This is a genomic window from Vibrio sp. 2092, from assembly GCF_033339635.1.
Lineage (GTDB): Bacteria > Pseudomonadota > Gammaproteobacteria > Enterobacterales > Vibrionaceae > Vibrio > Vibrio alginolyticus.
Map to the genome: position 1 here is coordinate 265,698 of NZ_JAWOUY010000001.1, position 115,343 is coordinate 381,040.

Sequence of the window (115,343 nt, forward strand, 5' to 3'; positions counted from 1 at the left end):
CCGCCGTAGTAAAGTGAAGCACCTGCTAGAACTACAACTAGAGCGATTGCGATGATTGAGATGATTAAGTTAAACATAGTTTAGTTTCCTTTTACTTTATTGTTATTTGTTTGTTATTATTTATTGTTTTTAAATTTATTATTATTTTTTATTATTATTTTATATTGTTGTTTTTTATTGTTATTTAAAGAGGGGGAGGTTCCCCCTCTAAAGACTATTAGATAGTCATGTGAACTTTAGCTTTAGCAGTACCAGAGCTAACGTCGATTGCATCAACATCAACATCAGCAGAGCCAGCGCCAGCTACTAGGTTTGCATCAGTGAAAGTACCGTCAGCAGCAACGCTACAGAACACTACGCCAGCACCGTTTTTGTTAACTGTCTTACAGATATCTTTAGTGATACCGTCTTCAGTTTTAGCTGCGAATGGAAGCTCAACAGAAACGATACTTACAGTAGCAGTAGAAGCGTTTTTAGCATCGCCTAGCTCCCAGTTAGCGCCATCAGCACCTACAGGTAGGCTTGGAGTAGAGCTTAGGTAAGCACCTTCAAGGTCTGCAATCGCAGTAGGAGCACCACCTTCAGAAGCTGTAAACAGAGTTGCAGCAGCTTGGATTTGTTGTGCTTGGTTGATCAGGGTTGCCGCTTTAGCGTCAGAAGAACCACGGTTGAACGCGTCACCGCCGTAGTAAAGTGAAGCACCTGCTAGAACTACAACTAGAGCGATTGCGATGATTGAGATGATTAAGTTAAACATTTGTTAATTACCTTTTTTATTATTTATTTATTTATTAATTTGTTCGTTTTGTTTTTTTGTTTTGTGTGATGTTCATCACATGTCTAAATAATATTGTTAATAATGTGACCTAGCAACCATTTTTTTTAAATAATTAAAAACAATTTTTTTAGCAAACTTAATTCTCTTTTTTATTAATCATTTACAAAGTAAAAAAAATTTATTTATTGATAAATGTAAAAATTAACTATTTTAAGACAATAAAAAAGCGAGCCGAGGCTCGCTTAAAATTGATTTAACTTACTATTTTATAATGACTTTTTTTGCTGGCTTAAGGGCGAATGTTATTCCAGACATAGGCTCTTTATCACCAAAAGCCCTACATGATTCACCCATACAGTACTCTCTAAGAGTAAATCCTTTGCACCTTTCGATAACTATTGATGACTTGGCAAGCTCTTCTTTCCAGTCTTCAAGACCGACATTCTTCAAAATAAGGTACTTGCTCTTAGGATGGACTGTTACAGCGTAACCAAGCTCTACAGATTCTTTTTTACACTGCTCATAGGCAAACTTTTCAACAGCCTTTTCTTCATACTCAACACCAGGATTGGAAAAAAGGTATACAGAAAGACCAATGACTGATAGTGCAATGAAGAAAATAAGAGTTCCAGCAAATTTGAAAAAGTTTTTCTTTAAAAATGGCATATCTACTCCGCTAATTTATTCAAAACATCTTTCTTAGATTTTTTAGGTTCAGTATTAGCGATTGTGTTTTCTAGATCTTCAATTGAATCCTTTACTTCTTCAACCGTTTCTTCTTTCTTAGTAACACGATCAATAACGTTTTGCTTGATAGAATCATAATTTGGAGTAGGGGATGTAGTGATCTTCCATGTGTTTGTTGCAACCACATAACGCATATCTTTCACATAAACGCCGCTATTCTCATTTGTCATGTATCTATTGAGCTTATTAATTTCGAGCATAGGGCTTTTAGTCCTACTCTCATATAGATGCTCATTAGTGATTCTGTTCTTTTCATCTTGTCTGTTCACCATAGAAGCGCCAAGCAGAATGAATGAAGCTGTAAGCATAATCAAACTAAAGACAAAGAATCCATATCCAGAAGAAGTAAATTTCTTCATCTTATCTTTGAAAACAATATTTTTGTTTTCTTTGTGGTACTTCAAGTTAGCAGCACTAATTTTAGCTACAGAAATCTTCTCTTCATCCTTGACCACTGCTAATGAAAAGTTTTCCTTGATTATGGTAACGCTATCTGAATCATCAAGCTCTTCTATAATAGAGGTTAAAGCTCCGCAACCTGAACCACCTTCATGTATTTCCCAAAGATAACCTTCGCCATAAGAAACTATGTTGTAGAAAGCATTATCAATAGGCGTTACATTGGCTGAAGCAAAGTTAAATAAATATTCCTTAACTTCCTTTTTGGTTACTTTTGCATAATAACCCATGTAGAACTCGATTGGCTCAGAAACAACGACTTCCTTTTCTTTAGTCTGCTTGTTCTTATCTTGTTTCTTGGACTTTTTAGCAAAAAAAACTTTCTTATTTTTTTCGTCACTAACATTGATGACTGAGCTTTCATCAGGTGTGCTTGCATCGGAGTCAGAATCATCAACAGCCAAAGAATTAGGAGTAGGAGAATCGTCTATTACAAGCGCCTCCTGGCGCTTGTTTTTTCTTTTGAAAATTCGACTTAAAAAGCCTTTTTTATCTTCACTCATTTTTATTTCTTCTTATCTGTTTCCAAAAATGGTAACTGTTGGACGGATCATTATAAATGTACTGTTTTTAGAATAGTTCTGCTTTTGATAAGCAATATCTGAATCTTCAGCAAATGATGGGGCATTTCTATCATCGCTATATTCATTAAAACTAATACCGCCAATGATTACTGACTCACCAGCCATGATCTTAATAACATCACTAAACTTCTGCTCACGAGTTTGAGGCTGAGAAACCATTCCTAATTGATTACCAGCGTTTAGCTCTACCCATTTAGTTAAGCTGCTAATCTCCATGCCAAAATCGATTGTAACGAGCTGGGATTTTGCATCAAACCAAGGTTTCAAATGTAGTTTTGTACCTAAATCAAGGTATGTAACAGAGACATCTGAAGATTCACTATCGGATTCAGTATCTGATGTTCCACTAAGCTCATCTATATACGGAACTTTATCACCAACGCTCATCATTACTTCTCGACCTGATAAGGTTTTCATAATTAATGATTGTGATGTTTCAGCTTTACCATAGGTAGATAAGAAATCAATAACGTTTGAAAGAGTAAACTCACCATTGCCGATCTCCAGGGCTGACGATGTACCAGTTATCGATGCATTTGCTTTAACATCTCTAATTGAGCTTCCTAGTTCTTCGGCAGGATTAGTGCTATTGCTATTATCACTGTCAGAATCTGACGAGTCATCTGATGAATCATCACTGGTTACGGTGTCACCAGATTGAACGCCGTCACCAATTTTGATTCCAAACTTACTCCAATCAATGCCTTCAGCTTTATGCCTATTCACTTGCACTGTTATGATAGCTACTTGCATTGAAACCAAGCTGGTGTTCACTGTCAGCCTATCAAGATACGTTGTAATCTTCTGATGATTAGCTTTTGAAGCTTTATAGAAGATTGTAGCCGCATTTACAGAGTAGCTTACTTCTTCAGCACCCATTGATTTGAGATCGTTTTGTATCTGTTTGGCTATCACATCATCTTGAGGAATTCGCAACTGGTAAGACGTTAACTTCTCAACAGTAACAATATCGCCAGCATGGTAGCTGAAGTTGATGCCATAAGCTGCCTCAAAAGCATCGAGTAAATGACCAAGCTTACCATCAAAGTCAATCATTACTATTGGCATGGTTCTAATAGCTTCGTCAGGAATTACTAGATACAAACCTTTTTGCTTTAAAATTGGAACCAGGTCTTTTAGAGTAGCACTACCTCGAAAACCAGTCTTAATATTCTTATTAGAAAACTTATCTGGTATAGGGGAGCCTTCCTCTAAAATTAAAAGGTCGTTAATAGGAACAAATCGAATTGGAGGCTCTTCATTCTTCCAATCATTTACAACATTATTGGTTATCTTGTCCTGATTTAATGCTTCTTCCAGTGATTTAGGAATGGATTTACCCGAGGTACAACCAGACAAAGTAGAAACAGCCAGTATACAACCAATTATTAAACTTAATTTGTTAACTTTATTTTTATTCATTATTAGAAATCTCTACATACACGTCTTTAGCTGAATCGTAATAAATCTTGACACCATCTACTTCAGCCACGAAGTCAAGATTTTGGTTAACGGAAGCCCTTCCTGTTTCAGAAAGCGATTGCTCAACTGGATCCACCTTTTCACACATTGCCGCTTTATCTTCAATATACTGATATGGCAGGAAAGGATTGGTTTCAGAGGCGATAGCATTAGAACAAAGAAGAATAGAAGTAAAAGCTATAATCTTATTCATAATTTTATTCATAATTTTTGTTTTATAACTTAAACTAATTAATTTCGGTTTTCAAACTTTTTTCTCTTATAAGATGAAGAAGTTTTAACATTTCCGAATACGATTCACTTGCAGCTACATTTCCAATAACTCTATTTTTACCAAAAAGCAGGTAGAAGTCATTGCAAAAAATAAAACCATTGATGAACTTATTGATTTCCACTGGTAGATTACTGTAAACACTAGTCATATCTTCTATAGACTCAAATTTACTGGTAACGCTTGAGAGGTCAAGTCCATCACTAAAAATGCCAACGTAGGCTTTTCTTGTTTTAAAGTTTGATACGAATTCACTCACTGCTTTAAGATCTACAGGGTTAGCATCAATCAACATACTCATTTTTTATTCCTTTTAGAGGTTTAAAAACACCTATTTTTTTTATTGAATTTTTATTTTTGTCGATAATATCATAAAAACCAGAATATACTAAACAAGCTTTTTGATTTTTGTTTACAAGAACAGTACCGCTCATTCCCTTAGGGTAAATACAATTATCTGAATAATATGCAGAACCATCACCATTAGGTGTTAAGTTACACATATTAAGGTAATTTGCAGTATATCCATAATCTTGACACTCACCGATAAGTTCAGAACTAAACTTTCCAGATAAGGCAATGTCGGAACCTGTTAAGCCAGTGTATTTACCAACATAAAATGGTTTCATTACTTCGTAGTATTTTGCGCCTGAATGTATATAGAGAGGAATGTACTCTTCATCATCACCTGTGAAACAGTGGCTGGCAGTAATGACTAAATCATCGCTCATCAAACCTTTGCATTGATGAACATAGATTCCATCTACTTTCTTAAGTAAATTAATAGAAATGGGTGCTTTGTGATTAGATTTAAGGAGTGAATTAAGAAGAAAAGGGGCTACAAGTAGCCCCAATATAACAATCGGCTTCTTAATCTTGACTAGAAATTTCTTCATTTTTAGCAAGACCACCAAAGCATTCGATAACACCGTTTAGCACGGTATTTGTGTATTTTGTGAAAGCGTTGAATTCAGTGTCGAACTGCTGTAGCTCCGTGTCATATTCATTGCCTTTAAGAATTTCCTTGAAGCATGAGCCTAGCTTGAATTTCTTAATCATAAAGCTTTCATCAATGCTCATACGCGCATTGACTTCTTCATCTTCATTGCTATAAGACAATGCTAGGTTGACAACACTGTAATTTTTCTCGCCAAGATAAATTTCTAGGTTACGATCACCTTCAAGCGTTTGAGCTGAATACGAGATCTTACCTTGTTTACGCCCATCACGCTGTGGTTCGCGAATGACACACTCACTCATAAGCTCAAGTTGATCTGGCATTGTGTTTGTGTCTTCAACCCAAGCTGTCATTTTAAGAGGGATATCTGTAGCCACTTGTAGTGGAGCAAACTCAAAACCTTTGAACTCATTATCGGTTAGTTGGATTGTGCGCTCTAGAAGGTCAATGAAGCGCTCTGCTTGCTTCATATTACCAGTGTTTAGGATTAGGCGCTTCTCAGCGATACACAGCCATCCTAGAGTGGTTGAAAACTTACTCTGTGCTGTTTTAAGAAGTTCGTTCTCAAGCTTGGTCTTGATCTGAGATTTCTCGTCTTTTGGCACTTTCTCAACATTGTTTTCTTTCTTAAATTTTGCGATCTCAGAATCCAACAGTTCTTTAAGCTCTGAAGTATTAATTTTCTTTTCTTCAGTTTTAAGCGCCATCAGAATATTTCCTTCTGATACAGCCCCAAGAACCTGCATGTCAAAATGTGGGGGAACCCAACCTGAATAGTGTCGAACATTGCCAGATACGCGCTTAAAAGGCAGGCTTTCTAGGCATTTATTGATACTGTCAGCAGTTAGATTTTGGAAAGCCTCATTTTTTGTTGAAATGAAAGCATTTAAAACGCCAAATGGTTTAAAAGACATATTTATTCCTTAATTTAATTAGTTGTTTAGTTTATTTAAATGATGTGCTCAAAAATAAAAATTTCTAGCAGTTCACTTTTAAATCCAGGGTGATTGAGACATCTAGTGTTCAAGTAGTAGTTAAGGTTATTCCTAAACTGAGTATTGCCCGAATCAATCGATAGAGCTTCATCAACCAAAATTCTTTTATTAGACACATAATAATCATACAAGCTATCATTTTCAAAGATTTTTTTCATTTTATTTGAATGCTTTGCGATTATAAACATGACTTCCAGGCTGATTTTGTTCACAGAGCCATTGAATTCAAGAAAATCAACTGAATTTATATATCTTTTTAATTCGTTGTATAGTAAGTCATTCATATTAAATCCCGCTCAGCAGATTCGCAAAAAATTCTGCGCTCTTAACTGGATCTCCGTCAGGAAGGTCTTGCTTAACTGGTGCCAAATTCGCTTGTGTTTCTGTAAGCTTTCCGCTGTATACCTCATCAAGAACAATCGCGTACATTGAATCAAATCTAGCTTTCATTTTTGACATCTCACCGACTCTAAGATCGAAACCGCCAATTCTTCGCCTTGTTTCTTTGATAATCCAATTATTGTGCAATTCATTTTTAGGGTTTGTTGCAACACTGTACGCCCTACAAGGAGGTACACAGCCTTCGATTAGGAGAGACTTTGATATTGTAATCAAATGAGACACGTTCGGCGGAAAATCAACGTATCTTGGGTCTTTTGTAATTTCTATTTCTAATTCTTTGAAATCTACACTTTCCAGATTGTTTTGTACAAACTCATTGTACAAAAACACTCGAAAGACACCTGAGTCATCCCATAATCTCTTATATCTGAATGACATTCTCTGCATAAATTCTACAAATTGCTGATTAACGATTACACGAGAATTTTCACAAAAATCCACAAACTGGTTTGGAGTAGGGGCGAAAGAGCCAGTCCATCCAGATAAAAGGTTATCCAAGTTTTCTTGTATTGTAGTTGGGTTTATCGATTTACGCTCTAATGCATCAACCCACTCCCTGAACAAGTCGGTGACTTTCGATGGTTCTTTTGGTATTCGAAAGGATTCAAAATAGGAGCTAAATCTTTTAAACATTTCAGCGACATACGGCTGGTACGAGTAACGCTTTGCAGCAGCAAGAATTGTATCTAAAGCCTGAGGTGTATCACCTCGATCTTCAAGGTATTTGCATACAAATTTTTCAATTTTGTCATCCGTAATGCCGTATCTTTGCATTTCAGCCACAATCAACTCTGCATCAACAGAGGTAAAACACACAATATCTTGTGATTTATTATCGACTTTCTTTGTTTTTTGTATATAATGATAAACAGTATCGGATATAGACATATTTATTACCTAAAAATCTACAGGTAGATCATCAAAATTGAATTCTTTATCTTTTTCATTTAGCGCATTAACACTACTTGTAAGCGAGTTTGACAACCAGCGTTGAATAAATGAGTTCATCATTGCTAATGGCTTTCTTTGGAGCGGATTATCCCTAAGCCACTCATATATGTCAAGAATTTCCATATCAACATCAACGCCAGGAAATGCCTGCCTTAAAAGCGCTAGGTGCTTATCCCTAACACGGAATACCTGCCCCTCGGTTTCATACCTTTTTGTGGGCAACCAACCATTGTATTCGCCAAGAACTTCCAAGGTAGGATCTACATACTTAACAGCAAGTTCGTTATCTTCATTGTTAATCGCATCGAACAAAGATTTGCTTTGTTGCGAAGAGCGAGTATTAAGCATTCGAAGATTTGCAAGCTTTGCTTGCTCTAGCTGTTCATTCTTTAGCAATTTAGCTAGAAAATAAGAAGACACCTTATTACTTAAACTCTCTAAGTCTAGAGATACTGTAAGTATGTCACTATCAATGGAGCTTACCTTGCTAACAAAATCTTCTGCATCACCTGCTTTTCCGAAGATAGCTAGAACATGTTCCGAGTCTATATCTAGATTAGATTGTTCGTCTCCGTGCTCCCATAGCGTAAAAAGCAACATCATTGCTTTTCCAAATTCATCATGCGACAACTTGCCGATTAGTGCTTTTAAGTCCGTTGAAGGACACAGTTTCAGTGTGTGAAATTTCATTTTTTATTACGAAATTGATTTTATGTGTGTTAATATTAAGGAAAGCAATGATATTAATAAATTTGGAAAAAGTAAATGCAAATTAAATTTGACGAACTAAAGACTTACTTCAAGCAAGTTGCTCCGCATGTGTCTGAAGACATCATGGATGACTGGCTTCGTTCTGGCGCTGAAATCCTTAAGCTTGACATTGAAAGGGTAGAAAAATCTCTTACTCCAGAGTCACTATCCAAGAAAGTTGAGAATTCATTGCGCTATTCGATTAAACGTCTTTCGACCTTCAATCCACGCGATATGGGGGTTTTATATGTATCCCATAATGGTGGTTTTGTAAGTTATGGTAATGATGATGTTCACAGTGTTTCTACTGTGGTTCAAGAAAAACTAGCAATGACTAACGTACAATCTATGCCCAATGCCGCATTGAGAAGTATGAGATTGAAAGATGATGCGATGAGAGAATTCCTCAAAGAAATGCATCGCTATGAGCTTAAACCGCTAGACGCACTAGTGGCAAAGGTTAAATCTGGTGAGCCGTGGGATGAATACCCTTGGATGTCTGCGAATATCGGTGGTCTTTACAAAGATAAGTTTGATAAGGTCTGGATGGTGGATTTCAGAATCCCTAAAAACCATGAAAAGGCTGAAGCTGCATATAAAGATATTGGTGATGGAAGCCGAGCTGCTATGGCTCAAAATAAAGCATTCATTGAAGGCAAGTACGGTGTGAAAATCGATCACTGCGCTGCTGCTATTCTATCGGTGGAAGATTTTTCTTGTATGGTAACGGTAGAACCAATTAATGATGATCTTTGTTTAGCCGTTAAAGACATCGGTGACTATTACTACAATGAATACGTTCAGAAGGGCATTGTACCTGTTGTTTCCTACGATAAGGAATTCGAAACAGTAAACGATATGCCTTCAGGTCTTAAAGGAGCAATTGCTGAGTATGCTTTATACAATAAGCTGGCTTCAGAATCTGATAAGATGAAGAAAACTGCTCGTAGCAGAGTTGAAGAGCTATTACAGATCCAAGGTGTTAACATCGCTCCTGTAGGCAAGAAAACTCAGGTTGGAGCTATTAGCTTTTCTACATCAGAAACTAAACCAAGTGTGGACAGTAAGCTGCTGATGAAGAAGTTTGTTGAGCTTGGTGGAAATCCTGAAGACCCAGAGATTTTCTCTCAATCTAAATCATCAACAAGATTAAATGTAACAAGAAGCAAAAACCATGTTGATTATGGCTTCATCACGAACCTAGCGTCTTCAGTTGAATCATTAATTAAAGACTCTGTTGTTGAAATGAAAGAGATTCACAACATTCATGAAGAAACCAAGCGAAACTTCGATCCAACCGAGCCTGGTGTTTTAGAGGAACTGGAAAAAGAGTCTAAGGAAAAAGCTAGTTCATACGATGACGAACTTGAACTCTTCTAGTTTTTTATTAGTTTAAAAAAATCGACAACTGTAATAACATAGTGGATATATTTTATATCCACTTTTTTATTTAAGAAATAATATGAATATCATACTTTACCCAAGAGTTTATAATAAAAGAGGCGCTGAGAATTCTCATAGCGTCTTAGGTGTGACTCATGAAGGTGAGCTTGTAAATGTTAAACTTCGATTAGATAAAGTAACTGAAAATAGCCCTTCAATAAAAGAGTTTAGCCGTGATGACAGAAAGGCGAAACAGGCTTGTACTGCAACGAAAGATAACGGTAAGGATAAAAGGGAAGGGGTTCTCCTATTTACCCGTTGCTTTCTAGATGAGAAAGATTACAACAATAATGAAACCAACTATGTTGCTAAGTGGGCAACTGTCCTTTGTGAAGACAAGGATAGTAATGAACCATTAATAGGTTTTGGTCGATTGGTTATTCCTAAAGATTTCGAGATCTACAAGTCATTAGCAGAAAAACTTCAAGTGGCATTAGAAAAAGAAGAAGATGATGAAATAGATTCCATCAAAACTGAAATGGCTAAATATTCTAGTTTTTCATTCCCTGGCATTATATATTCACACGATAAAATTAGAACCTTTATTAGTAGCGAAATTGAAGAAGCCAGAAAGTATGTAAAACAATCAATACATGAGACGTTTCAATCTGGAATGGTTGGTGGCTTTGCTATTCGTTTGCTCACAAAAGACTATAAAGTGATCCCAAACTCCTATTTGGAGGTGTACCAAAAATATAACCCAAAAACAAAAGAATATATAACAGCTAAACAAACAGCAGACATGTATTTTGATTCAGACCATGCAAGAACTGCGTTTAAGAGTAATGAGTTTTTGATTGATATTATTCCTTTAAAGAGGATGAATTCAGGGAAATTTACAACTAAGCATTATTCATCCAAAAATGTTTACCCAATGGTCAAATCTCTTTATTCAACGATTAAGGGAAATATCAAAATCTGTAAGGTTGTAGCTAAAACCTACAACTTTGTAAACCCTCAAAATTTCGATGAGACAAAAGTTCTCCTTGATAGAATGCATTCCCTGTCAGAGCCGCTAGGTCATCCCATGAGGCTATCTAAAGACGGAACGATGTCTTTGTTGCTTAGAGGTGAGACAAGTGACTCTATAAACACTGATACTGAAAAGTTCTACTGGGTTGGAAATGATCCATCAAGAATGTCTATGACTAGAAATCAAAGGATTCTGTACCTTCTTGATAAGGGACATATGCCAACTTCTTCAAAGGGTAGAGTAAATGACACCGTTCAACTAATAGAAAATGACTCATATCCAATCAATAATGATGACGATAATGATTCTTCTGAGAACATTCAAAATTCTTCAAGTGAAAACATGAAATCCAATAAAATGGAAATAGAGGAAGACTCTCAAATAATTGATGAAATTGTAACGGATTCTGATGAAAAAGATTTAGGCAAGGATACAGATTGCGAACAAGAGATGGATGGAATCGTAAATCATGTTAAACAATCAGAAAACCAAGTAGAAGCGGAACTTAGCTCAGATGAAGAACTGGAGCAATCAGCGCCATCTCAAGATTCAACTTCTCCACATATTTCAGATGAAGAAAATTTTGTCGATGAATGTCACGTAGATGCTGAATCTAAAAGTGATTCAAATAATAATGAAGGCATTAATTCAACAGATGTAGATATAAATGACGTTGATGAAAATAAAATCCAGACTTTAGATGATCATATACAAACTGAATCAACTGTCACTCATGTTGATTTTGGTTCTCTAGTCGAGCTAGAGGATTCGTTATCAACAACTCAATCGGGCAATCACGAAGATACAAACCCCGAGGGAATTGTTGATGTATCCCCTGAAAACTCATTTGTACAAGATCAAGAACCAATAGAAGTACGTAACGATTCATGTGAAATCGTTGAAGAATCTGATTCTACTGATAATACAGATGAAGGTGTTGAGGAATATGGTTCTACTGATTATCTAGATGAACAAGTTGAAGAGTCTGATTCTACTGATTATTCAGATGAAGGCATTGAAGAGTCTGATTCTACTGATAATCTAGATGAACGTGTTGAAGAACCTAACACTACTGATAATTCAAGTGATGAAGATCTAAGCCTCACTGAAGAAGAAAAAGAAATCGAACTTCAGGAAGATATTCAAGATGACTATTCATCAAAGTTCATGGAAAGTATCGAGCAGATCAAAAAAGGAAAAGCGTCTGACGTAATATCTGCTGAGCAAGATCCTGCTGACATATTGGCTAGATGGACGAATGGTTCTGTAGATAAGAAGGATGTTGAACCTAAACCATCAGAGGTTGAGCCAAAAGAGAAGCCTCAACAAGTTGAGGCTTCTGGTGAGGAAGAACTAACAGGCATGGCTGCGTTCATGAAAGGCTATCTTGAGTAACCAGTTGTTTGATTTTTTTCTTTAACAGGCTGCAATCCGAAAGCTCTATACCCAGTGGTTACATCCATTGGGTATTTTTTGGACTCTTTATTGATATCTAACAGCTCTTCTCTAAGAAAATGATATTCCTGGTGCTCGTTAGGATCTATATTGAACTGCTTGCATTCAGATAAAACGATATTGATTTTTTCTTTAATTTTTTTAACTTTTAACGCTTGTTCATGAGTAAGAGTTTCAGTGATAACTTTATTTATTTCAGCGGTAGGGTGGAAATAAGCAGTAATAATTTCTTCTCCACCGTAAAGCTCAGTGAAGTATGCAGCTTTAGTGTTTTTTGCAGGGTAAAAAACACCTTTCGTGCCATCCTTACCGTTTGTTGATTTATTTTTTTCTTTAATGTTTATATAGCAAGAAAACCCCTCATTTTCTCGCTTGTTCTGTACCTTTAATTCTATTTCGTAAGTTTTCTTTAGCACACGAATGGAGTTGCCACCAGGGACAGCTATGTTACCAAAGTCATCAAGCTCTATAACTCCATTCATTGGAATGAAGTACTCACCAACTTTAGCAATGTGTTGCTTTCCACTTGGATCCGTTACCTTGTAAGACTTACCTGTACTTTTCTTAGCGCTCCATCCAAAAAGCAAATCTTTACCTTTTTGAATTTTGTAGTCACCAATGATTAAGTCTCCAGTTTCATCTTGTGCTATCACACCGACTTTTGGTAATTCATCTCCAACTTTCAGGAGGCAGTGATCATTACTGGCTTCTTCAGAGGCGGAAGGTGGTTCGACTTTCGTACCGTTACTACGGGTAACGATGTACTTTCCACTTTCTACCTCTTCAAATTTCCAGCCATTAAGGATTTCTTTGTTTTGTCCATGCTCAACATACGAAGCTTTGGCTAATAGTGCGTTGTAATTTGACATAATTAATTAGATTAATGATTGTTTTATATCATTATATCAAATTGGCTTTGTCCTTACACTAAAAATTAACTGCGACTAATCATACTCTTAGCCAATCCTATGGACTCCTGTGAATTTTCATCTCCGTTTAACATACGCGCAATTTCTTTAATTTTTTCTTCATCAGATAGCATAACAATCTTATTTGAGACAGTATCTTGCGTATTGTCTTTTGAGACTACAAGATGATGATCAGAATAAGAAGCAACAGACGGCTGGTGTGTAATAGAAATCACTTGCGCGTTAACTCCTAGCTGCTTAAGCATAGCGCCCACAGAATCCGCTGATTTACCCCCAATACCGACATCAACCTCATCGAAAATCAAAGTAGGTAGCGAACTTCTTTCAGAAATTGCAACTTGCAAGCATAGTGAAACCCTTGAAAGCTCACCACCAGAAATGGCTTGCGAAAGTGGTTGTTTCTCAGTCCCTTTATTCGCGCTGAACAAAATTTCACAAGAAGTTAAACCTGTGCTTTTAGCTGTGTCTGTCATTTTTAGCTCAAATGAAATTTGAGCAGTTTCAAGTCCTAAGCCTGGCATCATCTCCTGCATTTTAGCTTCAATCAACTCTGCTACTTTCAGGCGCTCAGAATGGAGTACCAATCCATGCTCTTTAAACGCTTCAAATTTTTGCTCTGATTTCTCCTTAAGTTCGATGATTTCTTGCTCTACTTCATCAAATCCATTCACATCTCTTTCTAGCCTGGTTTTAACGCTTAAAAGATCATTAGGGTTAACATCATGTTTTTTCGCGATGCTTTCAAACTTGGCGATACGAGAACCAGCTTCATTGATATCAAAATCATCCATTTCATAGTTATTCGATAAGGCTGAAAGATTTGATACTGACTCTTGAACGTTAATTGAAGCTTCTTCAAGCATTCCATAGACATCATCAATCACCTGATCTGTACCAAGTAGGTGATTCAACTTTTTCTGCGCTTCAGTAATTGCTGACGCAACTGAGAAATCCTCATTTTCTAAGACAGAAGCTGCTGAACTAATATCAGATAAGATCTTTTCTTTATTACTATGCTTAGTAAAGGATTCTTTTAAGTTGTCATACTCATCATCATCGGGATTTAGTTCTTCTAGCTCATTCAGATAAAAGCGGTTTAGCTCTTGCTGAACCTTCATAGCTTCCAGTCTGTCTTTAGCTTCTTGCAGGCTCTTTATGGTAAGCATGTATTCCTTATAACTGCTTTTCGTAGCTGCAAGGGCGGAGCTTTCAGCTAGGCACGAATCCAAAACGCTCAGACCACTTTCTTTTTTAGTGAGTTGGTGATGGGAATGTTGAGCATAAATTGAAACCAATTGATTACTTAGCTCTTTGAGTTGAGTAGTAGATATTGGTTCGCCATTAATCAATGAGCGGCTTTTTTTATTCGATTTTAAAATTCGCTTAATGATAATGTTTCCGTCATGAGAAAAGCCGTTAAATTCAAGCCATGAGATAACCTTAGGGTAGTTAACTACATCGAAGGCTACCGTGATAGTGGCTTGGTCTTTACCGATCATGATTTTGTTATAGTTTGCTCTTTCACCAAGGGCGAGCGCCAAAGCGTCAAGAATGATTGACTTACCAGCGCCAGTTTCACCAGTAAGCGCGGTAAAGCCTTTATCAAGCATAATGTTGGCATTTTGACAAATTACAAAATCGCCAATAGAGATTTGAGTTATCACATTAGTTACTCCTTAAACTTTTGATAAAAAATAGCATTATTACTTGTCATTTGCAATAATTTTGGTATTATTAAGGCAATTAAAAAAGAAAGGTTTACGTTATGCATTTGGTGATTTTTGATGGACAATATTTGTTTCAAATGTTGAAACAAGAGCAAGCGCAGGTTAGTCATACTGCTATGGCTGATGTTGCGGATAAAATCGTCAGCTCAATTGGTGCTACACATGCGCTATTCGTTTTTTCAGACATGGTAAATAGCTGGAGAAAGGAATTAGTTGACACCTATAGCATTAAAAAGCATGACTTTAGCTTTTCGGATTTGGCACTATTGGGTAAGCACAGAGCTTATTTAAAGCAATGTGGATACGCATCTGTACAAGTCTCTAAACTTGAGATGTTTGATATCAGTAGCATTATCTGCAATAAAATTGGCACTGGCAAATGCAAGGTTACGCTGATAACCAATTGCCCATTGTGCTTCTCACTAATAAGCGAAAGTGTCGAGATTAAAGATGCCGCTTTGACATCCACGAAGACTCAAGAGTGGCTTAAGTCGAGAATTGCGTTACCAAAAGCAATGCTTGGTGAATACTATTCCATTCATGGACTCAGTTCGCTTGGTGTTCCTGGAACCCCTGAAATATCAAAGTCAGAAGTTATTGAAGTCCTAAAACAATACAACGGACTATACAACATTCAGAAGATGCTTGGTGAAGAGATTCATGATAAAAAGCTTAAAAGTGTCGTGGATAACTTCGATCAGATTTCGAGAAATTACGGTGTAACTCTTGCTAAAACTGATGTAAAACTAGGGACATCTATGCATGTAATGGAAGTGCGAAACAAAATTGCAGCATAGGATATCTAAATTGAAAAAAGAGGCTTAACCTCAAGCTATTTCGCTTTGTGCGCTAAATAAAAGGAATTAAACAATGTCTCTTAATGATTTAGTTAATAAGATTACTAAATTAAATACCTCAATAACTACGGAGCTAGTATCACCAAGAGAGGTGATTATTAAACCTGATTCAAACAAAGAATCATACATTGAGGTTCGAGACAACTTAGATGCAAACTTTGAGGTTAAGTCATACACCATTCAAGTATTCCTTCATACTAAAAATGGCTATGAATCAAGAAATTATTTTGAACCTTGCACAAAGAGAAAAACAAGTACGGCAATTGACTATATCAATAGGTACATTAATTACATTGCTGACAATAACTGCTGGAAGTAAGTTAATATAGTGCATTGTATTTTGTTTTATGTAAACCTCCATCACACTGAACGCTTATCCAATGTAATAGAGGCTTTCTGAGCACCATTCTAGGCAACCATAAGACGAAAGCGGAATGTCTTGGTTTAGATACCTTTTGTTAACCTATATTGACAATTTTAGAGTAGGGCAGTTCACTAAATTCGAACTCTTGTAGATCAATTTCTTTATGCATTAACAATGCAAACAAGATAGGATCTCCAGATTTAATGATATTAATCATGCTGTCAGGTTTTGATAACCCACCATATAATTTATCTTTTTCTACACAAATTAAAGATGTCTTGCATCCATCTATATCCACAATTTTATTAAATAGTCCAATCTGATAGTTTTTAGAAAGATAAATTACTATTGCTAAGTCACTATCAGTTTTTGAGCAAGTATGTGCTGCAATTCCTGTTATTTCAGAGGATTCCTTCTTTATGGTAGCACTACAAAATGTAGCTCTTTTATCACCTGATAAAATAGTAATTACATTCTGAGAAATCGTTATTGCGAGATCATTTTCCTGATATATGAATGAAACTCCGCAGGAGTTAAGCACAATCAATGAATCTTCTTTCTGTAATAAAATGCAATCATCTTCTTTCAGATCATAAAATGGAAAGGTGTCGAGCCTATCTCTTTTTCTATTTAGATTATCTATAGCTGGGTGAGATTCGGTTTCCATTATGAAATGCATGTTTGACTTTGATAGATGTTTCTTGAAATGAGAAAACGAATATATCTCATCAAAGGTATTGTTGAAGCATTTATATGTAGATAACAATCCGTTAATAATGCTTACACGGTCATCATTTAGAGTTGAGAGGGAAACTGTATCTTGAATAGTATAGTTTTGATTAAGAGTTGTAACACATTGCTCAATAGTTTTAAAAAGATTGAGAGAGCCAAAGATCGATAAGCTAATGTATTGTTGCTTGATATTTTCTCTGTTTTCAATAAATAAAGATATATCTTGTTCAATTTCTTGGTTATTTATTTTCATTTCATTTCTCTATAACTAAATAAAGCCATCAGGTTGATGGCTTTGTTTAACATGCTTTATTATTTTTTGATTTCTAGGTTTAGTGCATCAAACAATGTAAGGCTATCAATTGCTTTAAGTTGTAAGAAATCATAAGGCGTTAAATCCGCAGTAGGTTTAATGGATATACTAAGTGTCTTTTGATCTTTCAAGAAGTCCATCATATCCACACCTGCTTTCTTGGCTTTAGGGTAGTGGTGTTGAACAAATTTTACAGCGTAAGAATTCAAATCAGATTTGATAGAAGGGTATTCTTTAATTAGCTTATTAAAGGCTGTTACGTTTTTAACGTCAAGATTCACTTCATTAACGACACCCTTTTTAAGCCCCTCATAGATTTGATTGTTGTCAACGCTTGCCTTGTCTAATGTAGACTTCAAAGAAACCGTCAACTGATCGCCATCAAAGGTCGTCAATCCACTATCTAACTGAAACTTATCATATGCTTGTTTAACTTGAATGTTCATATCTGCATTATCAATTAAATTTCCTTTACCATTGATAGTAACGCGATTCAGAGAAATGGAGATATCTTTGTCTTTATTACCTAAATTAAGATTGTGAACATAAATGTTTTCAGCATTACCAGTGTAATCAAAATACTTAAAGTTTGCGTTTTGAATACTGAATTTTCCTTGTTGGATATCATTAAAGTTAATCGTCGCATTGCTAGATTGAACGCTAAGATTCTTTGAAGTGATAGATAAATTCTTGATGGTAAATACATCAGATCCAAGGGATGTCATTTTTACATCATCATAGGTTACTGCAAAACTATTACCGTAACTATTAAGGAAAGCACCGATTTGATCCGTTTTTCCTTTGTAATCCAAGAATGTGTTGCCTGTCACGCCTACGATTATTGCCGTAACGATAATCGCAATTATCCATTTTAACTGCATTGTGAAGCCTCGTTATTTTAATTATTTAAATATTTTTTGTTTATTGACTCAAATATAATGCTAAAGGCATGAAGAGTCAAAAGTTTTAGGATTGATTAATGAAGGCGACTTGGTCGCCTTCTAATTAAGTTTCATGGAAGAAGATTTCTTTCTTATTAGTATGCTTCCCAAAGAAACTTGAAGCTTCTCCAATATTTACAAGAGACACAGAGTTGTCAATTGGACACTTGCTTGAAACCTTGATCTGATCGTATTCTTTGTCAATGCTTGAGAATTTTGTACTAATAATTCTGTAGTTTACGTATGAACCAGTTTTTGATTCAAGCTCACTAATCTTAGCTTTAATGTCGAAAGAATCTTTATAGTCGAAATGACCAAGATACTTCAATCGCTGTCTTCTGATTAGTTTTCGACAGTAAGATCCCACAAATTTCTTGCTATGATTTTTGATTTTCTGCCATAGGTAATCATCTGTTAAATCCGCAAAGCTTTCGATACAGGTGAAGCAGCCTTCAATTTCTTTTCTGGTTTCCTCATCGGACATTACTTCTTCAATAGCCAAGTTCAATAGCAACTCAAAACCGTTGGAAGTTTTGTGGTTGTAGACATGTTCAAACATCGAGTATCTGGAATAAACAAAGTTCTGTAGGATACCTAGAGCTTTTGAGTTAACTGTCATTCCAAACCAGCCAGATTCTTCATCATAATGAGCACTGATATTTTGGATGATAATTCCAAGATCTACTGTGCCATGCGCGACACCACAATAAAAGCTATCTCGATTTAGATAATCCATCTTATCAATATCAAGCTCACTTGATAAAATTGTTTGCAATAGACTAAGGATTTTCGTTGCTTTCTCTTTAGAGGACAACTCAGAACCTTTCCCTGGGTTGAATGACTTCGCTGAGAAGATCTCCCATAAAGCATCAGAGTGACTGATTAGAGTATCTGATGGTTCGTTTTTTGTAGTCTCTAGTACGCTGAGTACATCTTTGATGCGGATACCAAGCCTTTCAGCATCAATATCAGTCATAATCTCGTATGCAGCTCTTACACTGTAGTGTTCATGCTCAATAGTTGCAGGCACTTCTTCATAGAACTGTTCGAAGTCGATTCCTTCCCATAGTTTTAGGAAAGTCGATTCATTCTCGAAGATATAATGAAGACAGTTCGTTTTTTCAATCTGGTGCGAAAATGCTGCATGTCCTGTGTCGTGAAACAACGCAGCCAATCTAATTACATTAATAAGGTAATCTGATGCTAACTGATGCTTTTCGCTAACAGAAGATACATTGTCAGCGAACCGCTCTTTTAGGTACTCGCTTGTCTTGACAGAAATAATCTTACTGATTACACGACCTGCAATATGCATAGCACCAATTGAATGAGAAAATCGGTTATGGGTTGCGCCAGGGAAGACATATTGAAGGACATCGTTTTGTAGAATGTGTCTGTTCTTTTGCATTAAGTAATGGTCAATCGCAGCAGATTCACAACTACTGATTTCAATTGCTCCATGTACAGGACACATCACAAACTTTGCTCTGTTTGTTTTACTCATTTACTATTCCTTTCAATAAAAATCTGTTACCATTTCGTTTAGTATTGTTGTGATTATACGCAAATAAATATAAAATACAAGTTCCAAATCGAAAACAACTAATTTTTATTAATGAAATAAATAGATTATGAATGACAAAAGCATAAGTGAAAAACTAAAGCCCCTACACGGCGGTGTAGTGTTTTATCCAAGGGAATATGTTCTGGATAATCACGACTTTCTTAAGTCATATGCTGACGGTGTAACAGAGGGTGGTAAAGAGGTTCGAGTATACATTGTTCCAGAAGAAACTTTGATTAAAAGGGCGCAAGACACCACTAGTGGTACAACCATTCCTACAATTGATTCATTTTCTGAGACGCATCGTAATGCTCACAATCCTTGTCTAGCTGATCCTAATAATTCCAAGGAAACACCAACAGGCATTCTTTTAATTGAACAAGCATCAGTCGATGAAACTTCAATCGCGCAAATTGGTAAGCCTACTATCATTGGTAAATGGGCAAGTGTTATACAGATCGGTGATGAAGGAAAACTATCTGAAATAGGGAAAGGGTATTTAGAAGTTACCATGAGTCCAAAGCCAACAGGCTTGATGCTTGAATTAATGCCAAAATTCAGACAGCTAAATGAACAGGTAGCTCAGGGCATGAGAAACCCTCTTGATGTAATTGAGGAAAAGAGAATGCTCTATTCTCGCATCATGGGTGAAAGAAAAAAATTCTTTGTTGCAGTTATCATCAAGCATCAAGAATTGATGCAGGTAACAGATTACAACATACAAAACTTTAGAAATCTTCTCGCTCAATTGATCACCAGATATACTTCTGAAGGCATGTATGGTGGAGCAATGATTCGCGTAAGAAGTGGCAATGAAGTCTTGAGAAGATTTTGCTACACATGCAACCACAGTTACGATTATCGAAAAGGTGATGGTTCTTTGGCAGATCCATTCGAAAAGGTTGATGAGTTTCTTAAGTACGGTGGTAGACAGTTACTAAACCATTGCCAAAGAAACAATACTTGTGTGTTAGAAGTTATCCCTACTCAGCGTATAAACTGTGCTAGAAATGGTAATGACAGATATTCTAAAGACATTAATAATTCACCTATGGGTGAATCAAAAATACTGAAAACGTATGTGGAAAAGAACCTCCGTGAAGTTCCTGATGTAAATATCGAGAGAGAAAAGGGTTTTGTATTTTGCAATGTAGCCCTGAGATTGAGTCTGTTAAGAAAGGCTGGTTCTAAAGGGAATAAAGTCTTGAGCGCTATCCACGCTTTTAGTAGACCGCTTGGAAATATCTATACTATTGACCATACAGGTAAACCTCTTTACAAGATTGTATAAACCTTATCTTTCATATTTGGTTCATTGCTTATATGGTTTGATAATATACTCAATCACTTACAGTAAATTTTGGATATTTCTCAACCTATAGCGATCATCATTTAATCAGAGGGCGTTTAAATATTGCCCTCTGATTTTTTTATGCTTTTCTTTTGCCTTGCGTAAACTTCAATATTTGGTATTATCAACTGACAATTTAAATAACAAATAAAAAATTGAATAAAGGTTAATGATGTCTAACTCACGTAAAGATAATGCTGCCGTGAAAGTCTTAAAAAAGGTTTTCGGGACGCAAAATGATCGAATACTAAAAAAATACAATAAAAAATTACCTGAAATTGCTAAGCATTATGAAGAATTCAAAGATTTCACTGATGAACAGCTTCTAAGCAAGGCAAATGAATTAAGAGCCGAGTATAAGAAAGATGGAAGTATCGATGCCATAGCAACGCGTACATTTGCACTATGCCAGGTGGCAGGTGAGAACAAGTTAGGTATGAAGCATTACGATGTCCAGCTTATCGGTGGACTTATCCTTAACGATGGTAATGTCGCGGAAATGAAGACGGGTGAAGGTAAAACATTGGTTGCAACCTTGCCTGTAGTATTGAGAGCGTTTACTGGTCATCAGGTTCATGTTGTTACTGTTAATGACTATCTGGCAAGCCGTGATGCTGAGATCATGAGACCGTTATATGAGTGCCTTGGACTTTCCGTGGCTTCTCTAAACAACAAGTTAGGTAATGAAGAGAGACGACCAATTTATGCTTGTAATATTGTATATGGTACAAACTCAGAATTCGCATTTGATTACCTAAGAAAAAACATCGCCCCAGATGTTTCCCAGCAAGTTCAACCAGAGTGTTATTTTGCTCTAATCGATGAAGTGGACTCAATCTTAATTGATGAGGCTAGAACGCCACTAATTATCAGTGGAGCTAGCGATGTTGACTCTCAAGAGGTTGCTCTAATGAAGGAACTTGCAGAGCACTTCACAACAAAGATTCAAGAAGAAACGACTGGTAGCAAACAGGTTGAAGAAGTCGATGCTGATGCAGCTCTTATCCCTAAAACGAAATCAGCTCAATTAACTGAAAAAGGTTACGAGAAATTTGAGCAGCTACTTATTGAGCACGGTGTAATTGATACCGTTGGTCGCCTGTATGAACCTGACAAAACATACATGGTTAAGTCAATGGAAACTGCAATTCGTGCAAAACATTTGTATGAAAATAACGTAGACTATCTTGTGTCAGACGGAAAAATCAAGATCATCAATTCTTCCACAGGTCGTGTTGAAGAAGGGCGTAGATGGTCTGAAGGTCTACATCAAGCTATTGAGGCTAAAGAGGGTGTTGAGATCAATCCAGATAACAAAACGATTGCAAGCACATCTCTACAAAACTTCTTCAGACAATATGAATCAATTGCGGGTATGACTGGTACGGGTGATACTGAAGCGCATGAGTTCAAAGAAGTATACGGCATGGATGTAGTGGTGGTTCCTTCTAACAAGCCTGTTCAGCGTCAAGACAAGCAAGATAAAATCTTCATGGTTAAGGAAACAAAGTACAAGGCGATTTTAGAAGATGTTATTGAAATCCATAAGACTGGCAGACCAATTCTTGTGGGTACAGATTCTGTTCAAGAAAGTATCTTGATTTCAAATATATTCGAAAAAGCTGGTCTTAAATTCAATGTTTTAAATGCTAAAAACCATGAAAAAGAAGCTAGCATCATCGCACAGGCAGGTGAGAGAAATGCAATCACGGTAAGTACTAACATGGCTGGTCGAGGTACAGACATTTTGCTTGGTGGTAACTGTGAGGCTTATATTGAAGCCAACAACATTGTAGATGAAGAAGAAGTCAAACAAGTTAAAGCAAGATTTAAAGACGAGTCTGAATATATTAAGAGCATTGGTGGTCTTCATGTTGTAGGCACTAGTCGTAATGAAAGTCGTCGAGTTGACCTTCAGTTGAGGGGTCGTGCTGGACGACAAGGCGACCCTGGTAGCTCTCAATTCTATGTGTCGCTAGATGATAAGTTAATGCTAAACTTTGGTGGTGAAAGCACAAGAAGCTGGATGAGAGCGGCTGGTTTCGGTGATGATGATGAACTTTCGCATCCATTACTAGATAGAGCAATAGTGAAGGCTCAAGCTAAATGCGAGGGATTAGGCTCGAACATGCGAGCAGAACTGCTCAAGTACGATGATATCATCAATAAACAACGCTTACAGATGTTTGCAATGCGTCAAGAGTGGCTGGAGATTGCAACAAAAGATGACTTTAACCCTGACGAATGTGTTGAACGCGTTAAAGGCATAGTTGCTAGCGCAGTATATGCTCTTGTAGACAAGTACCTTCCAAGTAACAACGATTACACTTGGGATGTAGATTCACTTGATACTTTCTTGCAGGTTGAGTGGGATGTCAAACCGATAGTTAGTGATCTCATCGATAAAGGTTATGGCATTGAGAGCATCAAAGAAGAGTTGCTTCAACTCGTGTATGCAAGATTTGAAGAAACGCTTAACGAGCTGAATATGCTTCATAATGCTCGTGCTGATATCATGCTTTACAAAACGGTGATGGTTAAAACTTTAGACTCATACTGGTTCGAACAAATTGAGCTTTTGGATGATCTAAGGGAAGGGATCCACTTAAGGGGTTACGCTCAGAAAAACCCTCTTCAGGAATTTGGACTTGGCGCTATTGAATTCTTCAAACAAATGATTGAATCAATTCAAATGGACTTCACAACAACCATGTTCAGCTCAATTTACGGCTCTATCAATCATCAAAAGCGTGTTATTGAACACATGAGACAGATAGAAATGCAAGAGCAGATTGAGAATAGCAAATCTGAAGAAGACGCCAAAGCTGTGAATTAAAAGCATATAAATTGATATGCTTATAATGGGGTGGTAGAATTAACAAAAAATGAATGGATTAAATAAAATGAAAAAGTTAATTCTCTTTTTGATGTTAACAATCTCCACCTCATCATTTGCTAGTGACATTTGCTATAAAAAGCATGACCTTCAATCTGATGAAAGCGCTCAACAATCAGCTCAGCAATATAAAGACAATGAAAACATTCTTGGTGTTTTTATGACTTGTTCTGGTGTGTTTTTAATGGCAATGTCACCACAAGATGTCGTTAAGCAGCAATGTCCTGATGGTTCAAGCCCTTGTAAGACAGCCGTAAAGAAATTCTGTAAAAAGAACAAATTCGGAGCGCCAGTTGGCAATGGCGTATCAAGCGCACTATGCGCCCCATTTTTATTCATGCTATAAAACATGAGATATGAAAACTAACAACACATTTTCAAGACATGAAACTGGGTTGGTAAGGGTTCTTGGATTTATTTATTTAACAATCATATTTGGTTCTTACTATATTGAGTACGAATCAAATCTTGGAAATAAGTTCAGCCCTAAAATTGACATACTCGCTATGTCAATTTTTTTCTACCTGGTCGTATCGTATTTTCTCGATTACATGCTTACACCAAAGATTGGTGATAAATTTCATAGGCTATTATTGTTCGTAGACTCAGTTTTATGTGGCTTAACCTTTAGCCACTTGAAAAGCGATCCGCTTTTAGTATTTATGCTTTTAATTATTCAAAGCTATATATACATATCAGCAGGAGGGCTTAAATACTGGTTCTACTATATGACGTGGTCGTTATTTGTGGCTTTAGCCGCTCAAGGATACAACTTACTACCAGAAATGGACAAAACGTCTACGCTAATGCAGTGGGCTGGTGGATTCTATTCAATGATATTCATTGTCATCGTTTCACTACAGAAGCACGATAGAACAAACAAATTGATAGCGATACGTGAAGATTTGTTGAAAAAAGGAAAGAAACAAAAGCAGCTTTCAAAGATACTTTCTAATTACTTGTCTCCGCAGATAGTAAGGATGTATGAAAAAGGTGATGATATAAGCACAAATCTGCAACGAAAGAAAATATCTGTATGTTTTATTGACATAGTTGGGTTTTCATCATTATCTGAAACTTTAGAGCCTGAGCTTTTAGCTATAATTCTGAATGATTTCTTTTCAAAAATGACCGAAATAGCGTTAAGGCATGGCGGGACGGTAGATAAGTATATTGGTGATGGCATGATGGTGTTCTTCGGTGATCCTGTCACAAAAGGTGCTTATAAGGATGCCTATAATTGCATTCAAATGAGCATTGCAATGCAGAAGTCTATGGACGAACTAAATGACAAGTGGCTAACTCACGGCATAAAAAGAAACATTCAAATTCGTGTTGGAATTAACAGTGGGTATTGTCATGTCGGTAACATTGGTTCTAGCCAGCGTCTTGCATATACGGTTATCGGAAGGGTCGTTAACATTGCGGCAAGAATCGAATCATTGGCTGAGCCAGGGTCTGTATACATAGCTCAAGAGACATTCAACTTAGTTAATAATAAAGTCGAAGCGATTTATAAGGGACACAAAAAGCTGAAGGGTATAAGCCATGAGGTAGCCGTGTATGATGTTATGCACTTTACAGAAGTATCTCACAATGAAGTGTTGTATATAGACGATAGCAAGATAACAATTTCTGGTGTATCCAGAGATCGGGTCGATTCGATAATAAAAGCTTTAGAGGATTTGAAAGTTGATTAATTTTAGCTGTAATGGTTGTGGAGCTTGCTGCTACGGTGGCATCTCCTTAACGCCAGAAGAATATTTCTTCAAACATTATGATGATTTTGCTGTAAATCTATCACTATCAGCATACGACATACGAAACCTTGTAAGTCCTGAGTTTCCCGATAGAAGTTACAAGAAACAGAAAAAATATCTTTCTGATAATTTCTTTGTATCAATAAAAACGAAGTCTGATCGTAAAGTCGCGGTGTTCTTAGAGTTTATTTCTGTCAATCCCGCAATTGTTCCGTGCCGAAATTTAAATGAATTTAAACAGTGCAGCATCTATTCAAGAAGACCAAAAGTTTGCTCTTTGTATCCATATAGAATTGATACAACTCCAACTGAATTAAAGCATGGACTTCTAATGGAGAAATCGAGATCTATTGAAACGACAGGTGAGATAAAAGCTTGCGAAGGATTTAAAAATACTCAGGAAGTTATTTTTACAGACAAGCCAACAGATCCAAGCGTTATCCCTTTATTGAACGAACGTACAATGGAGTTGAGAAAGTATAAGGCGCTTATCAAACAATTCATTCAATACTTAATGACAAATGAAAGCATTAGCCAGCAGATTGAGAAAAACAGCGCTTTCAACACGCCAAATGGTGAAAGAATTACTTTATCTCTTGTGGATTTAGCAAAATTCTACATTAGTAAGGATGGGTATTTAACGTATAATATGGAGCGTTTATTGATAGCAAATAGTAAAATGCTAAAACGCGAAGCAGTTCGAATAAATGAAATTGGAGATGATAGGTTAAATAAGTATGCTGAATCTTTAATGACAGACCATGTAGTGCATGAAACATTGCTAGAACTAAATAATACCGCACCGTAAAGGTGCGGAAATTCAATTAGCTTAATCTGCCTTTCTTGTGTGCTTCTGATTTTCTTCTCCGAAACCAGAATCTGAATCAGCTTCCTGATCTTCAACATCCTCCTTCACATTTCTTTCCCCATAGGCTATCTCTTGCGTTTCCGCTACGGCACTATCTACCTGTTTACCCATCGCTTCAATCACATCCTGCTGCGCTCCAGAGAGCTTTTTGAGGCTAATATATAACGTTATGGCAATTACGGGGGCAACGATGTAAAAAGCGTCTTCTACAGGCTTCTGGATAATGCTAGATATCAATGCCCCAAGAGGGTAGGCAATAAAGAATGCAATGACAGGTGCCGCTTTGATACAAATTCCTAAGTTTCTTGCTTTTTTGGATAAAGAAATGTTTTTCTTTCTCATTCTTTCTAGGATATCTTCAGACTCAATATTGATGTAATAAGCTCCATCTTCAGAGACTCTGAAGCCTTGCTTTTGTTCTAATTTCATAGTTTTTCCGAATTTAATATAAAAAAATAGAGGCTTGAAGCCTCTATTTTATACAAATGTTTTTTATTGTCTATTTAAAACATCAATGCCTTTCATTCCATCAACAAGACCATATTCAATCGCAGCTCTTGCGCTCATGAAATTATCTCGGTCTGTATCTCGTTCAATCACATCTAGCGGCTGACCTGTATAGTGCGCCAAATGACGATTGAGATTATCCTTAATTGAAAGGATTTCTTGAGCATGGATCTGGATATCAGATGCTTGACCTTGGAATCCGCCAAGCGGCTGATGAATCATAACTCTTGAGTTAGGCATAACGAAGCGTTTACCTTTAGCGCCAGCAGCAAGAAGGAAGGCTCCCATTGAGCAAGCCTGTCCGTGACAAATAGTCACGATGTTAGGCTTAACTGCATTCATTGTGTCGTGAATGACCATGCCAGCGGTTACGCTACCACCAGGACTGTTGATGTACATGTAAATGTCTTTGTCTTCATTTTGCTGTTCAAGCCAGTAAAGTTGCATTGAAACTTCATCAGCCATATCATCAGTAACTTGACCAGTTAGAAATACGCTTCGGGATTTAAGTAGTCGAGAAGGCATATCATAAGTAAACATCCCATCTTTTGTTCTTTCAACGACTGTAGCAGCTCTCATTCAATATCATCCTATTTGTTTGCTGATGAGTCATTAAGTGACTGGATTGCCTCATCAAGCTTTTTGTAAGTTAAAAGCAGTGCCGTACCTGGAGAAGCGCCTTCTTCAACAAAGTAGTCGAACATAGCAATTACATCTTCAGATGGCGGAATAAACTTTCTAGCGTAATTGACATCGTTATCAATCTCTTCAAACATGAAAGTTTCTTCTTTATTTGTAGCGAAATTATATAGAGACATTTGTTTTTTTGCAACAGTATTCCTAATAAAATCAGATTGTTGCTCAATATTTATCCCATTATGATCTTCAATCGCTTCTGATTGAGTCTCTGACTCGACTTTAACTGGCTCAGCGTGAGATTCTGCTACTTTTACCTCAGGAGAGCCTGTGTTAACAGTAAAGAAATCACTTGCATAGGAATTGACTGACAAGGCAGCACCCAAAGACAGTATTAATAATTTTATTTTCATTTTTTAATCCTTAATTTAATTAAATAAGAAAGGACATGTCGCGCTATCTGATCTTAAACTTTGAACCTGTTTTTCTGTTCTTGTGAAAAAACCAGTTTGCTCGTTTTGTTCTTTTCATTATTTTCTTCTTTTTATCTTTGAGGTGAATGATACGTTACTTTTAGTCGGGATTTCAACATCCAAACCTGTAATCTGGAATTGTTTAAATAAGAAGTACTTGATAAGTCTTTGCTTGTCTTGGCTAGCAACTGCGGTTGCAATGTCAGGAGCGGGATAGGTAACGGGTTCTCTTTGATTGTTCAGAAACTTGATATTGAAGTTTTCATTGTCAATGAAATCGACTTTGAATATTTTTTGGATGAGATCTTTAATGGATTCATGATCACTGCCTGAATCTAGAACCAATCTTGATTGCAGGATGGGGGTATAACCTGATTCATGGGCAATTGAACTTGGGTTTGACTCGCTTATTGCAAGTGAGATTGACTGAATATCCTGTATTTTCATTTATTAAAAGATTCATTGTTGATTGATTCCTCAATCTTATCATACGTTTGATTTTATTGTAAGCGTAAAAAAGGCACTTACTAGAAGTGCCTGTGCTGCGATATGTAAGATTATGTTATTTTTTTAGCAAGTAGGAGATTTCACTCTTTACTACAGATATTGAAACTGCGGTTGACAGTAGTGTGCTTAGGCTAAACAGAGCGATTGTGTACATGCTATTGTGAACCATTTGACTCATAACAGTAGGTACTGCAATGCCAGTAAGCAATAGGATGGCTGTCACCGTAATTAGAGGTACTCTTTTTGCTAAGCTAATTGTGTCCAAAAAATTTGATAACTTGGATTCATCTTCCAGGCTTATGCTTTCCATACAAACTTTTTCAAGAGCTTTGATGTTTTTAGTTACAAGAACAATAAAGCCAGAAAGAAGAAAAGCTAACATACAGGGGAAAATCACGACATTGTTTGCAAAAGTCGCATCGCCAGTCTGAAACTTTTCAAGCCCTGAAACGTAAGACATAACACCCACAAACGCGAGCATTACTGTAAATATAGAACCGAGACCTATTTGTATCTTGGTTTTAGATATATGCTCATTCATAATCTTTACTCATCGCAATAACACACTATTACTTATACCACAAGAAAGATAAGAGTCAATAAAAAATGGCAAATAATATCAATTATTTTGCCATCTTTGCAATAAATAATTAAATAAAAACCCCCTATAAGTAAGGGGGTTTGATTTATATAACTAAACAGGTGAATCCTGCGAGTAATAGGGCTGGAGCAAAAGGAATCTCAGCCTCTTTTTCCAGTTTGTAACCTTTAGCAATTAGACCTTTAAACAAAAATGTCAAAATGCCGAACAAGCAGGAAAGAGCAACTACATTTAATGTGCTTGATAAGCCAGTCCATGCAATGATTGCTGCAAGTAACTTGAAATCACCACCACCCATACCATCAGTATTTCGAATGCAGCAGTAAAGGTAATTAATCACATACAAAAAGCTGTAAGCAACAATCACCCCTGACACGCTTGATTCTAAACTGGTGTAAGTACCATTGTAGTTAAAAATAACACCTAACCACAAAAGTAAGTAAGTGTACTCATCAGGTATCATTTTAGTTTTGATGTCTATATCGGAAATAGCGATTGCTAAGTATGAGAAGAATACAATACCTAGCGCCTGATAAAACCCGAACATCGCGAATGCAGCACAAGCAAAGGCGGAAAAAAAGAACTCAACCAAAAAGTAGCGAATCGGGATTGGTTGCTTACAGCAACCTGATTTACCTCTCAACAGCAACCAGCCTAAAACAGGTATGTTGTAATAAAATGGTATCATCGTTCCACAAGTGGTGCAGTATGATCTTCCCATTAGGGTATTATACTTGTCAGCACCGCACTCTATCGGATCGTGTGCTATTTTCTTTTCCTTCAGATAGTACTTCACGTTTTCAACAATATCGTGCTCCATAATGACTGGCATCCTATAAAGCAATACGTTTAAGAATGTAGCCATAGCAGAGCCAAACATGAATACTATAGCGTAAAAGATCCAGCTATTACTCTCATGCATTTGCATTAATATTTCTAGATAATTATTATTCATTTCTTGTTATTCCGTTTATTATAATTTATTTGTTATCATTCTTTTGACGTTATTATATTTCCCGAAATAAATAATTCAACCAAAAAAAATGGAGCTTATCGCTCCATTCCACTAACATTCTCCAGATTTTTTTGTTTCTTGTTGGCGGACTCCAACTCAAGTTGTCGCTTCTGCTCTTTATAGATGGGCGCGAAAACAGCACTGTCAAACTTAACCATTTCAGATCGATTCTCAGTCCCGTCATTATTAAAGGTGAAATGAGTATTTTCGCTCTCAATCACTTTTTGACCATTCTCATCTAGCTCATGAATAACAATCCAGTCTTTGATCATTTCAGGGATGATAGCATTAGGGTCAACAACAATTTCAAGCTTCTCTTGTTCATCAACGTATTGCTGCCACTTGTCAGTTTTAGTAAAAGCATCCCAAGATTGTTTCAGTGTTTCAGCATGATTAACTTTATAAATGGTTTCGATTACTTCAATTCGACCCCTGCGACTTAGTCTTACTGGGTTATTAAGTATTTCGTATCTATCATCATATGTAGGAACATCTGGAAAAGGGTATGAAACTTCAATCTGTGTTCTACCACAATCAGAAGTCCAGCGATAACACCCTTCATCATTATCTTCGTAATCTGAAGAGTAGGTGCCGTTTGCCATTACAAACCTTTGAAGCACATCAAAGATAACGCCATTTTCATGCTTAAATTTGTTTTCCTGCCACTCTTTAATGAAGTTAGGTCTCATATCTTATTTACCGTTTATTTTTTCTTTTTTATAATAATACCATTCTTTAATAATAAATAAAAAGACCTCATGAATGATATGGAAGAAGTTTTCTTATACACGGTAAGACAGTTTAACGAAAAGGATGAAGAGGTTTCACTACTTGAAACAAGTTCTCCCGTTGTGGCAATTTCTGATTTTACTATAAAAACAAAAATGTATTACAAAAACGATTTAAGTCGAGAAGTCACAGTTCAGCAAATGCCTGGAACTGAGGGAGCTGAAATCATAAAGATGATATCCATTGTAATTGATAAGGAGAGTGAGATTAGGGAAAGTGTGATCTATCTAGAAACTAATAAAGTTTCCACAGATAGCGAAATAACAGAAAGATTTTCGGAACAAACAATTAAAAGATATAAATCAGAATCATATGTAAGTGCCTTATCAGAAGTTGCAAACAATTTCTTGAAGCTTTCTGGTGGAAATATCGAAATCATGAAGATAATATCAGTAATTGCTGGCAAAGATCCTTCACATGAATTGTGGCGACCTAGAAAGCCTGGTAAGAAATCTCTTTCTTTAGGGTGATATAACTCTTAAATATCAGTAGATATTGTAGGCTGTTTGATTATCTGTTAGGATTTCGAAAAAATTTAATAATAAAAAGAGGCACTATGTTTTTTAATGTATTAATAAGTGGTGGCTTACTGGTTGTTTTCTTTAATTATTTAGATACTAAATACACTGAGATATTCACCCTCGCACCAAAAGAAGTCTTGATAGCCATGATGATTGCCATGATTCTATCTGCTGTAAATCATATTGTCAGAAGCTTTTATGTGTCTAGAGCAAAGGGGTGGCCTTCAGTAACTGGAAAAATTCTTTATGTCACACAAAAGAAAAATGCATTTTCAGAACGCTTTCAGATTGTGTATTCATATGAGGTAAATGGAGTAAGGTATCGAGGCGATCAGTTTGATTTGGCTTCAAGTTACGCAAAGTACGGGTCTCTAAGACGATACTGTAGAATGAAAAAAGAAGAATTAATGAGTAAGGCAGTGCAGGGTAGACAAGTGAAGGTGTTTTACAATCCAGAATTGTCTAGCGATTGTGTGCTGGACAACAATCCAACATTATCATTAGTGGTTAGTCAGATCCCTTCATATACAGTAATTTTCATATCAATGTATTACTTAGCAGCGCTAATTATTGATATCTTACAACACAATGGAATTATGTAGAGGACTGCTACGGAGCAGTCCTCTAAACATTTACAGAAGTATCTGTCTTATGTACCCAACGCGATCTTTGGTGTTAGGTAACTTCTTGTTAAAATGTATCATTGCCTTTTCACCATGCACAGCAGAGATTTGCATATTCTCAGGGTCTTTAACGAAGATGTTGAGGATGGAATCTCTGTCTTTCACTGAGCGAGAGAAGATAATCTTGCCACCGTCTTCATTTGCATGAATACCAACAATCTTCAGTCTCTTCGCTGCCATTTTAAGCTTGGTGATAAATATTAGGTTTCCGACCAAATATGGAGATTTACCAAATCTATCCTCCATTTCTTGGAATACATCATTTACCTCTGATACCTTTTCAGCCATAGATATTCTTCTATAGTAGTAAAGTCTTAAATTAGGATGAGGTATGTAGTTTTCAGGAATACTGTATTTAACGCCAACGTCTATATTAATAGACTCATCACCTTCTTTAAGCGATTGTAATTGGAAGTCACTCAAGCTTTCAAAATTATTACTCTTAAGGATTTCAATACATTTATTCAAGATAAAGTGATACAGAGAGTAACCCATTTTTGAAATGTGACCACTTTGGCTTTCACCAAGTATTTCACCAGCACCTCGAATTTCAAGATCGTGGTTCGCAAGCTTGTAGCCCTCACCAATCTTGGATGTTTTTTCCATAGCATTTAGTCGTTTCATACCCTCTTCAGTGATGTTGTTCCCTGAAGTAAGTAGATAAGCGTACCCTTGACGAGTAGATCGACCAACACGACCCCTTAACTGATGCAATGCTGCCAAGCCAAAGGCGTTCGCATTTTCAATAAGGATAGTGTTTGCATTAGGAACATCGATACCGTTCTCAATGATTGTTGTAGCAATGAGCATGTCAAATTCATGCTTATAGAATGCTGACATCACTGCTTCAACTTCTAGAGCGTGCATTTTACCATGAGCAATACCTATCCTTAGATCAGGGAATAGATTTTTAAGATATTCAGCTCTAGCATATATAGAAGTTGTATTATTGTGTAAGAAAAATAACTGACCATTACGAAGCATTTCACGCTTAATAGCTTCAACAATTAACTGATCATTAAATTCAGACACAATTGTTCTGATATTCAATCTATTTGCTGGTGGCTGTCTTAAAGTACTAGTGTCCTTAATTCCACTTAGAGACATATTTAGTGTTCTAGGAATAGGTGTTGCTGTCATAGCTAGTATATTAATGCCTGAGAATCTACTACGTATATTTTCTTTGTCGTTTACACCAAATCTATGCTCTTCATCTATAATAACCAACGCTAAATTATGGTAATCGATAGCTCGTTTTATGGCTTTATGAGTACCAATAATGATATGAGCCTCACCATTTTCTATCTGTTGGATAATTTCCTTTTCAATTTTCTGTGTGCCTGATGTTAGCTCTACAACATTGATTCCAAACGATTCAAACCTAGCTTTAAAGCTTCTATAGTGTTGCTGTGCAAGGATGGTTGAGGGTGCTACCAGGACAACCTGAGCACCAGCAGAGGCAACAATCATAGATGCGCGTAAAGCCACTTCAGTTTTACCAAAACCAACATCACCTGCAACTAATCTATCCATAGGTCGTGCAGAGACCAAGTCGTTTTTTATATCTTCAACGGCTTTTAGCTGATCATTCGTTGCTTGATATGGAAACTCACGACAAAATCGGTAGTAGTCAGCTTTCGGCTCGGGTATCTGTATACCCACCATTTTTTCACGCTGAATTTGAGCTTCAATAAGGGTTAGGGCAGTGCCTTCGATATCATCGACTACTTTTGCAATCTCATCTTTCCAAGAGCTGCCTTTTTCATCTAACCTATCAATTTTTACAGATTCAGGGTTTAGTCCATTGTATTTATTTACTAAGTGCAAATCGCTGATTTGCACAAAAGCAAGTGCCGAGTCTTGGTACTCTATTGTGAAATACTCATTACCGTCCGTTTCAAGAGATAGTTGCTTAAGCCCCTTGTATTTACCGATACCGTAATGTGTATGTACAACTAAATCATCGATTTCAAGATCTTTAATAAATTGATGATTGTTATCCTCATCAACTACCTCTGATTCATCCTCTATCTTAGCCTGTATAGGCATACCAAAGATTTCTTTTTCGGTAACAACTAGGATTTTATGAGTATTATCGAAGTAGCCTGTGTTTACATTAGAGTAAACAATCACCGCTTTTTCAGGAGCGTTTTTTGCCTCATCCCACTTTTTAGCAAAGAGGGATTTCATTCTTAGTAGTCTGGATATTGCTACTATTTGGTCGCTACGAGCCTCAGAGTGAAGCACAAAAACGACCTTTTCAGCCTTTTTCACATAAGGAGAAAGCATAGACATGATATCACTCAAGCTATGCTTTTTGCTAAAACCTGTATTCTCAGTATCGTATACTGTATCAAAACCTTTTTTATCTTCAGAAAGAAAGATGCTGTTTGTTCTAGAAATACAGTCAATTAGACTCTCTGAATTTAGCCATACCTTTTGTGGCGGCAGGATTTTTCGCTTCTTATCATCCTTTAACTCTTCATATCTCTCTTTGGCTGTTGAAATAACTTGAGAGTAATGAGAGCTAAATCCACTAGTTAGAAATACATTAAACTGCCTTTCAGACAGTTTTTCCATTAGTGTTGTGTGCTGATCATATAAATAAGTGTAGAACTCAATCCCTTCAGGAGTTTCGCCTGCTGAAATTTGTGAGTAGGTTACATCACCTGTTGCTGATGAAAATTCTTTCCTGAAGTTTTTGCGAAATAGGATGCTTGATGGTTTATCAAGCGGAACCTCTCTTGCTTGCAAAATTTGGATAGACTCAAGTGTAGCAATGCTCTTTTGAGTAATGCTATCGAAAGTCTTGATAGAGGTAATGTGATCACTGTCTGAAACTGCAATACGTGCAGGTTTATCATGTGATAGGGGGTAGATATCAAGAATGTTATTGATAACCGTGAATTCACCTGGTTTGGTGACTTCAAGATTCGCTTTCTCGTAACCTACAGCAATCAGTTTTTCTTCAACTTGTTGAATTGATACTTGTTCATTAACTTTTAAATTAATCTGAGTATTTATCCAGTAGTCGAAATCCATTATGTACTGGGTAGCTGCCGCAGCAGTGGTAACAACAAGACGTTTGTCACCATTCATACTCGCAAGTTTGTTGAACGCAGAAATTCTTAATGCGGAAACTGACGCGTTCGGTGATTCTGTATCATATGGAAGAACTTCAATCTCTGGAATGTGTATGATTTGATCTTCATTGACAGCAGAGAAGAATCTCAACTGAGACAAAATCTCAGAAGCTTCATTGTTATCCTTACAAACAATGATTGAGCTTTTTACTAAATCACTAAATATTTCGGAAATTGCTAATGATACAGATGAGCCGCAGAGACCCCCGATTCCCTTTTTACAAACATTTTGAATGTTCTTTAGTTCGGAGCACCCAGTGTTACTCATCGTTAAACCTCAGATAATAGACCAACATATAATTTAAAAAATATTATGTTTGATGTCAATGATCTGAGGTTTTTTTATTGGTAAATTAAAGAGATGCGCCGATTAAACTTTTAAGCAGGAAAGCACATATGCTTTCTTTGCATCAGGCCATTTCGCAAATCTTTCTTTGAATGCATCCAAGTTATATTGAAACAACTTATTGTAAGAGTAATTCATGTAATTAGACATTAAGTGGTTGATTAGGTAGCTACCTTCCTCACCCTCAAGCAAAGTATCATTAACTTTGTGAGTATACAGAATGTACTTACTAGTTACTTTGATTCGCTCTGATCTTGTAAGCTTCGAAATGATTCGACTGATCTCATGAAACTCAACAGGTAAGTCATCAGGATTATCCCTAACCATTTGGTTGATTAGATATGAATCAACGCTTTCATGGTTAACGCCCTGGCTACTAGCAAGGTGGTCAATGACGATACGATCACGGATTTTACTAAGATGCTCTTTCACTTCTTGCAATTCAGAACCATTTCTATCAACAAGAATTCTACTTTTTAGAAGAATTTCAATAACCTTATCAATTTCTTGGAAGTTGATGCACTTAATGCCTTTAGGCACTTGGTCGTGAGGAAACTTCTTCTCATCCATAAAGATGACGTATTTATCACCATTCGTCAGATAGATTCGATAAAATCCACCGTAGTGGTTTGTAAATACTGAAGTCTTCTTATACTTATTCTTTTTAGGGAGATAGCAATCGTAAGAAATACTTGGTGTCTTACGACACAACGAAGCAAGGTCTTCAAGCTTATCTTCCGAAAGAAATTCAATACTATCAGAGTTTCTCAGTTCTGATACTTTACCCGCGATTTCTTGGTTGGTTTTGATAATTTTTTTCGGTGTATCACAAACAATTGATAGTTCGTGGATATTTAAGATGTCACTTAAACACTCAACGCGAATAACATTATTTTCGATTTCACCAAACACACTATCCAAAGCAGTTAACGCCATGATTTCATTTTTATTGTCGTTAATAAACTTTTTGATAACGAATGGGGTAGATGAGAAAGATAAGCTAATAGAACGCAAGTTAGCCTGACGAACATCAATGATGATGAACTGGCGGTTTACACCATTAGGGTTCAAAAAGCTGCTATCTTCCATCTCAGCAGCAATCTCAGGGCTGTAGCCGCAAATATCGATGTGGAACTCAGTTAGAGTAGTGCGCTTGCCTGTAAGCGCTGCTAGAGCGTTATTGTAGCGCTCTACCATATGGGGTTTATTAACTAACAGTAACTGACTGTTAATCATGCTTTCAAGTTGCTTAGTGTAATTCATAAAATATTCTCATTACTAAAGCGGGTGACTGGCACCCGCTAATAAGACTTACTGATTGTTCTCTGCTTCACGTTCTTTTTGAAGAAGCAAGGTAGCTTTTTCATTCAGACGGGCTTGACGAACTCTTTCATTAACTTCTTCATTATCGCTCTTGTTCTTAGAGCGGAATTCAGAGTCCATGTAAGCATTAAATTCTTGAAGAATTAGTGAAATCTCAAGTTTCTTCACGTATGACTTGATCATTTCCAGCTTTTCTTCGTAAGACTTGTCGATAAACACTGAGCGTTCTTCGAACCATTCCTCAGGAAGGTCTGCATCTGAAGCACGACCAAGCGCAGATGATGCAATGTTAGCTACTGATCGACCAGAGAAGTCTGGGTATACTGAAAGTACGTTGTCACAGTAAATTGCTACATCTTCAAAGCTTTCAAATTCATGACCAAGCTGCTTGACGGTAGCTTCGTAAACTTCAAGAAGTTGTGGCTCTTGAGGTTTATTGTGCTGCTCATAGCTTTCTTGAACTGCTGTTTGAATTTCTTGAGTGCTTAGTGGCTCATTATCGCCATATGGGATCTCTGTTTTGTTCTTCGATAGAATGTAAAACAGGTCAGCAAAATCCTCTTTTGTCTTAGGACCGTCAATCAAGAAGCGTGTAATTGCACGTTGGCGAAGTGCTGGATCCATATTTTCAGCATGGTTAGTAAACATGCCAAAGATGCAGTTGCCGCGAACAATTGTTTTAGCGCCAGCAAAAGACTCCATAAGAACTGCTGTCACTTCTTGCTGACCAGCAGAAGATTTACTATCACCACGCTTACCTGCAATCTGGTCGATATCATCAATCGTACCAAAGCCTAGACAATCAGGATTCATAACGTTGTTGATGAATGCTTTAGCATTCTGAGCAGATTTACCCTGATACTCACTGATATTGTCAGTACTGAAGTTTTCGTAGTAGTACGGTAGACCTAGTCGCTCACAGTAATCAGATAGTAAAGTTGAGGTCATCTGGATCAATGTTGTCTTACCAGTACCAGGCTTACCGTCACCAAGAATAGTGAATGGGAAACCACCAATCTCAACAAACGGGTTCATTTTACGCTCAAAGTCGTAACAAAGAAGTTTCTTAACGATTTTCAAGCAGTGTTGCTTTGCAATAGCGTTACCAACAACCTCATGCGGCTCAACACGTTTCATTTGAACTTTTTTAGTTGCGTTCTTGGAGATTTTATCAAAACCGTGAACTTCAAACTTATCTTTTTCAATAAAGAAAGTGTTACTCTCATAGGCAGATAAGTGTTTTAAGCCTTCAACGTGACGCTGATTGTTTGAAATTACTTTTTCAAAGTAATCAACAACAACGTTGATTAGGACTTCATCCGACTTAGCCTGGTTCTTAACGTTTTCGTTCAAGCCATTAAGCATTGAGTACAGAGCGTTAAGATTTGAGCTTACATCAATGGTGTAAGTTTGCGCTTCAATATTTGAAGTTGTAGTGTGAGCACCTAGAGCATGAACAATGTAAGATGCAATTACATGAGTACCGATAATCGTGAGAGTTTTGCTCATCTCAGAACGGCGCGTCTTCTCTTCTTCAGTTAAGTATTGATTGCGCTTAATCTTTTCTTCTAGATCTGAAAGACCTGAGAAGTTTGTGTATTGTTCATTGATAGCCGTTGATACAGACAGTGCGCGGCGTAATGCATGAATTACTTTGTGCTGAGATTCAGACGCAAGGGCATCATTTGGAGTCACATTCAAGATTGACTTGTTTAGTTCAACAAGAGTGTTGTTTGAAAGTGATGATGTCATTGAAAAAGAAGAGGCACTCGAATCACTCGCACTATCTTTGTTAGAGTAGTTGAATCGATTAATCAGATTCATCGCGGTAGTGTAGTGTTTCTCGATATCCTTCTCATCTATCTTGATTAGGTTTTTATTTGATTCTGTCATCTTATACTCGTTAATTCATTTATTGATTAATTATTTTAATAACCAAGACTTTTTATCTTGGTTATTAATGCGGTAATCTACATTAAATATCAGGTGTTTACAACCTAATTAGTTCACCATCATCGCCAACCACAAACTTTCTTTCACTTAATAAAGCTTTTTGGTCAGAATCTGCAAGAGCTTGGTATGCGCGGTAAGGGATAATCATACTAACAGCATAATTTGAAATACCGTTATCTACGCAAACAGCATCATGTCTTGGAATGTCGTAAATTTGAACTTCTTGTTTTGAAGATAAAATTCCTCGACTTTTAATTTCCGAACCTTTTGATAATAAGGTTTCAACTTTCCATTGGAATAACCAGTTATCATCAGTATCAGCTACTTTTTTAAGCACATTTTCAATAATGTCATTGTGCTCTGTGATACCACTACAGTAAATTGGACCCAGAGAGACACGCTTCAATTCAACAGGATGAAGGTCGTCAAATTCTCCATCAATGGTTTTAGCAATCTGTAGAAGTTTGTAAGCTGAGATTGTGTTGTCCTTAATAACTTGCTTTAGGCGATCAGTATGCTGATCAACGAAATCTTCAACTTCGAAATCTCTTCGGCTTACTTCAGCCTTCATGATGTAGATGGTTGGGATGCCTCTATCATGGTCGAAGTTAGCCCAAGTCATAAGAATGGTTGGTCGCCCTGTCTTTTCGTTGCTTTCAATTAACCCCCAAGAAGGTTCGTTGTAAGGCAAGAAGACATCATTAGACTCAACCCAATCCAAGTACAATCTGTATGACAGGTTCTTTTGCAAAGCATAAGGAACTTCTTTCTTAGTCATGACATGTGAAAGAATTTTCTCTTTTAATTGCTCAGCAGAAGGGTAGTTTGCTTGTTCATTTTCAATATTCTTTTTGATGGAATCTAGAAAAATGAATTCTTTCCTGGTCGGGAAGCCGCTACCGTCTGTCTGAATTGTAAGTCTTTCAACGCTTTCATCGCGTTCATCGCCGTTAAAGTAGTACTTAAGAGATAGAGCGTTAACCGAACGATAGAAAAGATTAATGTAATGATCTACACCTAATCCATCAGGAAGTTTTGAGCTGCTTCTGAATAAGTTTTCTACTTTTGGTAATACGTGGTTTAGGACATTGAAGTAATGGCGTGTACGTTCATTACATTCAACTTGAGTCCCTTTATTAATTAAATCAGACATTTGATAAACCTTTGAAAACAAATGCCTGATTTAACAGGCATTTGGAAAAGTAGAAACTTTACAATTAGTTGTAATTTGCAGCTTTGTGGTCATCAAGAACTTTACCAAAGCGCTCATAGAACTCTTTGTCAGCAGCTTGTTTCTTGCGCAAAATCTCAGTGCTGTTAGCCATGTGACCTTTATGAGATTCAAGAGTCTCAGCCATGCGGCGGTTAGTCGCAGCACCAATAGCAGCCATGCCTTCTTGAGTTTTGTTATCCACTGCTGCACCAATATCATTGATTGCGTGAGCAATCATTTGCTGGTCAGCAGTTTTTAGTGAGTGCTCGAATTGATCGTAAAGTACTGTACGGTGCTCAGTATCAGTGGTCAGTTTTTCAATTAGAACAATCTGGTTGTTTAGCTGGTTGCTTAAAGAGTCAATCGCAGTTTTATGCATTGAGATGTACTTTTCAAGTGACTGACCTTGTGAAGTAAGTTTCTGAATTTCATTATTTGCATCATTCAGTTCAATCTTAGCTTTAGAAACTTTTGCTTCAAATTCGGCGCGAGTAGTTTGATCAGCAGCTTCACGCATTTGAAGTTCAAGCTCAGTAAGGGCAGGGGCAAGAACGTCTCGGATATTCTTCTCTGCTTCTTCACGCTTAGCAACCACTTCAACGAAAGTTTTCTGCGCATTTTCAAGGGTGGCTAAGCCAACTTCACGTTTTTCACGTAGAATATCGCGTTGACCTTCTAGGATGTGCTTAATTCGGTTTGATTGGTTGATCAGCTCGTTGAGGTTGTCCGAAATATCATTTGTTTTGATACGTTCAGCTCGCATTTCACGCGCTTTTTTCTTAAAGAAAATACCAACAATCTTTTCAGATAGTTTTTCTTCTTGAAGACTAGAAAGTTGAGCGCCAACCTCATTGGTTTGATTATCAAGACCGTGGATCAGGTTTACAATGTCTGCGTTCATTGAATCGCCAAACTTTGACACTTGGCTCAGAGATGCGTTTTCAACATCAATCATAGAGTCAATTGCTACTTGATCAGCGCCCTCGATAATTTGCTCAACAACTTTTGCTGTGTTTTCAGCATTACGAGCAGTTTCTATAACGCTTTTGGTTTCAGCTTCTAACTTATCAAGATTCGTTAACATTCGTTAATTCCTTCGCTTTTATTGATTGATTTAGATTTATTCTAAAAATTTCATTTTATATTACGTATAAAAAACATTCTGTCAACAGCAAAAGTCTTTATTTTTAAGCGTGTTGAGTTTTTATCTGTGATACAAAACAATTCTTTGAGCGGATTGTATACGCAAGAAAGCGACAAGTGCAACGATTTTTTTGAAAAATTTAAGGTGCTGTGAAAAAAGGGGAATTTTACGGTCTACTGGGAAGTGCAGTAGACCTTCATAGCTATGGCTTTATTTTTCTATAGACAGAAATGCTAGGTAGGAACGGTTCAGGTTCAATGGTTGAGTCGGATCGCGTAGAAACGTTTCTGTTTTTCATGGATGGAGCGAATGAAACCTTAAAATCACCTGTCGAACGCACAAATATAGGCATTTTGGTTTTAATGGTAAGTGGGGCTGTCACATCTTCAAAAAAAATGTTCGCCTTTATTGTTGGAGCGTTAGTTCTCACTTGAACAAGCGGGATTGAAGACGGGTGTTGGTATAGCTTCTCTAGCTGAATCTTGATGTGTGGTGGCTGAGATTTGTTTAAAGCTATAAGATCAGCTTCAGCTTTCTCTTTGTCATACTTAACAATGGATTTACCTCGCTTGTAATGTGAATAGGCGACACTCTTCACATTACCATCAACACTGTAAATATGACGATATACTTGCTTTATGTGGATGCGGCTCAAACCCAGCCTTGAAAGCCTGGCATGAATTGCACCCGATTTACAAAGAGTAACAAGAAAATTGTCCATCTCAAGCTTGGATATTTCATTAAGCGAGTTATATAGCTGGTGGAATTCAACCTTCTTTTTGTTCAAAAGGTTTAAGTACTGAATAGTTTGGCGATTGGCTAAAACGATTCCAACATGACATGATGTGAAACGAGCATCTCCTTCACCTGAGTGCCAATAATCATTGAGAGCAGAAGTCAAAAACCCAATACCAGAATTGTGGTTTTCAAATTCAGGCAATATCACAGATTCCTCATCAACCGACCTGATGACAAGATCTGAAAGAAAAAGAATGTCATTGAAACACTTCTTGAATCTAATCGATAACTCAGAAAAGCTCATGGTATCCATCCCTCTGATAATAATAGTGAATTATTGCAGAGGGGTTGACATAAGGCAATATTTTTTCTTTAATACTTGGGTTAAATAATTAAACTTCGTATCGCTCTTTGATCTTAACAGACTCAAACATGAGTTGCTGGTCATCGATGAGAGAACTGATAAAAAAGTAACCTTTACTTTTTAATATTGATAAATATGGAACAGGAAGAAAATCTAAAAGAATTCCACTCTCACCAATAACAAGACAGACTGATCCATCATGATAAAATGCTGAAATAGGCTTATTTTTTGCGAGTTCAGAAGGTAGTCCGATTATCAGATCACCTTCCTGAGATAGTACATATTCTAGTTGATAGTTCATATTATTTATTTCTTATAGTTATGATATAATCGGAGTATAAAACAAACAACAAAGAGAAAAAAGCATAATGAAAAAAGAACATAAAGTTCCTGCATCTGAAGTTATGCAGAATTACAGGGACTCACAAAAAGGAATTAATCATACAATTGAAGTTCACAGGAAATCGATTCCATATGCTACAGAAAATATAACCATTTATACTGATGGTTCTGCTAAAGGCAATGTTCTTAGTTCTGACCAAAAAGGGTTTTGTGGTTGGGCATGGGTGGCAGAACGAGCTAGTGGTGAGCAGGGAATGAGATTCGGCTACCGTGATAACGCAGGTATTTTAGAAGTTGAATTACACGCTATTTTGAATTCAATCTCTGCGATTGAGATTCCCTCAAGAATTTTAATCGTAACTGATTCTCAACATTCTTTGTATTACTTAAACTCAATGAATGAAATACTGGATGCTACTGGCGAGGAACAGTATGAAAGAACTGGATTAATTGAATTAGGGGTTCCTAGAGAGTTTATAGATGATCATGTTAATATTTTGTCTAAAATAAGAGAGACCCTACAATCTAATGAAATGATTGAATCTTTAAAGGCTCAGTGGGTGCGTTCTCATGTCTTAGATGAATACAAAGGAAAAAAAATCTATATTGATGTTGAAGCAGAGCATCAAAGAGAGCTTGTTAATCATTTAATTGGTAATTCCGAGTCGGATTATTGGGCTAGTAAAGGATCAGATAAGGCTATTGAGAATGCTATAAATTACACACTCATTAAAAGAAATAACGATAAGCATTATACTTATGATACAAGCATCGGAAACCCAGAAAAAATTATCAAGAAGAACTTTTCAGGCTCGTTCCATTCAAGAAGTTACGCTATCGACTACATGATCAAAAGGGGGCTTAAAAGATTCAACCTGGATAAGGTTGATGAGATTATTGGTAGTGGTAGTTTAGATAGACTTAATAAAGCCAATGAAATTTGGAAGAAAGCCAGATCAGTATCGAAGGGTATAGATTACAATCCGCAAGATATGGAATTACGAAATCAAGAGAAGCTATTACTAAAGGAGTATCGTTCTGTATTGGGTTTGAAAACAAAGAAATCTGTCTTGCTGGAAGGAAGAAAAACGCCGAGAATGCTAGCTTCAGTTCTACAGTGGAATGAGAATGTAGAGCTTGTTACTAAGGAAGTAGCTCAGTCGAATAGCGCGTCTGAAAAATTTTCTAAGCGATTCGGCGCGTTTAACGCTGTTTCTTTATCCAAAGTAAATGTTGACGTAATAAAGCAAAAACTGGAAAATACCTCTGAAAATGAAAGAGAACCAGGCTTTATCAGGTAAACGGAATATAAATAAATGAATATTTGGCTGCTTTTATGGGTAGCCTTTTTAATTTTAGCATTCTTTTTTAATTACTATAAGATTCATAAACTCCATACGATCAAGTCAAGTTATGGGAATGCTATAAAGGGAAAGGTTATCCACTTAGATAGAGAAAAGAACGAAATAGTTGTAGAGACAAAATTTAAAGGCAAACGCATTCATGTGTCACTAGTATTCAAATACGGCAAGCTATCAAGCTCAAAGTATGAAATTGAAAAGGTGATTGCAAGCGAGAGCAAGTTTAGACAGGTCTACATTAATAGAAGTGACTTAAGACTGTCCTCTTTAACTGACCCAAGGAATGTAATTCCTTTTAGATATTATGGATACTGCACAATTATATTTTGTGTGTTCATTTTTACTTTATGGGTGCTTTTATGAATGTTTTGATTGGAATTTTTGCGCTTCTTCTGTTTGTCTTTCTAGTTAATGACATTAGAGAAAAGCTCATCGACATGAGAGATGTTGTTGGAGACTACCAAAATCAGTCTAAAAAATTAAGAAAATGGTCTAAGAAAAGAGCTGTCATCACAGATGTTCTTATGAATGCGCATTTGATGGAAAATGACGATGCTAATCTAGAAAGATTGGTTTTCACTGAAAACATTAGAATTGATTATGAGTATTTGACTTCAAACGGCAAGACATCTTCGATGTCAGTTACCAACTTTCCTTTGTCCTCCGCTTATGAGCGATTAGTTAAGTTAAAGATAGGTTCTGATGTGCCAGTATGGGTAAATCCAAATAATGAAAATGAATCTTACCTTATCATTCCAAATGATGATGATTTTTCAGACTTTAAAGGTAAACTCATATCAGAAATGCTTCCTCAAATAGCTATTGCTCAATTAATGTTGTTTTTGCTATTGTACCTGATAATTAAATAAACAAAATGAATAAGGTTTGACCCATATGAAAGCCGTAATAGTAAGTTTAGTGTCGATTATCATCTTAATCGGTATTGGGTTAGGTGTAACACATGTTATAAACCCTGACTTAATTGAAGCAACAATGAATAAGTTTAATAAGACAAAAGTCCTTACCATACATGACGCGTACAAAGACCCGTCAGATGCATCAACACTGGAAGAGGAACTTTATGTTCATTATGATGGAGCGGTCGTCCCTCTCTTTTTCAGCGAGTCTGATCTTAGCAGGCTACATTCTCTGGATAAAATCACGTTCGGTAATTCTGACTTAACTGAAGTAGAAGGTAAACTTAAAGAGGCACTTAATGCATACCCACCAAAACCTTATCTTCTCGCGTCAAATTCAGAAGGCAAGAATCTGTGTTTTATGACTGCTCTAGATGACAGAGACTCATCTTCTAAAGCACCATTTTACTACCAGTCTTCAAAGTGCAAAATTGGATTTGAAAACTTTAAAGTACTAATCGAGCCAATTATTCCAAGAGAAGAAGTGCTTGATGCTGCTTACAAATACAAGGAGTTCTACAACCAGAAACAAGATGTAGAGCAAATTGCAGATGAAACCCTATATGAGTATTACTTCAATGTTTACGCGGGTATTGACGCCTCTCTGCAAGCAATGAGAAAGGGTGAAGGTCTAACTGATATTGTTCATTACCTAGATCAGAAAGAGAAAAATGTTGATGCACCTGCTTATATGGTGAGTGACTTTGACAGACCTTTCACTATGAGATTAATCAGAGAGGTTCAGGCTGGAAACATTCCGCTAGAAATTGACACTCTTACTGCTTTTAAAATTACTTATGAATCTCTGAAGGGTAGTGTGCCTCATTACACTGTATTGTCAGCAATCATGAACCAAAAAGAAATCGAAGACAGAGGCAATTTTGCCAGGGAAACAGTGCTTCAGTCTGATGAATTTAAAACAATTAAAAGCATCAACTAACAAAACCCGCTTTGCGGGTTTTTTATTGACTTTAAGTGTTATTTTGGGTATAAGAGAAAATATACTTTATTCGAGATGACAGGTGTTAAGATGTTTAGATTCATATTGGGTTCTCGAATATACTCGCTGTCAGCAGTAGTACTAGCATTCGTCATATTGGCTCATGTTAATGAGCTTTTTAAGACGACAAGTTTCGAAGAAGCCTATCCAAGAGGTGCTCGCGCAGAAGTTGCGGAAGCATACAATGTATTGGGTGGTAAAATAATCCCTGTAATCAAGGTTGGTCTTAACGACAATGCTTACCTAAAAGAACTGGACAGCAAGTTTATTAATGATTTACCTATTTCTATTGCAGAAGATGTAACAGGGAAGTTTAAGAAGATATCGGATCATGGAGCTTCCGCTGCTAGTTTAAATTTCAAAGGTGGCAGATACAGATATTGCTTCATAGTTTCAAAGTCTGAAGCGGAGTTAAAGGATAGATTCACATATCTACATGAATTGGGGCATTGCTTCAATTTTATACGTGATAACCAAGATATTCCTTCTGAATATTATGAGAGTGAAAGTGCTTATGCTGACGCTCTGCTTTCTTACTTTCCTGAAGATAGATGGGAAAAACTAGAGTCTCCAGTAAACGCGTTAGTCGAGAAGTCTATACGCATACACAAAATGGAAGTGTTTTCCGATGTGTTTTCACTTTATCATCAGCATGTGCTAGATAAAAAAGACTTCGCAACAGCAGCAGATGAGATCTTAAAATTCAGATCTACGATGAAGAATGAGATGTCAGTGATTTACGACTCTTCATATGCGATAAAATATGCAAAAACTCATCCAGTGAAGCCTGGTGAGCGTTTCATAGATTTTTATGATCGAATAATGAAGGGGAGCAAGCCAGATAGACTTACTCCCAAAGATTTCATGGTGTCAGTTTACCAAAAATTACAGTAAGCCCCGAGAGGGGCTTATTTGTTAGAAGTACTTCTTATCTAGGTAGGACGTTCCATCTGCTTGATAAACAACTTCTACGGTGTCTCTGAATGTAATCGTTGAGTTTGAATAGGAGTTGGACTTAGCTTCTGAACTCATAGCGAAATTTGCTTTAAGGTTCATAGGCTGATATTGCGGTGAATTGCTTTGGTATTCTACGCGATATGCTTTATATCTTGAGAAGCCGAAGTTGTCTGAAATAGTCTTGGCTTTGTTAAGTGCTGATTTAAAAGCTAACTGTCGCGCTTCATCACGGTACTTATCTTCATCAGCAACTTTTAGTACCATTGAAGATAACCCGTTCATTCCTGAATTCACTCCAACAGATATAATTCCGTTTAACTTTTCTAAGTCATTTGTTTTCAAAAGAACATTTCGAACAGACTCGTAGCTTTCTAAAACCCTCTCACCTTTATCTGGATAGCTGTATATTGGATTAATACGAATGTTCGCGCTTTCAATTGAGATAGTTTCATCAATATCCTTCACATCATTCATAAACTTATTAACCGCCAAGTCTACTTTTATTTTTGCTTGTTCAGGTGTTTTAGCTATGTACTTGGCTGTCATTGTGATCTCAGCCTGGTCAGGCACTGCATGTACAACACCTTCACCTGAAGTTATAAAGTGAGGAAAGTCGTAATTAGAGTTATTTGCAAATGCAGTTGAAACAGCACACATGCTGATCAGTAGAGCTAAACATGATTTTTTAACGTTCATTTTTTCTTTTTTCCAAAAAATTATTTAGGTCTTTTATAAATTCATTTACCATACATAGATCTTTAAAGTCAATTTCATTCACGATCTTTTCGGGTATTTCATAATTTCTACTTTGGTTAGTTTTAATGAAATCTAATTTTTTCATGAAGCCAAAAGAAGACTCTGAATCCAAGATTGTGAAATCATTCCATTCATCATCCGAGACAGTCAGCACCATTATGGACACTTCCAAAAGTTGTATCTTTACAATGTCTGGGATATTAGATTTTAAAAGGGTATAGCCAAAACTTCCAAGTTTAGATTCCACTTCAATAGTCATATGATATTTTTGATTCATAGCGCCTTTGAAGGTCACGGACAAGTAATATTTGAATCCATTATCACCATCCTCAATCGACAGTCTTGACTTCCTATCTACAAAAACCTCATCTTTCGCTGAATAGTCAAAAAGCGGGATCATTAGTGCATTTATTAATGGCTTAAGACCAGAATCAAAATTTCCGTATCTGATATCTAAAATTCTTTGTTGAATTTTATTGCTCATAAAAAATGTCTTACTATTTAAAAGTCTTTTTATTTCTTTATTCATTTTATTCACATTAAAAAAGGGCGGATAATCCGCCCTTACTTTACTATATCGTATAACCTTTGTCATTGGCTTTACTTGCCATTTCAAGGGCTTTCTTCTTGATGTCTTCTGCTGAGATTCCTTTATTAATTTGAACCGCTTCAGAAGGGGTTTGTTGGTAAACCTCAACATTCGGTGAATCAACGTAATTAATGTGCGCTTGAATCTGATCCATAGTAGGGAATGTTACATTCGCAGAGAAATACTCTTTGTTTTGAAGTCTATCAAGTTCAGGGTTCATATCCTTAACAACATCCATGAACACATTTGTATCTAGCAGCTCTGGAACACCGTCAGGGTAAGCAGCATTCAATACATGCATTCTGATGTTATTGTGATTAACACCTGAAATGGTCGTTTCTGTAACAGATGGGTTCAAGGCGTTGTAGTCAACAGCAGGGATTTCTAGCAATCCGTCTTGAGCTAACAATGAGCCAATATCTGAGTTGCCACCAAGCGTTTGGAAGCCAAATAAGCCTTCAGACAAGTCTTTGTCTGGGTTTGCCTCTTTGACCATATCAACAAATGCATCGGTATCGATAAAGTCAGGAGCACCATATTTACCGAAAGTGGTGTTGATAATAGCATCGCTAACATCAGGCACTTTATAAACCATATCACCGAGGATAACTTCATCACCAGGACTTAGGTTCGTGATGTCTAGCCCCTCATTCATTTTTTGAATGGCTTCAATAGTCTGACCAGAACCATATGACTGATTAATCATCTCTATATTGTAGAATGATTGAATGCTTGTGACACCACCAGCGCTCATGTCCGCAACTGCTGTAGCACTAGCTGCTGCTGATTGTGGCTCTATCAACCAATCCGCTTGCACCTTACCCAATGAATCAAGAGCATATTTGTCAAAGTTCGTCGGAACCTCAATGACTTGCCCTGGCATAATTTTGTTAGGATCGTTAAGACCAAAGTCATTTACAATCGCAACGATTTGCTGTTCGGTAGGGTAGGAACCCGTAGCATCGAAATAGGCTTGCTTAGCGATGGTCATTGCTTTGTCACCACTCTGAACAACATGTTCAGTCACTTGTGGCGTTACTACTTCGGTTGTTACACCGTCACCAGCTCCATCAGCTTTTACTTCAACACCATTTGCGCCTGCACCATCTGTTGGAGCACCATCTGTAGGCGTACCATCTGCACCACCAAGAGCATTTTCAAAGCTGTCTTTCAGACCAACCGCATCTAATGGACCGTCTAGCGCTTGCCCAACTAAATCAGAAACTTGACCATCGGTTACAAGGTCTGCAACAGAGCCTACACCAACAGCTACGCCAACAATCATTGCAGCTTTCACAAAGCGACTATTCTTCAGACCGCCAAGGAAACCACCAGCTTTTTCAGCAATCTCTTTTGCAGGAGTGATATCGATACCGCGTTTAGCAAATTCACCCTCAACTTTATCGGTAAAGTTTTTGAAAATCCCTTTTACAGTTTCATTCTGCATAGCCATGCCTGCAAACTTGATACCCTGCATAATAAGAGGAACAGTACCGCCAGAGCTAACAGCTAAAGCCAGACCCATTGCATTCATAGCATACTGAGTATTCTTGTTACCCAAGAATCCCATGATCGCGTCTTTATTGACTTTAAGGGCATCAATAAACTGGCGACCTTGAGCAATGTTAGCCATGCCTTTGCCGTTATGTTCAAAAACCATTTCATTGAAGAAAAGTTTTTGCACTTTTAGAGATTCAATACTCTCTTTATCGAATTGAGCGATTTCGTCTTGAGTAAAGCCAGCACTTTCAAGATTTTTCTTGATGTGGGAATCACGGATCTTGGCAAGATTTTTATCCACCTCTTTACGGATTGAGGCGAACTCTTCATCTTCTTCAATGATATTGTATTTAACAAGTGATTTCACAAACTTGTCATTACCGAAATCATCTTCTTCGTCAGCAAGAGATTTATCAACATGTTTAGCAATCAACTTGCTGTAAAGCTCTTCATTCTCAGGTTTTTGAATTTCTTTTAGGTACAGAGCACTCTTGTAGAATTGAGGAAGATCTTTAAACTCTTCGATCATATCATCAGAGAATGTAGCGCCATTTGCTTCAGCAAAAGTAAGTGGCTGCTCTTCAGGTTGAGTAGGAATAGGTGCAACTTCTGGTTGCTCTTGTTTAGGAGCAATCGGCTGTTCAGCTTGTTCTACCAGCTCTTCAATTTTGGATTTTTGATTGTCGCTCATGCGATATGCCTTTCTTATTTTTTATTCAGTTAATAAAAGTATATCAACATAAAAATAGAAATAAAAGATATAAATAATTGAGAAACCCAAAATTATAAACTAATTTTATTGTTTTTATGATTCCACTTATAGCACCATATTAGTATAATGCATAAAAAACAAAAAAGGATTAAATATGAAAAAGGTAACAACTGAAATTGATACCAATTTAAGTACCAATTCTAATAAAGAATTCTACTCTGATGATGATTCCAAACTGTTCTCAGATGCGCCAGCTCCCGTAGAGCAACCAAAAGAGGAAGTTGTAGAACACAATAGCAATGGCAAGATTGAAGTTAACGTCAGTATTGATGAAGACTTAAGGAAGCTAAGTTTTTGGTCATACATGAAGTCGATGCACAGCCATCCAATAAAAACACTGCAAGAAGGGGTGTTTCCTAAACTTACTTTTGGTATCTATCACATGCTGATAGGGGCTTTTGTCATAGGTCTAGCCGTAACTATAAATGCTGCTTTCAAAGTAGGTGTGCCTTCCTGGGAAACCATTCCTGCGTCAATTGTTCTATGTGCTATCGTTGCATTGGTTCCATTTGGTGTGTCTTTATTTAATAACTTTTTTATTGGCTCATTCATTTTCATTTTTGCGAAGACTCTTAGCGTTCATTACGATAATGGCGATTATCAAAAAATGCTCGGGTATCTTTTCCCTGCAACTGCACTTATTTCATCACCATTAACGCTTATTATGATGTTAAACATAGATTGGTCTGGCATTGAAATGCAGTTTGCTATTGCAAGCAGTATCATTTCAATGATCCCTGCGATAATTTCTTACAGCGCATTGAAAAGCATAGGCAAGAAAAGCACTCTCGTTTACATCGTTCTCGCATTTTGGGTTGTAGTTTGCTACTTCGTAATGAAGTATGCATTCTAAAATGCATGATCATGAAGAACAAATAAGCTCATAACGAGCAGGTTAATCACCATAACCTAGAAATCCGCACAGAAGTCAAAAAATTAGACTAACGTGCGGTTTTTAGATTATTCAACTAAATTTTACTTCTTACAAAAATTCAAAAAGTGCTTTAACGGTCTTTTCTGGTTCCCATTGAGACTCCCAAAACTTTCTTCCTTTAAAGTGCTTGACTCGCTCTTTGTGTATGAGTCCATGTCTCTTCTGATATTCGAATTCATAAATCGTGTCTTTTTGTGGCTCCAATACGTGAAGTTGACCCTTATCATGAAATACAAATCGGTAATCTGGATGAACTGCATGAAACTTAACTTTCCATTTCTTTTCACTGTTGATTGCAATATCGGCATGAGGTTCCATTTCAGAAATGAACACCAGTTCTCTGCCTTTATACTTTATGGTTTTTACATAGTTTTCAGCTTCGAAAGGATTGCTCTTTCTCGACTGATGCCTTTCAAAAAAAGAATATTCTTCATTGGATAAGACTTTCAGTTCCATAACGAACCTATCGATATATAAAAAAGTAAGCCCTATTAATGGTAATAGGGCTGTAATTAATTTTATGCTTCGTAGAACATGTCTTCTGGTTCGAGCTTTTTATCATCCGATTCATCTAGTAAACCGCGCTCTTTCGCAATGGCTAATAGATCATCTGGCAGCTCAACATCTTGTTTGACTAATTTATTTAATAGTTCTTTCTCAATCTCATTGCTTTCTAGGAATTCGCTTAGTGATTCCATCACATGAGCAATTGCTCCATCTTCCATCAAGTTTAGACCTTGGTCGTTGATGATAATGGTTTGGCACATTTGCCATAAACGCCATCCTTTAGCACTTAATTTTTGGTAAACCTTTTCACCTAACTCACCCTTAATTGGTGGTTTAGGAAGAGCCTCAAGCTCTTTACCATACTTTGCACATAAAATAGTTTTCATTATTAAACCCTTTATTTGTAATGTTATTTTAATTTCTTTTGGTTGTGATAGTACTCGAAAATGTCAATACCGTAAATGGCTTTCATCATTTTTTTCTTTAGGTTGTATTCTTTCGTTCTAAAGCCTTTTACGTCTTCAACAACTTCCTCACCATCCTTCACATAAACGAAATCCGCATAATATTTACAGATAAGAATCCCATTTATCTCAAGAGGGTAGGCGACTTGAAGTCTTAAGTTTTCAATCTCTCCAACTCGCTCCAAAACTTTTAAATCTCTATATCTTGCACCCTCATGTCCAGAATCAAATGTAATTCCGTCAATCTCGACCTTCTTGGCACGATACTTACTGTTTTTGGGTTTTTCTTTCTGATCTGGTTTAGAGGATGTTTTGATACGAGCTTTAGATAGCCCACCCATAGCATGAAAGTCTTTCAGGGAAACTCTCTCACCAGATCTAAGCTCACTGATTTTTTTGTTAGTAGATGTCATGGTATTAATACCTAAAGGATATTTAATTTATTATATTTGAAAATAAATACTGTATTAAATTTAATCATAAAAAACCTTGCATTGAATAAGAATATTCTTACAATATGAGGGGTGAAGCAACCACTTTGTGACATGCTTTCCAAAATCAATTATAATAAAAAAGAAATAAATAATATCAAATAAACAATAATAAAGGTAGCACGCTATGAAGAACTTTAAAAAAATCGCATTATCCGTTGCATTAACATCAATGTTTGCAGGGTTTGCCGCAACAGCCCATGCAAATGCAGATGAATCATTCGACGCAACTTTAAGTCTTTTGGCTCCAATTGATCTGACAGAAGTTAAAGGTTTGGATTTCGAACCAACTCTTGCAAATCAAAACGTGAATGTAGTGACCGCACCAACTTCTGTTGATGCAGCAGTATTTACTGCTCGCGGTACTGCAAACTGGGAAGTTAAAGGTCAAGTTGTAGAATCATCCATTGTGATGACTACTGGTGATGGTTCAGATGATGCCAAGAAAATCACAGTAGATACATTCACATACGGTGGTAGCATGGACGCAAGTGGTAATGCACAGTTCAGTAGCTCTGGTGACTTATCTAACCTTAGGGTAGGTGGTACGGCACACGTACAAGCTAACGATATCGCTGGCGAGTACCGTGGTACAGCAACATTCCGCCTAACTTATCTGTAATAGATAATCTCCGAAGAAAACGCTCCCAGTGTGGAGCGTTTTTTTATCGTTATAAAAAATGGAGTCATAATATGAGACATAAATACTTGGCTAAGTTTTGCGCTGTAGGGCTATTTACGCTGGCATTCCCTATAAGCTCATTAGCTCATGGATGCAATCCGCCAAATTACCCAAGTAATTCATATTGCAATAGGAATAATCTTGACATTGATAGTATAAAAGGTATACATTTCGATGGCGTAGGAGGTTTTAACCAAGTTCTTACGATACAACCTGATGATTCTGGAGCTGCCATATTTTCCATAACATGCGGAAGACCATATCAGCGGTTTCGGTTGAAGGTTTCAAATAAAAATAAATTTATGTTTCCTTACCCTTATCCTAGTCACCCAAGTGATAAAGTTATGCTTTTCAATTATCGCTTTGGAGGCAGTGTAACCAGGGATGGATATGGAATACTAAATAGATATGGCTCTTTGTCAGATATTCGACTTGGAGCTTCAGTAAAAATAAAGAGTAAAAATCAAAAGAATTTTTATGCTACAAGACCTGAGATTAGGGTAGAATTTTTATGAGAAATATAAAACGCAGCTTAATTGCAACCGCGCTTCTTTTGTCATCTGCGGCAGCATCAGCAAGCACTAGTTTTCTAGTTGCTCCAGGACGCTTAGAATTTGACATCGACAAGCCACTAACAAAAACATTCATTGTTACTAACACGGGTAGTGAGCAAATCCGCCTCGAAATTGATCCACAATACTTGGAAATTGGCGAGGAAGGTCTTCGTGCAGGTGAGCATATCAAAGATGGCGTAGCTGACATCGAAAATATTGAGTCTGACATTAGGGTTGCTCCGAAAGTTTTAAACCTAAAGCCTGGTCAAAGACGTGACGTAAAAGTTCGAATCGTTTCCAAGCAGGAAGATGCAGGCGACTACCGTTCACACATCATTGTAAAAATGAAAGAGAACGCTGCTCAAGCTTCAGTTGGTACAGAAACTGAAGGCGTAAACATGAACTTAGATATTAAGTTTGAAACTGCAATTGCTGTTTACGGTAGAAAAGGTGACATTGTCACTGATTACGCTATGAACTGCGGCAAAGGCGCTATCGAAATTAAGAACAACTCCCCATATAAGCTTGATGGTGAATTTAAAGTGGGCGATGAAATTCGCAACACAACCGTTCTTCGAGAGAGCAAGAGAACACTAGGATTCGCTTCTGGTGACAAAGTCACCTTTACGCCAGTTGACGCACCAGCAAAAGCTAAAACCTGTACGGTTCTATAGCATCAGGTCGCGGGTATGAAAAAGCGACTAGTATTAGTAAGCGCATTGTTTTTATACCACAATCAAGCTCTCTGTTCTGGAGAGCTTGATGATTCATATATTGATATTCTCTTCAAGAAGCAACTCTACACATTCCATCATGTGAAAATGGATTATGATGAAAATCCATTTGTATCACTATCAAATCTATCAGACTGGTCAGATACTAATATTGAGTGCAATCCATCATCTAAGATGTGCATCATTGAAAATGCTGAATTCCAAAGAATCGTCTCTTTTGATGCTATGGAAACTTACGATGAATTTGGTGATTCTGTTTGTCGATTTGATGAATCCGATTTTCTTGTGGAAGGTGAACAATACTGGTTTAGATTTGATGCTATATCTAAATGCTTGCCTTACAACACAACGTGGACGTTAAGATCATACGAGCTGTTTCTACAGCCGCTATTTAAGCTTAAAAAAGAACGTCTAGATGAAATCCAAAAACAAAGAACTCAAATGATGAGTAATTCAGAAGCAAAACGAAAAGCTTCTGAGCAACATGATGCAATCGTTGCTCCTAGTGAGCTAGAGAAGGAATTAATGTTGGAATATTCAGCAAGATATGACAACGGAAGTTTCTCTAACGGATTTTCTTCTGAGTTTGTCATGGATGTTGAAAAAGGCTCTCTATTTGGCAGCTTACAGGTCGTAGATGGCGCTAGTTCGTTCGATTGGAACTATGAGAAGCCAAATGGTCGGGTATTTGATTACACCTCATATGGTAAAGGCAGAAGCCCTTCCATACCATTAACCTCATTACAGGCAACCAATGCGTCAATTTATATCGACAAGATCGAGCTAAGTGAGAGCTTGAATACTTTTGATTTGGATGAGTATGTTGGTGTGGACTCTGAAGTCGATATTTTCAGAAACGGTTTCTACCTCAAAACAGTTCACGCAGACAATGCTGGTCGAATTCAGGAAAAAGGGATATCGGCATCTATCGGTGACAACATCACTTTAAGAATCCTTTCTAAAGAGGGTACGTATGTTGAGCGCACCATACAGGTTAATGGTGAGCGCGGATCATTACTATCTAAAGGGGAATGGGACTATGAGCTATTTGCAGATTTCGAAGGCAATAACTTTGCTTTGAAGAATAGTTTCGGGCTTTCAGATGGTATAACAGCAGGTGTAACTCTACTCAATTCTGACCAAGGCAGTGATTATGTTGCTCACGCAGGTTGGCAACCATCACCTTGGCTCATGACTCAAGCAAACATCTCTTCTGACAAGTTCCTATTGAAAGGGTACTTCAACTATTTTAAATCATCTCCATTTTACGTAGAACTTTTGGATGTTAATGAAGAAGACGCATTTGATGATAGTTACTTAAAGCTCACACAGAACTGGGGTTTAAGTAAATACCATCAGGAAAACACTTTTACACTAAAAGAAGAATCTTATGAATTCGATACGATTAATCGATACAAGTTCAACAACAGAGCAACGCTTAAGTATGAATTCTCTGTGGAGTCAGAAGACATTGTCCGCACGAATCACAATCTTGGATTAAACTACAATCTTGGCGATGAAGGCAGCTTGGATCTTGCTTACAATTACAGTGAAACCAACAAAAACCTGACTGCCGCGTTTCGGTATATGTATACTGGTAAAATTGGCTATATGACCAATGACCACAGAAACAACTTTATTAACGCCAGGCTTAAAATCTCAGATGAGAAGATCGATTACCGCTTATCAGCAGATTGGAATTTTACGCCATACCTAACAGGTGAACTTGGATTTAGTAACGATGCTGTTTTTGCATCTCTTTCACTATCAACAACCATTAAGCCAAGTCAGGACGTAAAGCATAAGAGTAAAGATGCTTTTGGCAATGCCAAAATAGAAGGGATCCTTTACTACATGCAAGATGGCAAGAGAGTGCCTGTAGAGGGCATTACTCTCTATGCTTCAAACTACAAAACCGTTTCAGACAGCAATGGACACTATGTTTTTGAAAGGATCCCCTCAGATGATGAAGTAAAGGTGTTTATCGATGAGTCTGGACTAGACGTAAACATGACCCCTAAAGAGAATGAGGTGTATGTTCAGTCGCGTCCCGCGACAGTTACACGAGTTGATTTCTTGCTGCTTCCTGTTGTTGGTGTGGATGGATACATTGTTGATGTGATTGCTGATGAAGTAGAATTCATATCTGGCAATAAGACTGTAAAAGCCAATGTTGATGAAGACGGATTCTTTCTATTTGAAAAATTATCGTCAGGCACTAGTTACGTAGTTAAAGCATACAGTGATGGTAAATTAGTAAAAGAAACAAAATTCACTGTAACAGATGACTATTGGGAATCTGACGTAAAACTTTGATGATCTATACAAAATTTCGCAGAAATGCTAATCTTTGATGCTATTAAAATAAATGAATAAATACTATGTTGACGAATTCTGCAAAAAGAGAGCGTCTAATAAGAAAAATTGATGCGCTACAAGCGCAACTTTCTTTAAACGACATTCAACAGCTCATATTTCAGGTTGTTTCATCTGGTAAGAATGTATTCATCACTGGCTCGGCAGGCTGTGGTAAATCGTATCTATCAGAGACAATAAAAAAATCCATCCCAAACCTTGTGGTCTTGGGACCTACTGGCATGTCTGCCTTGAATGTAGGAGGACAAACAATACATTCGTTCTTCTCATTTCATACTGGGTACATCGACCCAATTGATTTCATTAAGAAGATTAAAAAAGAGAAGATTCAACTCTTAAAAAAGGTTAAGTACATTCTGATTGATGAAATTTCAATGGTTAGAGCAGATGTCTTTGATAACATCGATGTTGTCTTAAGAAAGCTAAACAAGAGCAAAAAGCCTTTCGGAGGGTGCCAGATCATCTTAGTTGGGGATTTCTGTCAGCTTGAACCTATAGTGAAAACTTACGAGGAAAGAAAGGCGCTGCAAGAGCGCTACGGTAAGAATGTGTACGCATTTAATGCTGATGCATGGCTGACAGGTAAATTCGTTTGTCTAAGTCTAATCAGTTCAGAGCGTACTTCTGACTCATATTACATTAAGTCCCTAAGAAACATCCGTATGGGGCATGAGATTGAACGCTCTCTGAATACAATAAATCAAATTACAAACAAGAATCCACCACCTCCAGGAACGTTACGGCTGTGTACGACAAATGCGCAGGTGAATAAATATAATGGGGATGGTCTTGATTCTGTTGCTGGCTTTACAAGGGTTTATACTGCTGTTGTTAAAGGGAACATTAATCCTAAGGATTGTATCGCTGAGAAAGAACTAGAGCTTAAAGTCGGGTCTCGCGTAATGGCTATTGCCAACAAGACAGGTTCCTACGTCAATGGTGATTTAGGCGAGGTTATTGAGCTAGGGCAGAATTACGTAAGAGTCAGGTTGGATAGAGGTGGAGACGTAAAAGTCACTGAGCATGTATGGAAACAGCTCAAATACACTGTGGGTAAAAGCGAAGAAACCGATGAGGAAGTTGTTAAGCCAAAAGAAGACGGTAGTTTGAAGCAAATCCCGCTTAAGTTGGCATACGCAATCACCATACATAAGTCACAAGGGCAAACGCTTGATAAAGCCATTCTAGACTTAACGCAAGGCACATTTGGTTGTGGACAAGCCTATGTGGGTCTATCAAGGATGACTAAAGCTGATGGTTTATACCTGGCTGCGCCACTAGATGAAACCTTGGTTTTGTATAATGAGGAAGCTGTCAATTTCTCTAAACAAATTGGGTACGAAATGCTTGAAATGATCCCAATCTTAAAAGAGAAGTACAACCTTGACTCGATACGGGAAAAGCTTGCTAAAGATATTCGTGATGCTGAGGAAGAACTTAGCAATATCGCGATTGAGCACCCAAAAGAAAGAAAAGCTTTAGGGATCCACTTTATCAAAGAAGCAGTAAGAAGAACTGAAATTGGTCTACAGGTCGGTTTGATAAAATACACCCAGATGCTTAAAGCGAACAACATCATTCCTGAGGTGAGTTTTAAGAATGGTAATATTACCAATATGACATTCATTTATGATGACATTACCTACAAATGGAAAGAGGTTGTTAGTGATGAAACTTTTGTGGAGTATTTGGAGCGCAATGAAGTTGATACCGAAGACTACCCAGAAGATTTCATCAATAAAGTGAACAGCTTCAGTAATGCAATCAAACAGGAAGAGGAAGACAAAAAGCAAAGAAGGGAATCTTTACTCAAGAAATTCTTGGGTGGTGGACTATAAAAAGGGAGCCTGGCTCCCTTTATTCTTTTACCGCTTTAAACTTGTTGTGAATGGCTCTGAATCGCTTGCCTCTAGGCAACATTTCCCCCTTTTTCAGATTGATATACCACGCCTTGTAAGGTGTTCGTTTCTCGTAGAGTTCTTTAATTAAGAAAAGCCGCTCATAGAGTGAAGGGTCTGCCTTGGGATCAATAAATCTTACACCTTCAGAAAATGCTGGTGGTACAAAGCGTGACAACAATCTCCTCATATCAATCGTAGTAAGTAAAGGGAATGGATTAATGGTTGAAGAGGGTACAAGTATATCTTTTACCTCTTCTGTATTAAAAGGCTTGTATTGGACAGTTTCTTTATTCACATTGACTACCTTTATTAATAAGAATAAAAAAAGGTCACTTCTGAAGTGACCTTTTTTATTTTTTGTTCTTCACAATGAAATCTTGTAAAACCACAAGAATTATCGCCAACTTCTACTGCCGTGACAGTTATTATGGCAGTTCGTATGGCAGTTCGAATGACAACATTGAGCTGTGCTTCCTGCTGTTGCTTCAAATTGATTATTAGCGAGAAACGCTTCTATGTCAAGCCCTTCAATCTTACCATCAACCGCGAACATTTCCGCAATATCTCTATCGATAAAGAATTCAGATTCGGATTCAGTTGCATTTAATGCGCCAATGATATCATTAACCATCAAATCATCAACTTGCTCTTTATTGTAATCATTATCTACCTTCACACCTGCATGAGCAAGCTGTGAAATGGCTATTGTGGATGCTGCCACAACAGAATATGGGATACCTTTCATCATAACACCTTTATTATTTATTTTATTAATTTATTGTTTAGTATTTTTCTAAATCATAACAACTAACAACTTGGTCAGCAAGAGTTTTTGTGAGATTGAGCCAGTTTGAACGGTTGTATTTAAATGACAAATAAAATATAATTCGCTACTAATAAAGCCCACAGCGGCAAAAGTAAGCAATTAATTAATAAATAAAATTGGAATTAAAGATGATAGTACTTGTTAAAACTGATCTCGATAATAACAACAACAAATTCTGGAAAGCTTGGACTGAAGGCTCCAGTTTTTGTGTTCATAATGGACGAGTAGGTACGAGAGGTCAGATTCAACATCCCAAAATGATGGGGTCTGAATGCTCTGCGGAAAGAGAGTTGGAAAAGAAAAAACGCTCTAAAATCCGTGATGGGTATCGCGAACTGCAAGTCATTGACCAGGCACATCTAGTACAAAGCAACTTCAAGCCAAATGACATTATTCGCAAAGCTGCTCGCGAGCAAATCCGCACAAATAACGAGTCTGTCATTTTTGAACTTATCGATCAGCTAATCGAGAAGAACATCCACAACATCGTGTCTAACACTGAAATTGAATTCGATGATGAGCTAGGGCTATTTAAAACGCCACTTGGTTTCGTAGATGCACACATTATTGATGAAGCGGAAAAGCTTCTAAATGAAATGGTGCCATTCTTCAAGAAAGGTGATTTTAGCTCAGATAGCGTAAGAACGATGTTTTGTGATTACCTAATGCTTATTCCTCAAAAGGCTAAATCAAAACTCGCTATTGAAACGTTCTTCGATACAGAAGAAAAAATCGATAAGCAATTTGGTATCATTGCCGACCTTAGAAGCTCAGTAGAGCAGCTTGATGAAATCAACGAGCAATTACTGAAAGAAGTAAAAGAAAAACGCGAGAATCAACCAACACCTGAACTGTTTGGTTGTTCAGTTAATCTTGTTGAAGATCAGACTGTAATCGATGAAATTAAGAAAATTTACCAATCAAATCAATCGTCATACCACAGCTCTTCAAACATGCGTGTTAAGCGCGTTTTCGAAGTTACTATTGACCATATGACGAAAGGCTTTGAAGAAAATAAAATGTCTGAGCAGAAAAACGTTTGGACGCTATGGCATGGTACTCGTGCTGGTAACGTGGTATCTATTCTTAAGAATGGTCTTATTATCCCACCAGAGACTGCGGGTCACGTAGTAGGGCGCATGTTTGGTAATGGTGTGTACTTCTCTAATAACTCAACTAAGTCATTGAACTACTCAGCAGGCTTCTGGTCAGGCAAGAAAGAGTACACATGCTACATGTTCCTATGTGATGTAGCGATGGGTGAGTACTTTGTCCCTGAATATTCAGACTCTAGCCTTCACAAAGACGGACATGACTCAGTATTCGCGAAAGCAGGTGAGTCTTCAGTAATGAACAATGAAATGATTGTTTTTGACCTGAATCGAATCCGACCAAAATACTTGGTTGAATTTAATTAACAAATAAAAAAGGCTGGATTTTTCCAGCCTTTTTAAGTATATAGGCTAATAGAAAAGAGAATTAATAAAGGCAGGATTGTGAGCAATAAAGATAACTACTTAGTCATTGATTTAGAGATGACCTGTGAAGAAACCACACCAAAAGGCTATGTGCCAGAGATCATTCAAATTGGAATTGTTGAGTTGAACGCTCAAGGTTCACTTGTGTCTGAAAAGATGCTGTTCGTAAAGCCAACCATTAACCAAGTAAGCGCATTCTGCACAAAGCTTACAGGCGTAACTCCAAAACAAGTTAAATCTGCTAGTCCTCTAGTCATGGTGATGAACACATTAGTCAAATATGGCATCAAGAATAAAAAACTTGTTTTTTGGGGGGTAGACAACCTTCAGTTTCAGAATGAGTGCGAGTTGAAAGGAATTGATGTACCAATTTCAACATCAATTATAAACTTAAGCTTGGTTCACTCAGCATTGATGGGAACCAATCAAAAAATAAAGCTTAATGATGCACTGAAGCAATGGGGCATTACTCCTGAAGGTAAGGCTCATGATGCATTAGTGGACGCGAAAAACACGGCTAAGCTCTTTACAAAGCTTATTGGTGTCGCTAACAACATTAACAAACAACAAAGTGAGTAATTATGAAAAAGACCATTTTAAGGCTGAGCACCATACTAGCAGCAACTTTTGCTATTAACGCTTACGCAGAAAGCCCTGTAAAAGACCAGTATACCGATTTCAAAGAGGCTGTTGATGAGCTTAATTGGGATTGCAAGATTGATGATAATAGCTATTTCTACCAAGGGTTAGATCAAAGTAGTGAAGAGCCAAGGATAATCTACAAATTCGTTTATGATGGTGAAACCATCTGCGAGTCAGAAGATCCACAAAGCCTCTGTAACAGCTACGTGGTTGCTAAAACACCGTGGGCATATAAGAAAGGCGTTATCACGGATAATGCAAACGGTAATAATTACTACCGCATCTGTCGCACAGACAGGGAAACAATACCTGGCGCTGTAGATAAGAAGTTTGAAGTTGGTCTTGATTCCAATAAGTAAAAACAGAGAAATTCCATACAATTAACAATAAAAAGGAAATAATCATGGATAAAGAAGCACTTTTAGAAGTATATCTCGATGAAGTCTATGACAAAGCGGAAGAGATAGACCCATCAGAAAGCCAAGATTGGTATTCACTTGCATTAGGATGGGCAATAGGCAAGGGCTTAGAGCCAGAAGCTGCACATGAGTTTGCGAACCAAGTCATCTATGATACAGAATTTGGTTGAACACTAAAGCGCTATAATATGTTATAGCGCTTTTTATAATCATGAAAGCTTGTCACTATCAAGCATTACAAAGAACATATTCACATCAGTGTTGTCTTTTAATCTTGAAACAAAAAAACAGTCATGTTTTCTAAGGCTCTTAATATCGCGACTATCAATACGTGTAACATACTGATTCAATCCAGAACAAGAATGACTATTATCACGCCTTAGAAAGTTATGAGAACACATTTCTTCATAAGGGTCATCCATCCTAAAAAGTGCATAGTGACCGAAAGAGTTAACGATTCCCCTGTATCTTCTTGTGTCATCTGTAGATACAACTAATCCAAAACCCTTTCCTTTAAGCCAGCACATTGCTTTCTCAAGCTCATCTCTGGTTGATTCATTTAAGGGTTGCGATTCTTCAAGTATCACAACGACTTCACGTTTGTTTAATGGTGTATCATGGCTTGCTATACCAGACTCTGCAATCTTATTTAAAAGCGATATAAGTTTAGTGTTGTATAACCCCTTTGCCATATCGTCTTTATATTGCCATCCTGGATTAGTTTTTATGATAGATAACTTTACACCCTTATCAAAGGTTTTTGGATCGAATTCACCAGAAAGCTCAGATATCAAAACCTCGTCATGTTGAAGATTTTTGAATCCAATTTGCTCATGCATATTCTCTAATATTTCATTACCTTTCGAATCACTGTTTAGTCCTGATAATGATTCAGTGATATAGATAACTCTCGCTCCATAATCAAGCAAGGTTTTTGCGTAAGCATTAGTAAACGTTACCCGACCAGAGTTTCCCCAGCTATCACCGATAATAAATAAACCACGATCAAACAATCTTATTGGCAACTTCCAAGTTTTTGATTTCTTACAAAACAATGAATCATATAATGAACGCTTTCGAATCGTATCGTACCTACAAATTCCAAAATCTATCGTTGGCTGCTCGCAATCACTTTTGGATGAGAAAAATTTATTAAGCATTATAAATATCCTTTTAACAGTCGGTAATATCTAAAAATTCATAGTCATGATCAGCACAGAAGTCTTCAAACGCTTCTACGAAGCGAGAACCAATGTGTCTCCCTTCCTTTGATGCGTATTCTGCGTGATATGCAAGCTGGACATTAAAGAATCTTGAGCAAATGAGATCATTGTGTAAGTCTTCAAGGAAGCAGTCTAAGAACGAATCAATAAATGCACTAAAAAACGACTGTCCTCGATGATCTGGAAGGATGTAGATGTAGTTAAGCTCAAAAGTTAGCTTTTGTTGGTAATACCCCTCATCCATATACTCTGAACCCCAATTGAAGGTGAATACCATATATCCAATTGGGGAATTATCTTTGTATAGCATGATGCAAGGTTGCCAAAATAAACCATCATCCGATGATAAAGAGACAGGGATATGAGAGTATTTTGATGTGGTAATGACGGAATTTACAAGCATTGAATTTTGTATATCAGGATCAGTTTCTTTCAATAACCTGCAACTCAAACCATTACCAATCTTTATACCGCCTGCAAGAGAGTAGTAGGCTGATTCAATATTTTGTTTCATTATTATTCTTCTTTTTTTTATGTTTTTAATATTTTTCAGGGAGTATACTAATTTGTAAGTAAAGATCAATTTTATTTGTTTTATTTATGCTCGTATGGTTGTAAAATAGACAAAATTTTTAATATTAAATATAATAAATTTGGAAAAAGTTATGAATAACAATGCCTTGAATGAGTCCTACGATAACAATGAACAAGATCTACCTGAGATCAATGTAGAAAGTAATCCTGATATATTTGAAAATGAAATTGTAGATGAAGAATAACTCCTGATTTAGGAATGCAACATGGAAAGCTCAAGCCTCTTTAACAAAACCGAGCAGGAACTTATCGGTATAGCTGTTAATCAACTATCTTCTGTTTGCGACATGGCAGCAAAAAAAGATGGTTTGGGCTTCAATAAACCTGACGCTAGAAAGGGGCATCATCTTGCGGCACTACCATTGGATGAGTGGACTGAGCTTGACTACGCCTTTTGCTGGGCAATCCTTTTCAAATATCAAACTCAGCTAGAAAGCATCTTCAAGACCAGCATAAGCGAACTTTACAAAGAGAAACTCAAAGGCGTGAAGAAAGAAGACATCCCAAAAGTGCTTATGGATGTTCGAGATAAGCTGCGAGAAAGAATCAATGAAAAGCACTTGGTGCTATTCAGTGAAGATGCATTCATCCTGGTATACAACGACATCAAATACTCCCCAAATGTCGATGATGCATTCAAGTTCCTTAACGCAGAAAAAGTTGAAGGCGAAACCAATACAAAATGGATAGTCAAAAATACGTACTGTAGGGGCTTTGAGTACATTGCTAAGAAGCTTATTGGGCTAGATAACCTCCATTTTTGTAAAGGCGCATATAACCGTTTGCGTGAAGGATTTGAAGGAGAGTTGACCCTAAATGACTTACTACGCTCAGGATTCGATGAGAGAGATGTCATTTTCCTCAATACTTCTGAAGATTCTGAACCTGTCACTTTAGAAATCAAAGCGAGAAACTCTTACAAGGAAGCAAAGAAGCTTACTCGATACGAATACATTAAAGACGAGAATAAGGCTGTTGCACAAATGGCTTTCCTTTCAGATTATAGAGTCATAATAACATTGGCTAATGCACTTAAGTTTAAGCTCAAAGTTGATGGTGAGCCTGTCAACCTGAGACAATTCATGGACATAGCTAAACCTAAGATGGTTAAACCTGATTACTTCAATAAGACAGTGTCAGGGAAAACCGTCACCATCACTGACGAAAAGCAGTATTTATCCATCCCTAAAGCTCCAGGAAAGGGCTTGTCAATGAAAAGAGATGGTAACACCTATACATTTGCTGTTTTCAGCGAGAAGGGGCTTAGAAGCATATATTCGTTTATGCAGAGTATCAATTGCGATCTGAGGGATAAGGATATAGTCGAACTCAAGAACAATCTGTTAAACAAAGATATTGTAGCTGATGGAAGCTCTGGAAAATCCGCACCTAAAAAAGATGCGAACAAAACACAAAATCTAAAGTCTTTGCGTAGAGAAGGGGATAACGTCTATGTTAAATTCCCGTATTCTCCAATGCTGGTGGACTTAATTAAGAAGAACGTTGATCCAAACAGTAGAAAATACGAGCCTTCAACTCAAGAATGGATGATTAAAGATGATCTTTTGACTTCAAAGTTCGTTCAAAGTTTGCAAGAGGATCATGGATTTCAGTGGTCTTAGAGCGTTCTTGCTCAAGTTCTAGCTTTTCTTTCTCAATTTTACTTAAGATTTTATTGATGCTAGTAAGAAACAACTCTTTACGCAAAAAGTCATTCATCTCGATAAACTCTTTAGTTTTCATAGCTTGCATTTCAGCATTAAACGCTTTTGCCTGATGCAGCTTTTTAGTAAGGCTGATCATTAGAAATGCACGGATCGTAACTTTAGAGTCTTCGAGATTATCCATCTCTTCATGGAATTGATTTACTGCCACAAATCCTTTAGCAAAAGCTTGAGCAATCCACTGTTTTACAACCGTAATGGTCTTCTCAACCTTAGATAGCTGCATTGGGTCTTTGAACTGTCGGATCTTGGTTCTTTGAAAGTTAGAGGATAACTCAGCTATTTTATGTCGCATCAAATCCACCTCTTTCTCAAGCTCCTTATTGCTTTTAAGAGAAATGGATTCTTCTAGGAGAAGAATCATACGAGCATAAATGGCAATCTCAGGCACAGTGCCGAAACCAATCGCTTTAGCTTCTGTCAATGACCGCATAAGATTATTAACTTTTAGATTAATATCTCTAACACGAGAGTCTACTTGCTTAGATTTTTCTTGTCTTTTGGATAAATAAACAGAAGACCCAATCGTAACAACGACAAGACTAGCTGAAGCTAGGAGAATGGAAGAGTTTAAAATAAAAGAAGTATCGGCGCTCATTTTTTATACTTGATAAAAATAGAGGGGATTAATCCCCTCCATTAGGTTAAACAGACTTAGAAGTTGTAGCTTGCTACGAATGAAACCTTGCCTGTTGCGTCATCCGAACCGTCAGCATGGAATAGACCGTAGTCGGTTAGGTATTCTTGGTGGCTGTACTCAACACCAAACGCAAATTCATTCGACACGAAGTATTCCATTTTTGCAGTAAGATCTTTCTTCTCTGCATAATCTGATCCGAAAGTGCTACCGTAGGATACGTCAAAATTCAGATGCTCAGCGGCAATGATTTTCAAACCTACGCGAGCAAAGCCAAGGTCTTCATCGTATTTTAGTTCATCAATAGTTTCATTGAAGATACCCGCTTGAGTGTAAAGATCGATGTTCTGATGGATGCGAGTATGGTAGCCAAGACCAAGCTGGTAGCTATCAGACTTATCAAGACCTTTCAGGCTATCGAAATCTACATTTGTGTACTCAGCAATACCGTAAAAGTTATGAGCAAGCTCTTTTGACAGACCAATAGTAATCGCTGTTGGATCTGCACCATCTGCATTGATTGTACCAGCTTTCGCGTAAACGCTATCATAACCAAGACTTGCTGCCATAGAAGTTGCACTAACCATAGCAAGAGCTGCTGCTAGAAATACTTTTTTCATAAAAGAACCTTTTATTGTTAATTTTAGATTTATTTAAGCTTTGATTTTGAGTGAATTACAAGATCAAGTCAACAAAATTAGTAAGAGCTTATGCTCAGTAAAACATTGAGAGCCACATAAAAAATGTCGTTAAAACATCAGATTTTGCATTCACTTTATTTTCGAAAACAGATTTTGATGTAATCACAATGTTATGTCAACTGTCGATCTGCAAAAAGATCAATAGAGACAATCAAACCATTGTTCATGTATGGCATCTATGCCATACTAAAACCCCAGCCAAAGGCTTTGATAAAATGGAATAATATGGCAATCCGTAGAGATATACCTGAAGGTCATCACATGAATGATTACCTGATGAAATTTCGTAGGGCTAAGCAAGAAGATACGCTTGAAAAAATGGTTGAAGGCGCAATTGATGCTGTAAAAGACCATAAGGATTTCGACTCTGGAACTAGGTTTCGTATAGAGCTTGAAATTGAATCTGCCTACGATAAGCGATTAAAAGAAATGGCTTTAGGTAATGTAGAGCATCCTGAACCTTCTACAACATGCGCAAGTGAGAAAAGCCAGGATAAGTACGATCCTGAAAAAATGCTAAAAGAGCAGCTTTCCAAACTCGGATAAAAATAGCGGGGAATTCCCGCTTTTTTTTGAGATTAATATTCGTTATACTTCCAAAAAATGACCGACTAAAATAGTCAAGTATTAAAGGTAAGTTTATGAATATTAATAAAAGAATATACCTAGATTATGCTGCAACTACTCCTGTAGCACCAGAAGTTATCGAAGAGATGGTCAAGCACTTAGGATACTCTGATAACTTCGGAAATCCAGCCTCAAGAAGCCATGATTTTGGCTGGAATGCAGAAAAAGTAATTGAAGAATCAAGATTACAAATAGCAAAATCCCTTCACACCGATCCTCGAAGCATCGTTTGGACTTCAGGTGCTACAGAAGCAAATAACTTAGCAATTCGTGGCGCTGCACAGTTTTATCAAAAGAAAGGTAAGCACATAATCACAAGCAAGATAGAGCATAAAAGCGTTCTAGACACATGTCGTCAGCTAGAAGCTGATGGTTTTGAAGTGACATATATCGAACCAGACAAAGATGGTCGAGTAACGGTAGAGCGCGTACAAGACCATATCCGACCTGATACAATCTTGGTTTCCATTATGTTTGCAAACAATGAAATTGGGACTATAAACGATATTGAAAGGATTGGAGTTCTAACGAGATCTGAAGGAGTGATTTTTCATGTTGACGCAGTTCAGGCATATGGAAAATTACTCATCGATGTTGAAAAGCTAAAAATTGACCTTCTCTCTATTTCAGCTCATAAAATTTATGGACCCAAAGGAATTGGTGCTCTCTATGTAGGTAGAAAACCTCGCATTAGAATAAAGCCTCAAATGCTTGGTGGTGGTCATGAGCGAGGAATGCGCTCTGGAACGCTTCCAACGCATCAAATAGCAGGGTTTGCTGTCGCCTCCAAAATCGCCTACGAACGGATATTTGAGGATAGAAACAAGTATCTGAGATTAAGACATAAACTATTGACTGGAATCAGCGACATAGAACCTATTCAGGTCAACGGTTCAAGTAAATACTATTTGCCTAATATCATTAATATAAGCTTCCCATTTGTTGAAGGGGAGTCATTACTAATGGCAATTGACAAGTTCGCAGTGTCTAGTGGATCCGCATGTACATCGGCATCACTGGAACCATCATATGTATTAAGGGCGCTTGGCTTGGATGATGAAGTTGCACATAGTTCAATAAGATTTAGCTTTGGACGAGAAACAAGCGACAGCGACATAGATGAATTAATTAAAACAATAAAAACTGCTGTTAAAAGATTAAGAGAGCTATCGCCTTTGTGGGATATGTACTTAGATGGTGTTGACCTAAAATCAGTTGAATGGGTTAATCACTAAATAAAAGGGCTGAGAATAATCTCAGCCTTTATCTTTACATGCCTAAACCAGCATCAGCAGTTTTCTTTTTGGCTCTGGTTTTTTTAGGAGCCTTAAACTCTGGTGTCGGAATATCTGGTGACACTTCTTCCAACTCACTAATCCTGGTTATATTCGTAGACTTTCTTCCGTCATCGTGCGTGTAATGTCCCTTAACCGTTGCTTTCATTGTGTATGTTTTACCTATATCCATTTCAATGTAAGACTGGAAATAGGATTTAGCAGAGAATCTTAATCCGCTATCATCAACAAATGAGTAAGAGGTATATGGGTACGCAGTATCATACCTATCATACTTCTCAAGCAATTTAAGCTTTAAGACTCCACGGTCTTTTTCATTGCCAAAGAATTCTTCTTTGAAGGTTAGGTCGGCTTTTGCCTTATTCGTATAAAAGTCTTTTGGCAGTGATACAGCAATGCCTAACGCGCTACCTGTCATAATATCCACATACCCTGTTTTCATGATCACTTTTGAATTGTGGATGTAGTTATTTTTAGAAGGGTTATTCAAAGTTTCCTGAATAATTTCCTTAGCATCATTCAAATATTGGTTTTCAATTTCTGCCGCGTAATGATAAAGAATTTTAAGAGCTTCATCATCAAAGTTCTTACCTGAACGCATCAAGTGATTCATTACTCTTTGTTTTGTTGACGGTTCCTCATCAGATTTTGCAAAACCATATTCCTTAATAAAATAACAAGCTAATGCCATTACAGGCTCGATATGATATCTATATTGACCACGACCATAATCATAGTCTCCTTCATATTCATCGATCTCATCGAAAAACTTATTTAGGTTAAAGTGGAATAGGGCTTTAGACAAAGTATCATCATCAAGGAAATCGTCCACACAAGTACTACCTACTTGTTTGATTTCTTTGGTTTCTATGTTGCGTAAGAGGAAGGTGGTACTTCTTCTTCTCACCGTATCACAATGTTGACAATTGGGTGCGCATCCTTGATGTTCCTGAATGCTTGATTCGAATTCAGCCTGTTGACCAATAAATGGTGAAGTTTCAACAATATTCAAATATTCACCGTTTTCTTTATCTTTACCCATATGGTTGATCTTGGCAAAGAATTCCCAGCCTTGAATAACAGGCATGATTCCTTCGATTTCCATTTCAATATATGGAATACCAACAAATGGTCTACCATTGATTCGCGCAAACTTTACATCATCATCCCAACCATTACTAAGACTTCCACGCTTAAAGGCGGAGTAGTCAAGTTTAGTTTCACCAGTCGGCGTAATAGTAATGGGTTCAGCGCCGATTTTATTCGCTCTTTTAATTAGCTTATCTGCATTTTTAAGAAGCTTAGGAACTAAGGCTTCTCTAATCCAAACTTTCATAAAATTGATTCCACTTTTCTTTAATTGTATCAGAAATAAACACCTGCATAAAGCAGGTGAATATCAATTCAATCTCTCTTGTACTCTGTCGTACTTTTTCTTGAGTTGAACAATTAAATCACGATCATATGCCATCGCGTGAATCATAAGCTTATGAAATTTTTTCGTATCTTCTAAAGAGGTGATAATAAATAAATCGGAATTCTTAAACACGTTAACAACATCAATATTATCAAGGTTTAGTTGATAAAGATCATCAGTAATAACAAGACCTGGAAATGACTTCAAAAAATGGTCTTTCTGAGGTAACTCTGAAGCAACATAAGGTGTGAACCCTGATTCAACATAAAGGTTGTTGTCCAACATAATCAAATCTGAGCTATCAAATCTTTTAGAGATATGATTAAGCATTTCTGAAGATTCTGACTCAAATTCACCTGTAATGTATTTCCCATACTCAACCTCAGAGTATCCCATGCTGAGGTTTTCTGGATTCTTAGCCCATTTCTTCTTAGCTTCATTAAAGCTTTTCGATTCTTCATCTGTCAATTCAACAAATTTATTGGGAGGGTAGTGTTTATATGTAATTTTAACACCAGAATCTTTATTTGCTTTTACAAATGCATCAATATGCTTTTGATAAATTTTATCATTTTGAAAATAGCTTCTATTCCCGTAACCAAAATCAATGATTGGTGCCAAATTAACATCTATGCAGTTATTAATCTTCATCTTAGACATGATGTCTTTTACCTGTGTGTAATAGAGATCTGGCTCCATTTCTACTGCGGCTTTAGGTGATGGTAAGTCATATCCTGAGAAAGTATTAACTTTACCACCTTCGACATCTGCAAATACGAGCTTCCCCTTATCGCTATGGTCACAGGAGAACATTGATTCACCACCTCTGAAGAAGATCATTTTATTAAGATGCTGACTATTAAATGAGTATGGAGAAACAATCAGTGACGATAGCATGTTGGCAGGTGATGGGTAGCTCTTTTCAATCTCAACTTCGCTTTGGGCATTGGTGACTGAAGCAAAGCTGGCTAGGGCTAATAGTGTTATTCTTGAAATTTTCATATTGATAATTTTATTGTTTTAAGTTTTGTAAAATATATCACACGCACAATTAATATGCCATATAAAAAACAATTGATTATGAAGGCTTTATGATGTAATTTAATGGGTAATAACGTATACCAAAGAACGAACGAAATGTTATCGAACAATCAATCAAAAGTAACTAAACATAGAGATGGACACGCGCTCATAAGTGCTGCTCCAGGTTCTGGTAAAACAACAACTTTAGCGCATACAATTCACTGTATGTTCAAAGATGGTTTTTCAGATAAAGATATGCTGATTTTAATGTTCGGTAAAGATGCAAGTGAGCATTTTGCAGAAAAGTTAGCTTCATTGTCGGCAGAGTATGGCTACAAAGGTGATATTCCAACAATTAGAACTTATCACTCTCTATGCTTCAGAACACTTCAAGCTCTTGAGAAAAAAGGGGTGATACCACCTCATAAACTAATAACGTTTGAAAAAGCTCGTGAATTGGCAGCATTAAAAGCTTTGAGAAAGTCATGTGACGAGAAGAAGTTTAAAGAGCTTCAAGGTAAGTCAAGTAAAGCTGCTGACGAATTCTTAAGTTTTGTAGATTACGTAAAGGCTGAGTTACTGCCACCAGACGAAGCATTTGACGCTTTTGATATCAAGAAAGAGTTCAGATTTTTTGTGGATGCCTTTGATGTCTTTGAAGAAGAGCGAAAACAAAAGAGAGTGAGATACTTCTCTGATTTGATTTACGATCTTGTACTGTTTTTGAAGGCAAACCCCATTTGGGCAGCATGGATTTCGAACAAGAAGAAGTTTGTAATTGTAGATGAATATCAAGATAGCAACAGGGCGCAAAGCCAGTTACTCGATTACATTGTTGGTACTGAAGGTAATCTAATAGCATGTGGTGATGTTGACCAATCTATCTTTACTTTCGCTGGCGCTGACCCAAGTATTATGCTTAATGAGTTTAAGATGAATTATCCTAAGCATACATTTTACAATCTGCCTCAAACATACCGTTACTCAAGTGCATTAGCAGATCTTTCGAATAATCTGATTCAGAACAACAAAGAGCGATTTGATTCTGAGTGCGTCTCTGCTTTCGATGAAGGAACCAAGGTTTTCCTTCGACTTAGTAACAACTTTGGTCGTGATTTTATTGATTTAATCAATGAAAAAATAAAAGAAGGGTATGAGTACCAAGATATTGCTGCTCTTGTGCGTGTATATTCTAACGCAGTTAAGCTCGAACTAGAGCTTATTAAAAGCGATATACCATACAAGATCACATCAGATAATACATGTCTAAACTCAAGAGAGTTTCGTGGTGCTACAGCGGTATTTGCAAAAGTCGCACATGAAGACATGGCGTTAGAGCACAAAGCTAGACTTAGACTGTATCAAGATATTCTTAAGTTTCCAGCGTTATCTATTGAAGCTCAAGTTTATGAAAAAGCTCTCAAGAAAGCTGAGGATATGCCAAACATAAACTTTGAAAGATTCTGTCAGCTTCTGATTGATGAAAAAATTCACAGCTACATGCGGATTAAGCTGCTAGATTTGATTAAAACTTTTAAACAGTTATCGATAAAATGCAATAACCCAAATACAACAGCTTCTAGTATCTTGCGGGAGTATGCAAAAGACACAAAGCTTGTAGACGGAATACGTTACGCTTCAATTACTGCTTCCTCTCAGGAAGAAGCGATTGACAGATACATGGCAATATTGGAATACATTGAAAATGACAAAACTTCAGCTAAAGATTGCTACAAATCGTTGTCTGAAATGCGTTACAGAGTACAGTCATCAAGCGATAGTGTTAAAGGTATCGTGATAAGCAGCGTACACAAAGCCAAAGGGCTTGAGTGGCCTGTTGTGTATATGCCAGAAGTTGTTCAAAACGTATGGCCTTATGAAAAGAAAGACGTTAGAACAGACTATGAAACTGAGCGTAGACTTTTCTATGTTGGCATGACGCGTGGAATGAAAGAAGTTCATCTCGCAACAGTAGCTGATGGGGTCATGGCATCGATTCTACCTGGCTGCAAGGCAGACTGGAGAGTTGATGATGATTCTAGTTACTTCCTAGAAGAACTAAACTTTGATGCGCTTAAGGTTTCTGATGGTAAATACAAAATTTACGCACAAGGAAAAACATACAAAGGTTATTGAATTAGACCGTTATCCATATTAATAAAGAGAATAAAATACCATGCAGAAACTAAAATATGTGAAAAAAGACATTCTGGATGCATTGCTTATCAAGGATGAAATAGACGTACTTGTGCAAGGTTGCAACTGCTTTTGCAGCTTTGGCAGGGGTCTAGCAGAACAGGTACTTGAGAGAGTTCCAGAAGCACTTGACGCTGACAAAAAAACAACTGTTGGTGACAAGAAAAAGCTAGGCTCGTACACACACTGTGAAGTAAACGGAAAAGTTGTTGTAAACGCCTACACCCAATACCACTTCATTGCCAGGAGAAACAATGAACCAAAAGTGAAGGGTGGTAGGGGATATGTCTTAGCCGATTACAGAGCAATCAGAAAAGCATTACTACAAATCAGTAAGGATTTCGAAGGTAAGAAAATCGGCATCCCTTTGATTGGCGCTGGATGGGCTAACGGTGATTGGATAGTGATAGAGAAAATCATTAAAGAAGCATTTAAAGCCAGCGATCTTACCATTTACTACATCCCAAAAGATGAAGCTAAATTGAAAGAGTTAGGTTGCATCTAAATCATGAACGCTTACATTTTTAATAAATATAGACCTGGATAAACATTCCCCATACGGAGGAATGTTTATGAAAACACTTAATGATTTTTTAGAATATCTACTGTCAAACGAAGTAATTGACGAAATCTCAACAACAGGTAAATGGTCGCATCATGGAAGCTCAATTTATGAGTATTTTGAAGATCAAGAATTGACTGACTTTATCGGAGACTCTAAGCTCCGAAAGCAAGAGATTCGCAATTACCTTAAGCAAAAAGCAAATGAGATTTTCCGAGATATCCAAGAGGAAGATCCAGACTATCTCTATAGAAGCGTGTATACAAATTCACCAGACAAGCTCAAGCTACAGGATGAATTTGGTATATTCTGGAGTTCTAACCCTCAAACTACACCGTGCGTAAAAAAAAGGGATGGTGATTTTGAAGTGTTAATCACAATTGAATATGATCGTGAGATTATCAATTGGGAAGAAACATTAAGATCACGCATCGATTTTCTTTACGGGGATCGTGAAAAGGAATACCAATTACTTAGCGGTAAAAAGGTAGCAATAAAATCATTTGAACTATTGGAGGTGCCTTAGCGCCTCCTTTTTTTATGAAACTTTCCACATAGTGGACTAATCTGAATATAAATGTAATAATCCGCGCCTCTCGATATTCATACCCACTGTTCATATTCATGCTAGACAATCGAATCAAAATTGAAAACTTCCTTATGGACGAGGGTTACTCAAAATGGACTTGGTATCAAATACAACACCCAAACAGCAAACCAAGCTTCATAATGAAGGTTGGTGACAGAGACTATGTTTACACAGTACTGGATGAAAACTATTCCATATGTACCACAGGTGTTGGTAAAGTATGGTTTCAAACAGACAATCCAGACATCACACTTAAAAAGCTTAGGTCTTACTACAAGACTCTTCTTTCATAAAGCCGCACTAGCGGCTTTTTATTTAACATATAAAACCACAAAGGGTTGAACTTTACCTAAAGACTAACTTATAATCATCGAAATTAATTAATAAACCAAATAAATAAAGTAATAATAAAAGGATCTTACGATGAAAAGGCATAAGTATAGTTCTTCACACCCTTCAAAAAGAAAAGAGGGTGGTGGTTTTGGCAAAACGCTATTTTTAGGCGGTGTAGCGACAGCCGTTGTTGTTGGCTCTATAGCGGCGATAGATAGTTTTTCTGAAAAGCTTAAAAAGGAGAAGGAGTTTGAGCGTAAATTTGATTATGATTTAAAAAAAGCAAAGTCTGAAATCATGTCACTAGACAAGGAATTTGTTACTCAGTTTAATCAAATTGCAAGAAACAACGTTAAAGATTACTACCTTTCCTATTGGGGCGTTGATAAAAACGGTAACAGAGCGCTAGTTGTTGCATTTCATAAGAACAATAAGTCCATCCTTACTTTGTATAAATACACAACAAAGAGTCTAAAAGAGATTAGTCCATTAAGTGATGAGATGAAAAAGTTTGTTGAAATGGATGATAAAACACAATCACCAATTTACAAGAAAATCATAGATGGTCGAATGATATATGCCGAAGAAACAAAGGTGACACGTTTGGCTGATATGAACGGAATTCTTGTAAATGATAATGCCGAATATCATCATTCTGGTTCATACAATGGCGGATTACATTATCTCATGCATAGTAATGGTTCAGCTTACTACTCGAACAATGCTGCTTATCAGAACAAGGTTAAATCGGTAGCTTCACAGAAGCTTTCATCGAATAGAGCTGCATTTTTCAAATCAACAGCAAGAGCATCAGCATACGGTAAGGGTAGCTAAAATGTCTAAATTACTACGATTACCTCTAAAGTCCACCGAAGATGAGCTTTATGAGTTGTGTCCAATTACAGCCACGATGCTGATTGCTAGCGGCTATGAGCACGATCTTTATGATCAGTTCTCATATCCAATCGAAAACGATCAAATTAGGTTCTACAATCTTTCAAAAAAGGAAATTGAAGATATTCTTGATCAAGCGCCAAAAATGTACGGTCTGATCGTTGACTCCTTAGAGATCTTATTTGAAAGACATAAGGATAAAGTATCCAAGTATTTCGGAGAAATCTTCAATGAAGCTAAGTACAAAAACTTCTTAGATTATGCTGCTTGGACGTATGAAAATGATCATGTAGCGTTATATGGTCGATTCGACATTCCATATGACTATGAAAATGGCAAGATTAAAGGATTTTACGAATTTAATGGTGACACACCTGTAATGATCCATGAGTCCGTTTATGTACAAGACCTATTTTCGAGGAAAATAGGACAACCCGATTCTCAGGTCAATCTTCACTATGAGTACATGAAGGGGTTTATCAGTAATCACCTAAAGAAAGAGAAAGTTAAGGGTGTTGGTGTATTTGCTGATATGGCGTATATCGAGGATTCATTAACGGCAGAGTACTTCTTTGAGCTTTTTCATAGTGAATTTGGACAAGATAAAACCGTCATTGGTCAAATAAGCGATTTAGGTTTTGATGACTGTTCTCTTAGCAATCCTTTCAACGCTTATGGTAAGGAGTTATCACATATCTTTATTTTGCAGCCTTGGGAAGATATGGTGGATGGTTCACCAGAAACATTCAGAACCTGGCGTAAATGGAAAGATAGCGTGAAGTTTTATGAACCTGCTTGGCGTTATTTTATTTCTAATAAAGGAATCTGGGCTTGGGTATGGGATGTAATGAATTCTGAAGAGTTTTCTAATGAAACGGAGTTCAGAAAGAAGTATTCAGATGTGTCAGGTTTGTTGCTTGAGACACGTCTAACTACTGATTCTCACAGCATGAAAGATTTTTGTCGAAAACCTCTGAACGGTAGATTAAGTAATAACATCGAAATCTACAAGTCATCCAATCTTGTCACTAAGACAGAAGGATTTTATGCAAATACCGAAACTGTTGACCAGAGACTTTGCATGTCTGGCTCAATAGCTCCAAATGAGCCAATGGCTATCTTAGGTGTTTGGATGGCTCCAGACCCCTCAATTGATGATAAGCTGACAATGGAAGGCGTTAACATATCATTCAGGGAATTTGATGATGACATCAACTCCATTGTTAACGAAAAATACATTCCCCATCTGTTTGGTGATATAGAAATTGAAGAAATAGTTGGTGAAGAAAACCTCAAAGCTCTATCTGCATAGAAACAACCTGCCGTAAGGCAGGTTGTTTTTTATTTTTTATTTGATATCATGGCGAAAATACTAAATTGAAGAAAGAAAATGGTAGATTTATTAAACAAAATTAGATCTAATAATCTAATTACAGAACGTGTTATTTCAATAAGAAGCATTTCGAATGATCTTCACTGTGCCTCATTATGCTCAAGAGATTTAAATAAAGATGAGATTGCAGATTTAATAAAAGAAAACGTGGATAATTTAAGAGCGAAGCTGAATTCATATGACGAGTCACGGGTGGATAAAATTGCACCACTACAATTGGTTGCTTTAAGAAACCATATCAAAGATGCTTTAATTAAACTTTCTGGTTGCACAGAAATCCACCTGCTATCAAACAACTGCCTTAAAACTTACAATATTCTAGACAACGAAATTGTAAAAAGGAGAAATAACTATTTTGATGTAAGTGCTGGATTGCCGTTAGCAACATACTTATATTATTTACCATTGATTCTAAATGTCGATTTTTACGTTATTAACGAAGAATATGAAGTGGATGGAGATGGTCTTGATAAATACGCTGATATCTTAATAGAAAGATCCAGTAAGTTCAGTCATGCAGGTTTTCTAGCACAATTTCCAGAGGATGGGAAAATACCTAAATTTGTTTTTTCTAAGATACACAAAAGAAATGAATTCCCTGAATTACACGCAGCTTCAAAAACAAAGTTTGTGAATGATTCTTCTGAGTCATTTATTGTTAAATTAATAAAGGCGCTGTACTTCAAAAGCATCTCAAAGCAAGAAGTTATTGAGAAAATAAAATCAAGATTGAAAGAAGAGCAACAGTACTTCGATAAGGTCTTCAGTCTGAGTAAATATGAGGTTTCGAATCCTGAAGCATTCTTTGTACAGCCTTGTAACTTCCAAATCAGCAAATCTGACCTAAACGCTAGAAGAAAAATGTTTGAACAGTTTTCCACTAGTCGTTACCCTGTAACTCTGACTAATCCTCGTAGAAACAAGCCAGAGACTTTATACCAGCATATGCTTGATGTAGTTAATCCAGGGAAGTTAGTAGATGAAAGTGTGAAGCTATCCAATGTTGAGCTAACAAGCAACCTGAGAGTGATAGGTACAACAGGGTCAGGCATTTTCAATTGCTCGAATATTTTATCTGAATTCGCCATATTTAATGATAAGTTAGCAGTTTATATACTTGATTGCGAATCATGTATAGAACCATTAATCTATGCCAAAGCAATTATGGCTGGTCGATCATCAGATATTATTACTATTAATATCTTCGAAGATGAAAAGTTTGATATTCGAAAATATGTCGAGCAAGAAAAGATTCTAATATTAAGGGTTCACTCTCAAGTGAAGGAGAAAAACAAAAAGTATCATTGTCATTTGAAAGAAATATTTGAACAAATAGATTCTAATTCAAGCGAACTTGATTATTCTTGTATCACTGTAATGGACTTTATGAATATTGATGAAAGCTCTTATGATTGCAAAGATATAGCAAACCATATTCAATCTATAAACAAGAAAAATGGATGCGTAATTTGGTCAACATACTCAATGTTTGACACAAAATATAATGATGCTTTTGAATCCTTATTCAAAACCACAATTTTAATGAAAACATATGAAGCTCCAGATAATTTAAAGGTTGAACCTAATCATCTTCGTTCTGCAAGTGGGCTTAATCCAGGACAGGCATTTATATACTTTAATGGCTTACCAATATCGGATAAGCCATACATGATGAGGTACAATGATGATTTCATCAATAGCATGGAAATCATTCATAATTACCAGCAATGAAAGAAGGCTCCCAATGGAGCCTTCTTTTATCGTTCTAAAGCAGATTCTTTCTTCTTATCCAAAATCCCATTAGACTTTTCATAGACTGATTTTGTCACTGCATGAAGATTTGTATCCTTAAGAATTTCGGAGATATCATCATATAAATGATCAGCAACAACTATACATTGCACGTCTCTCTGTGTAAGCCCCATTTTGGGAACCATTGTCACATCAGAAGAAACAACATGATTTAGAGATATCAAGAATGAATCGATTTTGGTTGCAAATCCTTTTATCTCATTTGGGTTAGAAATCTTACCCTGTAATGAGTACAGTCCATCCCTTTTATATGAGGTAATAACCTCAGACATACTCAAGTCTTTTGCAGTAGGGGAGGCTATGTTTGAGAACGCATACTCTAATTGTGAAAGTTTTGCTTCTGCTTGTCTTTCGGTCTGATTATTTGCAGAGTTTGAGTTAACTTTATTCAGATATTGTTTGAATATAAAGTCATCCTTTATACAAACCCCCATCAATTCACGGAACTCATTAAGTCTTGAGCCGCTGTGACGATCATAAGGGTAAATATCGACCTTTGAACTCTTTTGTGAGTTTTGGTTAAGAACTGCTGATATGTCACTTTCACCCACAGCATGAGCCGTTGAAAAACTCTTTTCAATCGGTAAGTCCTGTAAAAGACTTAGCAAGTCTCTTCTGCTAATGTTTGCAGTCAATTTCATAAAGGTGTCTCTTTGATTTATTCATTAATATATAATATCACAAATATAAAATCTTATGAAATTGTTGATTTAGACCGTTACCTGATTTTTTGGAAAAAACTCAACAATTAATTCTGAGATAAACGAGTACCATTCTAAAAGCCTATCAAGGGTGAGCAAGTTTGCTTCTATTCCCACAAGAATGCAGGTAACAACACCCACTAGAAACATCATGAACTTTTCTTTTTCTCCACTATTCCACAAGTTTAAGCAAAACCTAAAACCAAATGGGATAACTGGTATGGATTTTTTATTTGGCAAATCACCAAATAGATGAGTAAGACCACCAAAAGCGTACCCTAAAAGTAGTGATAGGATAATCTTTGAATCATGAAGCTCGGAAAGAACACTAAATCTGTCAATAAGCTCATGAAACCATACCGTTGGATTGATAAGTAGATAGGAAAGTATAAATGCAGTAAACCAATAGAGAATTGTGTGTGTCACACCTCTGTGTGCCAATACAGTTTTAGAAACTGTAATTTCTTTTGGTTTTTGAAAAAACCCACTCTTCTTCACTATTTTCTTTGTATATCGTATTTCAAGATAATCTGGTGCATTAGCGCCTGCAACTGTCATTAAACATGCAGCGAGTGAATAGGGTAGTCCAAAAGAATTAAGCGCTATAAACGCAGGATAGATTGATGCTATGGCACCAGTAATCAAATGCCCGTTTTTCGTCATTTTATTTATTTGCTTTATTAATTAATTGATTGGATATTAACATCGCAAAAAAACAAAAAACAGGCATTTAGTCAATTAAAGTAATCGAATGTTAGTTTTTTGATCGATATTTATTAATTAAATATTCCGTTACAGATTCCCAATCTGGAAACTCTTCGCTTCCAAATCTTATAAGCTCACCTTCAAACTCACCCGCGCCATTTGCCAACCTATCATCAATTAAATATTCGCCGCGAAGATTATGCTTATTGTGAGTAAGTGTCAGCCTTTTATAGAAATCTTTAGGGAAGTAGGTCTTGATGCAAATAAGCTTATCTGACCATGCACTCGGATTTTCCCAAGGTGATGTGGATGCAACATGACATTCAAAGTATTGAGAAAGCTTCTTTACTGCTTCAATAGCTCCAGGCATCGGCTTCATAAGCGAAAAGATACCTGGAACTTCATCTAATCTACCTTCATATTCACGCTTGATTTCATCAGATAGCTCATCAATTGCAGATACGAAATCAATCAATGTATTGTCCATATCAAAATGGATTATTTCTTTTTTATTCATTTAATTACCTTATCCCTTTTGTTCTATTCACTTAGTTAGAGTGACAAGACCCAGAATAACTTGTTTATTAATTTCTTTAGCATGAGCTGCTAAAATACCAGCTAACTTTGGAAAGTCGCAGTTCTCTTTATCAAGCAATTGATTGATCAGATCGAGAGACTCTTTTACTTCTTCCGAAAGGCAGCTATGCAGATTAAGAAAGTTTTCGTTCAAAATGTACAAGCATCGGGTAGGAGAAGAAACATCAAGCTCGATATTGCATTCGATAGAATGCTGATCCACCAGCTTTTGAACCCAACCTTGGTATAACTCATTTGCAATGAAGAACCTATGAACAGAAGACAATGCGTCTAAATCGAAATCACCCTGAATGAATTCAGTATCAGCGTAGTCATATAAGGCTATAGGCTCATCCTGGCTTGAATTAGACACTTCATCAAAACCTGCATTTAGTGAAACGCACAAGCTAGATACAATGGAAGATGCTGTTTCAGAGGATTCCTTCACGGAATCCAAAACCAATGTGACTTCTTTCTTCTTTACATCAGCTTCTTCCAATCCCTTTTCAACACCTATTAGACCATTGTGAATTTCTGAGAAACCTTCATTGACTGCTGACAATGAGTTAATGGTAGCCTGAGAAATATCGACATATTTATTTGCCAATTCTTTCGACTCTTGAGATAGGTGAGTTAGGTCAATTACCTCAGAGCTGCTATCTTGCTTTACTGTGCCAATTTCAGTATTCAGAGCTATCAAGTTCGCCTGATCAACTAACTCTTTAAGCATATCTTTTGCATTACCAAGAGATACCGACTGTTCTTGAAATTTGTCCACAATCATACTTGCATCAAACAGCAGCTTCTCGGACGCATCTAAGCGTTCAGAAATGCCTTCAAGCAGAAAATCAGCTCGGCTGATCCCAGAGTTAATGCCATTAACGGCAGATAGCAATTCTAAAGTTTCGTCCTTAAGCGCGTTTTTTCGTGAAATCATGTTATTAACAATGGCTTTCAATTTAACGCATTCTTTATCAAGCAGCTCTTTTTCTAGCTTAGATCTTAAAGCTGAAATTCTTTCTTGATGCTTGTTAATCTTAGACTTTATCAGTTGATCAATTAGGTTGCTTTCACGAGCTTTTTGTCTAACTTGTAACTCTTGAACCCTAACAAGCTCATGCACCTGCAATTTCGCATCTTCACCTAAGCTAAGAAGGGCATCTATATCATTTTTTATTGTTTTATCTCTTACAAACATGACCCTACCAATATTATTATTTATTTAGGTTTGAATTATCTGCTATTTAGTAATGTTTTTCAAGAAAATTACCTGAAATCTTGCCTTTATGGTTTTTGTTATATATTATTTACCAAACTAAATATCAACATATAATGGAAAACAAATTATGAATCTTGATAAAGGTGACTTAGTGCTTAGGCATGACGGAGCTTGCATTTACATTCTTGGTTCTGACAATCGTTCGTTTCATGGGATTTGCTCTGCAAGAAATGAAAGCTTCATCTCTTACACAAGCATCTTAAAGCATGATTTGAAACCTGAAAGCCAGTCCGAAGTGGTTTTGGACGTTATCAAGTATGCTCATCCAGATATTATTAATGAGGCATTATCAGCAAGAAGGGCAAGCAAATCGCAATTCAATGAATGGTCTTTGAAAGAGCCTGTGGTAGATAACAACACGCTTTCTGGAGAGCATAAATCAAAACTCAAAGCGGGTGTGACCATAGTTGATAGGTTTGGTAAGGCATATTTGATTCTTCATGTAGACCAAAACATTGTATATGTTTTTAGGCATGGTACATACAAACAAATTGATTTGAGTGAGTTTAGAGCAAACCTAAAGCATAGATACGCGAGGCTTGGAATCCGCTGTTACTTTGGCTATCTACCGCGTTCAGCGCAAGCTATGGCGCTATCTGTTGACTATTTATCAAACAAAGTCATCGAACAACTGCTGCAACATCAAGGTGTAGACTTGAGAACTGATAAAGATAAGGGGATTATTCATGGATAATGTGGTTTGCAGAGATTCAGTTAGAGATCGATTTAAGACTGCTGGTATAGGACGTGACAATGTAACGAAAGAGCACTTGCTATTAATCCACCAGCTCATCAATAGCCGAATGATGGCTTCAGATTTGTTTGAAGGCACATTGCGAATGACACAGCCGTATAACGGTGAAATGTATCTCCATTGCTGTTCCAAGCAATGGGACAAGAGGGAAGCTGTATCATTCAATACTGACGGTTTTATAGGTATTGCTGGATGGGCTAGCGATAAAAGTGTTGAACCAATAATTCAAGGCTTATGTGATTTCTTAGACCAGATTGGAACTAAATCTAAAAGTGATACAAGAAGTTAATTGACTATTCTCCTTGCTCTCATATACTTAGCAAATGGTGTGATTAGCCCGACCAAGTCGCAAAGGCCAAGTAATCAAGTTTTTATGTCAATGGTAGTAACTCTCACTATCCAGACAAAAATGTAGCGACAGCATTTGTGAACAAGGAGTTACTATGTACACTTTAAATCCGTGCTTTAAAGATCTCTACACACTACAAGCTTCATTCATATTTTATCATGTAGCCATACGTTCTTATTGGGATGAGATAAACCCATCTGTTTATGATTTTGAATTCAAAGAGCAAAAGAAAGCATTCCCATTGAGCAAGCGTCAATGTGATAATTTTGTAGCCAGACTCTTAGGTCATGACTCAAATTCATCAGTTATCGCCTTAATGAATCCAAACTCAAAGCATTCTCAATGGCTCTTTGATGCATTTCAAATGAACTTTGATTTCAAAGCTCAAGATCCTAAGAGAGGCTTTAAATCCACTGAAGTTGCTGAGTATGTAGTTAACAACATTCCTAACAACCTATTACTCGATGCTGAATGTAAATCAAAGCTCATTAAATCTCTTCAGGTAGCCATTTATGAAATGCCATCATCACAGCAAATTGATGAGCTTAGACGAGTTAGTAGAAATGGCTTATCGGATGAAGCTTGTCTAGTTCTGTCCTGCCTTGGTGACTGGACTGATTGCCAATTTCAAAGTTCATATGAAGGAATAGACGAAGATGGTTACAGTGTCACTATCGATGGCTATTACCTTACAGAACTTTCTTCGATGGGGGATTCTGAGTTTAGAGTTCCATTCACCCCTGAATTTGACACCATACAAGAGTTTAGTGAGCACCTAGCATCAAATGCTCAAACATACCTTAAATACGCACTTATCGATCCAGGCAGTAATGACTGGCGTAACGTTGTTGACTCGGTGAATGCTCTAATCTAAGACTGGTTTATAAATGAAAGACGAAATCCTAAAAATCAATGCTCTAGTCACTGAAGGCTTTTTACAAATAAACGCGATAGAACAACGATGTCTAGCTCAATGCGTGACGCTGTCACACATTTTGAGTTCCAAAGGGTACACCGTAGAGCTTTTACCGTGTGAGGTTGTAGGCAAGAGCAAAAAGCTTATTGATGCTGAACGAAAAGGGATGCCTAAAAGCGAAAGGAAAATTCAGAGACTAGCCCAAAGCGGTGCTAGGCAGATCATGATACGAAATGAAGCTAAACCTGGCACTGCTGGCATTGACCGACCTCTAGGTGGACATGTCGCCATGTTTGCAAGCAAGGATGGTCAATGTTATTTCATTGACCCTACGTCTTTTCAATTTCAAAGAACCAAGAAACAGAATGGTTGGTTATTTGATTGCCCTGATTGCATTATCACTAAGTGCGACCCGCACTATCTTTGTAAAACAGCAGAGTTCAATGAGCGCTTTACGCCATCTGAGAAGAAGTTGGATGGCTCTACTTTTATTGCACTTAACATGGAATGCGGGGGTGCTCTGTATTACATACAGTCAGGGGTAGATATTCTTATGGAGTATCGCGATAACCCTAACTCATCAGAATGCAATAATTCAGATTTGAATCTAGATCGCCACAAGTCTGTAATAGAGCATGTGAATAACAGCCTCAAATAATGAGAAATCCAGTCATCAATGACTGGATTTTTTTATACTTTCAACGGTAACGTTCCTTTGATTTGCAGATCAAAATCCTGTTCTGTATGCCAGCCAAAAGACCAATCAGACGATTCCAAGCTACCTTTAGGGAAAGGGTTGTCAACGAATAAGATACCTTCCTTATAAGCATCAACACCAATATCAAAACAACTTTTTTCTGGAGTGGATGGAGACCTTATATATTCAACGACATATTTTGATGTGTGATCTATGAACTTCCTTGATTTAACGTTTACTTTAGCTAATTCTCGATCTTCAATTATGTATGCAAACTGATCATCGACATTATCCTTTATGTAGTAGCCTTCATTCTCACCACTCTCGTACCAGATTAGTAAATCGACTTGCTCTTGCAAATCTCTCCTTCCATGCGCAACCATTCCACCATCACCACTGTGAATGGAGTACCTTGAATACATACAACTACTGTCATTTTCTTTACTAAGCTTATTCTTCATTTTGGAAACCTCATTTAACAAAAACCCCTATATTTTCTTTACATAGAGAGTTCCGATATCGACTCTCTTTCTTTTTGAGCCGCTTTGTTTTTGAATAAACCCCAAGTAAAGTCTGATATATCGATAGTGACCTTACTTGTAATGGGATCACTAAAGAGATGCTTTTTAACATCTTCCAATCCAGGATGCCCAAGACTCATAGCCAAAGACCTCATTTCTGGGGCAGCAATACTCAAAACGGACTTGGATGGTTCGTCAAGTGATCTGATGAATCTTACGCCACCGTCATGTTTCTCAATACTGTGGTTTATACCGTTAACCGAGCACATGAATTGAGAATCACTGATATCACCCAAGCAGTCCAAATACTCGGCTATAGCATTCAATTTTGCAGAAGGAACACCTTGAATGCAGCCCTCATCAATCTCAATAGCTGTTGTTTCAAGAAGCTCTCTGATGCCCTGACATTTGTTGTAATAGTGTTCTTTTTCAGCAGCAAACTGCTTAAGGGACACTTCATTGAAATCTACGCTGGTTGGAGAAATTGGTTTAACCTTAGGAACCTGAAGAAAATGTTCTTTTTTCAGCTTACCTGGCACATCCATTTGAAGTTTTGAAGGCTTCTCAGACAAAAGGTTCGTGATAATCCTAACTGCATCAGTAAGACTCGCTTTGGATACAAACTCATGGTCAATAATTAGCATGTTGGCATCAGGATTGTCTGAGAAAGACACTGCAATCGCTGAGTTTTCGTTCAAATCTTCGAAAACCGTTGCGTCTTTCAGCTCCATTTCTAATTCTACAATTCTGTCTTGTAAATTCATAAAGCACCTATGATTGTTATTGTTTATTATTAATTTCAAATGAAGTAGTATGTCTTCTTCGTTAAGTGAGGAAATCTCTATTGTTAGTCAGAGCCTGCGTCAATTCTGGAATGTGTTGTAAAAAAGGACCATGCGCATACGGCAAATGGGACTCAGAAAAAGGTCAATGCGCATACTTAGCCTTCAATGAGAAACAACATTCAAAATGCCTCAAATACGATGAGATCAGTCAAGATCCCGCCTCATACTACAATCCTGCGTTTGGTCAAGGTTGCTGCATGAGTCTTTTCAACGAGGCTAGGGATTCCATCATTAAACGAGATTACAATGGCGTAATACCAATGGTAGAGATAGAAGGGTACTAGTTACACTGTAACAAAGTAACCTTGACTACCACGATGCCGATTGAAGCTCTATTCAATTAAATTCTGTTTTTTAGTTTTTCTTTTTATATGATTTATATTAACATTAATCCCGAAATTTAAAAAACAAAATAAATTAAGAAAGGATTAATGATGCACAATCATATTGAGATGTTTGTTGCCGCGCAGCACATGCGAAGCGACAAATTTTTTGTCAGAGGTGTCGCAATGAGCATTAACCTCATGAGACTATTGAGAAAGCACAACAACCCATTCATTCAAAACCCACTCTCGTCAAATGACATAGAAAAACTTGACCTAGACTTCTTAATCAAATCTTACAAAGACTGCCCAACTTTAAAAATGTACCTTGGATTAATGCCTGGTATAAACACCGAACACCTTGATCCAGACAACATTAGTCAAGCCGCATATGAAAATCATGGCTATACGCTATTAGGCTTCTTTGAAATTTCACGTTTCAATGATGAGCTTAAGAAAAATTACATGCGTAACAGATCAAAGATTAAAATATCGTTAGATGACGTGTTTGATATAAGTAGGCTCCCTAGTAAAAAGGTTGCAAGACATGCCAATGCATTGATAGGGCGTGATTTTATTTACAACAAAAGAAAGAATGTGCTTGTTCATGTTGATGGAAATAAATTACACGTCTACCGCATCAAAGATGGAAAAACATTTGATGTTGAGACGTTCAAGCTAATTGAGTAAAAGAGCTTACTTTAGATTCTCGAAAATTAACCAAACCAAGGTCTTTTGGTAATGAAAATCAGAGTTCTTGCTCAAAAAGTTATAAGCTGATAGTATTATTTTGCTGTTATGAGTAGCCCTACGATGGTGCTTAGTGTAGATAAGCTTGATTCTTCGGTTCATAACAAATCGAAGCGGGACGGGCGTTGTAGCTACGAAAACGAGGCAACGCGGTAGCTGTGAACCAACATGATCAGCAGTGACATTCCTTCACTTTACTCCGCACCAAGATGGATAAAAATCGAGAGGCGCTTAAATGCGCCTCTCTTATTCTATATTCAATCCAAATTTTGCATATCAAGTGGCATTAAATCTTTTTTGTCTTGAGAAATACTTAGAAATGTAAGACTCCATAGCCTCGTAGTCATTATCGAAAGACCATACCTGTATTCTGAAGGGTAAATCAGGATCAAACGACCTCTTGTGCAACAACTCGTAAAATTTTCTTCCAGCATCTGTTATAGCATAGCGATCATTAACTTTTTGAATCAACCCTCTATTTAACAACTGCTCTAATATTGCACTTCTACTCGATGGCGATGCAATGCCTTCAAATGCCGAAGGGGATTCATATCTATCTTCTTTGCAATCTGAAAAATACTTACCAGTACCTTTATAGTCCTGAAGGAAGCTAAATATATAAACATCCATGTTTGAATGAGGCAGTTCATTATAAATGCAATGAAAAGTCATAAGCTCATATTTTGAAAATATGATGTCGGATTTAGCCCCAGCCATAGCTAATGCTTTACCAAATACTGGCGCTGAGTTTATGTTCCATAGCCAATCAAAATAGTATTTGGCTTTAGCCCTCTGGAACATTTCATTATCGAATACATAAACCTTTCTGTTTTCCCATGACATTCTGAGTGTTTCTTTATCAAAGGACACTGATCCTAAAATAGTCACCTTACCAGTAAACCCATTGTCTCTAAGAAGTTCTGTTATCGTAAGTTGACTAAAATAAATGCCTCGGTTATCCATATCGCAAACGATAAGGATTTCATTGTAATCATTGAGCTTCGAGCGATATTCTTTTATCAGTGAACGATAATCAACAGTTAAGTTACTATTAGGGATATGACGCGTTTCCTTAACCTTGTATTTTACTGGAATTATTATTGGGCAACTAGATATAGGAAGGTGTCTAGGATAGTCGTATTCAAAGAAGCCTAAGCCATAAAAGCTGACAACATCAGAGTTAGTAAGTTCAGGAACTGCTCTCATGAGATCTTTTGCCATTGCGTTCTTTTCGCAAAGGATAAGTACATTATTCATTATGATTACTCTTTTTAAATTTTATTAAAAGGTTGAAATGCAGAGGCTTAGCCACCACCTGCATTTATATACCAAATAAAAACAAGAGACAAGGAAGAATTCGACAATGGCTTCGTAGAAGCCTAAATTTCTAAGGATTGGACATTCTTAGGGGAAGGGCTTTTAGGATGCTTTACAATTCCTAAAATTGCTTCTTTCGGAACATCATGTGCGATAGATACTTCTCCTTCCTTCGATAAGTACCACAACGCGAATGGTTTGTAGTCAATTGCATTTTTGTTGGACAGTTCGAATGTTTGCTCAATTAAATATTCAGCTTCTTCAATTGGTATATCAAACTCTTTTATGACATCTTCCACATCGGCAAACAATTCCTCTTGAACTATGCCAACATAGAACGAGTCATCAGGGTATAACTGATCCAATTTTAAATACGAAGAATCGATTTCGATAATCACAACTTCTTCGCTGTCAAAAAGATTTGTATGCAAATTGCTACTTTCTTGATGTTTGGAGAAGTATAATGTTTTCTCTTCTGGTCTACACTCCATCTCTCCATGAATCAATCCGCAATGATCTCGTTTGAAACCTTCTTTCAAAATTTTCAAAGCATTACTTTTTGTTGTTGCGTGATAGAGCGATTTTGAGACATCGCTGATTGACTTGTAGGCAGAAAGCTTTTCTTTGAGGACTGGGGTTTTATTAATGTTCATAGTTTAATTTATGTGTCATACAAATTTACATTTTCATGGTTTTGAATACTAAAATCAATAGCGCTCAATTGAGCGCAGTCATCAATTCGCTTTCTTTTTGCTTTGTGGCAAGCATAAATCCTATAATTTTCATGACAGTGATTAAAAAATGATTTAAGATACACCCAATTAATTAAATTAAAGATAAAAAAGAAAGTTGCTTATTTTATGAACACATTACTTAAATTTGATTACATTTTATCCTTTGGTATCTATCAGCACATAGAGCCAGGAAAGAGCAGTGAAGTTGATGGTGCAAGGTTCGCTCATAGATTATTAAGAAATAGATTAGGTAATACTAATCTTCCTGATACGCTTCATGAAGTCTTAAATGTCGTTTCGACTGAAATGAGCATCATTCTGGGCTGTGACTTTAAAAACCTCTCTGATAGTGGTGTTTCAAAACATGAAGAAATTCGAGAGGTTTGTTCCGATCAGATAAGACGGTTACTAAGGGACGATTTTATCAACAAGCTCACGCTTAAATTCCAAGCTTTCAATCTAATTGATTGGCATTCCTTTGAAGAAGAGGACAAGCATGTATTTGATAAATTCCTAGTAAAGGAAGGGGATGATTATGTAGTTACCAGCGATTTTACGGAAGATACTGCGTCCCAAACAATTCTTGGTGGATTTTCAAAGGAGGTTGAGATCCAACCACTAAGTTACAGGGTAATGATTGGTGATTACAGTGTAACAATTGATGCTGCAAGAATTGATGAAAATGGGCATATAGCCGCATACTTCATAAAAAACTCATCTTCTGAAGTGTTAACTAAAAATCTTGAATGGGTTGACTACCTGAGACCATCTAGCAGAGATGAGCAATATACTTCTCTGTGCTATTACAGCAGCCCTGAGAGCGCTAAAGAAACAATTTTACAACTTATCCTATCTAAGGATGTAGATAGTGATGCTCTGATTTCTCGCCATATAACATTACCCAAATAGGAAGAGAAAGTAGAATCAGAAAAATTAATTAATAATAAAAAAATTAATTATCAAAAAATTAATCAATAATTAAATGGTCTTTGCTACAAAGGAATTACAACATGAACGAAATAATAAACATCATCCTTTCTGTATTATCCATATCTTTAGTTTCCGCTATGGCACTAGCAAGCTTATATTACGGAGGATATGTTTTCGAGGGTGAAAATGCCACCCACAAAGTATTTGTAAATAGAGTTAAGCGCAAGATATTTAACAAAAATAATCATAAATTACATAATAAAAACATGCGAAAAAGCTAAGAGGTGTGATTTGTACTGTTTAATTGTATCGGTAATAACATTAATTTTGCTTATCCCGCTTATTGTATCTTTATTAATTACAAAAGACCAATAAGCTAACATATCAACACTAAGGCTTACCTAATGTTTAATTTAATAATCTCAATAATAGCCACTACATTAATTGGCATTTTGCTTTATAGTTCATTGAAATATTCCGAGGAAGCTTTTGGTTCCGAGCCGATCTCAATTAGGGATTTAATCAGAGAGTTATTTAGCGCATTCTTTAAATCAAGTGATAAAAAGAATAAAATTTACAACAGAGCGAATAGAAAAACTGCATAAGAGTAACTATTTATGAAAAAAAGCGAAAACTTGGATAATTTAATCGATGTAATAAAGATGGCTCAAAGATTACAGAGTGAAGTTGATGGCATACCTAGAAATGTACTAGGAATATTCCATACAGTTCAACATTCTGATGCTCTTTCAGTTAAGTTTAGACAAGCGTATACACTGGCTTGTGAAATGCATATGCTTCTCCCACTTTATGAATTTCTTCCTAAGCTCGGTAGGGAACTTGAGCAACAAGGAAAAATTGATGTAGAGATAGGCGACAGCTACATCGAAAAGGCTATTCAATACATTGCCATGACATTTGGCATGGATGATCTTAGCTTAACAAAACTGAATCCTGAAATCGGTGACAATGTAACAGTTAAATTGTGTGATGCATTTGAAGAGTTGTCTTCAACGCAGAGTTACAAGGGGAGCTTTATTTTCAATAGCGACAAGCAAATCGGTTTTGTCGAAGAAGGCTCAGGAAAACTTTTTGCTATCAATAAAGAAAACATTGAAACGCTAAAGAGAGTTGACAACTAAAATGAAAGCGGTGATTCTTCATGGGCTTTACATGCATGGTATTGTAATGATGCCCCTAGCTAAAAGGTTACATGGATATGGTTTTGATACTGAAGTACTTAGTTACAACTCAGTATCAATTTCTGAGAAGAGTCTTTTTGAATCTATCGATAAATCCTTAGACCCTTATGGTCAAAACATCCTCATTGGTCATAGCCTGGGAGGTATCTTAATCAAGCGTTATTTAGCTTCAAGAAAACCGAGCATTGATACCATTTCCCACGTAGTAGCTCTTGGCTCGCCAATAAATGGATCGTCCATAGCAAGAAAACTGTCAGATGTTGGGGCTTCATTGGTTTTGGGAAACGCAATAGAACACGGCTTGATTGAAGATGACACGCAGTGGCATTTCCCTCAAAAACTCTTCTCAATTGCTGGTAGATTACCTATTGGGATCAGACCAATCCTCATTCGTGATGGGGAAGAGTCTGACGGAACTGTGACAGTAAATGAAACGAAAATTGATGGGATGTTTAAGCATCAAGTCATTGATAGCAGTCACACCAGCATCATTTATAGTAAGCTGACCGCTGAGCTTATTAATCAATTCGTAACTGAGTAGATGATCCCCAGCAGCGAGCTGGGGATTTGTTTACCTGAACGGTACTACATTATCTGAGGTTTTTTGCTTTTCTGGTTCTTTATCCGCATTTATCGTCAGTGTTACTGCTGCTCTTTCAAATGGGTTCAATGAATTTAGTTTTTGCTTAAACATAAATTGATTGTTTTCGTTATGATATGAGACTGCCTCATTAACGTTTGAATCAAACTCTTCAGATAAGGCATCAAAGTCTATATCAATTGACTTTATCCTGTTATTTCTAGCCTGGCGCATAAAGTCAATATGACCACTTAAAGTACTGGAGTTTTCGAAAACCGTCTGAATAAATTCGATAGTGCAGTTTCTACATACGACATTGTCTGAAAGGGTGCTTTGAAGCTCTGATATTATTTCCTTTCGCCAATCATCACCATGTTGATACATATGCTTTTCACACAGATCTGAAACCATTTCCGCATTTTGAAGTAATGGCATAACTACATCTTTTGGAAATAGTGATTCTAAATCATCTGCGAACTGAGAAAGCACTTTTGAAATATCTTCATAGTCCTTATTTTCATCTTGAACTTTAATTAACTCATTTTTGATATTTAGAGAGGCATTGTAAGCTGCTACCATTTCTCTCGTGAATTCCTGATTTAGTTCAGAGTTGATGAAATAACCGTAATCTTCAAAATCAATTGAAATGTGGTCGTCTAGAACTCTTACAGTGTCATGTTTGACCTGCGCATTGAAAACAGCACCATATATATTCTCGTAGCCATTTTCTGATCTTACTGAATATTCCGTTTTATCTTCTAAAGTAAAATCCTCAAATTCAACCGCTTTTATTGCCCCGTTGAATCTGAAGTCATATTCTCGGAGAAAGTTATATAGCAACTCTCTCTCCAAAGATTTACTTTCTTGAAGCGCTTCAGTTAACTTTTTCACTTTGGATAAATAGAGCTTATTTAGAAATAAATCCCTTTTATTTTCAACACTTCGCATCTCCATCAGGTTACTGATAACATCATCTAGAGTATCAGCACTTAAAAGGGGATTTTCCCTTTCAGAAATTTTGTTAGACACCTGCTTTTCAATCAATTGCTGTAAGGTCTGCTTATCTTGAATGGTAAAATCTTTACCACACATATTCGTGAATAATGTCACTTTGACTTGGTGAGCAGAGCTTTCGATAAACTCTTTATCAAAGTTATCTAAAACACTTCTAATTGCTGAAGCATGAGATGATATATCTTTCAGATTCATAATTTTATTCTTTATTATTGATATTGGATTAATTATATCATTAATAAAAGTAAAAGAGGATAGTGCGAAGCTATCCTCTTTTAATTTAACAATCCCAAATAAATACTCTATCTAACTCAGGCATAGCAGACCTACTATAAATTTGACCATCTAAATCAAATTCTTGATGCGGCAACTCCATAATTGGATTGTTCTTGTGCGTATTTTTGTTTCCAACAAGTATAAGTCTCTTCGTGTGGTTTCTATCTAAAATCCACTTAAAATCGACTCCAAACTTGTTTCCACCAAGATGCATTTTTATTGGATTGTATTTATGTGTAACCCAAGAGCAAACAACTGTCTCTGCTTTATATTTTCTAACAGCTTCTCTACCATCAAGCTCAATAACGTTATCACCGTATGGAACAACCTCTTGACCTAACTTAGAATACTCAGAAATCACACCAGAAAACTTGCTTGCTTTCTTCGGATCTTGCATAAAGTTGTCAGTTGCAATAATCCCCAAAGAACGACCATAAACACCATTACCTGAACCGATCTCTATGGCTTTTTCAATGTTTAAAATCTTGCCCCTGATGAACTCTATTAGTTCAAGAGTTGGAATGCTGTAGAATCCATGCTTTATGCAGAAAAACTGGAACTGCTTGCGCGTAAACTGAGACAGCTCTTTTTCACTGACAACATTTAACATCCCATCACTATCAAGCAACAACATCTCTAAATCAAAAATGTTTTGTGAAGTGATAACCTGACCTTGTCCAATGGTATGGTTAATTTTATTGCTGAACATACATCACCCTCATTTAGAAGGGTAATGTACGCTATTTTGAACAAAATATCCAACTGGTTGGTTGTGATTTAACGACAGCTTAAAATCCATAGGATTACAGCGAGATAGGGTAGCATCGCACATGAAACTCCAGCAAATAAACAGGTGTAATATGCCGCTTTTTTCCTGAAGACAAATGACTGTTCAATCGCAGCCTTTTGTGCTGTTTTTCGAATAGAACTCGCGTAATCTACTAACCATTCTGGAAGCTTGTCTCTGTTCGCAACATACCAATCAACATCGCTATTATGAATCTCTCCAACAAATAAGCTCGCAGTATCTTGCCCTTTGTTTTTACAATGCGCTACTACATATTCAATCATGTGGATTGAGCGTAGTGGGATACATGCATTAGGTTCAATGTATTCTAACCATATCCAGTCAGGATCAGCAAATCTCATGCGTTTATTAAACGTACCCTCTCTTCGTAAGACGTTCAATTTCATGTATTCTTCAGGAGAGGGGAAGCCACACAATTCACGCCTTATCTCTGGCGCAACACTATGGAACTTTAAAGAAGACGCGACATCATTAACAGAATAAATTCCGTGAATTCCGAAACGATGGCTTTTGGTTGTCTTTTCGGCAATCGATGTCTTAATCAGAGAGTAGATAAATCTCGGATGGATCATCGACCTAAATGCAAAGTTAAATGCTTCCTTAGGCTTAAAGACCATCCAGTCGTTAACATCAAAGTCTAGCCCTTCATACATTTGCTTCATGGACTTCTCACAGTACTTTACACCTGGTGCTGATTTAATGGTTTCATTAACAGCTTTTACGTAGTCAAGATTTGGACCACCTGTGATTCCATGAAGAATACCATATACATGCACTGTCACCCCATCGATTGTCACCACAGCGCTATCAAGTCTCTCTTGTTTTTTATCTTTAATATTATTTAGAATTGACATCATTTTTTCTCTTTAGATTTTTTCTGAAGTTATTCTATTTTTTATCGAATATCAACACCGTTCAGTGCTTAACCTTCAAGGTTATTTCTAATTTTCAATGAAAATTTGCGTCAACACGCTGTTTTTGTGTCGTTTTTTATTAAACAAAACATTTTTGGAAACATTATTGTGTACAATTCATGAAGTGAAAGTTATGATTCTAAAAACATAAACCTTGAAAAAACAAACAAAAGAGTAAAATTTCAATGATATCTAAACAGGCTCGAATTGAGTTTTTCTCGCTAGCAGTAATGCATCTATCTATGGTGTACATTCTAATGCTAGCTAATGAAAACGCTACTTACATCGCTCTTGATTACTATGGGCTATACGTATTTGCTACACTTGCCGTTATTGGCACATTCAAAGACAAGTACGATTTCAAGTATGGTGTGATTTCACTACTGGTTGGGGGAAGCCTTGCGTACTTTATCGATATAAAGGACGTAGTGGTCTACGTCATGGAACAAATGGGTATGCACTTCCCTAACCCGAACACAATTGGCTTTTTTACATACTTGGCAGTATCAATCATTTCGATATGGAACATACTAGGAATTATCTTGAAAAAGATTAAGTTTTCATTTTTCAAAATGTTCTCATCAATCATGTTCCTTGCGTCATTTACTGTCGCCATATTGTTCCACCAGCTTATCGTGATCAATCAATTTAATTTCTCTCACGATACGAGAAGTGTTCAGACAAAATCAATTCTATCTGATATTCATAAAAAGGAATTCTTTGACGGGTACTGTCAGGGCAATTATTTATTATGCATATCAACAACAGGTGAAGAATTTGAAGACTCAATCAATCATCTAGCGAAAAGAGTGCCGAGCATCAGCGAGACTAAAGATGTCATTATTGATGTCCATAACACACTGAAGAAAAGTGAAGTAGGGTATTTCTCATACACTTACACAAACTTAATCGATGAATTCTTCATCATTGAAACATACGTAAATAAAGACGCTTCTTACCTTGTGATTGATAAACCCACACATGAAGCACACGTATTCTTTGCTTCTAAAATATTCATGTATTTATTCCAGGCTTTTACTACTATTTGGTTTTTATTTGGCACTATGCTAATAGCGATGCACCAAGATGTAATAAACAGGAAGAAAGCAGACAGTTGAGAATTGATGGAGCCTGAAGGCTCCATTTTTTATCTGGAAAGGACAGTGGCATCAAGGTATTCTCTATCCATTTTTTGGATTGTATCGATTGGTAGCTTACGCCTCTCATTAATTGGGAGTCTCAATATATCTTTCTTATAAACAGGCACCACCTTTAACACCTTTACATCAGAAGTCCTGTATACCAGATACTCGTCATTTAAAGCCTCACCATTTTCCATCGCAATAGCAATTGAAGTACCGCACGTATCAATAATGGGCGAAATAAGCTCATCAAATTTCTCTTTTGATAACTCGTAATCATTCCTTAACTCATTAATATCTTCTATTAAATCAAAGACAGAGTCGAAGTTATTAGCATAATCAGAGAACTGTTTAGTGTCGCTAAAAAGGGTATCATCAATGTCATTGAGCAATTGATATACAGTCGGTAACACAGTGCAAACAGAATCAACTGGAATATGATTTAACATTTTCGGTTCTCTATCCTTGTACTGACACTGATACAAAACGCCTTTTTCCACCCATTCTGACTCTTCATCAAAATCCATATCTTCTTCAAATATCTTATAATTAGTCAAAGCGTATGCCAAAGCAGAGCTTCTGCGCTCAAAACCTAAAAAGTATACAGCTCCATTATCACCACCAAGCTTATCATGCCTTGCTTTGGTCGGTTTGAATCCTGTATCTGCGTTTTGTCCTCTAAAAAGTAGCATATTCATATCTCATGATTCTTCTATTGCATTAATTATATCCAAATTCGGCTTATATAACATCAGTTATATCCCAACTAAAGCCAGCTATCTATCGCTTTACAATCGCTTAAATTCATATAAAATCATTGAAAATTAACTAATAAAAGAAAGAAATACAAAATGTATGCATTATTTTTTCCATTGGCGATAATAATTTGTTTGATATTCTTATTTACCAAGCATAATTCAGATAAAAAGAAAGAATTTATTGAAAGTAGAAAAAGTAATTTCTATAACTTTAAATCTGAAAAAACAGAAAAAACAGCATTTATACCTGACTTTGAGTTTGATAACGAATCACTTGTTAGTGTATCATCTCAAACAAATGAATTTATTTTCATGCGCGGCAATAAGGCTAATATCTGTAAGTTTGAAAAAATATCCCACATTAGTATCGAGGTTAAGATTTTATCAAAACCTGTTGCAGATATTACCGTCTACTTTATAAATGGTGATTCCATTACTATTCCATTTGCAAATGATATTAGAGACGCATTCAGATTTTGTACGTTGTTTGAAAACAATTTAGGAAAAGACCCTTTCTCTAAAGATGGGGTAAAAGTAAAATCATTATCAATAATTGATTAATAAAAGAGGTAAATTGTGAGTTTATATCTACAAAGATCTGTCAATAGAATTTCCACTCTTGATGGAGCAGATACTGATGGCAAAGAAACATGGGAATTGATCGACAGTATCGATAAAAAACTGAATGAGATTGCTTCAAAATATGGACACTACTTTGATAGATGTTCCATAGGTGATCACGAACAATATGTACTTGTGTTGCACGACAAGAGACATGGCTCAACCTGCATTTATAGTGGAGAATCCTTTAGCTATGAACAGATTGAAATTCCAGATAATCCTGAATTCCTTGCAAATTCGGAAGCGATTATCGCTGAGATTAATGCTTGTGAAGATCTAAAGTGTATTCACGGCATTCAGTTTGACGAACCACAAAAACGCATATTTGTATTTTCGTAAGTCCGTCTCTTGTTGATAAATTATAAATGCAGGTCTAAAAAGCCTGTATTTTTTTCATAAATAATTTGCTGTAAAAACTGGTTTTTGATTCATTATTAGCACATAAACACGTTCATTCTTAATAATAGCTTTCACGTAATCTTTGTTTAAGTTGTCAAAATATTCGCCTTCAAAACCTATCAAAATCAGATTTTTAATCCAAGCCACTTTCTCAGGCTTATCTGGCGTTATAAAGCCTCCAAACTGAATTAGTTCAGATTCATCATTTTCCTTCACAACCTCCAAATGGTTTTGAATCAATGAGTTGCCGTACAGCGTTTCCCCCTGATCATCTAAAGTAACGGTTTCATAACCGCTTAGATGAACGACAAAACTAGGTGCGTCAAAGATCATCATCCCCTCATGGTACACTGTATGGATGTACAGTATTATGCTGATCATTTCACAATGGTGTCAACCCTAACATTCAGTTAATTTATTTGTTAAAGATCGTCTTCATGATAAAATTTGTTAAAACGCCAATTTAATTGGCGAATATTCGAATGGTTTTCTCGCTCTTTGTGCGTTTTGATTTTCAGAATATTCTGAACACTCGAATTTTGTATGTTTAATAAATAAACTAATTAAGAGAGATATTATTTATGAATAAGTATTGTGAAGCTTGGGCGGAAAAGCTTGGAATTGAGATCGCTGAATACATGGGTGCTGGTGATAATGGAATTGCATTCAAAACCAGTGATGACAAGGTAATGAAAATCACAGGTGATGTGGGAGAGTTCCTACATGCTCATAATCTTAAAGGAAAGTCTCTAAAGCACTTTGCCGAGATTTATGACACACGAATATTTCTAGACGGTAGTATGGGCATACTAATGGAAAAGCTTGAAATATGTGAAGAGCTAAAAGAACAATTCAAGACACTCTGTTCAATTGCCAAATCGAAGAATATGGGGATAGAGGAAGTCGATATCGATGAGGATGAATACTTCGACAGCATTTACGATCTTCAGCAAAACATCGCTGAGCTATTCACCGAAGACCACCAAAACAGACTTTTTTCAAGTGATCTACATCATGACAATATTGGTCTTAAGGAAGATGGGACGATTGCGGTTTTCGATATGCGGTATGATGAGCACATATTGAGAAAATTAGACATCGATACGGAGCTTAACAAGATTAAACATGAACAATACCATTCTTTACATCAAGATCGCGCTTACGATATAGAGAGGTGAGCTTCATGAATATTACTGATCTTAAGCTTTTTCACGGCACCACCTCTGATAACTGGAATCCCAACTGTAATATGGGATATCTTTATGTGACAACCCATATCGAACATGCAAAGTATCACGCAAAAGATAGAGTTGAATCTGAAATGTCCGAGGGGATTGCTTCAGATATGGTGCTAATAATGCTCAATAATGAATGTTTATCTGAATTTGAGCTGCTTCCTGATAATGATGTGGACGAAAGTAACGGCTACGAGACATGGCAAGAGTCTTTGAAAGAGATTGGCACACTTATCCTGGTAGGCGACACACGAAAGCTTAAGTACCATTCTAAGATTCTTAAGTTAACTCCATCTTCTGACCTTGCTCCTTAACCATTAAGTATCAACATCCACTTGCATCAAGGATGATGCAACATAATACATATCAGATTTTTTCACCTAAATACTTGATTCTTATTATTGAAATTGGACTCAATTTATTGTCTAATTGTTTTTTATTAATCAATAAAAAGATAAGCATCAAATATGAAAAAAGGTCTACGAAAAATCATACTGATCAATTCCTACTTGAAGGAGCTTGTATCGGAAGTTGAGATTGGTAACAACACCATGATTACGGGTGATAATGGCGCGGGTAAAACTAGCTTTCTTAAGCTAATTCCAGCCTTTTTCGGCATGAAAACATCCAAAATCTCAAAGAAATCTGAAAATACTGACAATTTTGTGCAGTTTTACCTTCCATATAAAAACTCATACATTGTCTATGAGTACGTGACACATTTAGGCAATGTCGCTCAAGTGGTTCTATCTAGACACCATACCACCAGCATCGAGCCTAAAGTTCAGTATCGTTTCGTAGCCAAGCCGTTTGATGCTTCTGATTACCTTAATGAAGAGCAAGAAGGTAAGTTCATTGCACTCGAACCGCATGAATTGCATACATTATGGTCTGAGCGCCTTATTAACTTCACTAAAGCAGTACCTACACAGTCAGACTTCCGTAAGGTTATGCAAAATGATGAGTTAAGAACCGTTGAAAAAGACTTCCATCCATACTCACTAACAGGTGGTCGAAACAACCTTAAACACATCGATTACATCGTTCATGCCTTGATAACGGGTAAGGTTAGCATTCCTGATATCAAATCATTATTAGCAAAAATCATGCATCAAAGCGGTGGAGACTACAAACTCCAGTTTAACCCGAATGAGGCTGAGCGTTGGATTGAGCATTACGAAGTTGTCAGCAAGTTCGAGTCTAAAAAAGAGTCTTACATGACCACTCTTGAAAACGGCAATGAACTGATTGAAAACGAAGACCAGCTTGAAGTTCAAGCTAAGTACATCGAATCTGCCTTGCAGGTAATTACTGAGCAGTTTGTAGAGCTTCAACAATCGGTGCAGGGCAAGAAGTCGGTACTGAAAGAAGCTGAGAACGCGAAGAATCAATTAATTGAGACAAGCAGTGAATCGCTATCCAACCTAAAGGGTCGCATTAGCGGTGCTTCAACTCAAATCGATAAAATCAACCGTCAGCAAGATCACTTCATCGACCAGGAGATTGAGCACAAATTAGCGTTGTTTGAGTCCATTCCTGAAAAAGAAGCCGATGTTGCAACGCTTCAGTCTGATCTTGATTACTATAGCTCTCACTCTAAAGATATTGAGCAGATTAATACTGAGTCAGAGCTTCGTGTTAAAGAAAAGAATGCAGATATTAAGCGCGAACAGAAAGCGAAAGAGTCCGCATTGAAAGCAATTGATGGAGAGCATGAGATTGCCAAGTCTTCTCTAGAGCAAAATCATTCGAAACTTATCAGTCAGATTGAAAAACAATACTCTCAAGAGCGCGAAATTTCGATTGGTGAAAAGCACAAAATTGAAGCAGAGATATCCTCATTAAGCAACGCTATCTTATCCGTACCTCTCGATGAAGAAGTGGTAGCAATAGCGGCTGAAATCTCTAAGACTCACACTAGAGAAGTTGAGCTTCTTAACGAGAGTGGCAGCTTGAGCAGCCAAAAGTACAGCATCCAGAATTCAGACCTGTTGAGTGAAAAAAATACAATCACATCACAACTTAAAGAGCTTCTGAATGAGAAAAACGCTCACTTAAAATCTATTGAAACACTGGATGAATTGAAGAACGGACTAAAAGGCTCAGCTCTTAATGCGATTCGCGCTATTGATCCAGAACTAATCAATAACCCAATCATCAAGGTGCTTGGTCATAAACTGCTTCTCAGAACCGATTTAAGTGCTCATATTGATGAAATCGATATTGATGCTGGCATCTACGGTCTACACCTAGATATCGACTCTCTTCAGTCACCAAGCGAATTCGAAGACATGGATAACCAAATCATTATCCTTGATGAGAAAATCGCAGAAATTGACGCAAAAACTGAAGCTATTCGCCAACGTTTAAAAGAAATCGAAGCCAAAATTGCAACCAACAACGTTGAGCTTAAGCGACTTGACAAAAAACTTGATGAAGTAAGAACTCTGATCGATGAAAACAAATCGAAAAGGGAGTTCTTGTCAGATAAGAAAGCTTCTCTTATCGCTGAAAAGGAAGCCTCACTCATTAAGCGAAAAGAAGCCGCTGAAAAGATGCTTCGTAAGGCTGAACGCAACATTACTGCTATCACAGAGAAAAGAGATGAAAGCATTGAAGAGCTGAATGCTTCACACCTTACTGCAAAGTCAGACTGCGACACCATGTTTTCTGAAAAGCGCGAAGCAAGTGAAGACATTTTTGAGCAGCGCATTGACCGTTTAAAGAAAGACATTAAAGCGATTAGAGAAGACGCTAACGCTCGCATCAATGACATCGATTTCGACAATGAAGCCTACCGCGCCGTTAAAGCAAGCTATGACAAGCTCATTGAAACGATTGAAGAGTACAGAAGCTACGAACCTTTAATCAACAGCTATACAAAATTCAAAGAGGACGACTTATCGCGTCTCGATGACCTAATAGCTGAAAAGCAAAGCTTACTGCAAGAGCAATCACTTTTGACTCAAAAAGTTGAAATAGCGAAGCAAGACTACGCTCGTAAGAAAGCCGATATCGAAACTGAAGTGTCAGCACTAAACAGAAAGATTGATGCTTTGACAGAGCTAAAATCAAACCTAACATCTCTACGCTCAAGCTTGAGTGATATGGGTATTGAAACAGTCCACGATGCTGAGCTTCCTAATGACTTTGATATTTCAGACTTTGTAGCCACCAACCAGAAACTTGTCAGCAAAACAATTGCTATGGGTAAGAGTGTTAAGCGCGAGCTTTCTTCAATTCAACAAGAGTTGGTTAGTAATGGCAGCGAAGATATCCGTAAATGTTGGAATGATGAAGTCGGGATGATGACCACGAGCAATAGTCACAGACTTTACCGCGCTCAAATTGTCGCATTTAACAAAATCGTTCATGAAATCATTCCAGGCTTCAAACAGATCGTGATCAGTAATGCCTTAGCTATGGGGCATGGTGTAAATGAGTTCAAACTCCAACTAAATGGCATTTCTAGAACGATTAACGACCTTGGAAGAAAAATTTCGGATGCAGTAAACGGGTGCTCAAACTACGACTCTATTACAGATATCAGCATCAACCTAGAGTCCGTAATCCATAAAATCCACGGTTGGGAAAGCATTGTTGATTTTTGTGATGCCTACACAAGCTGGCAAGAAAGCGATTACAAAGAGAACATTCTACCTGGTGAAACATTTAAAAATCGCCTGAAGCAAATCATCGATATTAAACGTATCGGTAACTCAGACGTTAAGATTGAAGACTTGTTTAATGTCGTATTCGCGGTAACTGAAAATGGCAGAAGAAAGACCGCTCGCACAGCGACTGACCTTGAGAAAATGAGTAGTAACGGTCTTACATTCCTATTCATCTCAACACTGTATCTAGGCATGATTAAGGTGCAGAGGGGCGCTAGCCTTGTCTCTATCCAATGGCCTGTAGACGAATTAGGCAAGCTTTCTACTGAAAACACGCTGAGACTTATCGGCATTCTTGAAAATAACAACATAGCCATCGCTACAGCTCTACCAGAGCCGAATATCGATCTGATGAACTCCTTTGGCAAGATGTATCACATTAGCAAACATGGATACCTAGTAGAGAACAACGTTGAAAAAGATGAGCTAGCACTAATGATGGAGAATGCGTAATGAGCACACTATTTGAAAAAACCGTGAACTTACTTTTGAGTGGTGCATTCATTTGCAAAATCACCGAACCTGAGGCACATAACTATCTTAATGACAGCCAAAATCAATACAGCGTAGATGTATTTGTTAAGCAAATTGGTAAAACACTGAAGAGCAGCAACAACGAAAATTGTTTCTATCTAGCATATCAAGAGATAACCTCAGAAAACCGCGCTCAAATCGCCAAGAACATCGAGCAGGCTAGAAATAGTGTTAAGCCAGCCGTTGAGTCAATTCGCGTCATTCTGGACGGTTTAAGAAGCGATATGGGCTTGTACGAGGGTCAAGAGATCGTTGAGGCTACAATTGAGAGCTACGCAGAAAATAATGACTCTTGTAAGGAGAGATTCCGTATCTTGTCGCAATCTCCAAGCATCAAGAAAGGCTCTAAGCTGAAAGACAACCTTCACGACCAAATCATGATGGTGTTGCAGTACCTTGTTCGTGAAGGATACCTTGTTCAGCCTAATAAAAATCGAAACATCTTCCTGGTCACAGGGAAAATTTCATTCTTAATTGATTACCTTGATTTCATCAATGAGCGAGAAAAAATTATCGAAAAAGTTCGTGATGAAAGTGCTAAGCAAGGAGTGTTGTTTTGAGTGAATTATCAACGCTTATCAATCTTTTAAAGAAGAACTCAGACATTCTTGATGACGTATACAATCAAGGAACAAAGATTGAAGAAACCCAGAACAGGGAAAGAGCATTGGAACTGACTACCCAACGGGTAGTCTATGCCACCTCTGAGGGGTATCGTCTGAATCCGAAATTGAGGAACTTTTTTGACTCAATTTTCGGCAAAGAAACCAGCTCATACATTGATACTGATTTCAATGAACGCAAAAAGGTGATCCTAAATCAGATCAGTGCATATTCAGTTGCTAAGTACAACAATGACATGATCGGTATGGATAATGCCTTCTTCCTGATAACGGATGAAAGCTTTGCTACTGCGCACCAAGCTAAAGATGTAGTCGCAAAACTTCGTAGACGCGCAAATAGTGAGTTTTCTCACATCAAGCGTCTGGAGGAAAAAATTAAGCTCAATGAAGATTCAGCAAGGATTAGTCGCGATGTAATTGAAGCATTTAGGCAGTTCAGTTCAGATGATTTTCTATTGGCACCAAATATCGACCATAAAATTTACAACTTCATCAAAAAAGAACTGATAGATCCTGTCATCAAGCTATGCGCTGAAATGACAGAAATCTTGAACAAACTTGCTGAAAACTCGATCAAGTTTAAAGAGTACAGTAAAAGCAATGAGCTTATCACCGCATTCTCTGACTATTGGATGCTTAGTCCTTCATATGAAATTGATGAGTTTACCGATGAGCAGTACGGTGAAAGCCAGTTCTTGATTCCAGACCCAATAATTCAAAGTGCTGTTATCGATATAGATTCTGATGAAAATGACGAGTTTGTGACAGATACGATTGAGAAAATCAAAGATGGAAACGATAAGTTAACGAAGGTAAAAAGTGAAGTCATTGAGGCTGAAAGCGTTGAGGCACAAGAGCTGCAAACCGAAAAGATTGTCACATTACATCGAGGTCAGTTTGAAGTTGATTGCCGCAGCTTCCTCACAGAAGTTGTCAAAGAAAAAACCCGTACCAATAACGGATTGTCAGCGAAGAAATATCATAGTGAGAAGGGGCTAGTCTATGACCTAGACCAGTGGCTGTTTGGCTTAACCATGTATCACGCCAAGTTGAATAATCTTTACAGGAGCAGGTTTAAGATAGAGCTAGATGGCGATAAACGCTATGACACTTTCGGAAACCTACTTTTGAAAGAGGTATCTGTAGAATACCAACCTTAACAGTATCCCGCTAAGCGGGATACCTTAAATTCTGTAGAAATAAAATGAATAAATTAACGAAATCAGATATCAATAGACTACACGGAATAGTCAACAAAACTACTGATAGCACCTGCATGGCTACCAATGCGATAAAGTCTTTGCACGAGGACTTCGGGATTGGGAAAAGAGTGTCGAAGACGCATGTTAAATTCAATTCAAACGACAAAATAAAAATAATTAACAATATAAAAAGTCGTTTTAATTTAGATTTAAGAATAGCGTTAGAGGGTGACAGGACTACATTTTCTAATAAATCTGGCAATGAAAAGCTCGCTACTGAATCGCCAAAAGAGAAGAATATTGAAGTCCGATCTTTAACGGGAATCGTGAAGATTAATGGCATTGAATCTCACTTGTTTGATCCGTCAATCTCAATAGTTATGAACTCTGAGCAACTTAAGTCAGTTGAGCATACTTCAATTATCATTGTGGAAAACTATGTTGCCTTCAAGAAATTGTCTTCATTTATTCTACCTAAGCATCATGATTTTGCAGACCCTCTTATTGCATACAGGGGTGATAACACAAGATCTCCGATTGATGGGGCTATTGAGCGTCTAAATACCATTACTTATAGCTGGATGGATTACGACCCACAAGGTTTCAATTTAGCCATTGCTAAAAAAGAAATTACGAAGGGAACCTTACTACCTTCAAACCCTGAGCAATTGTATTCGCAAAATTACGGTAAAAAGGATGTTTTTAATAAACAGTTACGATTTGTTGATGGACTTAAGGATAAAAACATTGAGTGGGTTAATGATCATATAAACATAATGACGAACAAACTCATGGTACTTACTCAAGAGGGCATCATACACTCTGAGCAGCCGCTAAAACTAAAAAGTTGGTGAGCATTGACCGAAGTCATTAGTGTTTATGATTGAAACCACTATCGCTCTTATTAGATTTTGAATATTGCAGATTAGCTTTTTCAACCCTCCAATGGCAACCATTGCATTCACATTTATGAATAAAAAGGCAATATACCCTGATATTACCCTCGGAGATTTTCCAATATCGGGGTTATTTATGCATACATCATGAATACTAGCTAAAGCGTGTGTGCCACACGCAAACTTCAATGCCTCTCGCTTTCTTTCCCTGTTTTTTATATCATATAAAAAATAACAATAGAAAAAGCAGAAGAAAATGAAGAAGGTAAACGAGGTTCAATTTTATCAAAATGGTAAAGTTCAAGTACCTATAGCCATAGGTGTCAACAACTTAGATATTAGCCAAGATACCCTCACATCCACTCTCAAGAGTTTTGAAGAGTTTTTTGCCATTGAACTGGCAGGTGAGTACTTAAGATTTAGTGCAGACCGCTCGGAAACTTGGGACTACGTTGATGAAGGACTCGGCACACACGATTTCCCATCCGAAATTGATGATTTCACACTTGAGTGCCTGAACAATGGTGAAAGCAGAAGAATCTCTGTAAACAACATTGATGTTTTGAATCTGGATGAAGAAGATGAGCCATACTTCCATAATGGAGGCGTTAGGGCAGAGTGGATTGATGGGAAGCTTGACCGAGAAAAATGGCTCTATCTGGTTGAATCGAGACCTGATGAACCAAAAGAGGGAGATAAGCCATTCATTGCCGCGATCATGACATACGCTGCTGCTTTCAACCAAAAGGCTTACCGTCCGAACTGGCAATCTTCCGATCAATGGAACTGGGATCTGATTAATGAAGATCACCCGTCATTAGATACGCTACGAAATATCAATGAGGCTCAATATTCAACCCCTATGGTGGTAGATGTTCCATTTGATGAGGTCAGATATCAGTTGTTTAGAGATCACATACACAATCAATATCCACACTTGGACATCAATTTTCTCGATTCCATTAACCAGGCAGTATTGAAGCTTAATGAGAGAATTGCTTACGAGCATGATACCGACAAGTTGGCAGAAAAATTTCTTTCCGTAATATCAAAATTCGATAAAGAAACTCAGAAAAACATGTGTTCTTTCATCAACAAAAAGAGCTTCAATGAAGCAAAATCTTTTGTTAATAGCTCACACAAGCGTATTTTTGAGCCAGAGTTACCAGAAGTGTCTGACAGCGCCTTAACGATGTGAACTTCACTTTAGACAAAAAAAGAAAAACCAGTCATAGACTGGTTTTTTTCATAATAACTGTTTAAGAGTGATTCACAACGCAAATGATATAAAAGCACATAAGACTTATACATCGCTTGTAGGTTCTGAATGTTTTTTATTATACATAAACTGTTCGCGGTGTAAAGCATTATTTGGCTAAGGTTAACAGCGCCTTGAGGTTCTAGAGTGATAAATCACCCATCCCTCTACCGATCTTGTTCAAGTTATCCTCTAAATGCTTAGCTAGCATGTTTCTTAAGCTTTGATTGTCACCCGTATCTTTGAGCAGATCCATAAGGTTATGCACCTTTGTAGCAGAACCAGACATAAGGGAATCGATCAAATGACTCCTGAAAGGAGTTTTAGGGTATCTGGTTAAAGTAGATGTAGTAGATTTATCAAAACCAGGGAATCTATCATCAACCCCCTTAATTTCATTAATGGCTGACATAACATCTGTAAGCACTATATCCGCCCTTATTTGATCAGCTTTAGGTAAGTTTGGATATTGAGCCATAAGCTTGAATAAGTTTTTACTACCAACCATAGAGCAGCCCAGCGACTCTGGAGCATCACCTATCGATTGATAGTAAGATGTGTATCGAAACAGGGCATTTGGAAAACCTGTGAGGGTATGGGCTTGCGTGGTTAACTCATATGACTGAGTATCTCTGTTCAAAACAACTACATTTTCAGACAAGCGCTCTTTGCGGCTCATTTTATCCAGATACTGACTAATCTCTTGCTGATGCTTTGTTAGCTCTTTTTTGAATAGGGCAGAAATAACATCGGTACGCGAATAACCGTAGTTAGCAATTAAGCTTATAGCTTTATCATGATCGCCAGACCTTAGCGTTTCTCCGATTGCTTTATCCATAAACTTTTCTTCAATGACTTGCATTTTATGGAGAGCATCGAAATCCTTGAGAGTGAAACTAGCAACAGAATGATTCTGTATAGAGTCAGATGCTATCCTTTTCATCGCGATCTTGCCAATCTCAGAATTGATGATTTTCTTGTTCATCAAGTCTTGTATTGCTACTGGTGAGGTAACAAAGCTTAACATTTCTGAATCCATAAATTTATTTGGCAGGCTTTCTAGTATCTTTACCGACTGCTCATAGGGGAGAGTATTCATTGCGCTTGATAGAAGCTTGCTATCTTCAATGGTAAGGTAATCAGACCATGAGGCAGCAATATGCTTTATCAGTAAGCTATCACGCATCTCAAGCGCTTCTACGAGATGTTCATGCACACTTTTGTCTGACTCACTAATCATTCTGTAGAATGGGGTAATTTCATTTACCGTTACACTCATGGGAATTGCGGAATTAGGGACTAAAAATTCGCTTTCTGAAGAAGAGATAAGTTTACTAACATCAAGTACGTCTGAGCGCTTAAACTTTGCTGAAACAACTAAGCCGCAATAACCAGTCACAAAATCCTGTCTTTGTTCCATAATCTGTTGAGCGTTCATGATTGACTCGGTAGGAAAGTTAGACATTTCAGAATGAGCAAACTGTGATGCAGAATCAACATCCAATGAAAAACTAGCGATTAGTGCGCCTTTTGTAAAAATATTGCTTTCGATTCCTGATAGCACATCATCTCTTATTTCTTTTGTTAAACAGTTAATGCCTCTATGCAAAGTAATGACATCATCCGTCTCTTGCCCCTCAATCATTTTTAGCTGTTTATAATCAGAAGCAGTTAGGAATACATCGTTTTGACTATATTGGTAACTGGTAAGTTTTGATATTACTTCATTCATAATTGAATACTTTTTTGTTTTTAATATTAAATGATTATATCAAACTAATTTGCCTTGCAGTAGGGTTTCTGATACCAGCCGTTAAAACTTAAATTAAAGTGGATATAATGACATTTTATTGGAAACTAATATCAATCTTCAATTTTATTTTGACAACACTCAAATTAGAAAGTACGATACCATCAAATCAATCGAACAGTGTTTTATTGGAATAAAAATGAAAAGTATAAAATTTGAAAAAAACGCAATCATAAAAGAATTCATGCCGAGCTACCTATTCGGATGGGGCATTTTTTGTCTATCTATATTCACATTCTCCCTTATGTCATTTGGAAACAATAGCTTTTTTACTGACATCATATTAAATGTATTAATTGCATGTGTTGGTGCTGGACTTTTGATTTGGTCTGTAAGTGAGGCTGTCAACGGGTTTAGATTCATATTGTCAGATGAACTTAAAATAGATAAAAGTGGAGTAGAGATTGAATTACCAAAACTTACAAATTTTAGAGACTCATCAGATTTTAATTTTGAAGTAATCAATGATGAATTGGTAGTTTATAAAGACGTAATTAAAATAGCTCATTTTGATGAAACAATGGCGAACATTGGGTTTGAATGTAAAATACTAGATGAAAATGATAATGAGATCCCTATAGTGATTAGCTGTTTTCAATCTAGAACGTTCAATTTGCTTGTTTATCCTAAAAACAGATCTGATCTAAAAAGGGCTAAGAAGATGATAATTTCATCAGAAAAAGAACTCATTACAAAGATAGATTATGTGAACAATGTAAGATTTTGATTTTCATTTATGGTGATGTCTTATTGATGAACAAGTTACCTTATTGAGATTATTAGCAACATCGAAACCATTGATCAACTAACGATTGTCTAATAAAATAAGTCACTTACAAAGTTAAAATGGTTGTTGAAAATGAAGCAAATTCCAGATGAGTTCACGCTCAAAACAGGTAGGTACTATGATTTCGAACAAGCTCTTTATTGCTACCTAACAGAACAAGATGGCGAAGACGCAGTTTACTTCATCGTAGACCCATCAAGAGGAATGTCATACGAAATTCGAGTTCCTCTTAATCTTCATAGCAGCGATAAGGAAATCAAGGAAAGAGTATTAAAGTCATTCATGAATGATGATTACGTTGGTTCACCAATGAATTTTCAGCAAAAACTAACTAAGTTTGGATGGCGAAATCATAAGGAAAAACTCTAGTTAATAGCGAACGCTAATTTTCAATAAAGGCAGCATTTTCAATGCTGCCTTTAAATTTAAAATCATCAAGTGAATTTATTTCAACTTCCTAAATGAACATGTGAATAGGTCGGTTGAATCATAATTTCATCTATCAATATAAGTACGCATATATGTAAAAAAATAAAACTGTTTGCAAGGTGTGTTATTTGCTAAAATATATACAGATAAGTAGAGTTATAGGTTTTATGATGAGTGACAAATTAAGGTTTAGGGTCGAAGCTATTGATGGAAACTTCGAGCGTGAATACGATACAGTTGAAGAATTCAAGAATAAAGAGTTAGGTCAGTACGTTGGCTTAAACTCTTACAGTATGACATCTTCTGATGGAATTTGCGTATATTACCCAGCAGATGATTACACAAAAAAGAAAATTGAAGATTACCAATCCGCATCAATCGCAAACGATCTCGCAAAAAACTATGAGAGAAACACACAAGTCATCATTGCCAATGCTAGCGGCTTAGGCTTTGCAAATCTGTACAAAATGCAAAAGCATATCGAGAAAAATGGCAATGATAGTGAATACTATGTTGAAACTGACTCTGGAAGGTTCTTTATTGAATCTAGAGATGATGGCTCGTTCTTTAAGCCTTTAGAGCAGGGTAGACACTTCAACATATATGCGGCGAAAAAAGACCAGATCATTGATGTGTTTAAGAGTGAGAGCTTAGGGTTTGGCGTTAAGAAGAAAGAAGGTATCAACTCTTTCCTAATTGATCCGAATACTATGCTTATACAGGACACCACGAAGACACACACTTCCATTGAATCAATCAAGAATGTTAAAGCTTCAAAGGAAAATGGTGTGGTCTCAGTTATTCGCTCTAGCTTTTATGATGGGAATGAAGATACTCCTGGCACAACGCACAAGTACACACCTGCTGTTATATCAGTCGATAGAGATACATACTTTTCAATTCTGAAAGAGCACTATCCAGAGTATGCGCGTGAAAGCGAACGTGATCAATTTGATTATGATGAACACTATAATCTAGAAACAAATACGTTCGGATACGTTTACGATAAAGATTTCCCAATTGATATCAGCAAAGTTAATGGTTTTAACGCCAAAATACTGAAAGATAAAGATACCACTATGGGTGAGGTAATCTTGGTTACTAAGGACTTTCTAGATGAAATCCATTCTAATGATGCTCAAGGTCTGACAGTGAGTATGTATGATGGTGATGTATATTTAGAGCTAGGTAAGGCATATGAGGCAACTGGGTCAACCTTTAGCGCCAAGCGCTCATTCGCTGAAATACCGACAACTCATTTCAAGAAGATGAAGCCCAAAGAAAATGATTTAGATTTTCTCTTCTAATCCAGAAGCGCTCTTAAGAGCGCTTTTATTTTTAACCAATATCAGAACAAAAGTAAATTCAAATCCTACAGTAGAACTCAATTCCGTTGCTTATATTGACTTTTGATAAATCCACCCATAAAATTAATTTGTTTGAAAGGGCACGAAATGCATAGCTCACTTAAAAAGCCTCAGCTACCAACTGAGGCTTTTTACATATATCGTGAAACTCAATTTAAACCCTGAATATCGATAATTACTCTTCCACAAACGAACAAGTAATAGTGTCTTTGGATTGTTTTCGAATATTTCCACCCGCCAGCATTGAAAGTAAATGCATGGTATCAACAAGATCTTCTAAGCTACTCATTTTAATCTTTTTCTTGGTTCCATCAACAACCTCTAATTCTAACGAAAAGCTAATGGACATAGATCTATCTGACGTTTTTGCTAAAGGTTTCGCCTGGATTATCTCTGAGATTAAGTATGGTCGTTTACCGAATAGAAGTGTAATTTGCTTTGTCGAACAAGATACACTTGCGTCTGTACCAAATCTCTTAGTTTCTACGTAGCTTCCTCCTGACGAGTTAAAAGAGGTAATTTGTTCATCTAAATCTTTATGATTCATCTTTTGCGCGAATTTGGTCATGATGGTTAGACAAATCCCTGCGAAGACACAAAACAAAACCACGGATAAAAATATATAGTCTTCTGTCATATTATTCATAATATAGTCTTTTTATTTGTTTAATTAATGAAGCCAACATTAATCATAACTTATGAGGCTATGTAGACAATAACTGCGATCAATGAAAGGGCTACAAGGATAATAGAACCTATAAGCGTCATATCTTTATCAAATGCTTCAGTTTGAGCATACTGAGACTCAAGAATCGAATCATCGTCTCCAAAGCTTATAAGCCCACCAGACCAGCCTGCTATTGCTTCTGGTGCTAAAACTAAAGCAGGGAGTAGGATACCAAACAGTAAACTATATACAGTTAATTTTGCATACAAATACTTCCTGTTCTTCTTTTCAATCGCGCCAATTTTTCCTTTGTTAAGAAACATAAGAAAAGCAAAGAAGACTAGTGAACCAATTAAGTAATAAGTTAGAAATTCCATTTTGTACTCTCAATTTTTATTTTTAATTAATTATACGGTCAATTCCTTTAAAAACAACTCAAATTGACTGGCTCATTAATCACTTACTAAACCGCATACTAATGAATCAAGGGTAGCTCAAGGCTACCCAATACCGATTGGTCACTTTCTTCTCTGATTCGTGCCGCTTGTGTGAGCAAAGATAGAGCTTGATATTGCAGCAGTTACACTGAAACACCTAACTAGACCCAAATAGTGTGTTTACTACAATTATAATTGTTAAATGAATTGAATAACTTTCTTTATGCTTGATAAAATAGAATTAAGAATTAGCATTGAAAAATAAACATGAATAAGATAATCAAAGCTCTAGAGAGCAGGCTTAACATTAAAGTTTTAAAAGAAATCGGCTCAGGTCTACAAGGAGTAGCTTACGAAACTGATGATGGTAGAGTATTAAAAATAACAAACTCTTTTTCAGAGGCGCTTAATTCAAAACACTTAATGAATGAACCCTCACAGCATACTGTAGAGTTTTATGATGTCGGTAAGCTCATCAACGACAAATACTATATCCTTCAGGAGAAAGTTGAAACGGATATAGCTCAGCAATTATTTGAGGATTTGATGGAATATGCTGAAGACCAATTCAATTACGACTTTGATTCAATGTTAGGATGTGAAACAAAGGCAGATATAGACCTCTCCGAAGAACACGCTATATTCTTCGAATCAATACAAATGGCATTAAGGGATTTGGCTTCAAAAGGCATTTATTCTTTTGATTTAACTGAAGGAAATGTGGGTCGAACTACAGACGGTAGATACGTTGTATTTGATATCGAGACTGAAGACTATGAGCCTACATTAGAAGATTTCGCATACATGAACAGAAATCAAAATGTATATAGAGAGTGCTCACATAGCCCAGGCTTTTGAATACAAGGACTGCATTTGCAGCCCTTTACTTTTTTGTATCGACTAGGTGCGAGATTGGCAGAGCAGGGCATCTGCGGGTTGTGAGCAATAATTGCAGGTCACAGGGATAAGTGCTAAAATATTGAAAATATTAAAAAAAGAACCACTTATGAAAAACAAAAATCTATCATTAGAAATTGCAAGTGATATATTATCCTTAGATAAGGATAGAATGATAAATGCTATCAATTTAAAAAATAGTAATATTCCAAATTCTTTATTTAAATACAGAGATATTAATGATTTCTCACTAGATAATCTGGAGAATGACACATTATGGCTTACTGGAGCTGACAGCTATAATGACCCATATGATTCCACTGTAAGTTGGAGCTTAGAAAGTCAAGTCGGAAACTTAAATTTTATAAACAGCCTACTTGAGAATAAAGAATACCTAAATGATGTTAAATTTGAAGAGGTAATAGGATCAAAAGACACCTTAATGGAATGCATGGGTTCTTTGATAAAAAAAGATGATGTTGGTGAAATGAGAAAAGCTCTAGGTTTAATGAAATCAGAGATTATTGATGCATATCATTACATTAGAATCATATCAAGTAAAAATAATAATATTATTGATACAGCTATGTTCGATGACTTTGAGAAAAAATTCATTGATTTGATAAATCAAATATATCATAAAACTTTTGGTTCTATGGATGATATAGATGAATTGTGCGATGAAATT

Annotated in this window: 119 protein-coding genes (1 of these 119 only partly in view); 59 read left to right on the forward strand and 60 right to left on the reverse strand. The window is 36.8% G+C overall.

Going from position 1 to position 115,343, the window contains the following annotated elements:
- Positions 1-217 precede the first annotated feature (217 nt).
- The 11 genes from R7P80_RS01650 to R7P80_RS01700 form a co-directional block, all read right to left on the reverse strand.
- A complete protein-coding gene (locus tag R7P80_RS01650; protein ID WP_085762339.1) occupies positions 218-757 on the reverse strand; it encodes a hypothetical protein in 540 nt (179 codons plus the stop codon).
- A 282-nt stretch (positions 758-1,039) separates the two neighbouring features.
- Positions 1,040-1,444, reverse strand: coding sequence for a hypothetical protein (locus R7P80_RS01655; protein WP_045592764.1), 405 nt, complete (start codon positions 1,442-1,444; stop codon positions 1,040-1,042).
- A 2-nt stretch (positions 1,445-1,446) separates the two neighbouring features.
- Positions 1,447-2,487 (reverse strand): hypothetical protein, encoded by a 1,041-nt coding sequence (locus R7P80_RS01660; RefSeq protein WP_318096604.1) that lies wholly within the window; start codon positions 2,485-2,487, stop codon positions 1,447-1,449.
- Positions 2,488-2,499: 12 nt separating this feature from the next.
- Complete coding sequence (locus tag R7P80_RS01665) at positions 2,500-3,990, reverse strand: hypothetical protein (RefSeq protein ID WP_116921250.1); 1,491 nt, start codon at positions 3,988-3,990, stop codon at positions 2,500-2,502.
- Positions 3,983-4,243 (reverse strand): hypothetical protein, encoded by a 261-nt coding sequence (locus tag R7P80_RS01670; RefSeq protein WP_116921249.1) that lies wholly within the window; start codon positions 4,241-4,243, stop codon positions 3,983-3,985. Before R7P80_RS01670 ends, R7P80_RS01665 begins: the two co-directional genes overlap by 8 nt.
- 34 nt (positions 4,244-4,277) lie before the next feature.
- Positions 4,278-4,622 (reverse strand): hypothetical protein, encoded by a 345-nt coding sequence (locus tag R7P80_RS01675; RefSeq protein WP_045592773.1) that lies wholly within the window; start codon positions 4,620-4,622, stop codon positions 4,278-4,280.
- On the reverse strand, positions 4,606-5,217 hold the full coding sequence (locus R7P80_RS01680) for a hypothetical protein (RefSeq protein WP_094133584.1): 612 nt from the start codon (positions 5,215-5,217) through the stop codon (positions 4,606-4,608). Before R7P80_RS01680 ends, R7P80_RS01675 begins: the two co-directional genes overlap by 17 nt.
- Complete coding sequence (gene rdgC / locus R7P80_RS01685) at positions 5,192-6,193, reverse strand: recombination-associated protein RdgC (protein WP_116921248.1); 1,002 nt, start codon at positions 6,191-6,193, stop codon at positions 5,192-5,194. Before rdgC ends, R7P80_RS01680 begins: the two co-directional genes overlap by 26 nt.
- 35 nt (positions 6,194-6,228) lie before the next feature.
- Positions 6,229-6,558, reverse strand: a complete 330-nt coding sequence (locus R7P80_RS01690) for a hypothetical protein (RefSeq protein WP_116921247.1) — start codon at positions 6,556-6,558, stop codon at positions 6,229-6,231.
- A gap of 1 nt (position 6,559) precedes the next feature.
- Positions 6,560-7,564 carry a hypothetical protein gene (locus R7P80_RS01695; protein ID WP_318096609.1) on the reverse strand — a complete coding sequence of 335 codons (1,005 nt, stop codon included), beginning with the start codon at positions 7,562-7,564 and terminating at the stop codon, positions 6,560-6,562.
- A gap of 9 nt (positions 7,565-7,573) precedes the next feature.
- Positions 7,574-8,317: a hypothetical protein gene (locus R7P80_RS01700; protein ID WP_133297333.1), complete on the reverse strand. Its 744-nt coding sequence runs from the start codon at positions 8,315-8,317 to the stop codon at positions 7,574-7,576.
- A 75-nt stretch (positions 8,318-8,392) separates the two neighbouring features.
- Here R7P80_RS01700 and R7P80_RS01705 point away from each other — a divergent pair, with 75 nt between their 5' ends.
- A complete protein-coding gene (locus R7P80_RS01705; protein WP_045592782.1) occupies positions 8,393-9,757 on the forward strand; it encodes a hypothetical protein in 1,365 nt (454 codons plus the stop codon).
- 82 nt (positions 9,758-9,839) lie between these two features.
- Positions 9,840-12,188 carry a hypothetical protein gene (locus R7P80_RS01710; RefSeq protein ID WP_318096612.1) on the forward strand — a complete coding sequence of 783 codons (2,349 nt, stop codon included), beginning with the start codon at positions 9,840-9,842 and terminating at the stop codon, positions 12,186-12,188.
- Here the strand turns inward: R7P80_RS01710 and R7P80_RS01715 are convergent.
- Positions 12,176-13,117, reverse strand: coding sequence for a hypothetical protein (locus R7P80_RS01715; RefSeq protein WP_273981666.1), 942 nt, complete (start codon positions 13,115-13,117; stop codon positions 12,176-12,178). The genes R7P80_RS01710 and R7P80_RS01715 overlap by 13 nt on opposite strands.
- Positions 13,118-13,182: 65 nt before the next feature.
- Entirely contained in the window at positions 13,183-14,841 is a 1,659-nt protein-coding gene (locus R7P80_RS01720) for a DNA repair protein RecN (RefSeq protein WP_318096614.1), read from the reverse strand.
- Positions 14,842-14,942: 101 nt separating this feature from the next.
- Between R7P80_RS01720 and R7P80_RS01725 the strand changes: the two genes are divergently transcribed.
- Positions 14,943-15,701 (forward strand): hypothetical protein, encoded by a 759-nt coding sequence (locus R7P80_RS01725; protein WP_053318342.1) that lies wholly within the window; start codon positions 14,943-14,945, stop codon positions 15,699-15,701.
- Positions 15,702-15,774: 73 nt separating this feature from the next.
- The gene (locus R7P80_RS01730) at positions 15,775-16,080 is read left to right on the forward strand and encodes a hypothetical protein (protein WP_318096617.1); all 306 of its coding nucleotides are present in this window, start codon (positions 15,775-15,777) and stop codon (positions 16,078-16,080) included.
- Between the two features lie 139 nt (positions 16,081-16,219).
- Here the strand turns inward: R7P80_RS01730 and R7P80_RS01735 are convergent, their stop codons facing one another.
- The 3 genes from R7P80_RS01735 to R7P80_RS01745 form a co-directional block, all read right to left on the reverse strand.
- Positions 16,220-17,110, reverse strand: coding sequence for a hypothetical protein (locus R7P80_RS01735; protein WP_318096619.1), 891 nt, complete (start codon positions 17,108-17,110; stop codon positions 16,220-16,222).
- A gap of 59 nt (positions 17,111-17,169) precedes the next feature.
- Entirely contained in the window at positions 17,170-18,051 is an 882-nt protein-coding gene (locus R7P80_RS01740; protein WP_318096621.1) for a hypothetical protein, read from the reverse strand.
- 124 nt (positions 18,052-18,175) lie between these two features.
- Entirely contained in the window at positions 18,176-19,615 is a 1,440-nt protein-coding gene (locus tag R7P80_RS01745; protein ID WP_116921240.1) for an HD domain-containing protein, read from the reverse strand.
- A 127-nt stretch (positions 19,616-19,742) separates the two neighbouring features.
- Between R7P80_RS01745 and R7P80_RS01750 the strand changes: the two genes are divergently transcribed.
- From R7P80_RS01750 to R7P80_RS01770, 5 genes are all read left to right on the forward strand, one after another.
- Complete coding sequence (locus tag R7P80_RS01750) at positions 19,743-20,966, forward strand: hypothetical protein (protein ID WP_045592796.1); 1,224 nt, start codon at positions 19,743-19,745, stop codon at positions 20,964-20,966.
- 232 nt (positions 20,967-21,198) lie between these two features.
- On the forward strand, positions 21,199-23,862 hold the full coding sequence (secA, locus tag R7P80_RS01755; protein ID WP_318096623.1) for a preprotein translocase subunit SecA: 2,664 nt from the start codon (positions 21,199-21,201) through the stop codon (positions 23,860-23,862).
- A gap of 67 nt (positions 23,863-23,929) precedes the next feature.
- On the forward strand, positions 23,930-24,268 hold the full coding sequence (locus R7P80_RS01760; protein ID WP_038129952.1) for a hypothetical protein: 339 nt from the start codon (positions 23,930-23,932) through the stop codon (positions 24,266-24,268).
- A 10-nt stretch (positions 24,269-24,278) separates the two neighbouring features.
- Entirely contained in the window at positions 24,279-25,622 is a 1,344-nt protein-coding gene (locus R7P80_RS01765; RefSeq protein ID WP_053318348.1) for an adenylate/guanylate cyclase domain-containing protein, read from the forward strand.
- Positions 25,615-26,490, forward strand: a complete 876-nt coding sequence (locus R7P80_RS01770; RefSeq protein ID WP_241619711.1) for a YkgJ family cysteine cluster protein — start codon at positions 25,615-25,617, stop codon at positions 26,488-26,490. Before R7P80_RS01765 ends, R7P80_RS01770 begins: the two co-directional genes overlap by 8 nt.
- 21 nt (positions 26,491-26,511) lie before the next feature.
- Here the strand turns inward: R7P80_RS01770 and R7P80_RS01775 are convergent, their stop codons facing one another.
- The 7 genes from R7P80_RS01775 to R7P80_RS01805 all read right to left on the reverse strand — a co-directional run bounded on the left by R7P80_RS01775 (position 26,512) and on the right by R7P80_RS01805 (position 30,978).
- Complete coding sequence (locus R7P80_RS01775; protein ID WP_045592803.1) at positions 26,512-26,979, reverse strand: hypothetical protein; 468 nt, start codon at positions 26,977-26,979, stop codon at positions 26,512-26,514.
- Positions 26,980-27,042: 63 nt separating this feature from the next.
- Complete coding sequence (locus R7P80_RS01780) at positions 27,043-27,636, reverse strand: ATP-dependent Clp protease proteolytic subunit (protein ID WP_020332318.1); 594 nt, start codon at positions 27,634-27,636, stop codon at positions 27,043-27,045.
- Between the two features lie 11 nt (positions 27,637-27,647).
- Positions 27,648-28,106: a hypothetical protein gene (locus tag R7P80_RS01785; protein ID WP_038129956.1), complete on the reverse strand. Its 459-nt coding sequence runs from the start codon at positions 28,104-28,106 to the stop codon at positions 27,648-27,650.
- 117 nt (positions 28,107-28,223) lie between these two features.
- Positions 28,224-28,613 carry a hypothetical protein gene (locus R7P80_RS01790; RefSeq protein ID WP_038129958.1) on the reverse strand — a complete coding sequence of 130 codons (390 nt, stop codon included), beginning with the start codon at positions 28,611-28,613 and terminating at the stop codon, positions 28,224-28,226.
- Positions 28,614-28,728: 115 nt separating this feature from the next.
- The gene (locus tag R7P80_RS01795) at positions 28,729-29,214 is read right to left on the reverse strand and encodes a hypothetical protein (protein ID WP_045592810.1); all 486 of its coding nucleotides are present in this window, start codon (positions 29,212-29,214) and stop codon (positions 28,729-28,731) included.
- Between the two features lie 145 nt (positions 29,215-29,359).
- Complete coding sequence (locus R7P80_RS01800; RefSeq protein ID WP_318096628.1) at positions 29,360-30,229, reverse strand: A24 family peptidase; 870 nt, start codon at positions 30,227-30,229, stop codon at positions 29,360-29,362.
- A 95-nt stretch (positions 30,230-30,324) separates the two neighbouring features.
- Positions 30,325-30,978: a hypothetical protein gene (locus R7P80_RS01805; protein WP_116921235.1), complete on the reverse strand. Its 654-nt coding sequence runs from the start codon at positions 30,976-30,978 to the stop codon at positions 30,325-30,327.
- A gap of 69 nt (positions 30,979-31,047) precedes the next feature.
- On the opposite strand from R7P80_RS01805, the gene R7P80_RS01810 reads away from it, so the two are divergent.
- Positions 31,048-31,548 carry a hypothetical protein gene (locus R7P80_RS01810; RefSeq protein ID WP_116921234.1) on the forward strand — a complete coding sequence of 167 codons (501 nt, stop codon included), beginning with the start codon at positions 31,048-31,050 and terminating at the stop codon, positions 31,546-31,548.
- Positions 31,549-31,634: 86 nt separating this feature from the next.
- Positions 31,635-32,201 carry a DUF3592 domain-containing protein gene (locus R7P80_RS01815; RefSeq protein WP_318096632.1) on the forward strand — a complete coding sequence of 189 codons (567 nt, stop codon included), beginning with the start codon at positions 31,635-31,637 and terminating at the stop codon, positions 32,199-32,201.
- Positions 32,202-32,231: 30 nt separating this feature from the next.
- Here the strand turns inward: R7P80_RS01815 and mfd are convergent, their stop codons facing one another.
- The 7 genes from mfd to R7P80_RS01850 all read right to left on the reverse strand — a co-directional run bounded on the left by mfd (position 32,232) and on the right by R7P80_RS01850 (position 42,807).
- Positions 32,232-35,693 carry a transcription-repair coupling factor gene (gene mfd / locus R7P80_RS01820; RefSeq protein WP_045592816.1) on the reverse strand — a complete coding sequence of 1,154 codons (3,462 nt, stop codon included), beginning with the start codon at positions 35,691-35,693 and terminating at the stop codon, positions 32,232-32,234.
- 102 nt (positions 35,694-35,795) lie between these two features.
- The gene (locus R7P80_RS01825) at positions 35,796-37,034 is read right to left on the reverse strand and encodes a DUF6638 family protein (protein WP_116921233.1); all 1,239 of its coding nucleotides are present in this window, start codon (positions 37,032-37,034) and stop codon (positions 35,796-35,798) included.
- A 48-nt stretch (positions 37,035-37,082) separates the two neighbouring features.
- On the reverse strand, positions 37,083-38,987 hold the full coding sequence (locus R7P80_RS01830; RefSeq protein ID WP_256430247.1) for an ATP-binding protein: 1,905 nt from the start codon (positions 38,985-38,987) through the stop codon (positions 37,083-37,085).
- Between the two features lie 97 nt (positions 38,988-39,084).
- The gene (locus R7P80_RS01835) at positions 39,085-40,200 is read right to left on the reverse strand and encodes a hypothetical protein (RefSeq protein ID WP_020332324.1); all 1,116 of its coding nucleotides are present in this window, start codon (positions 40,198-40,200) and stop codon (positions 39,085-39,087) included.
- 64 nt (positions 40,201-40,264) lie between these two features.
- Entirely contained in the window at positions 40,265-41,344 is a 1,080-nt protein-coding gene (locus R7P80_RS01840) for a hypothetical protein (RefSeq protein WP_241619718.1), read from the reverse strand.
- 262 nt (positions 41,345-41,606) lie between these two features.
- On the reverse strand, positions 41,607-42,344 hold the full coding sequence (locus R7P80_RS01845; protein ID WP_318096634.1) for a hypothetical protein: 738 nt from the start codon (positions 42,342-42,344) through the stop codon (positions 41,607-41,609).
- Between the two features lie 190 nt (positions 42,345-42,534).
- Positions 42,535-42,807, reverse strand: coding sequence for a hypothetical protein (locus R7P80_RS01850; RefSeq protein ID WP_241619722.1), 273 nt, complete (start codon positions 42,805-42,807; stop codon positions 42,535-42,537).
- A gap of 67 nt (positions 42,808-42,874) precedes the next feature.
- Here R7P80_RS01850 and R7P80_RS01855 point away from each other — a divergent pair, with 67 nt between their 5' ends.
- From R7P80_RS01855 to R7P80_RS01870, 4 genes are all read left to right on the forward strand, one after another.
- Positions 42,875-44,149 carry an RNase H family protein gene (locus R7P80_RS01855; RefSeq protein ID WP_318096635.1) on the forward strand — a complete coding sequence of 425 codons (1,275 nt, stop codon included), beginning with the start codon at positions 42,875-42,877 and terminating at the stop codon, positions 44,147-44,149.
- Between the two features lie 419 nt (positions 44,150-44,568).
- Entirely contained in the window at positions 44,569-45,078 is a 510-nt protein-coding gene (locus R7P80_RS01860) for a hypothetical protein (RefSeq protein ID WP_116921229.1), read from the forward strand.
- Between the two features lie 25 nt (positions 45,079-45,103).
- Positions 45,104-46,066, forward strand: coding sequence for a hypothetical protein (locus R7P80_RS01865; RefSeq protein WP_045592826.1), 963 nt, complete (start codon positions 45,104-45,106; stop codon positions 46,064-46,066).
- A gap of 90 nt (positions 46,067-46,156) precedes the next feature.
- On the forward strand, positions 46,157-47,020 hold the full coding sequence (locus R7P80_RS01870) for a hypothetical protein (protein WP_133297332.1): 864 nt from the start codon (positions 46,157-46,159) through the stop codon (positions 47,018-47,020).
- Positions 47,021-47,041: 21 nt separating this feature from the next.
- Here the strand turns inward: R7P80_RS01870 and R7P80_RS01875 are convergent, their stop codons facing one another.
- From R7P80_RS01875 to R7P80_RS01885, 3 genes are read right to left on the reverse strand one after another with little or no spacing between them, the layout of a single operon-like run.
- On the reverse strand, positions 47,042-47,779 hold the full coding sequence (locus tag R7P80_RS01875) for an SIMPL domain-containing protein (protein WP_318096636.1): 738 nt from the start codon (positions 47,777-47,779) through the stop codon (positions 47,042-47,044).
- Complete coding sequence (locus tag R7P80_RS01880; protein ID WP_256430253.1) at positions 47,769-48,368, reverse strand: hypothetical protein; 600 nt, start codon at positions 48,366-48,368, stop codon at positions 47,769-47,771. The genes R7P80_RS01875 and R7P80_RS01880 overlap by 11 nt, the downstream gene beginning before the upstream one ends.
- A gap of 43 nt (positions 48,369-48,411) precedes the next feature.
- Entirely contained in the window at positions 48,412-50,619 is a 2,208-nt protein-coding gene (locus R7P80_RS01885) for a LysM peptidoglycan-binding domain-containing protein (RefSeq protein ID WP_318096637.1), read from the reverse strand.
- 175 nt (positions 50,620-50,794) lie between these two features.
- Here R7P80_RS01885 and R7P80_RS01890 point away from each other — a divergent pair, with 175 nt between their 5' ends.
- Entirely contained in the window at positions 50,795-51,553 is a 759-nt protein-coding gene (locus R7P80_RS01890; RefSeq protein ID WP_256430255.1) for a hypothetical protein, read from the forward strand.
- A gap of 129 nt (positions 51,554-51,682) precedes the next feature.
- Here R7P80_RS01890 and R7P80_RS01895 read toward each other — a convergent pair whose 3' ends face one another.
- The 3 genes from R7P80_RS01895 to R7P80_RS01905 all read right to left on the reverse strand — a co-directional run bounded on the left by R7P80_RS01895 (position 51,683) and on the right by R7P80_RS01905 (position 53,018).
- Positions 51,683-52,090, reverse strand: a complete 408-nt coding sequence (locus R7P80_RS01895) for a hypothetical protein (protein WP_085762358.1) — start codon at positions 52,088-52,090, stop codon at positions 51,683-51,685.
- Between the two features lie 62 nt (positions 52,091-52,152).
- A complete protein-coding gene (locus R7P80_RS01900) occupies positions 52,153-52,527 on the reverse strand; it encodes an oxidative damage protection protein (RefSeq protein ID WP_052697534.1) in 375 nt (124 codons plus the stop codon).
- A 23-nt stretch (positions 52,528-52,550) separates the two neighbouring features.
- Positions 52,551-53,018: a DUF1064 domain-containing protein gene (locus tag R7P80_RS01905; RefSeq protein WP_198434340.1), complete on the reverse strand. Its 468-nt coding sequence runs from the start codon at positions 53,016-53,018 to the stop codon at positions 52,551-52,553.
- Positions 53,019-53,223: 205 nt separating this feature from the next.
- Between R7P80_RS01905 and R7P80_RS01910 the strand changes: the two genes are divergently transcribed.
- The 5 genes from R7P80_RS01910 to R7P80_RS01930 all read left to right on the forward strand — a co-directional run bounded on the left by R7P80_RS01910 (position 53,224) and on the right by R7P80_RS01930 (position 59,280).
- A complete protein-coding gene (locus tag R7P80_RS01910) occupies positions 53,224-53,718 on the forward strand; it encodes a DUF4402 domain-containing protein (protein WP_318096638.1) in 495 nt (164 codons plus the stop codon).
- A 71-nt stretch (positions 53,719-53,789) separates the two neighbouring features.
- Entirely contained in the window at positions 53,790-54,293 is a 504-nt protein-coding gene (locus R7P80_RS01915; RefSeq protein WP_045592833.1) for a hypothetical protein, read from the forward strand.
- The gene (locus R7P80_RS01920; protein WP_045592834.1) at positions 54,290-55,006 is read left to right on the forward strand and encodes a hypothetical protein; all 717 of its coding nucleotides are present in this window, start codon (positions 54,290-54,292) and stop codon (positions 55,004-55,006) included. The genes R7P80_RS01915 and R7P80_RS01920 overlap by 4 nt, the downstream gene beginning before the upstream one ends.
- Before the next feature lie 15 nt (positions 55,007-55,021).
- Positions 55,022-57,382 carry a hypothetical protein gene (locus R7P80_RS01925; RefSeq protein WP_318096639.1) on the forward strand — a complete coding sequence of 787 codons (2,361 nt, stop codon included), beginning with the start codon at positions 55,022-55,024 and terminating at the stop codon, positions 57,380-57,382.
- A gap of 65 nt (positions 57,383-57,447) precedes the next feature.
- On the forward strand, positions 57,448-59,280 hold the full coding sequence (locus R7P80_RS01930) for a DEAD/DEAH box helicase (RefSeq protein ID WP_305887264.1): 1,833 nt from the start codon (positions 57,448-57,450) through the stop codon (positions 59,278-59,280).
- 19 nt (positions 59,281-59,299) lie between these two features.
- Here the strand turns inward: R7P80_RS01930 and R7P80_RS01935 are convergent, their stop codons facing one another.
- Complete coding sequence (locus tag R7P80_RS01935; protein ID WP_045592839.1) at positions 59,300-59,638, reverse strand: hypothetical protein; 339 nt, start codon at positions 59,636-59,638, stop codon at positions 59,300-59,302.
- A gap of 99 nt (positions 59,639-59,737) precedes the next feature.
- A complete protein-coding gene (locus R7P80_RS01940) occupies positions 59,738-60,091 on the reverse strand; it encodes a hypothetical protein (RefSeq protein ID WP_133297330.1) in 354 nt (117 codons plus the stop codon).
- A gap of 206 nt (positions 60,092-60,297) precedes the next feature.
- On the opposite strand from R7P80_RS01940, the gene R7P80_RS01945 reads away from it, so the two are divergent.
- The 4 genes from R7P80_RS01945 to R7P80_RS01960 all read left to right on the forward strand — a co-directional run bounded on the left by R7P80_RS01945 (position 60,298) and on the right by R7P80_RS01960 (position 62,878).
- Positions 60,298-61,587: a WGR domain-containing protein gene (locus R7P80_RS01945; protein ID WP_045592842.1), complete on the forward strand. Its 1,290-nt coding sequence runs from the start codon at positions 60,298-60,300 to the stop codon at positions 61,585-61,587.
- A gap of 78 nt (positions 61,588-61,665) precedes the next feature.
- Positions 61,666-62,226, forward strand: coding sequence for a 3'-5' exonuclease (locus R7P80_RS01950; protein ID WP_048515871.1), 561 nt, complete (start codon positions 61,666-61,668; stop codon positions 62,224-62,226).
- A 2-nt stretch (positions 62,227-62,228) separates the two neighbouring features.
- On the forward strand, positions 62,229-62,648 hold the full coding sequence (locus tag R7P80_RS01955) for a hypothetical protein (RefSeq protein ID WP_038129995.1): 420 nt from the start codon (positions 62,229-62,231) through the stop codon (positions 62,646-62,648).
- 44 nt (positions 62,649-62,692) lie between these two features.
- Positions 62,693-62,878, forward strand: a complete 186-nt coding sequence (locus R7P80_RS01960; protein WP_045592844.1) for a hypothetical protein — start codon at positions 62,693-62,695, stop codon at positions 62,876-62,878.
- Between the two features lie 39 nt (positions 62,879-62,917).
- Here R7P80_RS01960 and R7P80_RS01965 read toward each other — a convergent pair whose 3' ends face one another.
- Both R7P80_RS01965 and R7P80_RS01970 read right to left on the reverse strand, forming a co-directional pair.
- Positions 62,918-63,868: a hypothetical protein gene (locus R7P80_RS01965; RefSeq protein ID WP_256430257.1), complete on the reverse strand. Its 951-nt coding sequence runs from the start codon at positions 63,866-63,868 to the stop codon at positions 62,918-62,920.
- A gap of 13 nt (positions 63,869-63,881) precedes the next feature.
- Positions 63,882-64,445, reverse strand: coding sequence for a hypothetical protein (locus tag R7P80_RS01970; protein WP_256430258.1), 564 nt, complete (start codon positions 64,443-64,445; stop codon positions 63,882-63,884).
- A 286-nt stretch (positions 64,446-64,731) separates the two neighbouring features.
- On the opposite strand from R7P80_RS01970, the gene R7P80_RS01975 reads away from it, so the two are divergent.
- Entirely contained in the window at positions 64,732-66,147 is a 1,416-nt protein-coding gene (locus R7P80_RS01975) for a hypothetical protein (RefSeq protein WP_118895301.1), read from the forward strand.
- Here the strand turns inward: R7P80_RS01975 and R7P80_RS01980 are convergent.
- Both R7P80_RS01980 and R7P80_RS01985 read right to left on the reverse strand, forming a co-directional pair.
- The gene (locus R7P80_RS01980; RefSeq protein ID WP_318096640.1) at positions 66,077-66,847 is read right to left on the reverse strand and encodes a hypothetical protein; all 771 of its coding nucleotides are present in this window, start codon (positions 66,845-66,847) and stop codon (positions 66,077-66,079) included. The two genes, R7P80_RS01975 and R7P80_RS01980, sit on opposite strands and share 71 nt — an antisense overlap.
- 56 nt (positions 66,848-66,903) lie before the next feature.
- Entirely contained in the window at positions 66,904-67,506 is a 603-nt protein-coding gene (locus R7P80_RS01985) for an outer membrane beta-barrel protein (RefSeq protein ID WP_053318381.1), read from the reverse strand.
- Between the two features lie 306 nt (positions 67,507-67,812).
- Here R7P80_RS01985 and R7P80_RS01990 point away from each other — a divergent pair, with 306 nt between their 5' ends.
- Together R7P80_RS01990 and R7P80_RS01995 are read left to right on the forward strand one after the other, a co-directional pair.
- Positions 67,813-68,133, forward strand: a complete 321-nt coding sequence (locus R7P80_RS01990; protein WP_229623825.1) for a hypothetical protein — start codon at positions 67,813-67,815, stop codon at positions 68,131-68,133.
- A gap of 101 nt (positions 68,134-68,234) precedes the next feature.
- Entirely contained in the window at positions 68,235-69,449 is a 1,215-nt protein-coding gene (locus R7P80_RS01995; protein WP_116921253.1) for an IscS subfamily cysteine desulfurase, read from the forward strand.
- 34 nt (positions 69,450-69,483) lie between these two features.
- Here the strand turns inward: R7P80_RS01995 and R7P80_RS02000 are convergent, their stop codons facing one another.
- Together R7P80_RS02000 and R7P80_RS02005 are read right to left on the reverse strand one after the other, a co-directional pair.
- Complete coding sequence (locus R7P80_RS02000) at positions 69,484-70,845, reverse strand: hypothetical protein (protein ID WP_116921212.1); 1,362 nt, start codon at positions 70,843-70,845, stop codon at positions 69,484-69,486.
- 63 nt (positions 70,846-70,908) lie between these two features.
- Positions 70,909-71,928 (reverse strand): hypothetical protein, encoded by a 1,020-nt coding sequence (locus tag R7P80_RS02005; protein WP_133297328.1) that lies wholly within the window; start codon positions 71,926-71,928, stop codon positions 70,909-70,911.
- Positions 71,929-72,063: 135 nt separating this feature from the next.
- Between R7P80_RS02005 and R7P80_RS02010 the strand changes: the two genes are divergently transcribed.
- The 7 genes from R7P80_RS02010 (at position 72,064) to R7P80_RS02040 (ending at position 79,647) form a co-directional block, all read left to right on the forward strand.
- Entirely contained in the window at positions 72,064-74,085 is a 2,022-nt protein-coding gene (locus R7P80_RS02010) for an ATP-dependent helicase (protein ID WP_020332355.1), read from the forward strand.
- 40 nt (positions 74,086-74,125) lie between these two features.
- Positions 74,126-74,650 (forward strand): phosphatase, encoded by a 525-nt coding sequence (locus R7P80_RS02015; RefSeq protein ID WP_207802503.1) that lies wholly within the window; start codon positions 74,126-74,128, stop codon positions 74,648-74,650.
- Positions 74,651-74,717: 67 nt separating this feature from the next.
- A complete protein-coding gene (locus R7P80_RS02020; protein ID WP_116921209.1) occupies positions 74,718-75,233 on the forward strand; it encodes a hypothetical protein in 516 nt (171 codons plus the stop codon).
- A 98-nt stretch (positions 75,234-75,331) separates the two neighbouring features.
- On the forward strand, positions 75,332-75,589 hold the full coding sequence (locus R7P80_RS02025) for a hypothetical protein (protein WP_045592869.1): 258 nt from the start codon (positions 75,332-75,334) through the stop codon (positions 75,587-75,589).
- Between the two features lie 130 nt (positions 75,590-75,719).
- On the forward strand, positions 75,720-76,463 hold the full coding sequence (locus R7P80_RS02030; protein ID WP_318096641.1) for a hypothetical protein: 744 nt from the start codon (positions 75,720-75,722) through the stop codon (positions 76,461-76,463).
- Between the two features lies 1 nt (position 76,464).
- A complete protein-coding gene (locus R7P80_RS02035) occupies positions 76,465-77,835 on the forward strand; it encodes a glutathionylspermidine synthase family protein (RefSeq protein ID WP_045592874.1) in 1,371 nt (456 codons plus the stop codon).
- A gap of 78 nt (positions 77,836-77,913) precedes the next feature.
- Positions 77,914-79,647 (forward strand): hypothetical protein, encoded by a 1,734-nt coding sequence (locus R7P80_RS02040; protein WP_229623823.1) that lies wholly within the window; start codon positions 77,914-77,916, stop codon positions 79,645-79,647.
- 26 nt (positions 79,648-79,673) lie between these two features.
- Here R7P80_RS02040 and R7P80_RS02045 read toward each other — a convergent pair whose 3' ends face one another.
- The 4 genes from R7P80_RS02045 to R7P80_RS02060 all read right to left on the reverse strand — a co-directional run bounded on the left by R7P80_RS02045 (position 79,674) and on the right by R7P80_RS02060 (position 82,908).
- Positions 79,674-80,369, reverse strand: a complete 696-nt coding sequence (locus R7P80_RS02045) for a hypothetical protein (protein WP_045592880.1) — start codon at positions 80,367-80,369, stop codon at positions 79,674-79,676.
- Positions 80,370-80,438: 69 nt separating this feature from the next.
- Complete coding sequence (locus R7P80_RS02050; protein ID WP_048515880.1) at positions 80,439-81,092, reverse strand: metal-dependent hydrolase; 654 nt, start codon at positions 81,090-81,092, stop codon at positions 80,439-80,441.
- 91 nt (positions 81,093-81,183) lie between these two features.
- Entirely contained in the window at positions 81,184-81,651 is a 468-nt protein-coding gene (locus R7P80_RS02055; protein ID WP_045592883.1) for a 5' nucleotidase, NT5C type, read from the reverse strand.
- Between the two features lie 27 nt (positions 81,652-81,678).
- A complete protein-coding gene (locus tag R7P80_RS02060) occupies positions 81,679-82,908 on the reverse strand; it encodes a hypothetical protein (RefSeq protein WP_116921207.1) in 1,230 nt (409 codons plus the stop codon).
- A gap of 148 nt (positions 82,909-83,056) precedes the next feature.
- Here R7P80_RS02060 and R7P80_RS02065 point away from each other — a divergent pair, with 148 nt between their 5' ends.
- The 4 genes from R7P80_RS02065 (at position 83,057) to R7P80_RS02080 (ending at position 85,666) form a co-directional block, all read left to right on the forward strand.
- Positions 83,057-83,683, forward strand: a complete 627-nt coding sequence (locus tag R7P80_RS02065) for a hypothetical protein (RefSeq protein WP_318096642.1) — start codon at positions 83,057-83,059, stop codon at positions 83,681-83,683.
- On the forward strand, positions 83,676-84,032 hold the full coding sequence (locus R7P80_RS02070) for a hypothetical protein (protein ID WP_118895277.1): 357 nt from the start codon (positions 83,676-83,678) through the stop codon (positions 84,030-84,032). Before R7P80_RS02065 ends, R7P80_RS02070 begins: the two co-directional genes overlap by 8 nt.
- 154 nt (positions 84,033-84,186) lie before the next feature.
- Positions 84,187-84,966 (forward strand): hypothetical protein, encoded by a 780-nt coding sequence (locus R7P80_RS02075; RefSeq protein WP_318096643.1) that lies wholly within the window; start codon positions 84,187-84,189, stop codon positions 84,964-84,966.
- A 13-nt stretch (positions 84,967-84,979) separates the two neighbouring features.
- A complete protein-coding gene (locus R7P80_RS02080) occupies positions 84,980-85,666 on the forward strand; it encodes a hypothetical protein (RefSeq protein WP_229623821.1) in 687 nt (228 codons plus the stop codon).
- Positions 85,667-85,698: 32 nt separating this feature from the next.
- Here the strand turns inward: R7P80_RS02080 and R7P80_RS02085 are convergent, their stop codons facing one another.
- Together R7P80_RS02085 and R7P80_RS02090 are read right to left on the reverse strand one after the other, a co-directional pair.
- Positions 85,699-86,166 carry a hypothetical protein gene (locus R7P80_RS02085; protein WP_229623820.1) on the reverse strand — a complete coding sequence of 156 codons (468 nt, stop codon included), beginning with the start codon at positions 86,164-86,166 and terminating at the stop codon, positions 85,699-85,701.
- Positions 86,167-86,204: 38 nt separating this feature from the next.
- Positions 86,205-86,990 carry a hypothetical protein gene (locus R7P80_RS02090; protein WP_116921202.1) on the reverse strand — a complete coding sequence of 262 codons (786 nt, stop codon included), beginning with the start codon at positions 86,988-86,990 and terminating at the stop codon, positions 86,205-86,207.
- Between the two features lie 590 nt (positions 86,991-87,580).
- On the opposite strand from R7P80_RS02090, the gene R7P80_RS02095 reads away from it, so the two are divergent.
- Entirely contained in the window at positions 87,581-88,084 is a 504-nt protein-coding gene (locus R7P80_RS02095) for a hypothetical protein (RefSeq protein ID WP_318087662.1), read from the forward strand.
- A gap of 336 nt (positions 88,085-88,420) precedes the next feature.
- Here R7P80_RS02095 and R7P80_RS02100 read toward each other — a convergent pair whose 3' ends face one another.
- Together R7P80_RS02100 and R7P80_RS02105 are read right to left on the reverse strand one after the other, a co-directional pair.
- Positions 88,421-89,401, reverse strand: coding sequence for a hypothetical protein (locus R7P80_RS02100; protein ID WP_116921201.1), 981 nt, complete (start codon positions 89,399-89,401; stop codon positions 88,421-88,423).
- A gap of 122 nt (positions 89,402-89,523) precedes the next feature.
- Positions 89,524-90,114 carry a hypothetical protein gene (locus R7P80_RS02105; protein WP_038128996.1) on the reverse strand — a complete coding sequence of 197 codons (591 nt, stop codon included), beginning with the start codon at positions 90,112-90,114 and terminating at the stop codon, positions 89,524-89,526.
- A 207-nt stretch (positions 90,115-90,321) separates the two neighbouring features.
- On the opposite strand from R7P80_RS02105, the gene R7P80_RS02110 reads away from it, so the two are divergent.
- The 4 genes from R7P80_RS02110 to R7P80_RS02125 all read left to right on the forward strand — a co-directional run bounded on the left by R7P80_RS02110 (position 90,322) and on the right by R7P80_RS02125 (position 92,868).
- Positions 90,322-91,104 (forward strand): hypothetical protein, encoded by a 783-nt coding sequence (locus tag R7P80_RS02110; protein ID WP_053318397.1) that lies wholly within the window; start codon positions 90,322-90,324, stop codon positions 91,102-91,104.
- 101 nt (positions 91,105-91,205) lie between these two features.
- Positions 91,206-91,406 (forward strand): hypothetical protein, encoded by a 201-nt coding sequence (locus R7P80_RS02115; protein ID WP_053318398.1) that lies wholly within the window; start codon positions 91,206-91,208, stop codon positions 91,404-91,406.
- Between the two features lie 336 nt (positions 91,407-91,742).
- Positions 91,743-92,267: a hypothetical protein gene (locus tag R7P80_RS02120; RefSeq protein WP_116921200.1), complete on the forward strand. Its 525-nt coding sequence runs from the start codon at positions 91,743-91,745 to the stop codon at positions 92,265-92,267.
- A 1-nt stretch (position 92,268) separates the two neighbouring features.
- Positions 92,269-92,868: an esterase/lipase family protein gene (locus R7P80_RS02125; protein ID WP_241619746.1), complete on the forward strand. Its 600-nt coding sequence runs from the start codon at positions 92,269-92,271 to the stop codon at positions 92,866-92,868.
- Positions 92,869-92,898: 30 nt separating this feature from the next.
- On the opposite strand, the gene R7P80_RS02130 is transcribed toward R7P80_RS02125, so the two are convergent.
- The 3 genes from R7P80_RS02130 to R7P80_RS02140 all read right to left on the reverse strand — a co-directional run bounded on the left by R7P80_RS02130 (position 92,899) and on the right by R7P80_RS02140 (position 95,862).
- Complete coding sequence (locus tag R7P80_RS02130) at positions 92,899-94,116, reverse strand: hypothetical protein (RefSeq protein ID WP_318096644.1); 1,218 nt, start codon at positions 94,114-94,116, stop codon at positions 92,899-92,901.
- 85 nt (positions 94,117-94,201) lie between these two features.
- Entirely contained in the window at positions 94,202-94,906 is a 705-nt protein-coding gene (locus R7P80_RS02135) for a hypothetical protein (RefSeq protein ID WP_045592913.1), read from the reverse strand.
- Between the two features lie 68 nt (positions 94,907-94,974).
- Positions 94,975-95,862 carry a hypothetical protein gene (locus tag R7P80_RS02140; protein WP_241619750.1) on the reverse strand — a complete coding sequence of 296 codons (888 nt, stop codon included), beginning with the start codon at positions 95,860-95,862 and terminating at the stop codon, positions 94,975-94,977.
- 242 nt (positions 95,863-96,104) lie between these two features.
- On the opposite strand from R7P80_RS02140, the gene R7P80_RS02145 reads away from it, so the two are divergent.
- A complete protein-coding gene (locus tag R7P80_RS02145; RefSeq protein ID WP_318096645.1) occupies positions 96,105-97,037 on the forward strand; it encodes a hypothetical protein in 933 nt (310 codons plus the stop codon).
- Between the two features lie 29 nt (positions 97,038-97,066).
- Here the strand turns inward: R7P80_RS02145 and R7P80_RS02150 are convergent, their stop codons facing one another.
- On the reverse strand, positions 97,067-97,759 hold the full coding sequence (locus R7P80_RS02150; RefSeq protein WP_241619755.1) for a hypothetical protein: 693 nt from the start codon (positions 97,757-97,759) through the stop codon (positions 97,067-97,069).
- Positions 97,760-97,912: 153 nt separating this feature from the next.
- Between R7P80_RS02150 and R7P80_RS02155 the strand changes: the two genes are divergently transcribed.
- Positions 97,913-98,380 (forward strand): PH domain-containing protein, encoded by a 468-nt coding sequence (locus tag R7P80_RS02155; RefSeq protein ID WP_045592920.1) that lies wholly within the window; start codon positions 97,913-97,915, stop codon positions 98,378-98,380.
- Positions 98,381-98,395: 15 nt separating this feature from the next.
- On the forward strand, positions 98,396-98,779 hold the full coding sequence (locus tag R7P80_RS02160) for a hypothetical protein (RefSeq protein ID WP_048515899.1): 384 nt from the start codon (positions 98,396-98,398) through the stop codon (positions 98,777-98,779).
- A gap of 54 nt (positions 98,780-98,833) precedes the next feature.
- Here the strand turns inward: R7P80_RS02160 and R7P80_RS02165 are convergent, their stop codons facing one another.
- Positions 98,834-99,172 (reverse strand): hypothetical protein, encoded by a 339-nt coding sequence (locus tag R7P80_RS02165; protein ID WP_045592923.1) that lies wholly within the window; start codon positions 99,170-99,172, stop codon positions 98,834-98,836.
- Between the two features lie 248 nt (positions 99,173-99,420).
- Here R7P80_RS02165 and R7P80_RS02170 point away from each other — a divergent pair, with 248 nt between their 5' ends.
- The 7 genes from R7P80_RS02170 (at position 99,421) to R7P80_RS02200 (ending at position 108,201) form a co-directional block, all read left to right on the forward strand.
- Complete coding sequence (locus R7P80_RS02170) at positions 99,421-100,017, forward strand: hypothetical protein (protein ID WP_020331328.1); 597 nt, start codon at positions 99,421-99,423, stop codon at positions 100,015-100,017.
- Between the two features lie 5 nt (positions 100,018-100,022).
- Positions 100,023-100,388 (forward strand): hypothetical protein, encoded by a 366-nt coding sequence (locus R7P80_RS02175; RefSeq protein WP_038129015.1) that lies wholly within the window; start codon positions 100,023-100,025, stop codon positions 100,386-100,388.
- A 153-nt stretch (positions 100,389-100,541) separates the two neighbouring features.
- Positions 100,542-104,201 (forward strand): ATP-binding protein, encoded by a 3,660-nt coding sequence (locus R7P80_RS02180; protein ID WP_241619757.1) that lies wholly within the window; start codon positions 100,542-100,544, stop codon positions 104,199-104,201.
- Positions 104,201-104,842, forward strand: coding sequence for a condensin complex protein MksE (locus tag R7P80_RS02185; protein WP_020331331.1), 642 nt, complete (start codon positions 104,201-104,203; stop codon positions 104,840-104,842). The genes R7P80_RS02180 and R7P80_RS02185 overlap by 1 nt, the downstream gene beginning before the upstream one ends.
- The gene (locus R7P80_RS02190) at positions 104,839-106,065 is read left to right on the forward strand and encodes a hypothetical protein (protein WP_020331332.1); all 1,227 of its coding nucleotides are present in this window, start codon (positions 104,839-104,841) and stop codon (positions 106,063-106,065) included. The genes R7P80_RS02185 and R7P80_RS02190 overlap by 4 nt, the downstream gene beginning before the upstream one ends.
- A 44-nt stretch (positions 106,066-106,109) precedes the next feature.
- Positions 106,110-106,961, forward strand: a complete 852-nt coding sequence (locus tag R7P80_RS02195; RefSeq protein WP_241619759.1) for a hypothetical protein — start codon at positions 106,110-106,112, stop codon at positions 106,959-106,961.
- A gap of 298 nt (positions 106,962-107,259) precedes the next feature.
- A complete protein-coding gene (locus R7P80_RS02200) occupies positions 107,260-108,201 on the forward strand; it encodes a hypothetical protein (RefSeq protein ID WP_241619761.1) in 942 nt (313 codons plus the stop codon).
- A gap of 202 nt (positions 108,202-108,403) precedes the next feature.
- On the opposite strand, the gene R7P80_RS02205 is transcribed toward R7P80_RS02200, so the two are convergent.
- Entirely contained in the window at positions 108,404-109,993 is a 1,590-nt protein-coding gene (locus R7P80_RS02205) for a hypothetical protein (protein ID WP_241619763.1), read from the reverse strand.
- 217 nt (positions 109,994-110,210) lie between these two features.
- Here R7P80_RS02205 and R7P80_RS02210 point away from each other — a divergent pair, with 217 nt between their 5' ends.
- The 3 genes from R7P80_RS02210 (at position 110,211) to R7P80_RS02220 (ending at position 112,594) form a co-directional block, all read left to right on the forward strand.
- The gene (locus R7P80_RS02210; protein WP_318096646.1) at positions 110,211-110,798 is read left to right on the forward strand and encodes a hypothetical protein; all 588 of its coding nucleotides are present in this window, start codon (positions 110,211-110,213) and stop codon (positions 110,796-110,798) included.
- 132 nt (positions 110,799-110,930) lie between these two features.
- Positions 110,931-111,227, forward strand: a complete 297-nt coding sequence (locus tag R7P80_RS02215; protein WP_045592931.1) for a hypothetical protein — start codon at positions 110,931-110,933, stop codon at positions 111,225-111,227.
- 230 nt (positions 111,228-111,457) lie between these two features.
- The gene (locus R7P80_RS02220; RefSeq protein WP_256430274.1) at positions 111,458-112,594 is read left to right on the forward strand and encodes a hypothetical protein; all 1,137 of its coding nucleotides are present in this window, start codon (positions 111,458-111,460) and stop codon (positions 112,592-112,594) included.
- Between the two features lie 235 nt (positions 112,595-112,829).
- On the opposite strand, the gene R7P80_RS02225 is transcribed toward R7P80_RS02220, so the two are convergent.
- On the reverse strand, positions 112,830-113,300 hold the full coding sequence (locus R7P80_RS02225; protein WP_318096647.1) for a hypothetical protein: 471 nt from the start codon (positions 113,298-113,300) through the stop codon (positions 112,830-112,832).
- A 50-nt stretch (positions 113,301-113,350) separates the two neighbouring features.
- A complete protein-coding gene (locus R7P80_RS02230; protein WP_318096648.1) occupies positions 113,351-113,698 on the reverse strand; it encodes a hypothetical protein in 348 nt (115 codons plus the stop codon).
- 327 nt (positions 113,699-114,025) lie between these two features.
- On the opposite strand from R7P80_RS02230, the gene R7P80_RS02235 reads away from it, so the two are divergent.
- Positions 114,026-114,616, forward strand: coding sequence for a hypothetical protein (locus tag R7P80_RS02235; RefSeq protein ID WP_318096649.1), 591 nt, complete (start codon positions 114,026-114,028; stop codon positions 114,614-114,616).
- A gap of 148 nt (positions 114,617-114,764) precedes the next feature.
- Positions 114,765-115,343 carry the 5' portion of a DUF2971 domain-containing protein gene (locus tag R7P80_RS02240; RefSeq protein WP_318096650.1) on the forward strand. 546 nt of this gene lie beyond the right edge of the window, so 579 of the gene's 1,125 nt are visible here — the first part of the coding sequence; its start codon is at positions 114,765-114,767; its stop codon lies beyond the right edge, outside the window.

Coding starts and splice junctions, on each gene's coding strand:
- R7P80_RS01985 (WP_053318381.1), bottom strand. CDS start 67,506: ATGAAAAAAGTATTTCTAGCAGCAGCTCTTGCTATGGTTAGTGCAACT.
- R7P80_RS02220 (WP_256430274.1), top strand. CDS start 111,458: ATGAGTGACAAATTAAGGTTTAGGGTCGAAGCTATTGATGGAAACTTC.
- R7P80_RS02110 (WP_053318397.1), top strand. CDS start 90,322: ATGAACACATTACTTAAATTTGATTACATTTTATCCTTTGGTATCTAT.
- R7P80_RS01800 (WP_318096628.1), bottom strand. CDS start 30,229: ATGAATAATAATTATCTAGAAATATTAATGCAAATGCATGAGAGTAAT.
- R7P80_RS01830 (WP_256430247.1), bottom strand. CDS start 38,987: ATGACAGAATCAAATAAAAACCTAATCAAGATAGATGAGAAGGATATC.
- R7P80_RS01805 (WP_116921235.1), bottom strand. CDS start 30,978: ATGAGACCTAACTTCATTAAAGAGTGGCAGGAAAACAAATTTAAGCAT.
- mfd (WP_045592816.1), bottom strand. CDS start 35,693: ATGAGTAACACTGGGTGCTCCGAACTAAAGAACATTCAAAATGTTTGT.
- R7P80_RS02065 (WP_318096642.1), top strand. CDS start 83,057: ATGAATCTTGATAAAGGTGACTTAGTGCTTAGGCATGACGGAGCTTGC.
- R7P80_RS02105 (WP_038128996.1), bottom strand. CDS start 90,114: ATGAACATTAATAAAACCCCAGTCCTCAAAGAAAAGCTTTCTGCCTAC.
- R7P80_RS01660 (WP_318096604.1), bottom strand. CDS start 2,487: ATGAGTGAAGATAAAAAAGGCTTTTTAAGTCGAATTTTCAAAAGAAAA.
- R7P80_RS01855 (WP_318096635.1), top strand. CDS start 42,875: ATGAAAAAAGAACATAAAGTTCCTGCATCTGAAGTTATGCAGAATTAC.
- R7P80_RS01670 (WP_116921249.1), bottom strand. CDS start 4,243: ATGAATAAGATTATAGCTTTTACTTCTATTCTTCTTTGTTCTAATGCT.
- R7P80_RS01745 (WP_116921240.1), bottom strand. CDS start 19,615: ATGAGTAAAACAAACAGAGCAAAGTTTGTGATGTGTCCTGTACATGGA.
- R7P80_RS01675 (WP_045592773.1), bottom strand. CDS start 4,622: ATGAGTATGTTGATTGATGCTAACCCTGTAGATCTTAAAGCAGTGAGT.
- R7P80_RS02085 (WP_229623820.1), bottom strand. CDS start 86,166: ATGAAGAATAAGCTTAGTAAAGAAAATGACAGTAGTTGTATGTATTCA.
- R7P80_RS01750 (WP_045592796.1), top strand. CDS start 19,743: ATGAATGACAAAAGCATAAGTGAAAAACTAAAGCCCCTACACGGCGGT.
- R7P80_RS01725 (WP_053318342.1), top strand. CDS start 14,943: ATGCATTTGGTGATTTTTGATGGACAATATTTGTTTCAAATGTTGAAA.
- R7P80_RS01785 (WP_038129956.1), bottom strand. CDS start 28,106: ATGAAAATAAAATTATTAATACTGTCTTTGGGTGCTGCCTTGTCAGTC.
- R7P80_RS02075 (WP_318096643.1), top strand. CDS start 84,187: ATGTACACTTTAAATCCGTGCTTTAAAGATCTCTACACACTACAAGCT.
- R7P80_RS02205 (WP_241619763.1), bottom strand. CDS start 109,993: ATGAATGAAGTAATATCAAAACTTACCAGTTACCAATATAGTCAAAAC.
- R7P80_RS02040 (WP_229623823.1), top strand. CDS start 77,914: ATGGTAGATTTATTAAACAAAATTAGATCTAATAATCTAATTACAGAA.
- R7P80_RS01895 (WP_085762358.1), bottom strand. CDS start 52,090: ATGGAACTGAAAGTCTTATCCAATGAAGAATATTCTTTTTTTGAAAGG.
- R7P80_RS01905 (WP_198434340.1), bottom strand. CDS start 53,018: ATGACATCTACTAACAAAAAAATCAGTGAGCTTAGATCTGGTGAGAGA.
- R7P80_RS01880 (WP_256430253.1), bottom strand. CDS start 48,368: ATGAATAAAGAAATAAAAAGACTTTTAAATAGTAAGACATTTTTTATG.
- R7P80_RS01780 (WP_020332318.1), bottom strand. CDS start 27,636: ATGAGAGCTGCTACAGTCGTTGAAAGAACAAAAGATGGGATGTTTACT.
- R7P80_RS01955 (WP_038129995.1), top strand. CDS start 62,229: ATGAAAAAGACCATTTTAAGGCTGAGCACCATACTAGCAGCAACTTTT.
- R7P80_RS01655 (WP_045592764.1), bottom strand. CDS start 1,444: ATGCCATTTTTAAAGAAAAACTTTTTCAAATTTGCTGGAACTCTTATT.
- R7P80_RS01765 (WP_053318348.1), top strand. CDS start 24,279: ATGAAAACTAACAACACATTTTCAAGACATGAAACTGGGTTGGTAAGG.
- R7P80_RS01925 (WP_318096639.1), top strand. CDS start 55,022: ATGAAAAAGCGACTAGTATTAGTAAGCGCATTGTTTTTATACCACAAT.
- R7P80_RS02080 (WP_229623821.1), top strand. CDS start 84,980: ATGAAAGACGAAATCCTAAAAATCAATGCTCTAGTCACTGAAGGCTTT.
- R7P80_RS01890 (WP_256430255.1), top strand. CDS start 50,795: ATGAAAAAGGTAACAACTGAAATTGATACCAATTTAAGTACCAATTCT.
- R7P80_RS02235 (WP_318096649.1), top strand. CDS start 114,026: ATGAATAAGATAATCAAAGCTCTAGAGAGCAGGCTTAACATTAAAGTT.
- R7P80_RS01695 (WP_318096609.1), bottom strand. CDS start 7,564: ATGTCTATATCCGATACTGTTTATCATTATATACAAAAAACAAAGAAA.
- R7P80_RS02130 (WP_318096644.1), bottom strand. CDS start 94,116: ATGAATCTGAAAGATATATCATCTCATGCTTCAGCAATTAGAAGTGTT.
- R7P80_RS02070 (WP_118895277.1), top strand. CDS start 83,676: ATGGATAATGTGGTTTGCAGAGATTCAGTTAGAGATCGATTTAAGACT.
- R7P80_RS01940 (WP_133297330.1), bottom strand. CDS start 60,091: ATGATGAAAGGTATCCCATATTCTGTTGTGGCAGCATCCACAATAGCC.
- R7P80_RS01835 (WP_020332324.1), bottom strand. CDS start 40,200: ATGTCTGATTTAATTAATAAAGGGACTCAAGTTGAATGTAATGAACGT.
- R7P80_RS02150 (WP_241619755.1), bottom strand. CDS start 97,759: ATGAATATGCTACTTTTTAGAGGACAAAACGCAGATACAGGATTCAAA.
- R7P80_RS01735 (WP_318096619.1), bottom strand. CDS start 17,110: ATGAAAATAAATAACCAAGAAATTGAACAAGATATATCTTTATTTATT.
- R7P80_RS01860 (WP_116921229.1), top strand. CDS start 44,569: ATGAATGTTTTGATTGGAATTTTTGCGCTTCTTCTGTTTGTCTTTCTA.
- R7P80_RS01715 (WP_273981666.1), bottom strand. CDS start 13,117: ATGTCAAATTACAACGCACTATTAGCCAAAGCTTCGTATGTTGAGCAT.
- R7P80_RS02185 (WP_020331331.1), top strand. CDS start 104,201: ATGAGCACACTATTTGAAAAAACCGTGAACTTACTTTTGAGTGGTGCA.
- R7P80_RS02050 (WP_048515880.1), bottom strand. CDS start 81,092: ATGACGAAAAACGGGCATTTGATTACTGGTGCCATAGCATCAATCTAT.
- R7P80_RS01825 (WP_116921233.1), bottom strand. CDS start 37,034: ATGAATTACACTAAGCAACTTGAAAGCATGATTAACAGTCAGTTACTG.
- R7P80_RS02135 (WP_045592913.1), bottom strand. CDS start 94,906: ATGTTCAGCAATAAAATTAACCATACCATTGGACAAGGTCAGGTTATC.
- R7P80_RS02060 (WP_116921207.1), bottom strand. CDS start 82,908: ATGTTTGTAAGAGATAAAACAATAAAAAATGATATAGATGCCCTTCTT.
- R7P80_RS01850 (WP_241619722.1), bottom strand. CDS start 42,807: ATGAACTATCAACTAGAATATGTACTATCTCAGGAAGGTGATCTGATA.
- R7P80_RS02115 (WP_053318398.1), top strand. CDS start 91,206: ATGAACGAAATAATAAACATCATCCTTTCTGTATTATCCATATCTTTA.
- R7P80_RS01975 (WP_118895301.1), top strand. CDS start 64,732: ATGGAAAGCTCAAGCCTCTTTAACAAAACCGAGCAGGAACTTATCGGT.
- R7P80_RS01705 (WP_045592782.1), top strand. CDS start 8,393: ATGCAAATTAAATTTGACGAACTAAAGACTTACTTCAAGCAAGTTGCT.
- R7P80_RS02140 (WP_241619750.1), bottom strand. CDS start 95,862: ATGATGTCAATTCTAAATAATATTAAAGATAAAAAACAAGAGAGACTT.
- R7P80_RS02230 (WP_318096648.1), bottom strand. CDS start 113,698: ATGGAATTTCTAACTTATTACTTAATTGGTTCACTAGTCTTCTTTGCT.
- R7P80_RS01865 (WP_045592826.1), top strand. CDS start 45,104: ATGAAAGCCGTAATAGTAAGTTTAGTGTCGATTATCATCTTAATCGGT.
- R7P80_RS02145 (WP_318096645.1), top strand. CDS start 96,105: ATGATATCTAAACAGGCTCGAATTGAGTTTTTCTCGCTAGCAGTAATG.
- R7P80_RS02175 (WP_038129015.1), top strand. CDS start 100,023: ATGAATATTACTGATCTTAAGCTTTTTCACGGCACCACCTCTGATAAC.
- R7P80_RS01920 (WP_045592834.1), top strand. CDS start 54,290: ATGAGAAATATAAAACGCAGCTTAATTGCAACCGCGCTTCTTTTGTCA.
- R7P80_RS02035 (WP_045592874.1), top strand. CDS start 76,465: ATGTCTAAATTACTACGATTACCTCTAAAGTCCACCGAAGATGAGCTT.
- R7P80_RS01970 (WP_256430258.1), bottom strand. CDS start 64,445: ATGAAACAAAATATTGAATCAGCCTACTACTCTCTTGCAGGCGGTATA.
- R7P80_RS01815 (WP_318096632.1), top strand. CDS start 31,635: ATGTTTTTTAATGTATTAATAAGTGGTGGCTTACTGGTTGTTTTCTTT.
- R7P80_RS01740 (WP_318096621.1), bottom strand. CDS start 18,051: ATGCAGTTAAAATGGATAATTGCGATTATCGTTACGGCAATAATCGTA.
- R7P80_RS02120 (WP_116921200.1), top strand. CDS start 91,743: ATGAAAAAAAGCGAAAACTTGGATAATTTAATCGATGTAATAAAGATG.
- R7P80_RS01700 (WP_133297333.1), bottom strand. CDS start 8,317: ATGAAATTTCACACACTGAAACTGTGTCCTTCAACGGACTTAAAAGCA.
- R7P80_RS02195 (WP_241619759.1), top strand. CDS start 106,110: ATGAATAAATTAACGAAATCAGATATCAATAGACTACACGGAATAGTC.
- R7P80_RS01960 (WP_045592844.1), top strand. CDS start 62,693: ATGGATAAAGAAGCACTTTTAGAAGTATATCTCGATGAAGTCTATGAC.
- R7P80_RS01840 (WP_241619718.1), bottom strand. CDS start 41,344: ATGTTAACGAATCTTGATAAGTTAGAAGCTGAAACCAAAAGCGTTATA.
- secA (WP_318096623.1), top strand. CDS start 21,199: ATGTCTAACTCACGTAAAGATAATGCTGCCGTGAAAGTCTTAAAAAAG.
- R7P80_RS01710 (WP_318096612.1), top strand. CDS start 9,840: ATGAATATCATACTTTACCCAAGAGTTTATAATAAAAGAGGCGCTGAG.
- R7P80_RS01730 (WP_318096617.1), top strand. CDS start 15,775: ATGTCTCTTAATGATTTAGTTAATAAGATTACTAAATTAAATACCTCA.
- R7P80_RS02025 (WP_045592869.1), top strand. CDS start 75,332: ATGCTAGACAATCGAATCAAAATTGAAAACTTCCTTATGGACGAGGGT.
- R7P80_RS01795 (WP_045592810.1), bottom strand. CDS start 29,214: ATGAATGAGCATATATCTAAAACCAAGATACAAATAGGTCTCGGTTCT.
- R7P80_RS01945 (WP_045592842.1), top strand. CDS start 60,298: ATGATAGTACTTGTTAAAACTGATCTCGATAATAACAACAACAAATTC.
- R7P80_RS02200 (WP_241619761.1), top strand. CDS start 107,260: ATGAAGAAGGTAAACGAGGTTCAATTTTATCAAAATGGTAAAGTTCAA.
- R7P80_RS02125 (WP_241619746.1), top strand. CDS start 92,269: ATGAAAGCGGTGATTCTTCATGGGCTTTACATGCATGGTATTGTAATG.
- R7P80_RS01680 (WP_094133584.1), bottom strand. CDS start 5,217: ATGAAGAAATTTCTAGTCAAGATTAAGAAGCCGATTGTTATATTGGGG.
- R7P80_RS02030 (WP_318096641.1), top strand. CDS start 75,720: ATGAAAAGGCATAAGTATAGTTCTTCACACCCTTCAAAAAGAAAAGAG.
- R7P80_RS01915 (WP_045592833.1), top strand. CDS start 53,790: ATGAGACATAAATACTTGGCTAAGTTTTGCGCTGTAGGGCTATTTACG.
- R7P80_RS02005 (WP_133297328.1), bottom strand. CDS start 71,928: ATGAAAATTTCAAGAATAACACTATTAGCCCTAGCCAGCTTTGCTTCA.
- R7P80_RS02015 (WP_207802503.1), top strand. CDS start 74,126: ATGCAGAAACTAAAATATGTGAAAAAAGACATTCTGGATGCATTGCTT.
- R7P80_RS01980 (WP_318096640.1), bottom strand. CDS start 66,847: ATGAGCGCCGATACTTCTTTTATTTTAAACTCTTCCATTCTCCTAGCT.
- R7P80_RS02210 (WP_318096646.1), top strand. CDS start 110,211: ATGAAAAGTATAAAATTTGAAAAAAACGCAATCATAAAAGAATTCATG.
- R7P80_RS01990 (WP_229623825.1), top strand. CDS start 67,813: ATGGCAATCCGTAGAGATATACCTGAAGGTCATCACATGAATGATTAC.
- R7P80_RS01775 (WP_045592803.1), bottom strand. CDS start 26,979: ATGAAATTAGAACAAAAGCAAGGCTTCAGAGTCTCTGAAGATGGAGCT.
- R7P80_RS01930 (WP_305887264.1), top strand. CDS start 57,448: ATGTTGACGAATTCTGCAAAAAGAGAGCGTCTAATAAGAAAAATTGAT.
- R7P80_RS01810 (WP_116921234.1), top strand. CDS start 31,048: ATGAATGATATGGAAGAAGTTTTCTTATACACGGTAAGACAGTTTAAC.
- R7P80_RS02180 (WP_241619757.1), top strand. CDS start 100,542: ATGAAAAAAGGTCTACGAAAAATCATACTGATCAATTCCTACTTGAAG.
- R7P80_RS01875 (WP_318096636.1), bottom strand. CDS start 47,779: ATGAACGTTAAAAAATCATGTTTAGCTCTACTGATCAGCATGTGTGCT.
- R7P80_RS02020 (WP_116921209.1), top strand. CDS start 74,718: ATGAAAACACTTAATGATTTTTTAGAATATCTACTGTCAAACGAAGTA.
- R7P80_RS01885 (WP_318096637.1), bottom strand. CDS start 50,619: ATGAGCGACAATCAAAAATCCAAAATTGAAGAGCTGGTAGAACAAGCT.
- rdgC (WP_116921248.1), bottom strand. CDS start 6,193: ATGTCTTTTAAACCATTTGGCGTTTTAAATGCTTTCATTTCAACAAAA.
- R7P80_RS02055 (WP_045592883.1), bottom strand. CDS start 81,651: ATGAATAAAAAAGAAATAATCCATTTTGATATGGACAATACATTGATT.
- R7P80_RS02225 (WP_318096647.1), bottom strand. CDS start 113,300: ATGAATAATATGACAGAAGACTATATATTTTTATCCGTGGTTTTGTTT.
- R7P80_RS01690 (WP_116921247.1), bottom strand. CDS start 6,558: ATGAATGACTTACTATACAACGAATTAAAAAGATATATAAATTCAGTT.
- R7P80_RS01760 (WP_038129952.1), top strand. CDS start 23,930: ATGAAAAAGTTAATTCTCTTTTTGATGTTAACAATCTCCACCTCATCA.
- R7P80_RS02090 (WP_116921202.1), bottom strand. CDS start 86,990: ATGAATTTACAAGACAGAATTGTAGAATTAGAAATGGAGCTGAAAGAC.
- R7P80_RS01910 (WP_318096638.1), top strand. CDS start 53,224: ATGAAGAACTTTAAAAAAATCGCATTATCCGTTGCATTAACATCAATG.
- R7P80_RS02165 (WP_045592923.1), bottom strand. CDS start 99,172: ATGATCTTTGACGCACCTAGTTTTGTCGTTCATCTAAGCGGTTATGAA.
- R7P80_RS01965 (WP_256430257.1), bottom strand. CDS start 63,868: ATGCTTAATAAATTTTTCTCATCCAAAAGTGATTGCGAGCAGCCAACG.
- R7P80_RS01790 (WP_038129958.1), bottom strand. CDS start 28,613: ATGAAAATACAGGATATTCAGTCAATCTCACTTGCAATAAGCGAGTCA.
- R7P80_RS02000 (WP_116921212.1), bottom strand. CDS start 70,845: ATGAAAGTTTGGATTAGAGAAGCCTTAGTTCCTAAGCTTCTTAAAAAT.
- R7P80_RS02215 (WP_045592931.1), top strand. CDS start 110,931: ATGAAGCAAATTCCAGATGAGTTCACGCTCAAAACAGGTAGGTACTAT.
- R7P80_RS02095 (WP_318087662.1), top strand. CDS start 87,581: ATGAGCATTAACCTCATGAGACTATTGAGAAAGCACAACAACCCATTC.
- R7P80_RS02010 (WP_020332355.1), top strand. CDS start 72,064: ATGTTATCGAACAATCAATCAAAAGTAACTAAACATAGAGATGGACAC.
- R7P80_RS02155 (WP_045592920.1), top strand. CDS start 97,913: ATGTATGCATTATTTTTTCCATTGGCGATAATAATTTGTTTGATATTC.
- R7P80_RS01665 (WP_116921250.1), bottom strand. CDS start 3,990: ATGAATAAAAATAAAGTTAACAAATTAAGTTTAATAATTGGTTGTATA.
- R7P80_RS02045 (WP_045592880.1), bottom strand. CDS start 80,369: ATGAAATTGACTGCAAACATTAGCAGAAGAGACTTGCTAAGTCTTTTA.
- R7P80_RS02170 (WP_020331328.1), top strand. CDS start 99,421: ATGAATAAGTATTGTGAAGCTTGGGCGGAAAAGCTTGGAATTGAGATC.
- R7P80_RS01650 (WP_085762339.1), bottom strand. CDS start 757: ATGTTTAACTTAATCATCTCAATCATCGCAATCGCTCTAGTTGTAGTT.
- R7P80_RS02100 (WP_116921201.1), bottom strand. CDS start 89,401: ATGAATAATGTACTTATCCTTTGCGAAAAGAACGCAATGGCAAAAGAT.
- R7P80_RS01900 (WP_052697534.1), bottom strand. CDS start 52,527: ATGAAAACTATTTTATGTGCAAAGTATGGTAAAGAGCTTGAGGCTCTT.
- R7P80_RS01870 (WP_133297332.1), top strand. CDS start 46,157: ATGTTTAGATTCATATTGGGTTCTCGAATATACTCGCTGTCAGCAGTA.